Raw genomic sequence first — 114,460 nt, 5'->3', positions numbered from 1 at the left:
TTGGCCTATGTGCTGAGCAGTGCGTCGGCCGAGAAATCCACGGCGGCCGGGCTGGCGCTGGGCGTGTGGTTCTTCTTCGTGCTGGTGTTCGATCTGGCCCTGCTGGCGCTGTTGGTGCTCAGCGAAGGGCAGTTCAACCCGAAAGTGCTGCCCTGGTTGCTGCTGCTCAACCCCGCTGACATCTATCGCCTGATCAACCTTTCCGGTTTTGAACCCGGTGCCGGCAACACGGGTGTGCTGACGCTTGGCAGCGATTTGCCGATGCCGGGCTCGATGCTCTGGCTATGCCTGTCGCTGTGGGTGGCGGTGCCATTGGGTTCGGCCTGGTTGGTGTTTCGTCGCCGAGCGACATGAATTTTCACTTTGATGGTTTTGGAGTAGTTGACGATGAATGCGTTTTATCTGACGACGATGCGCGCGGTGGCGGGCCTGATGATGTGCCTCCTGCTGGCGGCCTGTGACAACCCAGTGCAAGCCACTTACAGCGACACCGCCTCGGCCTTTCATCCCAGTGATGAATGCCATGTCTGCGGGATGATTATCGACGGATTCCCCGGGCCCAAGGGCGAAGTGGTCGAGCGGGCGGGGATCAAGAAGTTCTGTTCCACGGCGGAAATGATCGGCTGGTGGTTGCAGCCGGAAAACCATCATGGCGATGCAAAACTGTATGTCCATGACATGGGCCGCAGCCCGTGGAACGCGCCGAATGACGCCCATCTGATCGATGCAAAAGACGCCTTCTACGTGGTCGGTACCCAACTCAAAGGCGCCATGGGCGTGGTGCTGGCGTCGTTCTCAAGTCGCGAGGCCGCTGAAAAGCTTGCCGCTGAACAGGGCGGTCGCTTGCTGCGCTTCAGCGAGATCACTCCGGCGCTGCTGCAACAACACTAACGTCGTTTTAAAAGCCTGATCGCCGTCAAGTCGTTTTTTCGTCTCCTGCTCAAAGATAGGGCTCGCTACGTCCCCAGTGCTGGCATCCGTGATGCCCAGGAGAAAATGATGAAAACCGAGTTTCAAGATCGTTTGGCGGTGGTCACAGGTGCCAGCTCCGGGATCGGCCTTGCGCTGTGCGCCGCGCTGTTACCGCGCGGGGTCAAGGTGCTGGCGATGTCACGGACCCTCGGTGAATTGCCGGCCTTGCAGCAGATCTACGGCGAGCGGTTGCAGTGGTTTGCCGGGGACGTCACAAGTCAGCAAGACCTGAGCGAACTGGCCGAGCGCGCTGCGGCGATGGGCCCCGTGGACTATTTGGTGCCTAACGCGGGTGTCGCCGAGATGGCCGACAGCCTGGATATGCAGGCCTTCCAGCGTCAGTGGGCGGTCAACGGCGCCGGGGCGTTGAACACCCTGGCGGCGTTACGCGGTGAATTGGCGAGCCCGGCTTCGGTGGTGTTTGTCGGGAGTTTTCTGACGGGTTCGAGCTTTCCGGGGTTGGCTGCGTGCATTGCCAGCAAGGCGGCGCTCGCGGCTCAGGCGCGGACGTTGGCGGTGGAGTTTGCGAGCTTTGATGTGCGCATTAATCTGGTCTCGCCGGGACCGACGGCTACCTCGATGTGGGATCACTTGGGGTTGAGCGATGGGGAGCTTGACGATGTTGCCGACACGCTTGGTAAACGTCTGTTGCCGGGGCATTTTCTTGATGCGGCGGCGGTGGCCAATGTGATTGTTTTTCAGCTGTCGCAGGGGGCTCGGGGTGTTTACGGCCAGGACTGGAAGGTTGATAACGGTTACACCTTGGGCTGAAGTCCGTTCGGGGTACATATCCGTTTCTGCGGTAACGGCTACTATTGATTCCGCTTTTACAGCGGGTCACTTGGAAAAGCGCCAAGTAACCAAACGCTTTCGCCCCTGACGTACGGTGCCTCGCCTAGGCTCGGCATGCCCTCGCTCCGGTCCTGCTCCGTGGGCCCGCCGCCATCGGCCATCCATGGCCGGGGGCGGCTACCGCGGCATCCTTGCCGCGGTGCCCACTGCGCAGAACCTGCGCTCGGCCTTCCGACGGGGCAGATCAAGATCAAGTTCAAAAGCCAGATCAAAAGCCAAAGCGAGGCGGCCTGATAGCCGACCTGATGTCTGTCAGGGGCATCGGCGGTGGACCTCTATGTCATGCCCGCCAAAAATCCAACTGTGGGAGCGAGCCTGCTCGCGAAGGCGGACTGACATTCAACATTGATGTCGACTGACAGGGCCTCATCGCGAGCAGGCTCGCTCCCACAGGGGAATGCGTACGCTTGAAGATACAGGCCGGACGGTAGGCCGCCTCGCAGTGTTTTTGCGGTAGTCGCCCCCTCGAGAGGCCCACGGAGCAGGACCGGAGCGAGTGTATGGCGAGCCTCCGAACGAAAGGGGTAAAAGCGGTTTGGTTACTTGGCGCTTTTCCAAAGTGACTCGCTGTAAAAGCGAAACCAATAGCCGCCGTTACCAAAGAAACGGATATACCCCCAAGGCCTAGTGCGAAGTCCCCTCGGCAAACTCAATCTTGTTCCCCACGTTGTACTTGCCCGAAGGCTTGTTCATCGGAATGCGTTTGATCTCCTGCAAGGTGTTGCTGTCGTAGACGATCAGCGCGCCATCGGTGGCCCAGATGCTCAGCAGCAAGTAGCGGCCGTCGCGAGTGAACTCAACATGAGCGGCGGTTTTGCCGGGTACCGGGCGCAGTGTGTGGGCGATTTCCAGGGTCTGTTTGTCGATCAGGTGGATCGCATCGTTGTCGGGCCCGAAGAACACATCGGTCCAGGCATACCGCGAGTTGACATGACTGCGCATGAAGAAGCCCGGCCCCAGGGTCGGGATTTCCTTGATCAGTTTCCAGGTCTTGAAGTCGATGACCGAGATCAGTCCCTTGCTGATATTCGGCGTGGCGAACACCCATTCACCGTTGCGTTTCCAATAGGTCCCCGACCCCAAATGCGGCATGCCCGGCAGCGGTATGTCGGTGACCACCTTGCCGCTGTCGAGGTCGATGACCTGGCCGCCCTGGGCCTTGCGCGACGTGGCCAGCAGCTGTTTGTAGTCCGGCGAAAAGGAAAAATCATCGAGAAAATCCCCGGCAGGAATCCGCCGGGGTTCGAAATCCGGTGTGCCCGCCCAGGACAGCTCCCAGACTTCCTTCACGTCCTTGAGTGCGACGATGAAGCTGTCGCGCGGCGGAGCGGAGTAAACCGCGCTGACCCGTGACGCGGTACCGTTCTGACCGATGGTCGGGATGGTTTTGACCAGCGACAGATCGCGGGCATCGAGCACCACCAGGTTGCCGGGCAAATAGTTGCCCACCAGCACCCAGCGTCCATCCTTGCTCACCGCCAGGTTGCGGGTGTTAAGGCCGGCGCGGACCTCGGCGATCAGCTTCAGGTTGTGCAAGTCATACAGACTGATCCAGCCGTCACGGGAAGCGAAGTAGACGAAGCGCCCGTCGGGCGAGAACTTCGGTCCGCCGTGCACGGCGAAGTGCGAAGCGAACCGCGCGAGCACCTCAAATCGGTCACCGTCGACGATGTCGATGTGATGGTCGCCAGCTTCTACCACCACAAACAGGTTCATCGGGTCGGCGCCGTGCTGGGGCGTGGAGGGCAGTTTGCTCAGGTCCGCGAGCAGCGAGTAACTGCCGAGAATGTCGTCATTGCTCCAGGTGGGCGGGGTGGCAGGCGGTTGCTGAAGGTAATCCACCAGCGCGTCGATCTGCGCGGGGCTGAACACGTTGGCATAGCCGGTCATCTGGCTCGCGGGGCGACCGTTTTGAATCACGCTGCGGATTTCATCAGGTTTGATCCGGCTGAGGCTCTCAGGCAACAACGCCGGCCCTGCGCCGCCGAGACGGTTGATACCGTGACAGCTCTGGCAATGCTGCTGATAGAGTTGCGCCGCGTGTTCAAGTGCCGGCACTGCTGCGCCGGCCTGGGCCGCACTGACCCCTAACAGGTGGGCGAGGACGATGCGCCTCATATCGCCACCTTGGCGCGACGTAGCAGGGCTTGGGTCGGGTAGAGTCGCGCCGGGTATTCCAGCTGTTCTGCGTCAAACATATCGACCACTGAGCCGATTACCGTCAGTGTCGGAATACCCGGTGGACAATCCAGCGCGAGGGTTGGCAATTGGTGCAGCTTGCCGCGGGCGACGTGCTGGTCGGGTCGCGTGCCGTTGCTGATCAGCGCCGCCGGTGTGTCGGCCGACAGCCCGGCTTCGATCAAGCGTTGAGCGATGATCCCCAGGTTCGATAAGCCCATGTAAAACACCAAGGTCTGGCTACTGTCGGCGAGGCTGCTCCAGGGCAACGACAATTCGCCATCGCGTTGCAAATGGCCGGTGATGAACCGGCAGGAATTGACCAGGTCGCGGTGGGTCAACGGTATGCCTGCATAGGCGCTGCAGCCGGAAGCGGCAGTGATTCCCGGCACCACCTGGCAATCAATGCCGCGTTGCAGCAGGTACTCCAGCTCCTCGGCACCGCGACCGAAAATGAACGGGTCGCCGCCCTTGAGCCGGACCACGCGCTGCCCTTGATCGGCGAGGTCGGCCAGCAGCTCGTTGATCTGTTCCTGGGGCAGGCTGTGGCAACCGCTGGCCTTGCCGACGTAATGACGGGCGCAGGCGAGGGGAATCAGGGTCAGCAGTTCGGGGCTGATCAGCCGGTCGTACACCACGGCGTCGGCCTGCATCAACAGGCTCCAGGCGCGCAGGGTCAGCAGGCGTGGATCGCCGGGGCCGGCGCCGACCAGGGCAACTTCGCCCGGCCGGAACGGCGACTCAAGTGTGGCCGGTATAGCAATTGATGGAGGCATGGGACGTCCTTGGTGCTTCATCAGGTTGGCCGGCCCCAGCCTTTGTCAGGTGGTTGGCCGGACGGGCTATTCAGTGGGTGATGCAAGGGATGTTCGTTGACGGCGTAACACCGATTTCGTCATCGCTGAGGTGGCAGCCGGGGTCCTGGCCCCACAGATCTCCCTCGGCCCAGGCACGCGTGCGGGTATTGCCGTTGCAGATGGTCAACCAGCGGCATTGCGCGCAACGACCACCGACGGCGCGGGGATGCTCACGCAGGCGCAACAGCAGGGCATCCGGCTGATCCAGCCACAACGTGCGGAACGGCGTGCGGCGGACATTGCCCACCGAGTGCTGCCACCAGTAGGTGTCCGGGTGCACTTCGCCGGTGTTGTCGATATTGGCAATGCCGCTGCCGGAGGCGTTGCCACCCCAGGCGCGGAGCATGTTTTCCAGGCGTGGGTAATGCTCGGGAATACGCAGGGCTGCCCATTGCAGCAGCAGAATGGCATCGGCATCGTTGTTACCGCTGACAAAATCGCTGTCGCGCCCCTGTTGGATGTCTTCCCAGGCTCGCTCAAAGATCAACGTCATGGCCTCGCGGCTCATCTGCTGGTGCGCGTCGAGTTTGCGACTGCGTTTACCGCGACCGCTGTAGTTGAGGTGCGACAGATAAAACTTCTGCACGTCGTACTCGCGCATCAGCGCCAGTAATTGGGGTAACTGAGGATGGTTTTCCTGGGTCAGGGTAGTGCGCAGCCCGACGCGAATGCCTTGTTCGCGACAGAGCCGGATCGCCTGCATGGAGCGGGCGAAGCTGCCCTTGAGTTGGCGGAAAGCGTCGTGGGTGGCTTCCAGTCCATCGATGCTGATGCCGACGTAATCGAAATTCGCTGCGCTGATCTGCGCAATGTTCTGCTCATCGATCAGCGTGCCGTTGGTGGACAAGGCCACAAAGAAACCTTTGGCCCGGGCGTAGGCGCTGAGCACAAGCAGATCCTCGCGCAACAGCGGTTCGCCACCGGAAAGAATCAACACCTTCACCCCGGCATCGTGCAAATCGTCGATCACGGTCAGCGCGGCGGCCGTATCCAGTTCGTCGCGAAAGACACTGTCGGCCGAGGTGGCGTAGCAATGTTTGCAGGTCAGGTTGCAGCGCCTGAGCAGGTTCCAGATCACCACCGGCGCCCGGTTACTGCCCGGTGGACTGGTTCTGGGTGCAGGCGCCTGGCCTGCCAGCGCACGCAGGTATTGGCTGATCCTCAACATGCAACTCTCCTTGAGTCGGGAACGTGTTCAGCGCGAAGCGGGCGGCAGGCGCAAGCCGGTTTTCTTCAGGATGCGGCTGCTCACCAGCATCTCGTCGGCAAAACAGGCCTCGCCCAACAAATAGCGAAGGTGCTCGCGGTAGCTGTTGATCTCATCGCGGCTGCGGCCATGCACCATGGCGAACAGGTTGTAGCGCCATCCGGTTCGGCGCGGGCGGCGATAGCAGTGGCTGACGAAAGGCTGCGCGCCGATCAGCGCGCCGAGGCGCGTTATGTCGGTGTCGCGCACATCCCAGACCGTCATGCCGTTGTGGCGATAGCCCAGTCGGTAGTGATTGGGTACGGCGGCAATGCGCCGAATCGCGCCCTCGGCCTGCAAGCGCTTAAGTAGGTCCAGGGTGGATTCGATGCTTAATTCCAGTTGTTCGGCGAGCCACGCCCACGGGTCATCCAGCAACGGCAGACCGGCCTGGGTCAACGCAATCAGACGCTGGGCGAGTGTGTCTTCAGACCGGGAAATACAGACCGACATGGTAAGTCTCCTCCTTAGGCAGGTTGAGCAGGGGCAGGCCGGTCAGGGTTTCGATGCGCTGCAGCGTCTCGGCGATGCCTTCTTCGGTCGCGCAGCCAAGCACGAACCACATGTTCCAGGCGTGTTCGCGTCGGTAGTTGTGCGCCACTTCCGGCAGGCCATTGAGCTGTTCGGCGACGTCATCGAAACGTTCTTCCGGCACCGCCAACGCGGCGAGGGTGAAGGCGCCGCCCAGCCGTTCAATGTCGAACATCGGGCCGAAGCGTGTGAGCACGCCATCAGCGAGCAGGGTGTGCAATCGGTCGAGCAGTTCAGTGCTGCTGCTCTGCAGTTCGGCCGCCAATACCCGCCAGGGGTGGCGCACCAGCGGTAAGCCCAATTGCAAACGGTTGATCAGTCGGCGGTCCAGGTCATCCATGGGTCGGTACTCCGGTGCGCGAGGGCGCAAAACGGCCGCCGCACTGTTTGAAGACCTGGGTGCTGAACAGTAATTGATGGGGCAGGTCGCTCAGTAGATGCTCCTCCAACAACGCCTGGATCTGCGCCTCAACCTGCTCACGTTGACGCCCGTGCACCATGCAAAACAGGTTGTACCGCCACTGCGGCAGGCGCCGGGGCCGTTGATAGCAGAGGTTGATGCCGGGCGCTCGCCCAAGGCGCTGGCCGACTTCGTCGATCAGCGCATCGGGAACATCCAGCACCAGCATGGCGTTGGCGGTAAAACCCAGTGCGCGATGGTGCAGCACCAGGCCGATACGGCGAAACAGCCCTTGCTCGCTCCATTGGCGCATCTGTTCGAGTACCTGGTTTTCGTCAGCGTTGAGCCGTTCGGCGAGAGCCTGATACGGGCGCGACACCAGCGGCAACCCGCCTTCGAGGTGCCGGCGCAGCGCCAATGCTTGTTTGGGGTTCAATCCTGGTGTCATGAGTTTTCTCCCAGGGCAAAGCCCAGGTCGACGCGGTAGGCGGTCAACATCGGCAGGTCCAGCGGCATGAGGCCGGTGTCGTCCTCCAGTTCCTTGAGCACGCGGTCGATGTGTTGGCGATCAGGGCCGGTCAGCACAAACCACAGGTTGTAGAAATGCTCCCGTGCGTAGTTGTGATTGACCTCCGGGTACTGACTGACGCGATCGGCCACCTGTTGCAGGCGGTCAGCGGGCACGGCGAGGGCGGCGAGGGTGCTGGCCCCGGCGCGGCTGTGTTCGAACACCGGGCCGATGCGTGAGAGGGTGCCGGCCTGATCCATTTCTTCCAGGCAGGCCATCACCTGGGATTCGCGGCAACCGAGAATCCTGGCCATCTCCTTGTACGGTGACGGACACAGCGGCATGCCGTGCTGAAAGCGGTCGATGAGTTGGCGGCTGAGTCGTTCAAGGTCCATTTCAATACCCCATTTTCTGCGCGCGACTGCTGAAGAAGATGCCGCTCGGTGCTCTGGCGGGCAGGGTGCTCAGCAGCTTCAGGCGGTACGGATCCCAGACCTGGACCTGATCACCGTCGCGTAATGACAGCCACAATTGGTCGCCGCGAGCGGTGAATTCCATGTGCAGCACCGCTGGCCCGGGGCGCAGATCGGCGACCACGGCGTGGGTTTCGGTGTCGATGACCTGAACCCGATCGTTGTCCGGGTAGGCGAAATTGACCCACAGCTGCCGACCGTCCGGGCGCGACGTGACGAACACCGGTTGGCCGGCCACCGGAATCACGGCGGTCTGCTGCCAGGTGCGTGAATCCATCACCAACACTTGATGCCGGCCGACGGCGGGCACGAAGGCCTGGTTATCGGCGACGGCCCAGCCTTCCAGGTGCGGCATCTTGTAGACCGGGAGTTTCGCCTGACCGCGTCCGTAATCGCCGAGTACTCGCTGCACGCCGCGTTCTGGATGCCAGAGGTCGAGTTGCGCCATGCCGTCTTCACCGAACAGGCCGGCCATGTAATAGCGTCCGTCCGGGGTGATCAAGGCATCGTAGGGTTGCTCACCAATGCCGGTGAAACGGCTGATTTGTGGTGTGCTGCCCTGACTGAAATCAGCGGTCCAGATCTCGCCGGTATCGAACAGGCTGAACACGAAACGTTGCCCCGGCGCGTCGACCAGGCCGACTACCCGTGAGCGCTTGCTGCCATCGGCCAGGGGCGTGGCCGGAATATCGGCCACCTGCTGAAGGGTTTCGGCATCAAACACCTTGACCCCGCCGGGCACGTAGTTGGACACGGCGATCAGCTTGCCGTCCTGACTGATGGCGCCACCAATGCTGTTGCCGCCCTGGATGACGCGATGGTCGATACGCCAGGTCAGCAAGTCGATTTTGCTCAACCCGCCGTCGCGCCCGAACACATAGGCGTAGCGCTGGTCACGGGAGAACACCACCGAGGCATGGGACAGGTCGCCAAAACCCTCGAGTCGGGCCAGCGCGGTGTGGGTGTCGCTTTCGATGATTTGTACGCTTGCGGTGGCGCGCTCCACGACCAGGCCCAAGTCGCCGGTGCCACGCAATGGTGGCTGAACGCAAGCGGACAACAACAGCCCGGTCGCCGCTGACAGCAGGATTGAACGGATCATGGTGCGGGATATCCCTGGAGAAGTAGATCGACCAGCCAACGGATGTCGCCGGGGCTAAGCAACGGGGCCCAACCGGGCATCGCGGTGCCGGGCCGGCCTTGGGTGACGGTGGCAATCAGGCTGTCCCTGGATTTGCCGGCCAGCGCTGCGCGCGTCAGTTCGGGGCCTAGCCCGCCAGTCAGGTGCAGCCCATGGCAGGCACCGCAGTCCTGGGTCAGCAGGTGTTCGAGTTGCGCCTGACGCTGGGCGTCCGGCGCCGCAACCGCGGTTGCGCAAATGAGGAGGAGGGCCGCCAGAATCACAGCGTGTCGATACACCATCAAGACGCCCTCCTGGCGGTTATTTGAGTGTCAGTACCCAAGTCGCGAGCGTTTTCGCTTCTTCTTCAGTCACCGGGTTGGCCGGCATGGGCATCGGCCCCCAGTTGCCTTGTGTACCGTTCTTGATGTGGCTCGCGAGGGTGTCCACGGCTCCGGGTACGCCAGCGTTCTTGGTCGCTACGTCCTTGAGCGCAGGGCCGACAATCTTGGTGTCGATGGAATGACAGGCTGCGCAGGGTTTGCTCTTGAACAGCTCCAGCGCGTCTTGGGCCATGGCCGGTTGCACACTCAGCGCAGCGGTCAGGGCGAACAGTGAAAACAGAGTATTTTTCATGGTGTTTCCTTGCATTGATGGAGCTCAATAGATGTCGTGTTGGGTGTTGTAGACGTTGAACTTCCCGGTGGGTGTGATCAGTCGTTTGTCCTTGATGACTGACTTGAGCTTCAGTGTTTTGTCGTCGATCACCACCAGCGCCGACTCGTCTGCCTGGCCACTCCACACGGAGAACCAGACTTCATCGCCGGCCTTGTTGTATTCCGGTTGCACGACGCGCATGGCGCCTTGCTTGATGCCCGCGTATTCAGCGATGGGCAGCACGGTGTAGCCGGCGTCGAGTTTGTCGAGGTTGAACACCGCCACTGACTGGCTGAGTTTTGTATCCGGGTTGAGGGTGGTATCGACGTACAGATGACGGGAGTTGGGATGGGTTTTGATGAACAGCGATCCACCGCCCTGACCCTTGAGCGAGGCGACCTGCTTCCAGGCGTATTGCGGGTGTTTGGTCGGGTCGGTGCCGATCAGCGAGATGCCGTCATCACCCAGATGGCTGGTGGCCCAGACCGGGCCATAGGTCGGGTGGTTGAAGTTGGCGCCGCGACCCGGGTGAGGGGTTTTGCCGACGTCCACCAGCGCGGTCAACTTGCGCTCCTTGGAGTCGATCACGGCGACCTTGTTGGAGTTGTTGGCGGCGGTCATGAAGTAGCGATGCGTGCTGTCCCAACCGCCGTCATGCAGGAACGGCGCGGCATCGATGTAGGTGACAGTGAGGTTTTTGATGTCCTGGTAATTGACCAGCATCACCTTGCCGGTTTCCTTGACGTTGACGATGAACTCCGGCCATTCGTGGGAGGCGATGATCGCTGCGACCCGGGGCTCCGGGTGATATTCCTGTTTGTCGACGGTCATGCCGCGGGTCGAAACGATCTGCTTCGGCTCCAGGGTTTCGCCATCCATGATGGTGAACTGCGGCGGCCAATAAGAACCGGCGATGGTGTATTTGTCTTCGTAGCCCTTGAACTTGGAGGTCTCGACCGAGCGCGCCTCGATGCCCACTTTGACTTCGGCGACCTTGGTCGGCTCCACCGGCCACAGGTCGATCATGTCGATCCGGGCGTCTCGACCGATCACCAGCAGGTAGCGGCCTGAGGCAGAGATTCGCGAGATGTGCACCGCGTAACCGGTCTCGATGAGTTTGACGATCTTCTTGCTGTCACCGTCGATCAGGGCGATCTTGCCGTCATCGCGCAACGTCACCGAAAACAGGTTCGGCAGGTTGAGTTTGCTCAGCTGCTTCTTCGGACGATCTTCGGGTTTGACCAACACTTTCCAGGTTTTCAGCGTCTCGGCCATGCCCCATTCCGGTGGCGTCGGCGGCGTGTGCTGAATGAACTTGGCCATGACCGTGATCTGATCCTTGGTCAGTGCATTGGACGTCCCCCAGTTCGGCATGCCCGCCGGTGACCCGTAGGTAATCAAGGCTTCCAGATACGGTTGCCCGCGGCTTTGGGTAATGTCCGGCGTCAGCGGTTTGCCCGTGGCCCCTTTGCGCAAAACGCCGTGGCAGCCTGCGCAGCGCTGGAAGTAGATTTCCTTGGATGAGTCGAACTCGGCCTGGCTCATGTCGGGAGCGCCAGCGGTTTTAACCATGGGCAGGTTGGCCACCGCTGCGGCGGGCTCTTCAGCGCTGGCGGCATGACCCACCGCCAGGGCCAGTGACGAACACAATGCAGCGCGGGTCAGGGCAAACGTTTTTCTATTGCTGATCAGCATTCCATTTCTCCTCAGGCAAGACCTTTGCGATGTGCTGAAACGGCAGCGCAGAACGCAGGTTCTTAGTGCCGTGCAAGGCTATGCCCGAGCAGGCCAATGTTCGCTTGACGACGATCAAGTTTGCCGGCCATCTCACTTGCCAGGTTGTCGCAGGGGCCCGTAGCGTGTTCCTTGAATCCGCTTTTGGAACAGGCAGCCCATGGACCGTAACCCGTCTTGCGAACCCTTCTATCAACCGCTCAACAATGAGGAGGCGCTGTTCGAGCAAGCCTGGCGACACGGCATGCCGGTGCTGATCAAAGGCCCGACGGGTTGCGGCAAGACCCGCTTTGTCCAGCACATGGCTCATCGGCTGAAACTGCCGCTGTACACCGTGGCTTGCCATGACGATCTGAGCGCGGCCGACCTGATCGGCCGCCACCTGATCGGTGCCCAGGGCACCTGGTGGCAGGACGGACCGCTGACCCGCGCGGTGCGTGAAGGCGGCATCTGTTACCTCGACGAAGTGGTCGAGGCGCGCCAGGACACAGTGGTCGTATTGCATCCGCTGGCCGATGATCGTCGTGAACTGTTCCTGGAACGCACCGGCGAAGTGCTGAAGGCGCCGCCGTCCTTCATGCTGGTGGTCTCCTACAACCCCGGTTACCAGAACCTGCTCAAAGGCATGAAACCCAGCACCCGCCAACGTTTCGTGGCGATGCGTTTCGGCTATCCACCGGTGGCCGACGAAGAACGTATCGTGGCCCGGGAAGCCCAGGTGGACACCGCGCTGGCGACGCAAGTGGTGCGGTTGGGCCAGGCGCTGCGCCGGCTCGATCAACATGATCTGGAAGAGGTCGCCTCAACGCGGCTGCTGATTTTTACCGCGCGCATGATCCGCTCCGGCATGAGCCCGCGTGAGGCCTGCATGGCCTGCCTGGCCGAGCCGCTGAGCGACGATCCGTTGACCGTTGCCGCGCTGATGGACGTGGTTGATGTCCACTTCGGCTGAGTCCGCGGGCGTCTTGCGCCGTCACTTGCCGGGCGATCTGGCGATGTGGTTTTTCATTCTGGCGGAGCTGTCGGTGTTCGCCATCCTGATTGTGGTGTTCGCCGTGACCCAGGCGCTCAAGCCGCAGATGTTCAGTGAAAGCCGCCTGTTGCTGAACACCTCAACCGGGTTGGCGATGACCCTTAGCCTGCTCACTGCGGGGCTGTTCGCCGCGCTGGCGCAAGAGCAAGTCAGGAACTCGCGGCCGCGTCACGGTGCGGTCTTCCTGCTGATGGCGTTACTCGCCGCCAGTGTCTACGTGGTGCTGAAACTCACGGAATACAGGCACTTGCTCGCCTCGGGGCTGGGCATGGAGCACAACACCTTTTTCACCCTCTACTGGATCCTCACCGGTTTTCATTTTCTCCACGTACTGCTCGGCATGGTCATTCTCGGGTGGCTCGCGGAGCGCTGTCGCCGTGGCTTGTACGACGCCAGCAAGCGCAGCGGGTTTGAATCCGGCGTGCTCTATTGGCACATGGTCGATCTGATCTGGGTCATGCTGTTTCCGCTGGTCTACGTGCTGAGTTGACGAGGTTCTCATGTCTGTTTCCAGGGTATTGCTCGTCTGTTGGGCGGCGCTTGCCACGTTAAGTGTGTGCACGGTGGTGTTGGCCCACGTTGGCGCGACATCGCTGCTGTCGATGGCCATCTTGCTGGTGGCGGTGGGCAAGGCGTGGCTGATCACCGACGGCTTCATGGAGATGCGCCACGCACCGCGACTGTGGCGCCGGTTGATGTTGAGCTGGGCGCTGGTGTTGGCGACGGTTGTAGGCCTGACGCTGGAGGTGGTCCGCTGAAGGAATACAGCCCGTAAAACAGCACAACTTTTAACGTGGGAGCGAGCCTGCTCGCGAAGGAGCCGTCACATTCAACATCCAAGTTGACTGACACTCTGCCTTCGCGAGCAGGCTCGCTCCCACATTCGATCTGCGTTGTCAGTAATACCCGACCAAAACCATCTGACTTTCTTGATCGCCATCAAGCAGGTTTCAACCCTTCGCTTCCTATCATGGACGGGCCAAGCAAAGAGGAAGCGACCATGTCAGAGACCTTCACCAAAGGCATGGCCAGGAATATCTATTTCGGGGGAAGCATCTTCTTCTTCCTGATATTCCTGGCCTTGACCTATCACACGGAACAGACCTTTCCGGCCCGCAGCAATGAGGCGCAGCTCACCGAATCCGTGGTGCGCGGAAAGTTGGTCTGGGAGCAAAACAATTGCATCGGCTGCCACACGCTGCTGGGCGAGGGCGCCTACTTTGCGCCTGAGCTGGGCAACGTGTTCCAGCGGCGCGGTGGGGAAGCGGGCTTCAAACCCTTTCTGCATGCCTGGATGAAAATGCAGCCACTGGGCGTACCCGGCCGGCGCGCGATGCCGCAGTTCAAGTTGAGTGACCAGGAGGTGGATGACATCGCCGAGTTCCTCAAATGGAGCTCGAACATCAACACCAATGGCTGGCCGCCAAACAAGGAGGGCTAAGCGATGAGCATTGCTAATCCGCATCTGAAATTTGCCTCGCAAGCCGTGGCCAAACCTTACTTCGTGTTCGCCCTGATACTGTTTCTCGGTCAGGTGCTGTTCGGATTGATCATGGGCCTGCAATACGTGATAGGGGACTTTCTGTTCCCGATCATTCCTTTCAACGTGGCGCGGATGGTGCACACCAACCTGCTGATTGTCTGGCTGCTGTTCGGGTTCATGGGCGCTGCCTATTACCTGATTCCGGAAGAGGCCGACCGCGAACTGCACAGTCCGAAGCTGGCGATCATCCTGTTCTGGGTCTTCGCCGCCGCGGGTGTGCTGACGATCCTGGGCTATCTGCTGGTGCCGTATGCCGGCCTGGCCAGGCTGACCCACAACGAATTGCTGCCGACCATGGGCCGGGAGTTCCTGGAGCAACCGACCATCACCAAGATGGGCATTGTGGTGGTGTGCCTGGGCTTCCTCTACAACATCGGCATGACCCTGCTCAAAGGTCGCAAGACCACCGTCAGCATGGTGATGATGACCGGGTTGATCGGGCTCGCGGTGTTCTTCCTGTTCTCCTTCTATAACCCCGGCAACCTGGCCCGCGACAAGTTCTACTGGTGGTGGGTGGTGCATCTTTGGGTGGAAGGCGTGTGGGAACTGATCATGGGTTCGATGCTCGCGTTTGTCCTGATCAAGATCACCGGGGTAGACCGGGAAGTCGTGGAGAAATGGCTGTATGTGATCATCGCCATGGCGCTGATTACCGGGATCATCGGCACCGGTCACCACTTCTTCTGGATTGGTGCGCCTGAGGTCTGGTTGTGGGTCGGTTCAATCTTCTCGGCACTCGAACCGCTGCCGTTCCTGGCCATGGTGATCTTCGCCTTCAGCATGGTGAAGAACCGCCGCCGGCAACACCCGAACCGCGCCGCCACCCTGTGGGCCAAGGGAACCGTCGTCACAGCGTTCTTCGGTGCTGGCGTCTGGGGCTTCTTGCATACCCTGGCTCCGGTCAACTTCTACACCCACGGTTCGCAACTGACGGCGGCGCACGGCCACCTGGCTTTCTACGGTGCTTACGCGATGATCGTGATGACCTTGATCAGCTACGCCATGCCACGACTGCGCGGGTTGGGTGAAGCAGGCGATGAGCGCTCGCAGACCTTCGAAATCTGGGGCTTTTGGTTGATGACCCTGTCGATGGTGATGATCACGCTGTTCCTCACCGCAGCCGGTGTCGTTCAGGTCTACCTGCAACGCTGGCAGGTCGATGGTGTTGCGTTGCCCTTCATGGCCACGGTCGAACAACTGCAGGTGCTGTTCTGGGCCCGTTTTGGTGCCGGTCTTGGTTTCCTTGCGGGACTGCTCTGTTACCTGTTCAGCTTCAAGCAACGTGGCCGCGCAGCCTTGCGCGCCCCGGCGGCCGTGGTGCCTTCATGAGCCGGTGTCAAGGTTAGAAAAGGTCGGCCCGGCTGATACAGCGGGCCGTTTTTTTGCTTTACAAAAAGGGCAATGATCATGGCCTTTACCGTCGAACTGGAAGAGTGGGTCGGCAGCGTCTGGCATCGCTTCATCACCCGGCGCGCCAGCCCGGACTTCCCCGAAGCACGCGTTGAACTGGCCAGCCAGCAACGTCCGCTGGCGCTGCTGTTTCGCGCCATGGGCGGTGCCAGTGGTATCGGTGTCGAAGCCGCCAGCGACCGCGATCTGCTGTTGCGGCGCAACGTGTTGCAGCAGATCGCCGGCACCTGCAAGCAAGTGCCCCTGGCGTGGTGCGATGCGAGCAACCTTCGTCTACCGTCGAGCCTCGCGGTGTTTCCCGAAGTCGCACTGAACGAAGAACTCTATCGTTGGCTCGCCTTGCTGGCGGCACAGGCCGGCCAGATGCGGCACTGGGGACGGGACAATCAACGCTGGACGCAACTGCTGTTAGGGCGTTATCCCGCGTTGCGTGCCCGGTACAAACGTCTGGTCGATGCTCACCTGCAATTGCGCCCGGATCCGGCCACATTGAGTCGTGGCGAAGCGGCCCTGGAACGGGCGTTATGCCAGGCGCTGCGCGAGCCCGGCAGTGTCGAACATTTTCCCCGCAGCGAACGGGCCGCGTGGCCGCTGCCGCTGTGGTTGTACCCGCCGCAAAACCTCGCGAGCCCTCAGGCTGCCGACCTGGGGGAGGAGTCCGAAGAATCGTTGACGACCCCACCCGGTGAGCAAAAGGGCGCAAGCAAACGCGCCAAGCGGATAGATGAAAGCACCCGTGACGGCGGGTTGTTGATCGTGCGTCTGGAGAACCTGTTCAGCTGGACCGAACACGTGGACCTGGATCGCTGGTCGGACGACAGCGAGGACCCGGACGCGGCCAAAGTCGCCGAGGACCTCGACGAGTTGAGCCTGTCGCGCACCCGTCTGCGCAAGGGCGGCGGCCTCAAGCTGCACCTGGATTTACCGCCGGCCGATGTCGACGATATTCCCCTGGGCGAGGGCATCAAGTTGCCGGAGTGGGACTATCGCAAACAGCAGATGCAAGACGCCTTCGTCAATCTGCAAATGATGGTGCCCCGGGACTGCGAGGCGCAGCCACTGCCGCCACGGCTGAAAGCTTCGGCGCACCGTCTGCGGCGCCAGTTCGAGCACCTGCGCAATGACCGCCAATGGTTACGCCAGCAACCCCAAGGGTCTGAACTGGATATGCAGGCCTGGCTGGATTTTCACGTTGAACGCGAGCATGGCCAGTGTGCGGAACGCGGTTTGTTCATGGAACAACGGCAGACACGCCGTGACCTGGCGTGCCTGTTGCTGGCCGATGTGTCGATGTCCACCGACGCGCACCTGAACGATGAGCATCGGGTGATTGATGTCATCCGCGACAGCTTGCTGCTGTTCGGTGAGACCCTGTCGGTGCTCGGTGACGATTTCGCCCTGTACGGGTTTTCCTCGTTGCGCCGTCATCAAGTGCGGATGCAGGAACTCAAGTCTTTCACCCAGCGTTATGACGACAACACCCGCGGTCGTATTCAAGGGCTCAAACCGGGTTATTACACGCGCATGGGCGCCGCCATCCGCCAGGCCACCCAACTGCTGGGCAAGAGCAAGCGCCGCAGCAAATTGTTGCTGCTGCTCACGGATGGCAAACCGAATGATCTGGACTTGTATGAGGGACGTTACGGTGTTGAAGACACCCGCGAAGCGGTGCTGGAGGCGCGGCGCAAGGGGTTGACGCCGTTTTGCATCACGATTGATCGCGAGGCCGGGGATTACCTGCCTTACATGTTCGGCGCCAATGGCTACACCTTGATCCGTCAGCCCGAGCAATTACCTCTGCGATTGCCGCAGCTGTACCGCCAGTTGACCCAACCTTGAGGGGGGGACGCAGCATCAACTGATGCCGCGTGGCAGCCAGAAAAACATCGTCACGCAGAAGATCGTCAGGCCAATGCAGAACCACGTGAATCGGCGCAGCCGACATTGCGCCGCGTGTGCGGCCAATACTGGCAAGGGCATGCCGCACTGGCGGCACTCGGTTTCTTGTGCGGGGTTGGCGCGTTGGCAATACAAGCAGACGGGCATGGCACTCACTCAAACTGCTCCAGGCGCAGACGATCGAGAATGGCGATCTGGCGGCCGTCCTGGGTGATGATGTTTTCATCGATCAGGCGACGGATAATCCGCGAAAAGGTTTCCGGCTGGATCGACAGGTGCCCGGCAATCAGTTGCTTGGCCATTGGCAATTCGAATTGGCTGCCAACGGTTTGCTGGCGCACCAGTTGCGTCAGCAGATAACGCACGACCCGGTGGGTGGCGTTTTTCAGTGACAGGGTTTCGATTTCGTTGACCCGTTGATGCAAGCGAACGCACAGCTTGCCGAGCAGCGCAAAGGTCAGTCGGCTGTTACTTTGCAGCAGGCGCATATAGGTGCTTTTGGATAACCGATAGAGCTGAGTGGGGCAGATCGCTTCGGCCGAGGCCACATAGTTCGGGGTGTCCATCAGCATCATCGCTTCGGCGAAGGTTTGCCGGTCACCAATGACCTCAAACACTTTCTCCTGCCCGTCCGGCGTCAGGCGATAGATTTTCACCGCGCCGGCAATCACGAAATAGAACGAGTCTGCCGGCTCGCCCTGACGGAACAACGGTTCGCCTTTGTCGATGCTCAGCAAATGGCTGGTACTCATCAACTCATCCAGCTGTTCTTCGTTCAACGGCTCGAACAAGTGATGACTGCGCAGAATCTGGTGATGGACGCGATGAAGCACCATAAGAATTCATCCTGAAGTTTGAAGAGGGGATGGCTATCAAGTCAAACGAGGCCCAGCGAGACACCGCTGGCCAACGCCAGCACCGAGGTCAGCACCACAAACCAGGCCAATGGCTGGATGACTTTTTTCATGACGACTCCTGGAGATCGAGAAGGATCAGGTTTTCCTTAATTTCTGAACCATTGAGCAAGACGCGGGCCATGCCTGGAGCCCTTTGTTTACTGGGGTTGTCAGATAGGAGGGTAAAAACGACCACGGGGTTTAGGGTTCAAATAACCCTTTAATGGTTATTTCTACCCTTGGGCTGGTCCCGCAGGGGGCAGGTCCTCTCACCACAGCGGGCGAATGAACATCAGGGCACGGCCCTTGCACACTTGATCTGCGACAAAGGCAATTAATCGTCAATACCCGATGATTGCCCCCGGACTTGCCTCGACGCGTGTGGGTTGGCGTCAGGTCAGCAGCAAGGTAAAGGAGTAGCTTTATGCAAGTGCTTGACCGCCGTAAAGCGATGGCTATCGCGCCGCTGTTGCGTTTGGCCTTTCGGCCGTTTTTCCTCGCCGGCTGCCTGCTGGCGGTGCTGGTCATTCCGCTCTGGCTGTTCGCCTTCAGTGGTGAGCTTTCCGGCTGGCAGCCGGCGGGTGGCTGGCTGAACTGGCATCGACACGAATTGCTGTTCGGATTCGGCTTGGCGATCATCGCCGGCTTTCTGCTGACGGCGGTGCAGACCTGGACCGGTCGCCCCGGCATCAGCGGGCAACCACTGGCCATGCTGGCGCTGCTGTGGTTATTGGCGCGCGTGGCCTGGCTGGTCAATGCACCGTTGCCGGTGCTTGCGGTGCTGGAACTGGCGTTCCCGCTGGCGGTGGCTGCGCTCATGGGATTCACCTTGTGGAAGGTGCGGCAGAAACGTAACTACCCCATTGCGGTGGTGTTGCTGCTGTTAGCAGCGGCCGATGGGTTGTCCCTGTATGGTCTGGTCGAAGGTCATGAAGGCTGGCAGCGTCAAGGCGTGTTGACGGGTATGTGGCTGGTGGCGGCAATGATGGGTTTGATCGGTGGGCGCGTCATTCCGTTCTTCATCCAGCGCGGCCTCGGCAAGGTCGAGGGCGTTACCCCTTGGCCGTGGCTGGATTGGCTGCTGCTGATTGGCTCACCGCTGGTGGCGTTGCTCTATGCCGCGGGACCTGCGCTTGCCCCAGATTTCTGGGTGGGCCTGTTGTTCGCGGTGTTGGCCGCTGGGCATCTGGTGCGCCTGGTGCGCTGGCATGATCGCGCCCTCTGGCATGTGCCGTTGTTGTGGTCGTTGTACCTGGCTTATGCCTGGTTGGCGGTGGCCTGTCTCGGGATGGCGCTGTGGCATTTCGGTGTGCCGATCAATCCGAGTCTGGCGGTGCATTGCCTGACCATCGGCGCCATGGGTGGCCTGGTGCTGGCGATGATTGCACGGGTCAGCCTGGGGCATACCGGCCGCGCGCTGGAGCCGCCGTCGGGCATGACCCTGGCGTTCATTCTGCTCAACCTGGCCTGTCTGAGCCGGGTCGTGTTGATCCTGTTTTTCCCCTTGCCGGCGTTGTGGCTGGCCGGTCTGTGTTGGGTGCTGGCGTTTGCGCTATACGCCTGGCGCTATGGGCCGATGCTGTTGCAGTCCCGGGTGGACGGCCATCCGGGCTAAGCACGCTAACTGATGGAGGCTGCCGGTGATGTATCCCTTTTTACTGGTCACCCACTTGCTGGCGGCGATTGCCTTCATCGGCACGCTGTTTTTCGAGGTGGTGATCTGGCACAACGCCCGCCAGCAGGTGGCGGTTAGCGCGCAAACGAGCGCCGATCAAGCGATTGCAGTGCGTTCGCGCAAGGTGCTGCATGGCGTGGTGTTGCTGTTGTATGGCGCCGGTATCAGCCTGGCGTGGCAACACCGGGGTGTATTGAGTCAGCCGCTGGCGAGCAGTTTTGGTACGTTGCTGAGCCTGAAGATCATCCTGGCCCTGAGCATCATCGGCCATTACTTTCTGCTGGCGTACTGGCTGAAAAGTGCATGCCTGACCACGACCCGCGCCACTTGGATTCGCCGCAGCATCCTCGGGCACATGGTGTTGATCGTGATCCTGGCCAAGGCCATGTTCTATTGGCACGGTTGATCGCGCTGGAGAACCCGCAACCCTGTAACGGCGCCATTCGCGAGCAGGCTCGCTCCCACATTGGGATACCGTTCCCCTGTGAGAGCGAGCCTGCTCGCGAAAGCTGTGTCACTGGTTTTGTATGACCCGCAATCGATCAATGGCGAGGTTTAAGTGCGTTGACGAACAACACGTTGTTTTCCAGATGGATGTGTTGCATCAAGTCATCACGGAACTCCAGCAGCCCGCGATACAGGGCACGCCAGGTATTACAGGCATCGGCCGGCGGGGTGATGTTGTTGGTCAGCGCAAGCAGCCTTTCCAATGCTTCGCCATGTTGATCATGTTCAAAGCGCAGCACCTGGATCGGCGGTGCGGCCTGAGGGCCGATGCCTTGTTGCAGCATCGGGAAGAGCACTTGTTCTTCCTTGAGCATGTGGCCTTCAAGTTCTTGTTGCATGTCGGTCAAGAGATCGGCCAGGCCGTTGGGGCAACTGCTGCGGGCACCATGGACCTGCTCGACGCGGCGGGCCAGACGAATCAGTTCCGGCAGTTGTTCGCGATGGCGGGCGTGGTAGCGCGCCAGAAGATGGGCGATCAACAGCTCCGAGGGTTCGTTGCGCCAGTCGTGCTGGGTTTCGCCGGTGTCTTGCAGCCGGTGCAGCGCATCGGCAATCAGGGCCGGATCGAGGCCTTTGCCAGCGGCCGCTTCAAGCAGGCTTTTATGCCCGCCACAACAGAAGTCCAGTTTAAAGGTGTGGAAGATCCGCGTGGCGCCGGGAATGTCGCACGCCAGTTGGCCGAGGCTTTGTTCCAATAGAGTCAGGCTCATCAGGGGTTCCTTGTTTGGATTTCAACGGTTCCCCAGGCTCATTGCATCCGACATGCCATATTTAACGTATTGAAAAATATGGCTTAATTTTTAGTTGTGGTGATAGACACCCGGACACTTTAGGGTGAATCCAACCATAGAGGGTAATAACTACCATGCTGCGTGAAAGCCTGGCGGCCGACCTGATCGTCGAGTTGCCGAATGCTGTGCGGTTGCAACGTTTGGTCCAGACCCTGCGCGAGTACTTCAACAGTGGCGCCGTGGGATTGCTGCGTCTGGATGACGACAGCCTCAGGCCGGTCGCGACGGTGGGGCTGGTGCATGAAGCGTTGGGCCGCCGGTTTGTCATCGCTCAGCATCCGCGGCTGGCGGCGATCATGGCGTCGCGCGAACCCACCTGGTTCGAGCCCGACAGTCGGCTGCCGGATCCCTATGATGGCTTGCTCGACAATCACGCCGGCGAACCGATGCCAGTGCATGACTGCATGGGCGTGAGCCTGTATGTGGAAGGTCGGATCTGGGGGGCGATCACCCTCGATGCGCTGCATGCCGGGACCTTCGACAGCCGTGCGCGGGAAGAGCTCAAGCGCTGCACCTTGCAGATCGAAGCCGCCGTGCGAGTCACCCGACTGGAACAGGAAAACCGCAGCCTGCGCTTGTCCCGCAGCGATATTCAAGACGTACGCAGACCGGCGGACGAAGGCGAAATCCTCGGGCAAAGTGAAGTGCTGCACCAGTTGCTCAATGAACTGGATGTACTGGCCGATTCCGAGCTGCCGGTGTTGCTGCTGGGCGAGACCGGCGTCGGCAAAGAGCTGTTCGCCCGGCGCTTGCATCGTCTGTCGCGTCGCAGTCATAAGCCGCTGGTGCAGGTCAACTGCGCTGCTTTGCCGGAGTCTCTGGCGGAAAGTGAATTGTTCGGCCATGTCAAAGGCGCGTTTTCCGGCGCCACCAGTGACCGTGCCGGGCGTTTCGATGCGGCCAACGGCGGCACGCTGTTTCTCGATGAAGTCGGTGAATTGCCGTTGGCTGTGCAGGCGAAACTGCTGCGCACCCTGCAGAACGGCGAGATCCAGCGCCTCGGCGCCGACAAGCCGTTGCACGTCGATGTGCGCATCATCGCCGCGACTAACCGGCACCTGCCGGACAGCATCCGCGATGGTTTGTTTCGGGCGGATCTGTATCACCGGCTCTCGGTCTATCCGGTGCCGATTCCGCCGTTGCGCGAGCGGGGTAACGATGTGTTGATGCTGGCCGGGCACTTCCTTGAGCTGAATCGGGCGCGGCTTGGCTTGCGCGGTTTGCGTCTGTCGCCGGCCGCCGAGCGCGCGCTGCTGACTTACAACTGGCCGGGCAACGTGCGCGAGCTGGAACATGTGATCAGCCGAGCCGCGTTGAAGACGCTCAGCCGCGGCACGAGTCGTACCCTGATCATGACGCTGGAACCCGAGATTCTGGACCTCGACAGTGCCATGGGCGGGCAGGGCGTGGTCGTCGAAAGTCCTCTGGACGAAACGGCTGACGCGCCGTTCCAGCCCCTGGGGGAAGCGGTCGACGATTACCAGCGCAAGAAAATTCTCCAGGCCTTGAGCCTGTCCGGGGATAACTGGGCCAGCGCCGCGCGGATCCTGGAAATCGATCCCAGCAACCTGCACAAACTGGCGCGGCGGTTACGCCTGAAGTAAGGCTGGGCATGCTCAGTGTTGATGGTGATCAAGGTGCTGTTGCGCGAAGTCTCGCACGCTGGGCAGAACCTTTTCGGAGATCACCGTCATGCCCCTTTCCCTTGCACAGATGCGCCGCAACTACACCCTTTTTGGCCTGCAAGACGAAGCGGCGCTGGACGACCCGCTGGCCATGTTCCGACAGTGGATGCAACTGGCCCGCGACACCGAGCGTGCGCCTGTCGAAGCCAACAGCATGGTGTTGGCGACCGTCGACAGTGAAGGTCGCCCGCACTGTCGGGTCCTGCTGCTCAAGGGCTTTAGTGATGAAGGCTTCACGTTTTTCGGCCATTACCAGAGCGATAAGGGGCAGCAATTGGCTGCTAATCCGTATGCTGCGATGACCTTTTTTTGGCCGGGGCTGGAGCGTCAGGTGCGGATCGAGGGTCGGGTGTCCAGGCTCGCCCCGACGCTGTCGGATGCGTACTTCGAATCCCGCTCACAGGACAGTCGCCTCGGCGCCTGGGCCTCACCGCAAAGCCGACCATTGGCCAATCGGGCCGAGCTTGAATCGCTGTTGACACAAACCACCCAACGGTTTGCCGGCCAGACCGTGCCGCGGCCCGAGCATTGGGGCGGCTACTGCTTGCAGCCGGATCGCCTGGAATTCTGGCAAGGCCGTGCCGACCGCTTGCATGACCGCCTCGATTACCGGTTGCGCGATGGCGTATGGCAACGCAACCGCCTGGCACCTTGAACCCGCAGAACGCGCAGCGATGGAGAACAATGTGGGAGCGAGCCTGCTCGCGATAGCACAGGGTCAGTCGACATCAATGTTGCCTGACAAGCCGCTATCGCGAGCAGGCTCGCTCCCACAGGTATCGTGTGGCCTACACGTTCTTCATATGTCCCTGTAGAGGTACCTCCTTGGAGGAATAGGCTCATCGGGCATTCCAGTTCAGGCTTTGCCCCATACCCTCATTTACGGGAAGGCTTGGATATGGCCCATCTGGCGCAACGCACGTTTGAACCCCTGAACATAGCCGTACTGACCATCAGCGATACGCGCACCTTTGACACCGACACCTCGGGGCAGACCCTCACGGATTTGCTGCAAACGGCCGGGCATGTATTGATCGATCGTAGTCTGGTCAAGGACGATATTTATCAGATCCGCGCCAAGGTTTCCCACTGGATCGCCGACCCCAAGGTGCAGGTGGTATTGATGACCGGAGGCACCGGTTTCACCGCGCGCGACAACACACCACAAGCGGTCTTGCCGTTGCTGGACAAACACGTGGAAGGCTTCGGTGAACTGTTCCGTCAGGTGTCCCTTGCGGAAATCGGCATGTCCAGCCTGCAATCCCGGGCATTGGCGGGGATTAGCAATGGCGTGCTGGTGTGCTGCGTTCCGGGTTCGCCGGGCGCGTGTCGAACGGCCTGGAACCAGATCCTGCTCGAACAGCTGGACAGCCGCACCGGCCCATGCAATTTCGCCCCCCATTTGAAACCGCAAGGGCAACGGGTCGTCGACGCCTGCGAGACCCGCTCATGACCGGCCGGGTGTGTGACCTTGGTCACTTGATGCCGGTGGACGAGGCCATCAATCGTTTGCTGGACCAGGCACCGCCGCCGCCCCTGGCGCAAAAGATCGACCTGGATCAAGCCTTGGGTCGGGTGCTGGCGGCGGACATTCATTCCCCCGTCAACCTGCCGGCCTGGGACAACAGCGCCATGGACGGTTATGCCCTCAGGGCCGCTGACCTGCCACCGGAGGGTGGCTGGTTGTTGATTGGCGGTCGAATCGCAGCGGGGGATTCGGCGTGCTCGCCGTTGCTCGCGCAGCAAGCAGTGCAGATTTTTACCGGCGCTCCATTACCTGCAGGCGCCGACACCGTGGTGCCGCAAGAGCGCTGTCGGATCGAGGGCGAGCGCGTGTGGTTCCCACCCGTCAGTACTGGCGATCACGTGCGCAAAGAAGGTGAGGAGGTTCGCCGCGGCGACCTGTTAATCCAGGCCGGCAAACGTCTGCGTGCGCAAGAAGTGGGGTTGCTGGCTGGCGCTGGCATCGGGCAGGTTGAGGTCTATCGTCCGTTGCAGGTGTGCTTGCTCAGCAGTGGCAATGAACTGCGTGAGCCGGGTGATCCATTGGCGCCCGGGCAGATTTACAACAGCAATCGCTACTGTCTCGCCGCGCTGTTGAGCGGTTGGGGGGTGGAGGTGCATGACTATGGCGTCATGGCCGATGAGTTGGCCGCCAGCCGGCATGCCTTGAGCCTGGCGTCTTCGGAATGCGACCTGTTGTTGAGTTCGGGGGGCGTCTCGGTGGGTGAGGAAGATCACCTCAAACAAGCGATCGAGGAACTCGGCAGCCTGGATTTCTGGCGGCTGGCCATTCAGCCGGGCAAGCCGCTGGCCTTCGGCGAAGTCGCCGGCAAACCCTGGATCGGCATGCCGGGCAATCCTTCGGCGGCGCTGATTACCGCGTTGGTGGTGGTGCGCCCGTTCCTGCTCAGGGCTCAGGGCGTCAGCGATGTGTTGCCGGCGCCACTGGCCGTGCCCGCCGGGTTCGATTGGTTGCAGCGCAACAAACGTCGGCAGTACCTGCGGGCTCGGTTGACACCCGGTGCTGATGGTCAGTTGAGCGTGGAGCTGCACCCTCAGCAAAGCTCGGCGATGTTGACCGCCGCGTGCTGGGCCGATGGCCTGGCGGTGATCGAGTGCGAGCAGCAAGTGCTCAAGCACGACAACGTGATGTTCCTGTCCTTCGCCGACCTGATGCATTGATCGCAATTGATTGCCGTCAAGGCCGTGCCTGCCGGTCTCGCTAGACTGGCAGCGCCTTTTTCGATCGCTGTGCCACAGGCATCGAGGGAGGGTCCAGACGCGTTTTTCCATGAGGATTACCCATGCAACTGGTCTGCCCGGCAGGCAACCTGCCTGCGCTGAAAGCGGCGGTGCGCCAAGGCGCCGATGCCGTTTATGTCGGTTTTCGCGATGACACCAATGCCCGGCATTTTGCAGGGCTGAACATGGACGACAAACAATTCGACGCGGCGGTCGCCCACATCCGTCAGCACCAACGCAAACTCTACGTCGCGGTCAACACCTACCCGCAACCCAAGGGCTGGGAACGCTGGCAGCGCGCGGTTGATCGCGCCGCCGATTTTGGTGTGGATGCGCTGATCGCCGCCGACCCCGGCGTACTCAACTACGCCAGCCAGCGGCATCCGCAACTGGCGCTGCACCTGTCGGTGCAGGGTTCGGCGACCCATGCCGCGGCCCTGGAGTTTTATGCGCAGCGCTACGGAATTCGTCGCGCGGTACTGCCTCGGGTGTTGTCGTTGGCGCAGGTGCGCCAGGTCGCTGCAAGCAGCCCGGTGCCCATCGAAGTCTTTGGCTTCGGCAGCTTGTGCATCATGGCTGAAGGGCGTTGCCATCTGTCTTCGTACATTACCGGTGAGTCGCCGAACCTCTGTGGCGTCTGTTCGCCGGCCAAAGCGGTGCGCTGGAGCGAAGACGCCGACGGCTTGAGCGCACGGCTCAGTGAAGTGCTGATCGACCGTTACACCCCTGAGGAACCCGCCGGTTATCCGACCTTGTGCAAAGGCCGTTTCCTGGTCGGCGGTAAACGCTTTCATGCGCTGGAAGAACCCACCAGCCTCGACACCCTGGACTTGCTGCCGGAATTGACGGCCATCGGCGTCGAGGCGGTCAAAATCGAGGGCCGGCAACGCAGCCCGGCGTATGTCGAACAAGTCACCCGTGTCTGGCGTGCGGCGCTGGATGCCCATCGTGGCTCGCCGGGCAGTTTTCGGGTCAAGGAGGAATGGCGCCGGGTGTTGGCCGGTTTGTCCGAAGGCAGCCAGACCACTTTGGGTGCTTACCATCGATCATGGCAATGAGGGAGGCGACATGAAGCTCAGCCTTGGACCGGTCCTGTTTTATTGGGACAAAGCGCAACTCAGCAACTTTTACGCCGAGATGTCGGCCTTGCCCCTGGATGTGATTTATCTGGGGGAAACCGTGTGCTCGAAACGCCGGTCATTTTCATTGGATCAATGGTTGGGGCTGGGGCGCGAGTTACAAGACTGCAGCCAGGCACAACTGGTTCTCTCCAGCCTGACGCTTATCGAAGCGGCCTCCGAACTCTCTAGCCTGCGGCGGCTCTGCGACAACGGCCAACTGTTGGTGGAAGCCAACGACATGGGCGCGGTGCAGTTTCTGGCCGAGCGCAAGTTGCCGTTCGTGGGCGGTCCTGCGCTGAATGTGTACAACGGGCATACGCTCACGCAACTGCTGGACGGCGGGATGACCCGTTGGGTGCCGCCCGTGGAGTGTTCGGCGACGCTGATTAGCGATGTGCTCGATCAGGTGCGGGAACTGGGTCGAGAGGTCCCGGAAGTCGAAGTCTTTGCTTACGGGCATTTGCCGTTGGCCTATTCCGCACGCTGCTTCACCGCGCGGGCGGAAAACCGGCCCAAGGACGACTGCCAGTTTTGCTGCATCAACTACCCCGACGGCCTGCCGCTGACCAGTCAGGAAGGGCAAGCACTGTTCACCATTAACGGCATTCAAACAATGTCGGCCGAGGTGACCAATCTCCTGGCAGATTACGCGGGGCTGGTGGCCTGCGGCGCTGATTTGTTGCGACTGAGCCCTCGTTATCAAGGCATGGCGCAGGTCATTGCCGCCTATCAACGGGTTCGTCTGGGCGAGACACCGCCGGTGTTCGTCGACGGTTGTAACGGTTACTGGCATGGCCAGGCCGGCATGTTGCGCATCGAGGAGGTCGGCTTGTGTTGAATCGGAAGAAGTGGCTGCTCAAAGGCGCCGACCGGTTGTTGCCGTTGGTGCGCCGGGTGCCTTTTGCAGTGCAGCGTCTGGCGTTGCAGCAGGCGTTGAATCGTTGCCTTGCCGAGCCGTTGCGCGACGGCGAGTTTGAAGTGTTGCGTGGGCGCTGGTTGTGCCTGCGGATTCCGGATTTGGGCTTGTCCTGGTATTTGACGCTGACCCGTCAAGGGTTGCGAATTGCCGAGCATGCCACGGCGCATGTGACCATCAGCGGTAACTGGCGCGAGTTTTTATTGCTGGCCAGCCGTCAGGAGGATCCGGATACGTTGTTCTTTCGCAGGCGTTTGGTGATTGAGGGTGATACGGAGTTGGGGCTGGCGCTGAAGAACCTGATCGACAGCCTCGATCCCGACGTGTTGCCTGTGTGGCTGTGGCGCAATCTGGAGCGGGCAGGGAAGGGGTTGGCGACGGTTTGACCCACACAGATTAACCGAGCGAGCCTGCTCGCGAAGGGGCCAGTCCATCCATATGGAGGCTGACTGACACGCCGCCTTCGCGACCAGGCTCGCTTCCCCTGTTGGATTGTCGGTGGCTGTCAGACCATCGTTTACTGGCGTTTTTCATGCTGGCGAGCATCACTCGCAATCAACTGCCTGATCTCTTCGAACAACTCATCCCCCTGCGCTGGCGTGCAATCCTCGCCATTGCGTTTACGCAACCCGTAATGGCTAAGAATCAAGTGCACGTCCGCGTGCAGGCCATGTTGCTTCAGGCAGTTTTCGACGCATTGCAGCGGGCAGCCGTCCAGCGCAAAAATCCGCCGTCCCGAACGGGCCTTGTTGACCAGCGCCGCCACATGCCCGCCAACACCGACGATGCAGGACATTTCCGCCAGTCCGCTGCGATCAAGGCGCACCGCCAGGGTATTGGCCAGTTGGGCAACGTTGGAGCAGCCTGAGCAGGCATAAATCAGCGGCAAGGTTGAACGGGGCATGAGCACTCTCCATGGAGGGACTTCTTCAGTCTGCAAGAGCGGTGGCATTGCGCATTGACGGCGGTCAATTACGACTATTGGAAGGCCGCGAGATCCTCTTCGGCGAGGATGCTGATATTGCGGCGTTCCATCGCGATCAGGCCGCTGTCCACCAGGCGGTGCAAGATCCGCGAAAAGGTTTCCGGCTGAATGCCCAGCTTCGAGGCCACCAGGCGTTTGGACACCTGCAACACAATCAAACCGCTGACCGGGTTGCGTTCCTGCAACAGGAAATTGATCACCCGGCGGCTCGCACTGGCCATGGTCAAGGTGTCGATGTCGCGCAGACGCAGGTGCAGGTGCACGCTCATGCTCGCCAGGATCGCCAGGCAGACTTTCGGCTGATCTTCCAGGGCATTGCGGTAGTGATTGCCCTCGATACTCACCAGTACGCTGTCTTTCAGCGCCGTGGCGCTGACCGGGTAGAGACGGGCCTGGCTGAACAGTAAGGCTTCGGCAAAGGTCTGGCCCGGCTGGATGATCTCCACCAGATTCTCCTGGCCCTCGCCGGTCAGCCGATACAACTTGATCTGGCCGCTGACCAACAGGAAGAAACGCTTGGCCGGATCCCCTTGGTGCATGAGTGTGCTGTGACAACACAGGCGCTTGAGCATCGCCAGGCCGCAGACTTCCTCGAAGATTTTCTCCGGTAGTTGGCTGAACAGATGGTGACGGCGCAACGTTAAAACGATGGAAGGGTGGGTCAGCATGGCGTACCTCCGCTGACGCTCATAGTAGAGAGCGTCGGCCGGATGACCTATGCCTCTGCCGGCCTACCTCCAAAGAGGCATACCCGTCATCCGGCATTGCGCAGATGTTCCATGGCCCATACGGCGGCCTCGACCCGCGAGCGCAAGCCGAGTTTGTGCAGCAGGTTTTTCACATGAACCTTGACCGTCCCTTCAGTGATGCCGAGCTTGTGCCCGATGACTTTGTTGCTGAAGCCGCTGGCGATGGTTTTCAGCACCTGACGTTCACGCTCGGTCAGTTCCACCACGGTCTGGCGCTGGGGTGAGCGCAGTGCCTGGGCCATGACCTGGGTCAGCCCCGGGCTGATCACCAATTCGCCGTTCAAGGCATTGCGGATGTACTGAATCAACAGTTCGGGCTCCATGTCCTTGAGGAGGTAGCCGTCGGCATCCAGACGCAGTGCGTCGCGAATATCGTCTTCGGCATCCGAGACCGTGAACAGCAGCACCTTGCCGGTGTAGTGCATCGCCCGTAACTGGCGCAGGGTTTCAATGCCATTCATCACCGGCATGTTGTTATCGAGCAATACCAGATCCGGTTGCAGCGGCTCGATCAGTCCGAGCGCTTCTTCACCGTTGCTGGCTTCACCGACGATCAGGAAATCATCTTCGAGCTCGAGCATCTGGCGGATGCCGTGACGCATCATCGGATGGTCATCGACCAGCAGGATGGTGTGTTGCAGGGACGGGTTCATGTGACGCTACCTTCTGTTTTTTGTCCCAGAAACTCCGGTTGGAATTCCAGTTGGACACGGGTGCCTTGCGGCTCCCTGGAGACTATTTCGAGTTGGCCGCGCAAGCTGCGGGCCCGCTCATCCATGATTTTCAGGCCGTGATGCTCGCGTTGGTCGACGTTGCCGCTGAAGCCACGCCCGTCGTCTTCGACGATGAGCCTCACGGTTTCACCGTCCTGACGCAGTTGCAGCCAGGCGTTTTGCGCATGGGCGTGACGCAGGCAATTGGAGAGCGCCTCGCGGGTGATCTGCAGAATGTGGATTTGTTCGCTGGCCGATAATTGAAAGGCCAGCGCGTCGACGTGCAGGTGCACCTGGCACTCCCCGCGACGGGAGAACTCTTCGGCGGTGTCCTTGAGCTCCTGCACCAGCCCCGCATCGTGAATCTGCAAGCGAAAGGTGGTCAGCAATTCGCGTAACTGGCGGTAGGCATTGTTCAACCCTTCACGCAGTTCGGCGGTGACGTTTTCCAGGGTCTCGATCGGTTCGCCACGACGCATCAGGGTTTGCAGACGGCTGACTTGCAGCTTCATGTAGGACAGGGCCTGGGCCAGTGAGTCGTGCAGCTCGCGGGCAATGATCGTGCGTTCGTCGAGCAGCAGCAGGCGATGATCCTGTTCCCGTTGGCGCTTGAGCGAGAGCGAGGTGCCGATCAGGTTGGCCAGGGCCTGGATCAGTTGGGTTTCCCAGGCTTGCGTCGGGTGTCCATCGACAAAATGCGCCTTGAGCTCACCCAGTTCGCTGCCCTGGTTGCTGATGCTGAAGGTTTGCGGGCTGGCTTTATGGTGCTTCTGGCACGTGGCGCAATCGCTGCTGGCGCAGACTTCGCGGATGTTGGCGCCATGCAGGGCGAGCAACTGTTGGGCCGGGGCCTGCAATTGACCTTGCAGGCACAGCGACAGGCGCAAGCCGGGCAGGCGTTGCTGGAAGCGCCGGATCAACTCATCCAAACCTTCGGCATTGGCCAGGCGTGTGGCCAGGCTTCGACTGCTTTGGTACAGCAATTCAAGGGCCGCATTGGCTTGTTGCAGGTTCAGGGTTTTTTGCTGCACCTGACTCTCAAGGGTGCGATGCGAGTCTTCGATCGTCTCGGCCATGGCGTTGAAACTCATGGCCAACTGGCCCAATTCGTCCTGGGACTGATGGTTGACCCGCACCTTGAAATCGCCACGACGAAAACGCTGGGTCGCGTCCACCAACTCTTTCAAGGGCGTGACCACGCCATATTGCAGTTCGTAAAGCCCAAGCAGCAGGACGATCATCGTGGTGAACAGCGCCAAGCCCTGGATAACTTGTTGCCAGCCTTGCTTCTGTTCGCTTTGGCGCTGCAACAGGTCGACGAAATGGTTCAGTTGCTCAACGAAGGACAAGGCCTGGACCTGAAAATAGGCGGCATCACCGCGCTCCAGTGCCGGACGCAAATCCTCGTTCCATTGTTGCTGGATTTGCCCGTAGCTGATCTGCAGCGCGGTGGTCGGGCCATCTTCCAGCACGGCTTTGAGTGACTGGCTGTTTAGACGGGTTTGCAGGCTGTCGGTGATAGCCAGGATTTCTTCGCCGGTTGCCCCTGCGGCCAGTTTCCAGCTCAGGTGGTAAGTCTCCATGCGCACAGAGCCAGCGGTGTTGATGGCAGCCGCATCACCTTGGCTGAACCAGGCGATCAGTCCGGCGCTCAACGAACTGGCGAGGGCGAGCACGGCGATCAGGATTACGGCCAGCCCGGCGCGAGCGGGCAGGGAGCTGCGCAACCAGCGCATCATCAGCGCAGGTCCCGGAAAATTTCAGGAAAACAGAGCATGTGGAACCCCAGATCAGGGCTTTGCCGCCGATCCCGGGCGCGCTACCTCTAAAGAGTTGTCGACTGATCCTTGTCAGCAAAAACCTTGGCGAAAAACCTTAAGACACTGATAAATAAACGGTTTCAGGGTTCTTCTGTACTACCTCCTTAGAGGTAGACCCCGCAAGCATAGGCCTATGCCCCCATGGGCTTCGTTGACGTAGGTCAAGTTTTTGCGGGGTTGGCCTCTCTAGTCTGCCGCCATGGCTAACTGACTGGAGAGCATTGTGACCGAACCCCGTGTACGACAAGGCCTGGTGCTGGGCATGAGCACATTGGCCTTCACTGTCTGCTTCATGGTCTGGATGATGTTTGCCGTGCTCGGGGTGCCGATCAAGGACCTTCTCCAGCTCAACGAAACCCAGTTCGGCCTGCTGGCCGCGACGCCGGTGCTGACCGGTTCGCTGGTGCGTCTGCCACTGGGGCTGCTGACCGACCGCTTTGGTGGGCGCAGCGTGTTCTTCCTGCTGATGCTGGCCTGCGTCGCGCCGCTGTACCTGATCAGTCACGCCACCGCCTATTGGCAGTTCCTGGTGCTGGGCTTGTTCGTCGGCCTGGCCGGCGGCTCGTTCTCGGTGGGGATTGCCTACGTCGCCAAATGGTTCGACAAGGAGAATCAGGGCTTCGCCATGGGCATCTTCGGCGCCGGTAACGCCGGAGCCGCGGTGACCAAGTTTCTGGCCCCGGCATTGATCGCTGCCGGCAGCTGGCAGTTGGTGCCGAAAGTTTTCAGCGCGATTCTATTTATCACCGCGCTGTTGTTCTGGTTCCTCAGCGCCGAGAACAAAAACCACCGCAGCGCTTCGGGCGCCACGTTGCGTGAGCAATTGAGTTCGCTGAAGGACCCGGCCGTGTGGCGCTACTGCCAGTACTACTCGATCGTCTTCGGTGGCTACGTCGCCCTCGCGCTGTGGATGACCAAATACTACGTACAGGAATACGGTTTCAGCCTGCAAAGCGCGGCGCTGCTGGCGGCCTGTTTTTCCCTGCCCGGTGGCGTGCTGCGTGCGGTCGGTGGCTGGATGTCGGATCGCTGGGGTGCGCAAAGCGTGACCTGGTGGGTGTTGTGGGTCAGCTGGATCTGCCTGTTCCTGCTCTCGTATCCCCAGACCCAACTGCAAGTGCAAACGATCAACGGCCCGGTGGATTTTCACATCGGCCTCAACCCTGCGCTGTTCACCGTACTGCTGTTCGTCATGGGCATCGCCTTCGCGTTCGGCAAGGCCTCGGTCTTCAAATACATCGCCAATGACTACCCGAAAAACATGGGTGCGGTGTCCGGCATCGTCGGCCTCGCCGGTGGCCTGGGCGGCTTCGTGTTGCCAATCCTGTTCGGCGCCCTGGTGGACCTCACCGGCGTGCGCTCTTCCTGCTTCATGTTGATGTACGGCGTGGTCTGGGTCTCCCTCACCTGGATGTACTTCAGCGAAATACGCAAAAGCCCGGTGCTGGGTAAAGCGCCGCTGCTGACACCGTCCCCGATTTCCAGCATTGCCCTAGGAGAAGAACATGTCCGTTCTGCAAAAGCCTGACAAAGGCCCGGTCATTCATGACTGGCGCCCCGAGGACCCCGCGTTCTGGGGAAGTAGCGGTAAACAGACCGCCACGCGCAACTTGTGGATTTCCATTCCTGCGCTGCTGCTCGCCTTTGCGGTGTGGATGGTCTGGAGCACGGTGATCGTGCGTTTGAACGCCATCGGTTTCTCCTTCACCACCGACCAGCTGTTCTGGCTGGCGGCGTTGCCGGGGCTGTCCGGGGCGACCTTGCGGATCTTCTATTCCTTTATGGTGCCGATCTTCGGTGGCCGTCGCTGGACCGCCCTGAGCACCGCGTCGCTGTTGCTGCCATCGATCTGGATGGGCTTCGCCGTGCAGGACCCGAGCACCTCCTACAGCGTGTTCGTGTTGATTGCGTTGCTCTGCGGTTTTGGTGGCGGCAACTTCGCGTCGAGCATGTCCAACATCAGTTTCTTCTATCCCAAGTCGCAGCAGGGCACGGCCCTTGGCCTCAACGCGGGGCTGGGTAACCTGGGCGTCTCGGTGATGCAGTTCTGTGTGCCGCTGGTGATTACCTTCGGTGTGTTCGGTTTCATGGGCGGCTCGCCGCAAGCACTGCCGGACGGCGGCCAGTTGTGGTTGCAGAACGCCGGCTTCATCTGGGTGCCGTTTATTGTCCTGGTGACCGTGCTGGCCTGGTTTGGCATGAATGATCTGTCCAGTGCCCGGGCCTCGTTCAGCGAACAGGCGGTGATCTTCAAACGCAAACACAACTGGCTGATGTGCTGGTTGTACCTGGCGACCTTCGGTTCGTTCATCGGTTTCTCCGCCGCGTTTCCGCTGCTGATCAAAACCTCGTTCCCTGACGTCATTGCCTTGAAGTTTGCCTTTCTCGGTCCACTGGTTGGCGCTCTGGTACGGCCATTGGGTGGCTGGCTGGCCGACAAGCTCGGTGGCGCGAAAGTGACCTTGTGGAACTTCGTGCTGATGATCGTGATGGTCTTCGGTGTTCTGCACTTTCTTCCCGAAAGCGGCCAGGGCGGTAACTTCTACGGCTTCCTCGGTATGTTCATGCTGCTGTTCATCACCACCGGCGTCGGCAATGGCTCCACCTTCCGCATGATCCCGGTGATCTTCCGCACCCAGCATGAGAAAGCCTCGGCTGGAAAATCAGCCGCCGTGCGCGAACAAGCGCTGAAAAATGCCGGCAAAGAGTCCGCCGCCGTCCTGGGCTTCAGTTCGGCCATGGGCGCCTTCGGTGCGTTCTTCATTCCCAAATCCTTCGGTTCTTCGATGGCCCTGACCGGCGGCCCGGAGATGGCCTTCTACATGTTCGTCGGCTTTTACCTGAGCTGCATCGTGGTGACGTGGTGGTGGTACGCGCGCAAAGGCGCCGCGACACCCTGCTGAGTCGAGCCGAATCCAACCATTGCGTGGGCGGGGCACAGACCCCGCGACAAAGCCTGAGAGGACTACACCGTGAGTCATTTACTGGATCAGTTGCGGTTTTTCAACCGCAAGCAAAACGAATTTTCCGACGGTCATGGCGAGACCCGCAAAGAGTCCCGTGACTGGGAGAACGTCTACCGTTCGCGCTGGCAGTACGACAAGATCGTGCGTTCCACCCACGGGGTGAACTGCACCGGTTCCTGCTCGTGGAAAATCTACGTCAAGAACGGCCTGATCACCTGGGAAACCCAGCAGACCGACTACCCGCGTACCCGTAACGATCTGCCGAACCATGAGCCCCGTGGCTGTCCGCGTGGTGCCAGTTACAGCTGGTACATCTACAGCGCCAACCGGCTCAAGTACCCGAAAATCCGCAAGCCATTGCTCAAGCTCTGGCGCGATGCGCGGCAGACCATGGCGCCAGTGGAAGCCTGGGCCAGCATCGTCGAGGACAAGGCCAAGGCCGACTCCTATAAAAGCAAGCGTGGCATGGGTGGCTTCATCCGCTCCAACTGGGAGGAAGTCAACGAGATCATTGCCGCGGCCAACGTCTATACGATCAAGCAATACGGCCCGGACCGGATCGTCGGCTTCTCGCCGATCCCGGCCATGTCGATGGTCAGCTATGCCGCAGGCTCGCGTTACCTGTCGCTGATCGGTGGCGCCTGCCTGAGTTTCTACGACTGGTACTGCGACTTGCCACCGGCCTCGCCGATGGTCTGGGGCGAGCAGACCGACGTGCCGGAATCGGCCGACTGGTACAACTCCAACTACATCATTGCCTGGGGTTCCAACGTCCCGCAAACCCGTACCCCCGACGCGCACTTCTTCACCGAAGTCCGTTACAAGGGCACCAAGACGGTCGCGATCACCCCGGATTACTCGGAAGTCGCCAAACTCACCGACCTGTGGCTGAACCCTAAACAAGGCACCGATGCGGCGCTGGCCCAGGCGTTCAACCATGTGATCTTCAAAGAATTCCACCTGGACAAACCGAGCGCCTATTTCACCGACTATGCCAAGCGCTTCACCGATTTGCCGGTGCTGGTGCTGCTCAAGCAAATGGTCGACAAGGCACCGGGCGCCGGTTACCAGCCAGACCGTTTCCTGCGCGCCAGCGACCTGACCGACAACCTCGACCAGGAAAACAACCCGGAATGGAAAACCATCGCGCTGGATGTCAGTGGCGAACTGGTGTCCCCTCAGGGCTCCATCGGCTATCGCTGGGGAGAGAAGGGCAAGTGGAACATCCTTCCCCGCGAAGGCGGCGAAGGCCGTGAGATCGATCTGAAGCTGAGCCTGATCGGCGATGACGTGGCCGAAGTGGCGTTCCCGTATTTTGCCGGCGAGTCCCACGAACACTTCCAGCACGTGGCCGGCGATGCCGTGCAATACCGCCGCGTGCCGGTACACAGCGTGGTGCTGGCGGACGGCAGTGTGGCCAAAGTCGCCACCGTGTTCGACCTGTCGGCGGCCAATCTGGCGATCGACCGTGGCTTGGGGGGTGAAAACGTCGCCAAGGATTACAACGACGCCTCGGTGCCCGGCACCCCGGCCTGGCAGGAGCAGATCACTGGCGTCAGCCGTGAGAAAGCCATCCAGATTGCCCGTGAGTTCGCCGACAACGCCGACAAGACCAAGGGCCGCTCGATGATCATCGTCGGCGCGGCGATGAACCACTGGTACCACATGGACATGAACTACCGCGGGCTGATCAACATGCTCATGCTCTGCGGGTGTGTCGGTCAGACCGGTGGCGGTTGGGCGCACTACGTTGGCCAGGAAAAACTGCGTCCGCAATGCGGCTGGCTGCCATTGGCGTTCGGCCTGGACTGGAACCGTCCGCCTCGCCAGATGAACGGCACCAGCTTCTTCTACGCCCACAGTTCGCAGTGGCGCCACGAGAAAATGAGCATGCACGACGTGCTCTCGCCATTGGCCGATAAATCAAAATTCCCCGAGCATGCCCTGGACTACAACATCCGCGCCGAACGCGCCGGCTGGTTGCCCAGCGCACCGCAACTCAACACTAACCCTTTGCACATTTGCCGTGACGCGGCGGCGGCCGGCATGGACCCGAAAGACTACGTGGTCAAGTCGCTGCAGGACGGTTCGCTGCGCTTCTCTTGCGAACAGCCGGACAGCCCGGTCAACTTCCCGCGCAACATGTTTATCTGGCGTTCCAACCTGCTGGGCTCCTCGGGCAAGGGCCACGAGTACATGCTCAAGTACCTGCTGGGCACCAAAAACGGGGTGATGAACGAAGACATCGGCCAGGTCGGCGATTGCAAACCTGAAGAAGCCGAATGGGTGGATGAGGGCGCCATCGGCAAGCTTGATCTGGTCACTACGCTGGACTTCCGCATGTCCTCGACCTGCGTCTATTCCGACATCGTCTTGCCGACCGCAACCTGGTACGAAAAAGACGACATGAACACCTCGGACATGCACCCGTTCATTCACCCGTTGTCGGCAGCGATCGACCCGGCGTGGGAATCGCGTTCCGACTGGGAAATCTACAAAGGCATCGCCAAGGCGTTTTCCAGCATGTCCGAAGGGCACCTGGGCGTTGAGAAGGATCTGGTGACCATCCCGCTGATGCACGACAGCGTCGGCGAACTGGCCCAACCGTTTGGCGGCACCGACTGGAAAAGCGACGGCGTGGCACCGGTGCCGGGCAAAAACGCACCGAATCTGCACGTGGTGGAGCGTGACTACCCGAACATCTACAAACAGTTCTCGTCTCTCGGGCCATTGCTGGAGAAACACGGCAACGGCGGCAAGGGCATCAACTGGAACACCGAAGACGAAGTGAAATTCCTCGGTGAACTCAATCACAAAGAAGGCGATGCCGGTATCAGTCACGGCCGTCCGAAAATCGACACGGCCATCGATGCCGCTGAAGTGATTCTGTCCTTGGCGCCGGAAACCAACGGCCAGGTTGCGGTCAAGGCCTGGGCTGCGCTGTCGGAATTCACCGGCATCGATCACAGCCACCTGGCGCTGTCCAAGGCCCACGAGGCGATTCGTTTTCGCGACATTCAGGCACAGCCACGCAAGATCATTTCCAGCCCGACCTGGTCGGGCCTCGAAGACGATCACGTCAGCTACAACGCCGGCTACACCAACGTTCACGAAGGGATCCCGTGGCGCACCATCACCGGTCGCCAGCAGTTCTATCAGGATCACCCGTGGATGCAGGCATTCGGTGAACAACTGATGAGTTATCGCCCGCCGGTCAACACCCGCACCATCGAAGGGGTGAAAGGCAAGCGCAGCAACGGCGAGATCGAAATCGTCCTGAACTGGATTACCCCGCATCAAAAATGGGGCATCCACAGCACCTACAGCGACAACCTGCTGATGCTCACCCTCAGCCGCGGCGGGCCGATTGTCTGGCTCTCGGAGAATGACGCGAAAAGCGCCGGCATCGAGGACAACGACTGGATCGAGTGCTTCAACGTCAACGGTGCACTGACCGCCCGGGCGGTGGTCAGCCAGCGCGTCAAGGACGGCATGGTGATGATGTATCACGCACAGGAGCGGATCGTGAACGTGCCAGGTTCGGAAACCACCAAGACCCGTGGCGGCCACCACAACTCGGTTACCCGCGTCGTGCTCAAGCCGACCCACATGATCGGCGGCTATGCGCAGCAAGCCTACGGTTTCAACTATTACGGCACGGTCGGTTGCAACCGCGATGAATTCGTCGTGGTGCGCAAAATGTCCAAAGTCGACTGGCTCGATGGTTCAAGTGGCGATGACCTGCCACGTCCGCTGCCGACCGATATTGAGGAGAACTGAGATGAAGATTCGCTCACAAATCGGCATGGTTCTGAACCTGGACAAATGCATCGGTTGCCACACCTGTTCGATCACCTGCAAAAACGTCTGGACCAGCCGCGAAGGCATGGAATACGCCTGGTTCAACAACGTCGAATCAAAACCCGGGATCGGCTACCCGAAAGAATGGGAAAACCAGGACAAGTGGAAGGGCGGCTGGATCCGCAACGCCAACGGCACGATCAACCCGCGCATCGGCGGTAAATTCCGCGTGCTGGCGAACATTTTCGCCAACCCGGACCTGCCGAGCCTCGACGACTACTACGAACCGTTCGACTTCGACTACCAGCACCTGCACACGGCGCCGCTGGGTGAGCATCAGCCCACCGCGCGTCCGCGTTCGCTGATCTCCGGCAAGCGCATGGAAAAAATCGAGTGGGGTCCGAACTGGGAAGAAATCCTCGGCACCGAATTCGCCAAACGTCGCAAGGACAAGAACTTCGACAAGATTCAGGCGGACATTTACGGCGAGTACGAAAACACGTTCATGATGTATTTGCCGCGCCTGTGCGAGCACTGCCTCAACCCGACGTGCGCGGCGTCGTGCCCGAGCGGGGCGATCTACAAGCGTGAAGAAGACGGCATCGTCCTGATCGACCAGGAAAAATGCCGTGGCTGGCGGATGTGCATCAGCGGCTGCCCGTACAAGAAGATCTATTTCAACTGGAAAAGCGGTAAGTCCGAGAAATGCATCTTCTGCTACCCGCGTATCGAAGCCGGGATGCCGACCGTTTGCGCGGAAACTTGCGTCGGGCGCATCCGCTACCTCGGCGTGCTGCTGTATGACGCCGACCGCATCAGCGAAGTGGCGAGCACCGCCAATGAGCAGGACCTGTACGAGAAACAACTGGAGATCTTCCTCGATCCGAACGATCCGGCAGTGATTCGTCAGGCCCTGGCCGATGGCGTACCGCAATCGGTGATCGATTCCGCCCAGCGTTCGCCGGTCTACAAAATGGCCGTGGACTGGAAACTCGCCCTGCCGCTGCACCCGGAATACCGCACCTTGCCGATGGTCTGGTACGTGCCGCCACTGTCGCCGATCCAGAACGCTGCCACTGCCGGCACCGTCGGCATGAACGGGGTGATCCCGGATGTCGACAGCCTGCGTATTCCCCTGAAGTACCTGGCGAACCTGCTGACGGCGGGTGATGAAAAACCGGTCAAGCGTGCGCTTAAACGCTTGCTGGCGATGCGCGCCTACAAACGTTCCGAGCAAGTCGACGGCGTGCAGGACCTGCAAGTGCTCAAGGATGTCGGCTTGAGCGTGGCCCAGGTCGAAGAGATGTATCGCTACCTGGCAATCGCCAACTATGAAGACCGCTTTGTGGTACCGAGCGCGCACCGTGAAGACGCCATGAGCGACGCCTTTGCCGAGCGCTCCGGTTGCGGTTTCAGCTTTGGTAGCGGCTGCAGCGGCAGCTCCGACACCAACATGTTCGGTGCGAAGAAAGCCAACCGCCGCGACATCCTGAAAACCGTCCAGTTGTGGGAGGAATGAGCATGCAAATTCTCAAAGTGATTTCGTTGCTGCTCGATTACCCGACCGAGACACTGATTGGCGGTCGCGACGAACTGGAGCAAGCGATCATCCAGTCACGGGAAATCAGCCCCAAGCAACGCGGCGCGTTGTTCGAATTGTTGGAGTTGATCTGCGCCAATGACCTGATGGATGGGCAGGAGCACTACGGTGCGCTGTTCGGTCGAGGTCGCTCGCTGTCGCTGCTCTTGTTCGAGCACGTGCATGGCGAATCCCGCGATCGTGGCCAGGCGATGGTCGACATGATGGCGCAATACGAAGAAGCCGGTTTTGCCATCGGTGTCAAAGAGCTGCCCGATTACATCCCGCTGTACCTGGAGTTCCTGTCCACCCGCGAAGACATCGAGGCCCGGGAGGGCCTGGCGGATGTGTCGCACTTGCTGGCCTTGCTCGCGGCGCGTCTGGAAGAGCGTGAAAGTGCCTATGCCAGCTGCTTCCGGGCGCTGCTGCAAATTGCCGGGGCCGAGCCGCATCAAGCGGTGGCCGACCTGCGGGCGCAGGTGGCGGCGGAGCCGCGCGACGACTCCCTGGAAGCCCTCGACAAGATCTGGGAAGAGGAGGCCGTGGACTTTCTCCAGGCCGAACAGCAGGACCGTTGCAGTGGACTGCCAAGCGCACCGGGCAAGGCCCGGGAAGAAAGCGCGGTGCCGTTGCACTGGGTGGATTTTCAGCATGAAGGGTTGGCCGTCGTGCCGGCCAAGGAGGTAGGCAATGTCTAAATGGAACCTGTTGTTGTTCGGGGTCTATCCCTACGTCGCCCTGGCGATTTGCCTGATTGGCAGCTGGGCGCGTTTCGATCTGTCGCAGTACACCTGGAAGGCCGGCTCGAGCCAGATGCTCAATCAGCGCGGCATGCGCGTGGCGAGCAACTTCTTCCACATCGGTGTGTTGTTCGTACTGGCCGGACACTTTGTCGGCCTGCTGACCCCGGCATCGGTGTATCACCACGTGATCAGCACTGAGAACAAGCAGTTGCTGGCGATGGTGTCCGGTGGCTTCTTTGGTCTGTTGTGCCTGATTGGCTTGCTGATGCTGGTCAATCGGCGGCTTACCGATCCACGGGTCCGCGCCACGTCCAGCCCCTCGGACATTCTGGTTCTGCTGGTGCTGCTGGCGCAGTTGCTGCTGGGGCTGCTGACGATCGTTGCGTCCACCGCGCACATGGACGGCTCGGTGATGGTGATGCTCGCCGATTGGGCACAGAACACCGTGTTGTTGCGTCCGGTGGAAGCCGCGGCGGCCATCGCGCCGGTCGGGCTGATCTACAAGCTGCATGTGTTTCTCGGTTTGACCCTGTTTGTGCTGTTCCCCTTCACCCGTCTCGTACACATGATCAGCGCACCGATCTGGTACCTGGGGCGTCGTTATCAAATCGTTCGTCAGAAGTACTGAGGAGACAATCATGTCAGGTGGATGCGGATGTGGTGGCGGTAATGGGGGCAGCGGTGGCTGCGGTTCTTCAAAAAAAGCGGAGGCCATTCTCGACACGGCGCCGGTCGCAGAGGCGCAGTTCGAGGCGCTGCCGGTTGAGCCCGCAGGGGCCGATGACGCCCCGGCGCAGTTGATCGCCAGCAGTGAACAGGAGTGGCCGATCATCAGCGTCAACGAGGTGTCGATCACGCCGGAATCGATGGCGCTGGAGCTGCAATATCACCCGGCCGAAAGCCGCGAGGAGGCGGTGTACCTGGCCGCCAGGGCGTTGGTGATCCGCGAGTTGTTGCAGCAGCGCATTGCCGAACTCGGCGTATCGATGGAGATCGGTGCTGGCGAGAACGAAGAAGAAGCGGCCACGCGTTTGTTGCTTGAACGCGAGGTGCATGTGCCGCAGTGCGACGAGGAAACCAGTCTTCGTTACTACGAAAACAATCGCGGGCGCTTTCACAGCGCACCATTGTTGGCGGTACGGCACATCCTGCTCGAATGTGCGCCGGACGATGTAGAGGCGCGCAGCCTTGCGCATGTTCAGGCGGAAGTCCTGCTGCAACGTCTGGATGAATTCCCCGGCACTTTCGCCGAACTGGCGTTGAAATATTCGGCCTGCCCGTCGAAGGCTCAGGGTGGTTCTTTGGGGCAGATCAGCAAGGGCCAGACCGTGCCTGAACTGGAACGTCAGTTGTTCACTCTGGCACCGGGCCTGGCCAGCAAACCGCTGGAAAGTCGCTACGGCTGGCATGTGGTCAGTGTCGATCAGCGAATCGAAGGCATGCCGTTGCCCTACGAAGTGGTGTCGACGGCGATCCGCACGCAGTTACAGCAAGGCGTGTGGCAAAAAGCCTTGGTGCAATACCTGCAAACCCTGATCGGTGCGGCGGATATTCGCGGTATCCATTTGCAGGGCGCCGACTCACCGCTGGTGCAGTGAGCATCGAGGCAAACCGGGAGATGTGATGAACGCTGTAATGCAGGATGGCTTTGGACGGCAGATTGATTATCTGCGGATGTCGGTGACGGACCGCTGTGATTTTCGCTGTGTGTATTGCATGGCGAAAAACATGACCTTCCTGCCGCGTCAGCAGGTGCTCACCCTTGAAGAGTTGCAGCGTTTGGCAACGCTGTTCGTTGGCCTGGGTGTACGCAAGATTCGCCTGACCGGCGGCGAGCCGCTGATTCGTCCGGGCATTGTCGGACTTTGTCGCAACATCGCCGCGTTGCCCGGTTTGCGCGAATTGGTGATGACCAGCAACGGCTCGCAGCTGGGCCGTCTGGCCCGGCCGTTGGTCGATGCCGGGGTGAAGCGGATGAACATCAGCCTCGATAGCCTGGACGGGCAGAAGTTTCGCGCGATCACCCGCATTGGCGATCTCGATCAAGTGCTCAACGGCATCGAGGCAGCACGGGACGCGGGGTTCGAGCGGATCAAACTCAACTGCGTGGTGATGAAGGGCCGCAACTTTGATGAGGTCCCGGCGTTGGTGCAGTACGCCATCGACCAGCGCATCGATATCAGTTTCATCGAGGAAATGCCCTTGGGCGATGTCGGGCGTTCCCGGGGTGAATCGTTTTGTTCCAGCGACGAGGTTCGGTCGCTGATCGCCAGCCAGCATCGGTTACTCGACAGCACCGAAAACAGCGGCGGACCGGCACGCTATGTGCGTCTGGAACGCCATCCAGAGACCCGGATCGGCTTCATTTCACCCAACAGCCACAACTTCTGCGGCAGCTGCAACCGGGTACGGATGACCGTTGAAGGGAAGCTGTTGCTGTGTTTGGGGCAGGACGATGCCCTGGATTTAAGAGGATTGCTGCGGCGTTATCCGCTGGATGATCAGCCCGTGATCAATGCCGTGCAGAAGGCCTTGCGCGGCAAACCGTTGCGCCACGATTTCAGCCCCGAAGGGGAGGTGCAGATTGTACGGTTCATGAACATGAGTGGCGGTTGAGCTGATCTGTAAAACACAGCAAATCACTGTGGGAGCGAGCCTGCTCGCGATAGCCGTAGAACAATCGACATCAATGTTGAGCGTGCTGCAGTCATCGCGAGCAGGCTCGCGCCCACATTAGATTTTCTTCTGCCGTTATCGGACGTTCTTTCAACGGGGAATCTTGATGTCGATCAATTGCAGATCAGCACTTTTTCCGTAGCCTTCACTGCATGTTGTGGTTTTAGATTTTTTTAAATCTATATGTAGTGTCTGGAGGCCAAATGCAAAGCACGCTGATCGCAGTAGGATGTAACCGCTTGCACAAACGCGATGGCAGTCAGGTCGCCTTCGATGCCGACAAAATCCGTCAGGCATTGATCGCCGCCGGCAAGGCGACGGGGGAGTACGCCGAGGTTGAGGTTGAAGGCTTGCTTAACGCGGTATTGGCCAGGCTCGAAGGTTTGCCAAGACTCCATGTCGAGCAAATCCAGGACCGTGTTGAACGGGTGTTGATGGACGCCGGATATTTCCTCGCCATGCGTGCCTACATCGTCTACCGCGAACAGCACGGGCGCTTGCGCCGCGACCGCCGGACCATGGTCGAGGTGGCGACTTCGATGAACGAATACCTGGACCGTGAAGACTGGCGGGTCCAGGCCAACGCCAATCAGGGGTATTCACTGGGCGGACTGGTGTTGAACGTGTCGGGCAAGGTCACTGCCAACTACTGGCTGGACGAGGTGTACAGCGAGGCCATAGGCCAGGCCCACCGCGAGGCGGATTTGCATGTTCACGACCTCGACATGCTCGCCGGTTACTGCGCCGGCTGGTCGCTGCGCACCCTGTTGCACGAAGGGCTCAATGGTGTGCCGGGGCGTGTTGAAGCCGGTCCGCCAAAGCACTTGAGCAGTGCCTTGGGGCAGATGGTGAATTTTCTCGGCACCCTGCAAAACGAATGGGCCGGCGCCCAGGCGTTCAGCTCGTTCGACACCTATCTGGCGCCCTACGTGCGCAAGGATCAACTGACTTTTCAGGAAGTACGCCAGGCGATCCAGGAGTTCATCTACAACCTCAACGTACCGTCACGCTGGGGCACGCAGACGCCATTTACCAACCTGACCTTCGACTGGGTGTGCCCCCAGGATTTGCGTGAGCAAATACCCGTCATCGGCGGTGAAGAAATGCCGTTTGCCTATGGTGACCTGCAAGCCGAAATGGAGCTGCTCAACCGCGCTTACATCGAAGTGATGCAGGCCGGCGACGCGAAAGGGCGGGTGTTCACCTTTCCGATCCCGACCTACAACATCACCCATGACTTTCCGTGGGACAGTGAAAACGCCGATCGTCTGTTCGAGATGACCGCGCGGTACGGCCTGCCGTATTTCCAGAACTTCCTCAATTCTGATCTGCAACCCAATCAGGTGCGTTCAATGTGCTGCCGTTTGCAGCTCGATGTGCGCGAGTTGCTCAAGCGTGGCGGCGGCTTGTTCGGCTCAGCGGAACAGACCGGATCGCTTGGCGTTGTCACCATCAACTGCGCACGGCTGGGCTATGTGTTCAAGGGTGATACCAGTGGATTATTGCAGCGCCTGGACACACTGATGGAACTGGCGATGGAAAGCCTGGAGGTCAAGCGCAAGGTGATTCAGCACCACATGGATGCCGGTTTGTACCCGTACACCAAGCGCTACCTCGGAACCCTGCGCAACCATTTCTCGACCATCGGCCTCAACGGCATGCATGAAATGCTGCGCAATTTCACCGGCGACGAGGAGGGCATGCACACCGAGCATGGCCGGCAGTTTGCCCTGAACATGCTCGATCATGTGCGCGCCACGTTGCTGCGTTTCCAAGAGGAAACCGGCCACATGTACAACCTGGAGGCGACGCCAGCCGAGGGCACGACTTACCGTTTTGCCAAGGAAGACCTCAAGCGTTACCCCGGCATTCTCCAGGCTGGCAGCGTGCAAGCGCCGTATTACACCAACTCTTCCCAACTGCCCGTGGGCTACACCGAAGACCCCTTCGAGGCCCTGGAGCTTCAAGACGAACTGCAATGCAAATACACCGGCGGCACCGTCTTGCATCTGTACATGGCCGAGCGGATTTCCTCGACCGAGGCGTGCAAGCAACTGGTGCGCAAAGCCCTTGGCCGCTTCCGCCTGCCGTACCTGACCGTGACCCCGACGTTCTCCATCTGCCCGGTGCACGGCTACCTCGATGGCGAGCATGAGTTCTGCCCCAAATGCGACGAGGTCTTGCTGCTGCACGAACAGAAGCTCGGCACCGTTCATTGATTTCGATCCACTCAACCGCAAGGAGCTTCACCATGACTGCATCGCAAGCACTGCCCCAGGCTCAACGTCAACGCTGCGAAGTCTGGACCCGGGTGATGGGCTATCACCGCCCTGTGTCGGCGTTCAATCCGGGTAAACAGTCGGAGCACCGTGAGCGGGTGCACTTCACTGAAAGCGCGGCGCTGGCCGGGCGCCAATGAGTCGAACGCTTCGGGTCGGGGGCATGGTGCCCCTGACCACTATCGACTATCCGGGACAGCTCGCCTGCGTGCTGTTTTGCCAGGGTTGCGCCTGGCGTTGTCGTTACTGCCATAACCCGCAGTTGATCCCGCCTCGTGGCACAGACGAAGTGGATTGGCGGCGGGTGCTGGCGTTTCTGCAACGGCGTCAGGACCTGCTCGATGCGGTGGTGTTCAGTGGCGGTGAGCCGACCCTGCAGGACGGTTTGCTCGGCGCCATGGAGGAGGTGCGGGCGATGGGGTTTCGCATTGGTTTGCACAGTGCCGGTATCAAGCCGGCTGCATTCGCCAAGGCATTGCCTGGCGCTGATTGGGTTGGCTTCGATGTGAAGGCGCTGCCGGAGGATTGCCAGGCGATCACCCGGGTCGAAGGCAGCGGTACCGCCAATTGGCGCAGCCTTGAGCATCTGCTGGCAAGTGGTGTCGATTATGAATGTCGTACCACTGTGCACTGGCATCTGTTCGAGCCGGCGCGGTTACTGGTCCTCGCGCAGCGTTTGAGCGAACTCGGCGTCAAGCGTTTCGCCGTGCAACTGGTTCGCACCGAGCGGATGTTCGATCCGCTGCTGCCGAGTGTTTCGGCACAAGCCTTGCTACCTGACTTATGGGAAGCCATGCGCGAGCTGTTTCCCGCTTTCGTGTTACGGGGGTAACCGTGGCTGCGAATCAACGTTTAACGGTGACATCCATCATTAGGTTTTCAAATGCGCTGCCAATCGGCAGGTATCAAACAGGGAGCATTTGATATGGCCAAATTAACGACAGCACAACGTATCGTCATCGGCTTTGCCATCGCGCCGTTGGCGCTGATGGGCATGGCGTTTTACGCGTTGCACGATCTGGCAACGCTCAAGGAACAGGCGGTAGTAATCGTCAAGCAGGACTGGCCGAAGATCGATCCGATCATGGTCATCGCCACCGGCGTACGTGATAACGCCAGGAACACTAGGGATCTACTGATCGATAAAGATAATCAGCAGGTGCAGCAGTCAATCGACGCTACCAAGAAACGGATTACCCAGGCACTCGATACGCTTGAACCATTGTTCTATTTGCCAGAGGGCAAAACCGCTTATGCCGCGTTGAAGAAGAATCGTGAAGCCTACGTGGCGGCGTTCACTCAAGTGCAGGTGTTGATCCGGCAAGGGGCTTTCGATGACGCCATGGCACAGCTGAAACAAAAGGTCGTGCCGGCCGAACGCGAGGTTTATGGCAGCCTGGATCAATTGATGGCGCTGCAAGGCAAAATATTCGCCGACAGAGAACAATCAGCGCAGGCGTTGTACAGCGATGCCCGGCGCAATATGCTCGGGTTGTTTTTGTTCTGTGTGGCGCTGGTCATCGCCGCGGCGGTGATCGTCACGCGCAGTGTGACCCGTCCATTGGGCGGCGAGCCGGATGATGCCGCACGGTTTTTAAGTCAGATCGCTCAAGGCGACCTGACGATTCAGGTACCTGTGAACTCAAGTGCCGGCGGCAGCGTGATGATGAACATGCATCAGATGCAGCAAAGTCTGAATGCCATGGTCAGGCACATCGCGATGTCGGTGGACCAGGTGGCCAGTTCCTCCGAAGAGCTGAGTGCGGTCAGCAGCCAGACTAGCAGCAACCTGCAATTGCAAGGGCTGGAGATCGAGCAGGCGGCCACCGCCGTGAACCAGATGACCGCTGCGGTCGATGAAGTGGCGCGCAATGCGGTCAGCACCTCCGAGGCCTCGCGGCAGTCCGAGCAAACCGCGCAACGCGGGCGTGAACAGGTTCAGGAAACCGTGGTTTCAATCGGCGCACTGGCCGATGGGGTCACCGACACCTCACAGCGCATCGAGCAACTGGCGGGCCGGGTGCAGGACATCAGCAAGGTGCTGGACGTGATTCGCAGCATCGCCGAGCAGACCAATTTGCTGGCCCTTAACGCGGCCATTGAAGCGGCTCGTGCTGGTGATGCCGGACGCGGTTTTGCCGTGGTCGCCGATGAAGTGCGCGCCCTGGCGCATCGCACTCAAGAGTCCACCCAGGAAATCGAGCAGATGATCGGCAACATTCGTCTCGATACCGGGCATGCGGTGACGGCCATGCAAAGCAGCAGCAACCTGGTGCGGGCCACCCTGGAAGTGGCGCAACGGTCGGGCGATGCATTGGATGAAATCACCCGGTCGATCTCGCAGATCAACGAGCGCAACATGATGATTGCCAGCGCTACGGAGGAGCAGGCATTGGTGGCGCGTGAGGTGGACCGCAATCTGATGGGGATTCGCAACTTGTCAGAGCAGGTCTTGCTGGGTGCCCAACATACTCACACCGCAGGTCACGATTTGGCGCAGATGGCCGGGGCGCTGCACCAGACGGTGGCGCGTTTTAAAGTCTAGGTAATTCGGGTTGGTGGTTGTGGATGAGGGCGCTCAGGACCAGCCCCAGAACTGCAACCACCAGTCGAACCCTACCAAGCCGATGGCGAGTAACAGGCAAGTGCTGCCAGCGCAGCAACGAACCTGGGAAAGGCCTTCGCGGTCCAGCCGTTTCCAACCCAGCAACAGGCTCCAGCCCATCGCAGCCATTAACAGACAAGCCCTGGCCGGTTGTACCCACTCCAGTTGCAGACCTTCATAGCGCAGCAATTTCACCGTTGTGGCCGACAGCCCTAGAAACAATCCCGCACCACCCAAGGGCGTGAGAGTCAGCGCCAAGGGCCAATACAGTGCAGGATCTTGTGCTAGCCGAGCCGTCAGACGCAGAAGGATCATCAACGCCGTGCCCAACACCATCGAACTCAAACTCAAGTAAGCGACGATGCTGAAACCGTCGAGCCAGCTGAAGCTGTCGTTGAGCTGCGGGTAATGGGTCAGCAGCCACCAGGGCGCGTTGTCCTCAAGGGCCCAGAGTTGGTCGTGCTCGACCAGCCATTGGGCGAGGGTTTGTTTGAGGGCGACGAACCATGGGCTGACCGTCCACTGAAAGGCGCCCATGGCCAGACCGATCACACCGAACAGCAATAGACGCGCGTCCCATGGTGAAAGCGTCTGCGCCGTCGCATGAAGAATCTCTTGGTTGCTGGAGCGCGCGATCAGCTGAACCGCGCCGCGTTGTCCGCTGCAACGTCCGCAGGCATGGCAGTCACTGGCGCCTTGCATACGACGGATATCGAGCAAGGGCGCGCAGTTGGGCGGCGGCAGCCGTGGCGCGGCGTTTTCCATCCAGCGTTGTTCGTCGACCTGAAAATGCACGGGCGCCAGTCGGGCGAGCAGGGCGAAGACGCCACTGACCGGGCACAGGTAACGGCACCAGACCCGCTTGCCTCGGGCGAACAGCAACCCGACGACGACCGCGGCGACGGTCGAACCGCCCAGAATCAACAGCGCCGCCTGGGCGTAGTCATAGACGCTGATCAACTGGCCGTAGAGGGTGGTCAGGCAGAACGCCAGGGTTGGCCAGCCGCCCCAGCGCAACCAGCGCGGTACACCCAAACCTTTGCCGTAATGGCTGGCCCATTCGCTGAGTGAGCCTTCCGGACAGAGAACGCCACACCAGATTCGTCCAAACAGTACGATCGACAGCAACACGAACGGCCACCAAATGCCCCAGAACAAAAACTGCGCGAACAGGGTCAGGTTATCGAGCAGCCGTGCCTGGCTGTCCAGCAGCGGCAACACCGCCGGGATCACCAACAGCAACGCGTAAAACAGTACAACGACCCACTGCACGGCACGGATGACGGGCGCGTGACGACGCATGCCGTCGCCCAGGCGCTGCAGCCATTGATTGCGGCGACTCAGCTCAGGCATGGGACTTTTTCCACAGCACGCTGGCGCAGCCAACCTCCGACGGTCAGCCAATAACCGGCCAGCACCAGTAACGTCATGCCGCTGGGCGTCGCACGATAACCGGCAAAACCGGCAAGAAAACCACCCAGTCCATGGCTGTCGCTGAGCAAGGCACTGCTGTCCCAAAGCGCATCACCAACGAGGCTGTACATCACCTCCGGTAAATCCATGGCGAGTAATTGGCCGCCAATTCGCTCGGTACCGCTGACCAGCAATGCCGCGCCGAGTATCAGCAAAACAGCTTCGCTGATGGAAAAGAATCGCTGCCACGAGATGAACCGGCGACTGCTGTGCAGCAGGGCAATGGTCAGCGCCGACAGCACCAATCCCATTGCGCCGCCGACGGCAAACAAACCGAGCTGCGGACCTCGCAACTGAGCACCGGAGCCATAGAGAAAGACTACCGTTTCACTGCCTTCGCGGCTGACGGCGAGCAGGGCCAGCAGTAACAGACCCGCGCCACCATGCCGAGCCAGGTGGCTATCAGCGTGTCGTTGCAAATCGTGCTTGAGCGTGCGCCCGTGGCGGTGCATCCAGCCGACCATTTGCACGATCAGCAGGCTGGCCACCAGCGCAAGTGCAGCCTGGAACCATTCACTGGCTGAACCGCTCATGGCCTCACCGGCAAACAGAATCAACACCGCCAGCAGGCCCGAAAGCATCAACCCCAGCACGACGCCTGCCCACAAGTACTTCGCCAGTCGATCACCCTGATGCTGCTGACTGACCCAGGCCTGGAGAATGCCGATCACCAGCAGCGCCTCGACGCTTTCGCGCCAGACAATGAACATTGATTGATACATGAAAACTCCGTGTTTGAACGGGTTATTTCGCGAGGATGCCGCCCTCGGGCAGTTGTGGATTGAACTCGTCGAAGAAGGGGTAGTGGCCGGGCCTGAGCGGGTGAATGACCACGAAGGTTGTCACGCCCGGCGACAGGACTTTTTCAACCCGCAATGGCGTGCTTTCAAATTCGGCTGGGCCTTGGCCGATATTTCTCAGGATGATCTTGAAGCGCTGACCGGCCGGAACCTCCAACAGGGCAGGAGTGAAGTGGCCATCGCGCAGGCTGAGTTCATAGCTGGGTAATTCGGCATAGGCCGTGAACGGCGCCACTGCTCCGGCAAGCATCAGCCAGGCAATCTGCAGGCACTTCATTCAATAGCCGCCTTTTTTACCAATGCCGGCGTAGATGAACTCGTAGTGCAATTCGCAGCGTTCAAACCAGGGGGCTACGCCGGTTTCCTTGTCGGTATGACGGCTAAGGGACCCATGACCGCCGGGTGGCAGGACGGTGAAGGTCAGCTGATATTTGCCTGGGCCGAGCAGCTTTACATTGTCGCCATAGTGCGGGCCGTCATTGGCGACCATGGCGTGGAAATCGCCTTTGAGTTCGTTCTCGCTGCCCTGTTTTTTCAGATTGAACGAGACATTGAGGTAAGGCACGAAACTGCCTTCCTGAAAGCCCTGTCGATTGTCCGCCGTGGCGCGAATGTCGGCTTCCAGATGCACATCGGAATCCGCGGTGGCCCGCATCATTCCGGCAGGTGCCATCTCGATCGGCTGCAAATACACCGCCCCGACTTCCAGCCCAGGACACAACTGTGGTTCACCGATCGGGTATTCCTTAGCGTGAGCCAGCGGTGTGAGCAAGAGCAGGGCAAGCGAAAGCGACAAGGGGGTACGCATAATTTCTTCCTGGGCATTGACGAGTAGGAGCCCGAGTCTAGGAAGCTTTGCTGCGAACAATAATGATTGGCATCAAGTTTCGAGCAATTAAACCGATGCCTCATCACGCTGGCGAAATCGCTGGGCGCGCTCGACGGTGTGGGTCATCTGTTCGGCTGCGTGAATGGTCAGCGGATGCTGGGTAAAGCCGGGTCTGGGGGAAATGTAGGTGGCCATCTCGCGCGCAACGGCGAGCTGGTGTTCCGAACCATCGGCCAGCAGGGCGATGACCAGGTTTTCCAAGGCAATCACTCGGACACGCAGATGAACCAGTTCGGCGTTGGTCAAGGCGGGCGGAGCGGTAAACGCTTTGTCATCAAGAGATGTTGCAGCATCTTGATCGTCCCAAGTTGATAGGCCGCTTGGGAAAGGATTTTTATTGAGCATGAGAGGCGTCTCCAAGTCTGTTAAAGCGTTAGCTTAGCCCCGGGATTGCGAAGGAGGTGAGCGCAGTCATCTGATGTCGATTCTTGATGTGTATCAAGGCTGGTTTTGCGTAAGGGCTATAGGTTGGAAGAACGCCTCCCAATGACCGGAGATCGGCATGGCCAAGAACTTCCCCATCAACCCCAAGCACCCCGAACGGATTTTTTGGGGGTGCGACCGTTATTGTCCGGCGAAGTCCCTGGCCTGCGGCAATGGTTCCGACCGTACGATGCACCCGGCCGAACTTTTCGGCGAGGATTGGAATGTGCCTGGTGACTGGGGCATCGAGAAGCTCATCACTACTGAAAAGCCGACAGATGATGTTGCGGACACCTGGACTGGCAGTCGGAGCGAGTAGCGGGTGACAGAAGCAAACAACCAGACAGCTTCATGCTGTTAGTTACCATTTTTTAGGATATTTAGTTCGGATAGCTGGCAGGCTGCTCAAAAAAACATCACATCGATCATCGATGCGATTTCGTCACATTAATATAAATAAACTAAATAGGCATTTAGTTTAGTTATAATTGTCCGTTATTAGTGGGGAAGGGTAGCGCATTAAATGAACTAGGGGTCGTTCTTCCTTGGTCGCTATCTTTCAATCATGTCCGGTATCTTTCAAAGCTTCAAGCAGACACGTGTAATCGGTAACAAGCCAAGTAAATCAGGGGCTCCAGCGTTGTGAAGCTTCTGGCTTTGGCTTCTAAGAGCTGAACGAAAACGAGTGAAAAGATTGTTGTAATGACATATTTATCGCCCTGGATGGTTGAAAGCGCTTATCGCTATTTGAAGGCTGCGAAGCACCTTAGACGTGGCCATGACATGCTGGACATTGCGCAGATCAATGCTGCAATTGGCATGGAAATCCTGCTCAAAAGCTTCGTGTCAAAACCCAATGGCAACCTTGGCCAGGTTAATGAAACTTACGAACTAGACCTGGTAGCAATAAAAGCTGCGCATGAGCATTTGAAAGCGACAGACAGAATTCCGGTTTATCGGAAAGACAGAGGGCCAAATAAGCACGATCTGCTTACGTTGTTTCACGCGATACCTGAACCGATCAGGCAGCATATTCGGCTTGATCGTCACGAGCATTGGATCGAGAAGGATCGTGAAGTTTTCACCAATGCGCGTTATCGATATGAAGCCGGTGCTCCTGGAGGTTACGACGATATTTTGATCGGTGTCTTGGACGAACTGATTGAGGACGTTGTGCACTGGTATCGTGAGCTGGGCAGCAAAGATATGTTCATCGTGTTTTATGGAATGCCGCCGCTGGAGCAGTTGCCGGATTCCGATCAGGAGCCGGACAACCTTTGAGCCTGCCTTCAAATCTGATCACCACAGCCCCCCAGCCCCATATAAGATATTACGCATAATGTATATTATGTTAAATAATGTGTCAGAGCGGAACTTCTACCGAAGGTTCTTTCGAGCTACCACTGCTGTACCCCGCACCGACAGAGCTCTCTGAGTGCAAGTGATAGCGAGTCGCCTGTCACTCAAGCGATTCGTGCGATGACCAACTGGGATTCATCTGACGTACTGAGCCGAGCCGGTGGCTCGAAGGATGGAGGAAGCGCTATATGAAATCGCGCCAATACGTCAGTTCGCATGCCTGACCATCAGCGCGCCTAACTCCGAAGACACCACGATCATGACCTTCCGGCACCTGCTGGAAATACATAAGTTGGCCCATGCGATCTTCACCATGATCAATGGTTATCTGCAGGAAAAAGGCTTCTCCCTACTTCAGGTGTGTTAACGTTCTGACCGGTTTCAAGCATTTTTTCTCCTGTTTGACCGGATCGAACGCTGCCTTCCAGCGTTTTCTCGAGAACCCGCGCTTCATTGGTGGCCTGCCCACCCCCGGCCTTCTGTTTCACCGACAGATGCTGCCTTCATCACATTGCACCATCGGTTAAGCCGATTTTGGTGCGCATCACTCAGAGCTTGATGGCCCGACCGTTACCGGCACGAGCGTCACTCTTTTCCGCGCTCAGTCGTCGCCTGGGACAAGATCCCGCGCGCGATGAACCGCCTGAAGAAAGGAGTCTTTATGACTTTTAGAGTTGCCATTCTTGGCGCCGGCCCTAGCGGCTTGGCACAGTTACGTGCTTTTGAGGCGGCCCGTTGCGACGACGCTGAATCCCCCGAGATCGTTTGCTACGAAAAGCAGAGTGACTGGGGCGGTCTGTGGAATTACACCTGGCGCACCGGTTTAGATCTGTATGGCGAGCCCGTCCATGGCAGCATGTACCGATATCTCTGGTCAAACGGCCCCAAGGAATGCCTGGAGTTCGCCAATTACAGTTTCGAAGAACACTTCGGCCGGCCGATTCCTTCCTACCCGCCACGCGCCGTGTTGCGAGACTACATCATCGGCCGCGTAGCCAAAAGCAACGTGCGACAGCACATCCGTTTCAATACAGCGGTGCATTGGGTTGCCTATGACGAGAGCACCGGCAAGTTCGCGGTCACCGTGCGCGACCTCAAGCAAGACCAACTGATCACCGAAGAATTCGATCACGTAATCGTCGCCACCGGGCACTTCTCGACCCCCAACGCGCCCTACTTCGAAGGCTTGGAGCAGTTCCCCGGTCGCGTATTGCACGCCCATGATTTCCGCGATGCGTGCGAGTTTCAAGGCAAAAATTTGTTGCTGGTTGGTAGCAGTTACTCGGCAGAAGACATCGGCACGCAGTGCCATAAGTACGGCGCCAAGTCGGTTACTTTCAGCTATCGCACCAAGCCTATGGGCTTTGATTGGCCGGAATCTTTTGCCGAAGTACCGTTGCTCACCCATGTGGTCGGCAAGACCGCACATTTTAAGGATGGCACCAGCAAAGAGGTCGACGCGATCATCCTGTGCACCGGGTATCAGCATCACTTCCCGTTCCTGCCCAACGAGTTAACGCTGACCACGCGCAACCGGCTCTACCCGGAAGGCTTGTACAAAGGCATCGTGTCTTTGGCCAATCCGAAGCTAATGTTCCTCGGCATGCAGGATCAGTACTACACCTTCAACATGTTCGATGCCCAGGCCTGGTATGCCCGGGACATTATGCTTGGCCGCATCAAGCTGCCAGCAGAACAAACCATGGCCAGTGACACCCGTGAATGGGTGGCTCGCGAAGAGCAAGTGGCCGATCCCTTTGAAGCCATCGACTATCAAGCCGCCTACATACTCGACCTGCTTGAGCCCACCGATTACCCGCCTTTCGATGTTCTCGCCGTGGCTGATATCTTCAAAGAGTGGGAGCATGACAAAGATGCGGACATCCTCGGCTATCGCAACAAAAGCTACCGCTCCACGCTGACCGGCACCATGGCGCCCGTGCATCACACGCCGTGGATGGATGCGATGGACGATTCACTGGAAGCCTTCCTGCACGGCAAGCAATCGAAGCCTGCAAAGGTATCTACATGAATCAGCCAAGCCTGAGCCAGGCACGGTCGCGCTTCACCACCAGCAGCATCCGCTGGGGTTTTACGTGGGCATTGTGGTGCGCCGTGCTCTGGGGGGCTTGGTATGTGCCAGGCTCCGCAGTTTGGTTCGAAGCGCCCTATGTAGACCTGAAGTACGACACCAATGCCGAGTTCCTGTTGGCGGCAGCAGTGTTGACAACCTTCAACGCCGTTGCTGTGTTGTTCTTCCTGTTCGTTTGGAACGGGGTACTGGGCAAGTGGGGAGAGTACGTTCGCACCATCAAACAGATGCGTTACATCTCTAAGTGGTTCTTCATCGGCGCCATCTTTGGCGGCCCGATGGCCATCTTTGGCTCGTATTTGGCGATCGGTTATATCGGCGGGGCTTTCGCGGCTATTTCCGCATTGATGTACCCCATCATTGGCGCAACGCTGGCCAGGCTCTGGTACCAGGAGAAAATCACCCGGCGCGCAGCCGTGGGTATTTTCATCATCTTGGCCGGCGGTGTGACGGTGTATGCACCCGGCATCATTGCTGAAGTCACCGGCACCGGTGACACCGGCTGGCTGGGCTATTTAGGCGGTGCAATGGCTGCTATTGGTTGGGGTGTAGAAGGCGCAATCGCCGGTCGCGGGCTCGATGTTGCCGACCCGGATGTAGGCATTACGGTGCGTTTTACCGCCGAAGTGCTGTATTGGGTCGCACTGATTTTGCCGGCCATCTATTTATTTACCGATCAACCGGTAGTTGAACTTGTTGTCGCCACATTCAATTGGGCCGCCATCGGCTGGCTGACGTTAGCAGGAGTGACTTTCGCCTTCTGCTACGTCTCTTGGTACAAGTCGTTCCCACTGATTGGCGTCGGCCGCGGGCAAGCAATTGCCGCGCTGTATGGTTTGTTTGCGGTGATCTTCCTCGCTGCCTTCACGCTGAAGTTTCCCGAATGGAACTTCTTGGCTGGTTTGGTGCTGTTTGTGGCGGGCGGGTTTGTGATGTTCACCGAAAGTGATGAGGTGCTCGAAGTAGTACGCGCCGTATCAACCGACAGCAAAAAACCTAGCATCGCCGTTGATGCAGTTAACTCGTGATGATTGGAGCAGGCCATGAATAAGCTGCATATGAAGGGCCGCATTCTCCAGTTGATCAACGATCAGCAGGACGTCGGCATCTGGGACTGGCAAATCACCGATGCGCTGATGAGTGAATACGGTCTTAGCGGTGACTACTGGCGCGGCAACACTCGCGTCACCCTGACAGACCTGTTCTCCAGCGGCATCATCGAAAGTGTTGAGGAGAAGCTTGATGACCAGGCCTATTTTGGTGCCGGCCGAGTGCTTTTCAAGTTCAGGATTAACGACTTTGGTCGCCAACGCATGCGCGACACTGCGCTGGCCTGATGGTTGTTGCCACTTACTATTATTATTAAGGAAGCACTATGTCTGATTTCTGGGGTTTTCCGGGGGCCGACATGCTCGCAGTCGCCCTTATTATCGTGCTCAGCAGCATTGCGCTGTATCAGGCGCGGACTTTTGTGACGAAGCTGTAGTTGTATGCACGTTAAATAATGTTAAGCGCGCCCGCCGAAGTCACCTTGCGTGATTAAACGGGCGCCCACTGTGTGGCAGCAACTCAGTAATCTCAATCGCCCGCAGCGTCTGCAGGCGATTGAGGACATATTTCAAGTACGCATACGGATCATGTCCATTGAGCCGTACCGACCGGATCAAACTCAAGATCGCAACTGCACGTTTACCGCTGCGTAAAGAGCCCGCGAACAACCAGTTCGAACAGCCGAGCACTCCCCTCTCCAGACGACCGATAAGATCGAGTACGGAATCATCCCTGGCATCTTCCCAATTTCACACGATCGCCGTGTTGGAAGAAATTGATGATCCGCCTCTTCTCTTCGACCTGAAATCCTGTGGCGGTATCTACAGCCCAAATTTTCGACACGATCGATTGGATGTTCCCCAACCGGCCACTGGCCTAGTCGATTACTGGGTGCCTGGTTTCCTCATAGGAGTGACAAATTGCTGACTCGACCCGACAAAGATGCGCTACGTGCAATGCTCGAATCGCAAGTTCAAGAAAAGCTAGAGCACGACCCTGATGCGGTAACGACTTATGCAGCACAGCCTGAACCCGAACGGAAGCCATACACCAGTAAGCCCACGGTTCAGGACAAGGCTTTTCACAAAGAGCTAGAGCAAATGCGTGCAGATGCCGAAGCCGATTTCACTGGCCTGGCATTCGCCATGGCTCTGAAATGGAACTGGATGCCGAGCAACTTCAGGCGTTGGTGTTGGGCCTGCCATGGCAGCGCGCGGGCTCCGACGGCGCGATCACACTGCTTTAGCGGCTGCCATTAGCCTATCGGTCTATCGCCGCGAATAGGATGACGGCCAGAATCGGGGGGGACGGGGTGGTGGCAGCGCTGGGGGGATGCTATGCATCTGTTTTTTACCAAAATGGTTAGGGCTGGTTCGATGGCACTGAGATTGTCTTGTATCGCGCGGTTGCATACTTGGGCCGCTTCACGCGAGCCAACCCCCTGCTACTATTTCTTAGAGACTTCCCTCGAAGAGATCGCCATGAAGCGCTTTCGCCAAGAGGCGCGTTGAGGACAAAGCACTGATCCGGTGCTGTCGTCGTGTCTTTGTCCACAAACCCGACTTGTATCAGTAGTTAGCACTGCTGGAAGGTCATCTGGCCACCATCGACGGCAGCAAATTCAAGGCAGTTAATAAACCCGAACGTTTTTTACGAGCCCCTAAACTGAAGCGAGTAATGGAAGAAATTCAATCAAGCATCAGCCGTTACTAGCCACGCTCGATAATGCCGATTGCGGCAGGCAAATTTCTTACTCGGCGGGTGAACAATGTCCCTTCCCATAGAGCAGTACGCTATTATCGGCGACGGCCACACCGCTGCATTGGTAGGTCGTGATGGTTCGATCGATTGGCTGTGCTTGCCCTATTTTGACTCGGGCGCCTGCTTTGCAGCCCTGTTAGGTGATCCAGAGCACGGGCGCTGGGCGATTGCCCCACGCGATGAAACCACTTCGGTAAGTCGCCGCTATCGCGAAGGTACGTTAATCCTGGAAACAGACTTCGAGACCGCGTCAGGTGCCGTGCGCGTGATTGATTGCATGCCACTATTGAACGAGCGCTGGGATGTATTGCGCATCGTCGTGGGCCTGCGGGGACGAGTAGCCATGGGTATGGAGCTCGTCATCCGTTTTGACTATGGCTCGATCGTCCCCTGGGTAACACAGCAAAATGGCGCGCTGTTCGCGACTGCCGGGCCAGACACTCTCGAACTACATACTCCTGTTCACATACGCGGCGAACAGATGACCTCACGGGCCGACTTTGAGATCGGCGTCGGTGAGCGCGTGCCGTTCGTGCTCAACTATCGACCGTCGCATGAGCCAGCGCAGCACGCCATCGACGCCGAAAGTGCGCTGGAACAAACCGAACTCCATTGGCAGAACTGGTCTGGGCTCTGTCGCTTCGAGTGCCGCTGGCAGGAAGCAGTACAGCGCTCCTTGCTCACGCTAAAAGCACTCATATATCAGCCTACTGGCGGAATCGTCGCGGCACCCACTACCTCGCTACCTGAGTTCCCGGGTGGTGTGCGTAACTGGGACTACCGTTACTGCTGGCTACGCGACGCGACCTTCACACTAAACGCTCTGCTACTCGCAGGTTATACCGACGAGGCTCTTGCCTGGAGCAACTGGCTGCTGCGCGCCGTAGCAGGCAGCCCGGCTGACCTGCAGATCCTGTACAGCGTGACAGGCGAACGCCGGCTGAAGGAAATCGAAATCGCATGGCTTCCTGGCTATCATCAGGCAGCGCCAGTGCGCATTGGTAATGCAGCGGCCGAGCAGTTCCAGCTTGACGTTTATGGTGAAGTGATGGACACCCTACATTTGGCGCGCGCAGCGGGGCAGGAGCTGCAACCGCATGCTTGGAACATCCAGTGTGCCTTGCTGAACTATCTTGACAGCCATTGGCAAGAGCCAGATGAGGGGATCTGGGAAGTCCGTGGCCCTCGACGGCATTTCACGCATTCGAAGGTGATGGCTTGGGTTGCCTTCGACCGAGGGGTAAAAGCTGTCGAACGTTATGGCTTAGAGGGCCCCGTTGAGATCTGGCGTCGCACCCGCGACCAAATTCATGCGCAAGTCTGCGAAGCTGGTTTCGATGTGAAACGTAAGTGTTTCATTCAGCACTACGGCAGTACGGCAGTCGATGCCAGCCTACTACTAATCCCGCTGGTAGGTTTTCTGCCGCCCGACGATCCTCGAGTACGATCCACGATCGCTGCGATCGAACGCGAACTTGTGGTCGACGGTCTGGTGCTGCGCTACCGTGTTGAGACCGCGACGGCCGTCGACGGCCTACCACCAGGCGAAGGTGCCTTTCTGCCTTGCAGCTTTTGGTTAGCCGACTGCCTAGCCGTGACCGGTCGTCAAGTCGAAGCCGAGGCACTATTCGAGCGTCTTCTCGCTTTGCGCAATGACGTCGGTCTGCTCGCCGAGGAGCTCGACCCTCGCAGCGGACACATGCTTGGAAATTTCCCCCAGGCCCTTAGCCATATGGCGCTGGTCAATACCGCGAGATTACTTTCTCTAGCGTCGGTACAGTTAGATGAATCGAGCCGCAAACGTGAGCGACTGGTCACCACGAAAGCCATGCCATCAGCACCCCGCAAATGAGGATTACAGACCAACTGGTTTTCGTGCATGCCGTTCGTAAATGTTCTGAATCGCCACTATCTGTTGCCGCTTATCGAACGCAAGCCTGGAGCGCGTGCCGTTTGCCGATCTGCCGAAGCCATTGCTGCGTCTCAAGCGCGGCCTGAGACGACAACACAATGGTGACCGAGTCATGACGCAGGTACTGGCAGCGGTGCCCATCGTCGGGCTCGATGCCGTGTTGGTGACGGTGGAACTGGTACTTGAATCAGGCAGCCTGCGCGCCGACCACATCCTGAATGTCCTGGCTCGACTTACATCGACAGCAGCCCCTCCGTCCGCCGAAACCAGCATTCAACTCAAGATAGCGCCTGTCGCCAATACGGCGCGCTACGACCGGCTCCGTACCTCCGATGAGGAGACTCGCAATGCGTGATCTTATGGCGGAACTCAACGAACTGCGTCTACATGGCATGGCCAGCGCCTGGGAAGGAACAGAATGTGGTGTTCATCGGCGGGCCAGGAACCGGCAAAACACACCTGGCCACCACCCTGGCCATGTCCAGAATCACAACGCATAACATACGCGCGCGCTTTTTCTCCACAGTGGATCTGGTCAATCTGCTGGAGCGTGAAAAGTACGACGGCAAGAGTGGCCGCATCGCTCAAGGGCTGCTTCGGACAGACCTGGTGATACTCGATGAACTGGGGTATTTGCCTTTCAGCCAGAGCGGCGGCGCGCTGTTATTTCACCTGCTGTCCAAGCTGTACAAGCACACCAGCGTGTTCGGTGACGCCAAGATGACCACGGCGTTGCTGGATCGGCTGACACACCACTGCCACATCGTCGAAACGGGCAGCGAGTCCTACCGCCTGCAACACAGCACACTGGCGCGCAGACAAAGATCAGATCACGTGAGCGAAAGCGCAAGGACGAAGATGATATCGAGGACGATGAACCGTTCTGATCTGCACCATAAACACCCTGCCGCATGCCGTTATGCGATGGGGCTTGATGACCGTTCAATCGGGACACTGCTGCTAAGCTTATCCACAACTGCTGGGACAAAAATCAGCAATCCGCCCTGGGTCAATTTTCAATCGGCAGGGTGGGTCAGTTTTCAATCAGCGCCAACACACACCATGTCTTGGCCTTGCGGGGCTGGGTAGATGACTTGGCCCGACGGATACCCAGGTACTCCCTTCCGACCCATTTGCTCAGCAACCCGACGCTATTGCTGTGTCATCAGCAGCTGCTCCACCATGAAGCCTTTGTCTTTCAGTCGCTCCAGCAGTGCTGCGTAGGCCTGCGGTTTTACTCGGTTCGTTCGCGACAGAATCCATAAGTATCTGCGAGTGGGCTCGCTGACGGCGACCAATTGGTATTGTTCGTCAATATCAATAATCCAGTAGTCCGCCCATACTGCTGGGAGAAACGACATCCACGCTGGTGCGAAACGCACCTTGAGCCTGGGAGAGTCCGGAGCACCCACTTGCCGACCAGTGGCGAGAGAAAGATGCAATTGGCCATCGCGTAATCGACAACGGTTGACCGCTTGCACCGTACCGTCGACCTGTAGATGGAAATCGGTTCGGGTGAAACCGGCGCACTTTTTCTGAATCCGGTTGGGAGTGCGGGCGATCTCGTACCAGGTACCCATGAGCCGAGGCAGATCGATGCTGGCGACAGGCTGCAACGGCTGACTGGAACTGTCTGCCTGACCGCCGGGAATAGCAAAACTCAATCCAGACCAAAGCAGGCTAGTAAAAAGGTAGAGAACTACTCTGCGCATAGCACTAACGCTCACGGTTGGCGGTCGACGATGCATTCCCCAATGCTATCGGAGAAATCGGGTGCACGGAGATTGGCCTCTCAGCTCAACGATAGGCTATAGCCAGCTCAATCAGAGAAAAACCGGCATCGGGTTCGGCCATGTGAAGCACAGACTTACCAGCGCAGCCAGCTTCGACCGAGTAATGCGCCTAGTAACGTCGGCACCAGCATGCCCAACAAGTACCACACTCCCCAAAATGGTATCTGCATCTCGGGGCAGCCAAGCAAGTAAGCAATCGTTGCCATTGAGCCTGCTAGTAGTCCACCGCAGGCTCCTGAGAGCGTCAGGTTGGTGGGTGCAAGACCGCGTAGCGCCCAAAAACACACCGATAAACCCAGGAATCGACAGCAAGGTAATGTTGAGCACGCATACCTTCCAGGTTTGGCCGAGAATGATCGCTACGCGGTCGTCAGGTGGGGCTACCAAGAGTACATCGATAGATCCTCGGCTTCTTCTCGGGTCTGATAGGAGGTCTTCAGCCGAACCTTTTCCTCATTGTCATAGAGATTGAAGCCTATAGGAGCAGTCTGGCAGTAGAAGCGCGATCCGTTTCGCATGGATCCCGTTTACGTTCGAATTGCAGGGACAACAACAAATCTCGATATCATCTTCACGCCCTTTAAAAGCCCCCTTCACCACTAGCGGCCATAAGCCGCCATCGCAAGCGACCGTTGTCAGTTTCCGATGAGGAACACGACCGGACATGAGTCGATCGGAAGCTTCGTAAAAAAGGCACGGGATCTACCTTTTGGGCGGCACTGCTCTCTCCCTCCGTATTCGCTGGCTAATATCTGAAAGATCAAAATGGTACATATGATTATTCATTTCATATTTAATTTTTTTCAAAGGGCAAATCTTAGGGGGTGAGAGCTCTGTGCTCGCCTATAATAATAATGTTAAATCATGCTGGTGAGCTCGGCTAACAAGGCATTGATAAATATAGATATTTTTTTTTGCCTTTGAGGTCGCGGGTTAAGAAATATTTCGTCGTGATGGTTTGGTGTCGTTAAGAGGTTTTGATATGAACGTCTTGTTGAAAGAACTTCAGGCATATCATCATGAGGTGGCTATAAAAATCACTCAGATCAAAGAGTTGCTGAGGAAGATGAGGCATGAATCCGAATCCGATGGTGCTGATGACTGCAAGCTGTTGTTCAAGATGCTGGAAGCCATGCATGGTGATGCAGAACGACACCACCATGAAAATGAAGAACTTATTAGGCTGGCATTGCTAGCGACTGAGGCGCCGATCCACCAACGGGTCAAGGATATCGAGCGAGATCATCAAGCATTTGGGCGCATTGCTGGACAGCTAAAGATGTTGGAGGACACAACTCAGGAAACGAGAGTAATTGCTGACACTATCGATGACTTTATCAAAAAATATTTCGATCATATGGACTCGGAGGAAAATATTTTCTTTCCGTTGGCAGATAAGTGGCTGTCAGACGAGCAGTGGCAGGAAATAAAGCGTCAGTGGCATTAATTGGGTCTTACCGTAGACCTTAAAAATTTAGCTACTACTCAACCGCTAAAAATGAGGTGTCACTCACTGGGGCTCTGAAAATGATCGACGCAGAACTGCTGAAACTGGTGGTTGAAGCATCCAACGACGGCATCGTGGTAGCAGAGCAGGAAGGCGACGAAAACATCCTGATCTATGCCAACCCCGCCTTTCAGCGCCTTACGGGGTACAGCGTTGACGACATCCTGTACCAGGACTGCCGCTTCCTGCAGGGTGATGACCGTAATCAAGCTGGTTTGACAGTAATCCGCGAGGCGATAAGGAACATGCTCCCCTGCCGCCAAGTCATTCGCAACTATCGCAAGGACGGCAGCGCCTTCTGGAACGAGCTGTCGATCACCCCAGTGTTCAACGACACAGATCAACTCACCTACTTCATCGGTATCCAGAAGGACGTCAGCGTCGAAGTTGAGGCCAAGGAGCGAGTGCGTGAACTGGAAGCTGAAGTCGCACAGCTGAAGACCCAGCTGGCTCTATTACAATCTAAAACCTAGATGAATCCGCACTTGATGGGTTAACGATCCAGTATCCACCCGTAAAAACGTCCCTGTTTCTGAACCAGGGACTGGTGAACTCTCAAGCAACGTACCACCCCCACCCTCGCAATCATCCGCCATAATTTGTGCACTGCCGTAATCGTAATCAGATGGTGCACAAGATCATGGCCCATTCCAGCTATCCGGCGAGATGCCAATGGCCCGGCCTTCGGCCGAGTTTGGTGTATGCCGATGCCCTACGTCATCGAAAGACAAACGTGGTGCTTAAGGATGGCTGGGCTGCACGGATGTTCTGGTATGGAAGCACCTGAAAGTAATCGCTCAACCTGAGTCACTATTTCAACGCTGGCGGAACTAGCATCCGGCTTAAGGCTAGCAAGTATCTGCGCGTTTGATTTCTTCGTTAAATAGTAGGCTCACTAAAAGACAGCAGTCCAAGCTAACGTCAGGGCGCCTTGTTTTCGATCAGACAATTTCCGCCATCCACCACCAGCACTTCACCGGTGATATAGCTGGCTTCCGGAGACGCCAAAAACGCCACTGCAGCGGCAACCTCTTCTGGACGACCGGCGCGACCGATCGGAGTGTAGGTACCCGCGCGGCTTTCTTCTTCAGTCAATGCTCCCGTATCAATCCAGCCTGGTGCAACACTGTTGACGGTGATGCCCCGTTTACCGACTTCCAGCGCCAGGGCCATATTCATCCCCAGCATTGCTGCTTTTGCCGCACTGTAAGCCGACTCACCTGGATTGCTTCCGCGTGTACCGGACGTCGAACTAATGTGGACGATACGTCCGTAACCGCGCGTCTTCATCCCAGGTAACACCGCACGAGTCAGCAAAAAAGCGGTAGTCAGGTTGCGCGCCAGAGATAGATTCCAGGTCGCCAAATCCATGTCCGCCACTTCGACGAAGGGTTCCGGGCTGCCGACCATAGCCATGCCGGCGTTATTGACCAAAATGTCGATATGGCCGAACTGCTCATGAGCCCAATCGGTCAGCGCTTTGACTTGCAATTCGTCAGTCAGGTCGGCTGCCATCGTCCGAGCGTCTATACCTTCAGCCTGCAACTCGGCGACACGTTGCTGAATTCGCGCACTGCTGGCAGTGATCAAGACTCGCGCGCCTTCGCGGCCCAAACGTCGGGCGATCGCTAGACCAATACCACGTTCACTGCCCGCACCGCTGACCAGAGCAACTTGACCTTGCCACATTGGAATCGCCATTTCTTATCCCTTTGTGATCACTCAATTTAATGCAACGATAGCAAAAAAGCCTATTAATGGCGGTACTCAACGGTTGGGACGTCCTGACAAAGATCCGGGCCGCAGGCGTAAGTATGCGAGTGTTGTTCCTCTCAGCTCGCGATGGCGTAGAAGACCGAGTTAAAGGGTTGGATCTGGGTGCTGATGACTACATGGTCAAGCCTTTTGCGTTCTTCGAGCTGCTTGCTAGAGTCCGAGTCTTGCTGCATAGAGCAGACCCTCCATCCAGTCAGCCCCATTTAGTAATCGGTGATCTTGAGCTTGACCTACTCAAGCATCAGGCGTTTCGAGGAGGGAAACGGATCGACCTAACGGCGAAAGAGTTTTCATTATTGGAATTTATGCTCCAGCACCGTGGTGAAGTTCTTCCGAAATCCCTTATCTGCGCCCTCCTTCGGCAAAATGGGCTCCGCTAGTTTGCTGCCGAGACGGGTTCTGATACCTCGACAAGCACACCTTCCTTCAATTTGAAGTGAAAGTGGGCGTTTACCGGTTTCGACCACAGGTCTTTGTCCTGCATTTCACGAGCGAACGTTGGAACACCAACAGTGACCGTGGCGGCGTAAACACCATCACCAGCTAAGGGGCTGTTTTCAGAGTAATGCAAACCACTGCCGCCCCACATCGGCGGTAGAATCGTTTCTACGCTCTTTCCATTGGCTTTGTTCGTCGCAGCGAAGGTAACCGTGGAGTACGGGAGTCGCGTCTTGGTTGCGTTGTCCGTCACCTTGATCTCAATATGATACCGCTCGTTCTTTGCGGGAACATGTTCACTCCACTGAGCAGGTGTTCCCATCTGCATCCACATAGCTTCGGCGCCCTCAAGCTCCAACTGGATTGTCAGCCCGTCGTTGATGACTCTACCTATTAGAACTGCGCTTTCCGTTGGATCTTTCGGTGAGGTGAGCGTCTTGATCTGCGGCTCTTCCGCTTGCGCAAGGCATGTGGCGACTGGCAGTGCTATTGCGGATCCTATAGCGAACAGCAACTTTTGGGTGTTTGTCATCTCAAGTGCTCCTGGCTGAGTGAAGCTATCGCGGATGCAATTTCCAACGCCAATTAGATCTCACTGTCGTTTCCACCAATCACCTTTGCAATAGCATCAATGGCTAAGCTCATCTGCAAGCCCTTTGAATAGCTACGTTGGTACTTCACTCTAGCCCACGGACTGCCTACTGCCGGTTAGCTGTCAGAAATGTAATATTTCAAACAGCGAACCAACGCTGCTCTCGCATAGGCTTTCGATTGCCGACCTCTGGTCCAGGCTGTGTGTGCGTGTGTGTAAAAGCGCGGGCACCTTCTTGAAGACGTCGTTGCTACGTAAAAACTGTCAGCGACGCAAGACCGGCGCAGCGAACTTCGTCTACAGGGCACATCGAAGGACTCCATTGATCTGCGAAACCACCTGCATCGTTGCGGCTTCGATCGTTCCTTCATTACGGCATAAAACCCAGCCGTGATCTGCAATCGCTCGTTCGAACGCCTGGGTACAAGCGACATGTTCTTCCAACCGATGGATCACAGTACTGCTCAGCCCACGCTGTCGTGCCGCTGCCCTCGCCCATGAAACATCAGGGGCGGTGACAACTCCGACATGCAGGTCTGGCACTCGCACGTTTCGATCAATGTTCAACTGCAGAATCTCTGCAAACGGGATTATCCGGCGAAACGCGGCATCAGATGGATACCAGCGATCAATCAAGATGATGCTGCCTGGTGGTTGTTTAGTCAGCACGTGCCGGGAGATCCAGGCACGGCTATCGGCGAAGCGCTCACAAACTTCCAACTCCAGATCCCGGCTGGGATTTCTGACGAGTTTGTTCACGAGGGCCATTGTTTCACCCCTGTAGGGATCGCTTTTTTTCTCGCAAAGCCGGATCACTTTTTTGTTGTCTGCCCTCAGTACTTTCGTGACGGCCTCCAACAGTGTGGTTTTGCCGGCTCCCTTGGGCCCATCTAGAGAAACAAACAGCGGACGATTCATTCTTCACATAACGATTGATACACGGTTTTCTTTGCCCTGTTCGTTCGCTGGAACCGCTTGGCGCGACTACGCGAATCGAGTGCAGGGCCCTTATGAGCAGATACTGATGGGCACTCTAACTTAGTTTCTGGCGAATGAATGTCCCCCGATGCATTCATGACACCTGCCGATACTGGCGCGGCGTAAACCCGGTCAATGCCTTGAACTGTCGGGTGAATGCACTATGGTCGGTATAGCCGCACTGCAATGCCACGTCGGTAATGGGAATCTCGGTGTGCAGCAGTCGGTGCGCATGTTCCAGTCGAACCTTTTGAATCATCTGCCGTGGCGTCAGGTGGAACACGCGCTTGCAATACCGTTCCAGTTGCGCCACCGAAATACCGGCGATCCGCGTCAGTTCACCCAAGGTGATACGGCGATTGAAATGCGCGCGAATGTATTCATCCACCGCCGCCAGGCGCTGATAGGCCGGGTGTGCATCACTGGCTGATTGCAGGTCAACCGAAATTCCCACCAGGCCCATGATTTCACCGCTGCGGTTATACAACGGGCGTTTATGCGTCAGGCACCAACCGGGTTCTCGACTCCCGTATAAATGCAATTCCAACTGGTCTTCCAGAACAAAGCCTTGCTCCAGTACACGACGATCCTGTTCGGTGTAGCCAGGCCCCAATTGTGCTGGAAAGACTTCAGCGCTGGTTTTGCCAAGCAGCGGTTGCAACTGTTTCAACCCGCAGCGCTGAACCAGCGTGCTATTGGCCATGACATAACGCGCCTTCATGTCCTTGATAAAGATCGCGGCATTGGGGATCACGTCCAGCATCGGCAACAGCAGTGCCACGCCCGCCAGTAATTCTTCGAGGGTATCGGGGCGATTCAGGTCGTTTCCTTGGCACAGGATCGCCAATGCGTTCTGCGTCATGACGCTTGTTCTCCCACTCTGCGGACAAGCAAAAATCCTCCCTTGCGCCCTCTCCGCTCAGCAACTGGCCTTCACTTCGGAGCCGTTGTCGAGGCGCGCGCAAGCAGATTGCCCCAAGGTTTACCCCGTGTCGAGGCCACAAGGATTGTGCTGATTTCGTCATTTGCATTCATGGAAAACATCAATCGCTATCGCCCCTGACGCGTTCACTCTATCCGCAGGTTCGGTGGCCTGGTGGTGGCAACCGGTGTACCGGCACACTTCTAAAGGATGGGTTCATGAAACGAGTACATGTCATCGACTCCCACACCGGCGGCGAACCGACTCGCCTGGTGATGAACGGATTTCCCCAATTGCCCGGCCAGACCATGATCGAGAAGCGTGATGCCCTGCGCGATCAGCATGACCACTGGCGCAAGGCCTGCCTGCTGGAGCCCCGGGGCAACGATGTCCTGGTCGGTGCCCTGTATTGCGAGCCGGTCTCGCCGGATGCCACCTGCGGCGTCATCTTCTTCAACAATGCCGGCTACCTCGGCATGTGCGGTCACGGCACCATCGGCCTGGTCAACTCGTTACATTACTTGGGGCACATCGCTCCGGGTGTGCACAAGATCGACACGCCGGTCGGCCCGGTCAGCGCGACGCTGCATGAAGACGGCACGGTGACCCTGCGCAATGTGCCCGCCTACCGCTATCGCCAACAGGTGCCGGTAGACGTCCCCGGGCACGGCTGCGTCTACGGCGATATCGCTTGGGGCGGCAACTGGTTTTTCCTGGTGTCCGACCACGGGCAAGTGTTGCAACTCGATAACGTCGAAGCGCTCACCGATTACACCTGGGCGATGCTCAAGGCCCTCGAAGCCCAAGGCATCCATGGCGAAGACGGCGCCGTCATCGACCATGTCGAGTTGTTTGCCGACGACGACCAGGCCGACAGCCGCAACTTCGTCATGTGCCCGGGCAAAGCCTACGACCGCTCGCCCTGCGGCACTGGCACCAGCGCCAAACTGGCATGCCTGGCTGCCGATGGAAAACTGGCCGCGGGTGCGCCCTGGGTACAAGCCAGCATCACCGCCAGTCAATTCGTCGGCAGTTACGAATGGGAAGGCGAACGTGTCCGCCCGTTCATTACCGGCCAGGCCTTCATGACCGCCGACAGCACGCTGCTGATCGACGAACAGGACCCCTTCGCGTGGGGCATTTGAGCGAACACGCTGCATTCCCCACCTCAATCAAGCTGAATAAACGCTTCTAGGAGTGCCAACAATGAGCGCAAACATCTTCACTGGCTGCATGCCTGCACTGATGACCCCCTGCACTGCCGAGCGCAAACCCGACTTCGACGCGCTGGTGGCCAAAGGTCGCGAACTGATCGATATCGGCATGAGTGCTGTCGTGTATTGCGGTTCCATGGGTGACTGGCCTCTGCTCACCGAAGCCGAGCGCCAGGAAGGTGTGGCGCGTCTGGTCGCTGCCGGCGTTCCGACCATCGTCGGCACTGGCGCCGTCAACAGTCGTGAAGCGATTTCCCACGCGGCGCATGCGGCCAAGGTCGGTGCCCAGGGCCTGATGGTCATCCCTCGCGTCCTCTCCCGGGGTGCCTCGCCGGCCGCGCAAAAAGCTCACTTCGCGGCGATTCTGGAGGCTGCTCCAAATCTGCCGTCGGTAATCTATAACAGTCCTTACTACGGCTTCGCCACCCGTGCCGAGCTGTTCTTCGAACTGCGCCGCGAACACCCGAACCTGATCGGCTTCAAGGAGTTCGGCGGTGCTGCCGACCTGCGTTACGCCGCCGAAAACATCACGTCAAAGGACGATGACGTCACCCTGATGGTCGGTGTCGATACCCAAGTGGTGCATGGTTTCGTCAACTGCAATGCCACCGGCGCTATCACCGGCATCGGCAACGCGCTGCCCCGCGAAGTGCTGCAATTGGTGGCCCTGAGCAAGCAGGCGGCCAAGGGTGACGCCACGGCTCGCCGCCTGGCCAAAGAGCTGGAATCCGCACTGCAGGTGCTGTCGTCCTTCGATGAGGGCTGCGACCTGGTGCTCTATTACAAGCACCTGATGGTGCTCAATGGCGACAAGGAATACACCCTGCACTTCAACGAAACCGATGCGCTCAGCGATGCCCAACGGCGCTATGCCGAGACTCAGTACACGTTGTTCCGCCAGTGGTACATAAACTGGTCGGCCGAACAGAACGTTGCCTGATCCCACCCTGACTGCGCCCGCTGTAAACCCGCCCGGTTTTGCAGCCGGGGCCACTTTTTCCAGGAAAGCGCCATGACTCTGCCTGCTGCACACAACCCGCACGACATCGCCGACATTGCCGTGGTCGGCGCCGGCATCATCGGCGTCGCTTGCGCTGTGCGGCTGGCACGTCAGGGTCTGCGGGTGGTGGTCCTCGACCAGCAAGACCCTGGCCGGGGCGCCTCGTTTGGCAATGCCGGGCACCTGGCGACCGAACAGGTGTTTCCTATCGCCGACCTGTCCATCCTCAAACGTCTGCCCGCCATGCTCACAGACCCAATGGGGCCGTTGCGCCTGGACTGGAAATACCTGCCACGCGCTCTGCCCTGGTTCACGCGCCTGTTGCTGAACCTGCGACATGCCCCCTTCCAACGAACCATCGCCGGCCTGCGCGCACTCAACGAAAGCAGCCTGGGCGCCTGGCACCGACTGCTGGAGGACATTGCCCGCCCCCATCTGCTGCGCGAAGACGGCTCGTTGCTGGTGTTCGAACGGGCGGACTCGCATAAAGCAATCGAAGCGCTACAGGCTCGGATGCGCCATCAACACGTGCCGGTCGACTACTGGCAGGCCAACGCGGTGCGCGAGGCGGCACCACAACTCAGCGAGCGAATTCAGGGCGGTCTGTTCTTCCCGCGCACCGGTCATTTTCTCGACCCTTACCGAGTGGTCTGCGAACTGGTCCATGCCGCCAAAGCCTGCGGCGTGCACTTCCTCAAGCAACAGGTCCTGGGCGCACACCTGCATGAACACGGCGTCTCGCTTATCACCGACCAGGGCCGTTTCACCGCCCGCCAGACCCTGATCGCCTGCGGTGCTCACTCCGCGAAGTTGACGGCAGCGCTGACCGGCAAAAAAGTACCGCTGGATACCGAGCGCGGCTATCACTTGATGTTGCCCCATGAACACGGACGGCTGCCGTTCGCCGTTACCTCGCTGGAGCGCAAGTTCATCATGACCCCGATGGCCGATGGACTGCGCTTGGCCGGCACCGTCGAGTTCGCCGGCCTCGACCGAGCGCCGGTGATGGAGCGTGCCTGGCAGTTGCACCGGTTAAGTGAAGGCCTGTTCAAGCGCGACTTGAACGCTGAGGCGGCCACGCCGTGGATGGGGTTTCGCCCGTCCTTGCCGGATTCCCTGCCGATCATCGACCGGGTGTGCGACGGCAAAGTGCTGCTCGCTTTCGGTCACCAGCACCTGGGCCTGACACAGGCCGCAGTCACAGCCGAACTCATCGCGCAACTGGCTTCGCCTGCGCCTCATACCCATGAATTACCGGACATTGCGCCCTACAGGTTGGATCGATTTTGAAGGTCACCCGCCGCCGGGCGGGTGTGGCAAGTTTCAAACACTGGCATACACTGCGTACACCCATGCAAACGAATGACTGTTCAACGGATCGCCAGGTCCTCGGCAATCCGGGCATCCCAAAATGATCTGGGTGAAGCCAACATGAAAACGGTCACGGCCCTGTTCAGATGCCTGTTCGCTGCCAGCCTGTGCGCGGCGGCGAGCACCTGCGCCCACGCTGCGTCCCCTCCCGGCATCGACTGCGCCAAGACCAGGGCCTCCGTCGAAAAGCTTATCTGTCGCGATCCACAACTGACGCAGATGGACATCGAACTGACGCGTCTTTATCGCCTGGCGCTCACCGATGAACGTTCAGTTCCGCCCCCGGACAAAGTCATCATCGACCAGCAGTTCTGGATCGATGCCCGCAACGGGTGTGCCTCGAGACCGGAGCAAAAGATGTGCATCATCCGCAGTTATGCCGAGCGTGCGCACCAGCTTCGCCAAGGCTCGGCCATCGTGCGAACCAAGGATCCAGACCGACTCACCGAAGGCCCCCTGGCGTTTCGTTGTGCAGGCTTTAACACGCTGATTACCGCCACTTTCTTCAGTACGCAGCCGGGTGTCGTGTACCTGAAATGGGCCAACACCGCGATCACCCTGAGCCAGGTGCCGAGCGATTCGGGCACTCGATACACCGGCAAGGATTACCAGGGCAATTACAGCTTTTGGCAAGACGGCAACGCGGTGCTTTTCCAGAAGCCAGGCTCACGGGAAATGAGCTGTACGGTCGAACCGGTCAGTTGATGGCTTTGGCGCAAAACCACCCACCGTCTCAGTGCCCGCGAATGTAATGCTCCAATTGCCGAATCAGATCGGCCTGCTCGACGATGGCTTCCTTGACCAGATCGCCAATCGACAGCAGGCCAATCAGTTCACCGTCGTCCACCACCGGCAAATGACGCAGATGGCTGTCGGTCATGACGGCCATGCAGCGCTCGATGCTTTGCTGACTCGGCGCAGTTACCACCGGCGAGCTCATGATGTCGCGCACTGGCGTCCCCACTGACGAGCGCCCCTGCAGCACGACTTTGCGGGCATAGTCACGCTCGCTGATCACCCCGACCACCTGGCCTTTGTCGATGACGGGAAGTGCCCCGACATTCTTTTCGGCCATCAGCTTCAGGGCCTCCAGCACCATTTCATCAGGTGCGATGCTATGCACCTGACGGTTCTGCACGACCTTGAGTTTGAGCAACTGTGCGGCTGTTTTCATACGTGGCTCCGATTCGATTGCGTGATGCAGTTAATGGCCTTCAAACCGCCGCGACCTCCACCCTCCCCCCGTTCAACCGCACCGGCCAGACACGCAAACGCTGTTGCGGGTACTCCAGGCAACTGCCGTCCTCGAGCCGGAAATGCTGTTTGTAGATTGGCGACGCCACCACCAGGTCGCCCTTGATGCTGCCGATCAATCCGCGACCGATGACATTCGCCCCGGATTGCGGGTCATGGTTGTCAATGGCGTAGAGGGTCTGCCCCTCGGCTCCGGGCAGGTAGAACAGCGCCACTTGTGCGCCGTCGAGCCAGACGACCACGCCGGAGTTACTGACCAGGTCCTGTTGGTCGCAGACGGTTTGCCAGGCGCCGGTGTTTTCCAGGGGCGCAATGCGTCGGGTAGTGGGCTGGCTCATCAGGCAATCTCCTCGGTGACAGGGATAAGGTTGAGTTCGGCGGCCATGATCGGACGCCGCTGACCGCGCTCCTGGACAAAGTGAATGTCCGGGTCCGGGCGTTTGTCGTTGACGAAGGTACGGAAACGCTTGAGTTTTTCCGGGTCTTTGAGGGCGTTGGCCCACTCGCATTCATAGCGGTCGACCACCAATTGCATCTGCGATTCGAGCTCTTCACCCAGGCCGAGGCTGTCGTTAATGATCACCTCCTTTAGGAAGTCGAGGCCGCCTTCCAGGCTTTCACGCCATACCGAGGTGCGCTGCAATTTGTCGGCGGTGCGGATGTAGAACATCAGGAAGCGGTCGATGTAGCGGATCAGGGTTTCATCGTCGAGGTCGGTGGCAAACAGTTCGGCGTGACGCGGTCGCATGCCGCCGTTGCCGGCGATGTACAGGTTCCAGCCTTTCTCGGTGGCGATCACGCCCACGTCTTTGCTCTGGGCTTCGGCGCACTCACGGGTGCAACCGGACACCGCGAACTTAAGCTTGTGCGGCGAACGCAGGCCCTTGTAGCGGTCCTCGATGAGCAGGGCCATTTTCACGCTGTCCTGTACGCCATACCGGCACCAGGTGCTGCCGACGCAGGACTTCACCGTGCGGGTCGATTTGCCGTAGGCGTGCCCTGTTTCGAAACCGGCTTCGATCAGCTCGGCCCAAATGTCCGGCAACTCGTGCAACTGCGCGCCGAACAAATCAATACGCTGGCCGCCGGTGATTTTGGTGTAGAGGTCGTATTTCTTCGCCACCACGCCGATGGCGATCAGTTTGTCGGCGGTGATCTCGCCACCTGGGATGCGCGGCACCACCGAATAGGTGCCGTTTTTCTGCATGTTGGCCATGAACGTGTCGTTGGTGTCCTGCAGCGGCACCAGTGAGGCGTCCATGATCGGCTGGTTCCAGCACGATGCGAGGATCGAGCCCACCGCCGGTTTGCACACGTCGCAACCGGTGTGGCCACGGCCATGTTTGGCCAGCAGTTCTTCGAAGGTGATCACCCCTTCTACCCGTACCAATGCGTAAAGCTCCTGACGGGTATAGGCAAAGTGTTCGCACAGGCTTTTGTCGACGCTGACGCCGCGGGCAATCAGCTCATGTTCGAAAACCTGCTTGAGCAACCCGGCACACCCGCCGCATCCGGTGCAGGCCTTGGTTTGCGACTTGAGCAGGCCGAGGTCGGTGCAGCCACCGTCGATGGCCGAGCAAATGGAGCCCTTGGTGACGTTGTGGCACGAGCACACTGTGGCCGATTCGGGCAACGCGCCCGGGCCCAGGGTCGGCGCGCCTTCGGACGAGGGCAGAATCAGGCTGGCGGGTTCCGCGGGCAATGCAATCGCGTTCTGCATGTATTGCAGCAGCGTGTCGTAATAGCTGTTGTCGCCGACCAGCACCGCACCGAGTACGTGCTTGCCTGTCGCATCCACCACCAATCGGCGGTAGCTGGCGGTGGTTTCGTCGATGAATTGATAACTGCGCGAGCCCGGCGTGCTGCCATGCGCATCGCCGATGGAGCCGACGTCAACGCCCAACAACTTGAGCTTGGTCGACATGTCCGCGCCCATGAACGGCTCGGCGACTTCGTTGCACAGCCGCGCAGCCACGCCGCGCGCCATCTGGTAGCCCGGGGCGACCAGGCCAAAAATGCTGCCATTCCACGCGGCACACTCGCCGATGGCATAAATGTTCGGATCGCTGCTCAGGCATTGGTCGTCAACCACCACGCCGCCGCGCGGGCCGACTTCCAGCGAGCACTGGCGGGCCAAGGTATCTTGGGCGCGGATCCCGGCGGAAAACACAATCAGGTCGGCCTCCAGAAATTCGTCATTGGCGAAATTCATCCGATAGCGATATTCCTCGCCTGGGCTGATCGATTGAGTGCCTCGCGACAGGTGCACGCCGACGCCGAGGCGTTCGATCTGGGCCTTGAGTGCACGACCGCCCTGCTCGTCCAGCTGCACCGGCATCAGGCGCGGCGCGAATTCCACCACGTGAGCTTCCAGGCCCAGGCTTTTCAGGGCATTGGCGGCTTCCAGTCCGAGCAAGCCACCGCCGACCACCACGCCACGTCGGGCATTGGACGCAGCGGCACGGATCGCATCAAGGTCTTCAAGGGTGCGGTACACCAGGCGCGAATCGCCCTCGGCGCCTTCGATCGGCGGCACAAACGGGTAGGACCCGGTGGCCAGTACCAATTTGTCGTAGGCGACGCAGCCTTGCGCGGTGATCACCTGGCAGCGGGCGCGGTCGATTTCCAGGACCGGCACACCCAAGTGCAAGGTGACGCCCGGGGTCTGGTACAACGAGGCTTCACCCAAGGCGAGCGACTCGGCATCACGTCCGGTGAAGTATTCGGAAAGGTGCACGCGGTCGTAGGCGCGCATCGGCTCCTCGCTGAAAACGTGCAGCCGATAGTGATCAAGGGCACCGCGCTCGATCAGCTGTTCGACACAATGATGTCCGACCATGCCGTTACCGATCACGATCAGCGTTTGCAGCTTGTTCAACGCGGCGACATTGGAATTCATAAGAAGTACCCGACTAAGCCCATCACGGTTCAAAAAGCAAAAAAAAACGCCTGAAACCTTGCGGTTCCAGGCGTCTTTGCCTGTTCTTTTGCGGTGTTGAAACCAGACGTCTATGCCTGACCCACCGATGTTGCCCACGAATCGATCGTCGTTGACCGAGGGGGCTGCCCACTCGACTGCGTTCACGGTGGGCCTGATCGATGTAATGCAGCGATTGTGCCAAGCGCTGAATGTCAGTGTTTTACGGCACCTTCCGGGACTTTAAGGAGATCAACGTGGCGGTTTCTGCCTTGGCTTAGTGCATGCCGCCGCACGAAAGCTTTATTAAAGTGCATTCGCACGCTTGGCTTATAGATACCAGCGATACTCCCGCGCACTGATCTCCTGCATGAACGCCAGATGATCCTGGCTCTTGTTCTCGCAATACACGTCTACGAACTCCGCTCCCAGCCCTTCGCGCAGCTGCGGTTGATGCTGCATGGCGCGCACCGCTTCGAGCATCTCCAGCGGGAAGTCGACCCCACTGTTGCGGTCTTCATTGAGCGGCGGGATCGGTTCGTTGCCTGCTTCCAGGCCCTGTTCGAGGCCCACCAGAATCGCCGCCAGCACCAGGTACGGGTTGGCATCGGCACCGGCCAGGCGATATTCGATGCGCAGGTTTTTCGCATCCGATTCCGGAATGCGCAGGCACGCATCACGATCCTCAAAGCCCCAGCTCGCCCGGGTGGCGATGTTGGTGGTGCCGCCCAAACGGCGAAAGGCGTTCTGGTTCGGCGCGAAGATCGGCATGCAATGCGGCAGTAATTCCAGGCAGCCGGCCACGGCATGACGCAACGATTGCTGCTGATTCGCGGCGAGGAGGTTATTGCCGGCGGCGTCATACAGGCTGACGTGCACATGCATGCCGCTGCCCGGGTGCTGCAAGTAAGGCTTGGCCATGAAGCTGGCGCGGTAACCGTGTTTCAGGGCCACGCCACGGGTGCTGCGACAGAACAGGGCCGCCCAGTCCGCCGCTCGCAAGCCATCATCAAGATGCCCGAAATTGATCTCGAACTGGCCCGGGCCAAGCTCGGCGGTGATCACTGTGGTATCGATGCCTTGGGCCCGCGAGGCTTCGACCATCTCATCCAGCACCGGCGCAAAACGTGACAGGCGCTCGATGTGCATGTTCGGCTGATCGTCGGCATCGTCGGTCAGATCATCCCGGGGGAATTGCGGCAGTCCGTCGCGCAGCTTTTTATCGAACAGATAGAACTCCAGTTCGAACGCCACCACCGGATGGATGCCTTTGCCGGCGAGCCTGTCCAACACCTGCGCCAGGACCTGGCGCGGCTCGAACACAATCGGCTTCTCGGTGCCGTCCGAGGTGATCAGCATTTGCCCCAGCGGTTGTGCTTCCCAGCTGACCGGCTTGAGTGTGCCGGGCACCAGGCGGCGCAGCGCATCCGGGTCACCGTCGTTGAAGCAGTAGTCGCCAATCTTGAACAAACCGCCTTGCACACCGAGCAGCACACAGTTTTGCGGCAGTTTCAGCGCGCTGCCGGACGCGACCTTTTCCAGCATCTCCACGGGATAGCGCTTGCCGTAGAAGTGCCCCGGAATGTCCAGGGAAATCAGGTCGACATAACGTACATCAGGGTAGCGTTGGCGAAAGGCGTGCACCTCGGCCAGCAGATCAGCGTCCATCATGGTTGGTCCTATTGTGGTGATCAGGTGTAGACCCAGAGCACTCGCGTGAGGTGCTCGGTGAGGTTGCCGTAGCGGCAACGGGTATGGCTGTCGAACTGAAAGCTGTCGCCGGCCTGCAAGGTAACGGCGTCGTCATCACCCAACCACAGCGTCAACTCGCCTTCGAGCACGTAGCCGCCCTGCTCCGAGCTGTCGCTCAAGTGCCGTTCGCCACTGCTGGCGCCGGCTTCGAGGTGACTTTCGAGCATGGAAAACGAAGCCCGCATCTTCGGCGACACCAGAATGTCGGTGATGCCGTTGGCGTAGTACAACGTGCGGCGTTCATCTGGCCGGGTGACCCACGGCAGTTCCTTGGGTTTGGGCAGGCTATAGAAATAGGTGGTCGGCACGCCCAGGGTTTCGCTGATCGCCGTCAGGTCGGCCACGGTGGGTCGTGACAGGCCGCGTTCGACCTGTGAGAGAAAGCCGACGGAGCGACCGATCTGATCAGCCAGATCCTTCAAGGTGTACTTCTTATGCTTGCGCAGATCGTGAATCAGGATCGCCAGCGCGGCGATTTCTTCTTGCTTGTTCATGCCTGGAATTCCGCCAAGTGATTCATCAAATGCTGTCGCGCAGTCGATACCACACCTTGCCGATGGCTTCCAGCGGCGCCGCCAGGTATTTACCGCCGGGGAAGCTGGGGTTACTCAAGCCCTGATACAACGCCAGTTCATCACTCTGGCCGAGAATCGCGTCGGACACGGCGCGGGCAGCGGCCAGCGTGGGCAGCACGCCATGCCCGGAATACCCCTGAAGCCAGTAGCGATCACCCTTGCGACCAATGTCTGGGGTGCGTTTGAGCGTCAGGTCAATGTGCCCGCCCCAGGCGAACTCCAGCTTCACGCCTTTGAGCTGCGGGAAAACCCGCTCCAGAAACGGCCGGGTTGCGCCGGCAATGTCCCTGGGCATCCCACCCAGATACGTGCATCCACCGCCGAACAGCAAGCGGTTGTCCGGCGTGCGACGGAAATAGTCGAGAACGAACTGGTTGTCGGTGACACAGACATTGCTCGGCAACAGCGCCGTGGCCTGCTCGGCCGTCAGGGGTGCGGTGGCGACTTGATAAGTGCCCACCGGCAACACGCAACTGGCCAGCTGCGGGTCGAGCTCGTCGAGATAGGCATTGCAGGCCAGCACCAGCACATCCGCGCGAATCGACCCGCGTTCGGTGTTTACCAGGAATTGACCGCCCTCCTCTCGATAACTCAGCGCCTTGCTTTGTTCATGGATACGGCCGCCCGCACGCTCGATGGCGGCGGCCAGGCCGAGGGCCAGTTTGAGTGGATTCAGGTGCGCGCCTTCAGGGTCATAAAGCCCGGCCTGATAGCGCTCGCTGGCCACCCATTCCGGCAACTGTTCACGGCGGATGAACTGCAAGCCATCGTGGCCCCATTTGTGGCTGGCTTCGTGCTGCCACTCCGTCAGCAGACCAACCCGACGGGGCATCACCGATGTCCACAAATGGCCAGCACGGTAATCACAGTCGAAACCATGGCGAGCCGGCAACTCACGCAGCTCTTGCGCAGCCCAGCGCATGCCGTCCCACAACCGCCGCGCACGCTCGTAGCCCAACGCTGCTTCCAGCGGCGGCATGTCACACGACCAGCCGAGAATGGCCTGCCCGCCATTGCGGCCCGACGCGGCCCATGCCACGCAGCTGGCTTCCAGCAGCGTCACCCGCTTACCAGCCAAAGCCAGGCGCAACGCAGTATGCAGGCCGCTGAAACCGGCACCGATGATGACGATTTCGGTGGTTTGCTCACCGGCAAGCGCCGGTCGGGTGGTCAGGCGATCAGCGCAACTGTGGGCGTAATAGCTGGCGACATGCTGCGTGGACTGCTGAAACATACAAGCCTCATGAAATTATATTTTTATAATTTCATGAAAAACTACAGCATAAATTTCATGCAGGCAACTCAGGTGTGCGGCGATTTATGCCACGGGTAGCCTTGCGCGCTGAGTTGAAAGGCGTAATCGAACAGACGCTTCATGTACTCGCCATCGAATTTCTGATTGCGCGGGCAGATAAAATCCGCGCCGATGTACGCCAGATTGAAATCTGCGCCGTCCTGCTGGGCGATCCGGTAAATGTGATTGAGGTCGCTGATCCCCTGGGTCTGGATCAAGGTGCTGATGGCTCGCCCGCCGATGCTCAAGGTCCGGCGCTTGGTACCGGACCACTGCGGTTCCAGTTTGCCATTGCGAATGACATAGAAATGCCGGGCCCGGCGGATGCGCGCGCCGGCCACGCTGTTCAACGCCATCACGGTGCCCGGCGGATAAAGGAACACCTGGGTCAGGACGCCTCCGTCCACGTGCATTTCCTGAAACTGTTGGCCGTCGACCTCCACATCGATCATGACCGGTGAAACGGCACCGGGAATGCTCATCGACGCGATCATGATGTTGCGAAACAGGTGCAGCGCGCCCGGTGCTCCGCTGGAAGCAATCGCGCCCATGTTCCAGGTGACGGGCCGCCCGGCATCGAGGTCGGTGGTGCCGATCATCAGCAGTCGTCCCTTGGCGTATTGCGCAGCGATGGCCGCTAACACGTCGGCGGTGATGTACTTGGCAATGAGGCGCGCCAGGGGCTTGCTGTCCGCAATGCCGTCGCTGGCCAGGCGGGTCAGCACACTTCGCGCATGGAACACATCTTTCGGACCGATTGCGCTGCAGATCCCCAGGATGACCGGGTCATACTCAGGCCCCAGGTATGCGAACGGTGCGACCAGGGCACCTGCGCTGATGCCGGTGACGACTTTGAAAGGCGGTCGGCTCCCATGCAAGCTCCAGCCGGCGATGATGCCCGCCGCGAAGGTGCCGGCGTCGCCGCCCCCCGAAATGGCCAGGTAGTAAGCGAGTGGCAGCGCATCGGTCGGCAACTCTGTGTCGGCGAGCGCCTCGACCTCGCGATCGTTGGCCAGGCTCGCATCCACAATGAACGCCGTCAGGTCCCGGTCCAGCCAGTAGCGCGCATTCGGGATGCCCGGAATGACTGCTTGTTCCGTCAGGTCTTGCGGCACTGCATCACGGCGTTGCAGGCACCCTTCACGCAACATGTTCATTGTTGAGGCGCTGGGCCTGGGCAGAAATGGTTTCACGACGCCTCCTCCGGTCCCTGCCATCGACAGAGCGCACTCGACTGACTCGGTGAAAACTGGCCTCCGCCATCATGCGCGCACCCTAAAACCCATGACTACTTTTCAGTCAGGCGGCGGTCTCCTGAAGACCAACAATTTGCCGGTGGCTCGCTGCACCACCTTGTCATTTTGATTGAGGGTCTCCATGAACATCGTCACTACGCCCCGGTCGGGTTTGGAGCTGGACGGGTCGATGGCCTGCACGGTGCATTGCAGGCGCAACAGGTCATCGGGGTAAGTCGGTGTCGGCCAGCTCAGCTCGATGCCCAACCCGATGATGCCGTCCGCCAACGGCACGCTGTCCACCAGCAGCTTCATGGTCAGGGCGGCGGTGTTCCAGCCGCTGGCGGCCAGGCCGCGGAACAGGCTCAACTCGGCAGCTTCAGGATCGAGATGAAACGGTTGCGGGTCGTACTCCTGGGCGAAGGCCAGCATCGACGCTCGATGGACCCGCACGCTGTCGCTTTCGAACTGCTGGCCCAGGCTCAGGTCATCGAGGTAGAGTTTTTCCCAGGCATGTACGGTCATGATTGTTCCCTGCGCAGCGCATCAGGAATAGCCGATTTCGCTGAGATCGATGGCTACCAGCAAGGCATCCATGTCAGCCAGGCCGTCCTTCCCGCGTCGGTAGGCACGACGCTTGCCGGGCATGCGCAGCCCGTCAGCCTCGATGTAGTCAGACACATATTGGGTGGCAGGCATACCACCACTGACATCCACGTTGTAGTCGTGTCGCCGCAGCAGGAAGTCTTCACCGAAGTAGAAATCCTGTACGGCGCAGTGCGTGGCGATGCTTTCGGGAAAGTGCACCCGCAAACGGCGCCAGCGCTCGGTTGCTTCTTGCCAGGGTTCGATTTCCTCGGTCACCACACCCGGCCACTTGAACAGAAAAGGCATGGTCAGGTAGGACCAGAGCGCATACCCGTTGAAGTACGCGCGATGCAGCGGATCCCACGGGGTGTTTTCGGTGTGGTCGCCAAAGGATTGCCGGGGCGCCTGGCGCTCAGCGATCACCTGCCCGTCGGTGGTTTCGATGGCGATTCGATCGGGTGAATAGGCTGTCCGTTTATCCGGGCCACCGAAGGGGGTTACCGAGGCTTTCTGTTCATGCAGCCAAACGGTCATCTGGCGAGGGGCGCTGTCTTGGGTCAGCCCTTTCGCGGCCCAGAGCGAGCCGCCGGTCACGAGGGTGGCGCGCACAGTGTTGAAGCTGTTCCAGCGGTCCAGACCGCCATGGGCGATCAGCACCTGATCCAGCAGTGGATGATCCTGCGCACTCACAGTGGCGGCCCTCCTGTTTCCGATGGTCGATCCTGCACCCACTGCCAGAATAATTGATAGCCGACGGCAAGGACCACCGGCCCGATGAACAGCCCGATGATGCCACTGGTGACCATGCCGCCCAACGCACCAATCAACACCACCGGCATTGGCACGTCGACACCGCGCCCCAGCAGCAAGGGTTTGAGGACGTTGTCCACCAGGCCGGCAATGAACACATAGATGGCGAAAATAATGGTCGCGGTGCTGGCGCCTTCGGTGGCAAAAACGAAGGCAATCACCGGTAGCGTAATCAGCGTCACCGGCAATTGCATGATGCCGAGCAGCAGCACCGCCAAGGCCAGCAGACCGGCACCGGGGATGCCCTTGAAGACAAAGCCGAGGCCCACCAGCAGCATCTGGATGAACGCGATGCCGACCACGCCCAACGCCACCGCACGGATGGTGGCGGTGCACAGTTCAGCGATTTTCGGGCCCCGTGCCGGACCGCTGACTCTGGAGGCAATCTGGACCGCGGCGCGACTGCCGCCTTCGCCATGGGCCATGAAAATCCCGGCAATGATCAAGGCGAAGATGAACGTCAGGAAACCCATGCCGACACCCGCGAGTTTACCCAACAGGCCCAGGCTGACGTGTTTGATTTGCGGTACGTATTTGGCGGTCAGCTCGGGAAGATTGGTGGAGGCTTGAAGCCACAGATCAGAGAGTGGCCGGCCCACCAACGGCCAACTGGCAACTGACTCGGCCGGCGGTGGAATGTGAAAACCGCCGCCCTTGACGACTTCCATCGCCCGTTCGACCGAATCGGCAATCGAGGTACCCAGCAGGTAGATCGGCACCATCAGGATGACGATGGCGATCAGAATGATCAGCGTCGCGACGTGCCCGGGTTTGTGGCTACCCCTGAGTCGCTCTTGCAGCGGATAGAGGGTGATCGCCAGGATCAGCGACCACAACATCAAGTCGCGGAACGGGCTGAATATCTGGAAACAGAAAAGTACCAGCACCGCGATCAACCCGGCACGAATCATTACATCGAGCAGGGTGCGGCTCAGCGTTTTCTCGGTAAAGGGTGTGGGCTCCACGGGTGGCTCCTTGCAGATCACTGCAACGGTAGCGGATCGGTTAGCCCAGCATAGACGCTCAATATACGGCGTGAGGCCTCAACGCAATTTCAGTGGATCGACCAGTCCGGCGGCAATGGCCATGCCCACCAGGTCCGGCAGGGTGCTGGCCTGCATGCGCTTCATCACGCGTGAGCGATACAGGTCGACGGTTTTTGCGCTGACGCCCAGTTGCTCGGCGATTTCCCGAGTGGTGTAACCCTGCACCAGCGGCAGCAAGACATCGCGCTCGCGGGGGGTCAGTGTCAGCAAACGGGCTTGCAAGGCGTCATGGCCCTGATTACCCGAACGGTTGGCCGCGCAGTTGCTCAGCGCCTGTTGCACGCTGTCCAGCAACAACTGCTCGTTGTAGGGTTTTTCGATGAAGTCATGGGCGCCCGCCTTGAACGCGCGCACCACAATGGGCACATCGGCGTGGCCGCTGACGAAGATGATCGGCAGGTTCAACTCCCGAGCGCGCATTTCTTCCTGCACGTTCAACCCGCCCATGCCGGGCATGCGCACATCCAGCAGCACGCAGGCGTCGAGCGTGGCATCACAGGCGCTGAGAAACTCCACGCCACTGGTAAAGGGCAAGGCCTTGAGCCCGACCGATTCCAACAGCCAGACCGTTGAATCGAGCATGCCCTGGTCATCGTCGACCACATACACCACGTGCTCAGTCACACCTGCCATTGCGATTCCTGTTGTTGTTTTGTTGGGCCGGCAAGCGGCAAGCGGCAAGCCATCAGCAGCCCGACCGGTTGGCGCCGGGCCTGCAATTCACCGCCGAAACCTTCGATGATGCTGCGGCTCATGGACAAGCCAAGGCCCAGGCCATCGGCCTTGCTGGTATAGAACGGGGTAAATATCTGCTCCAGTTCGGGCTCACTGACGCCCGGCCCCTGGTCTTGCACACGGATTTCCACGGTGGCACCACCGCCCTGCTCCGCCGTCATCACGATCAGCGAGGGCTGCCCCGGATGTTGTTCGCGGTTGGCGTCGATGGCATTGCGCAGCAGATTGAGCAGCACTTGCTCCAGCAACACCCGGTCGGCATAAACGGGCGGCAGATTATCCGGCAGTCGATCCTCGATTGTCACTTGGCAATTGCACGCTTCCCAGGCACACAAACGCACGGCCTCACGGGCGACGTCGGTAAAATTCAGGGCCTGCATGCGCCGCTGCCCCTTGCGCAGAAACGCCCGTAAGCGCTTGATCACTTCCGAGGCATGGGTGGCGTGATGGGTGATGCGTTGCAGTCCTTTCGCCACGCGTTCGGCGGCCTCGGGGTTGGTGTCGAGCGTCTGTAAATAGCGTTGACTGGCATTGGCGTAATTGACCACGGCGGCTAAGGGCTGGTTGATTTCGTGGGCAATGCCCGAGGCCAGCTCGCCCAGGGTCACCAACCGTGCGGTGTGGGCCAATTCGTCTTGATGGCGGCGCTGTTGCACCTCGCGCAATTCACGCTCGGTCATGTCCCGCGCCACCAAAGAGTAGTAGCGCTCGCCGCCGGCCGAACGGTGCGCCAGCAGCACCAGCGACACCGGCACCGACGTGCCGCCACCGGGCGGTTGCAACCGTGCATCGGTGCTCCACACGCCGTCGCGTTCGGCGCTGCTCCAGCCGTCACGTTGCAGGCGCGTCAGGTCAGCGCTGGCAAACAGCTGCGCCAGGGCCGGCATCGGTTGTTGCTCGTCGATATCGAGGATGCGCCGTGCGGCCGGGTTGAGGTAAGTGACTTGCCCGTCAGGGTCGATGAACAACACCGGATCGGTGTTGGCCTCGACCACTTCCGCCAGGCGCCGCTTGTTCTCTTCGGCCTGTACCCGGGCCGTGATGTCCCGGGACACACTGACCACCTCGACCACCGCGCCGGTGTAGGTTTCACGAATCGCCCGGCTGGCGGTTTCGAACCACAGGTAATGCCCGGCCCGGTGGCGAATGCGGTACGTCATGGTGTGATAACCGTCCTGCTCCAGCGCGTCCCGCGCACGCTGCACCAGGTTGGCGAGGTCCTGGCCGTGAAACAGGCCCTGGGCCATTTGCCCGCGCAACTCTTCGGGCCAGTAGCCAAGCAATGTCCAGGATGCCGGCGAGGCATCGAGAAAACGCCCGTCCGGGGTGTGCCGGGAAATCAGGTCGGTGGTGTTCTCGATGATCAGCCGGTACAGCCGCCGTGCCGTGGCGGCTTCGCGTTCGGCCAATACTTGTACCGTGGCGTCGCGGCAACGGGCGAGCACGCGGTTGTCCTGGGGATCGGGGATAAACGTCCAGATCAGAATCTGCGCCTCGAACTGGGCTTCGACCCCTTCAATGGCACGTTGCTGGTCGAGGCAGGCACGCACCAACACCCGATGATTGACCGGCAAAAAGCCCAGTACCTCGGTCAGCGGCTTTTCCGCGAGCAGGGCCAGCAGCGCGGCATTGAACTCCAGCGGTCGGCCCTGCGCATCGAGCAACAGACTCGGTTGTGGGTCGTGCCCCAACAGCGGCGACCCCCGCAGCATGCCGTTGACGCTGCTGAGCAAGGTGGTCAACAAATCCTGCACCCAGCCCAGCCAGTCCAGACTCACGCCGTCGCAGACTTCCACCAGCAACAGGCCTGACTGCCCCGCCTGCAAGGCCAGATCAAACACTTGGCCATGGCTGATGGCTGCGCGGCGTAATCGGCCGGACAGCCAGCAATCGAGTTGCCGCACCTGGGCCAGGTCCAGGCGCCCGGTCTCGCCCAGCCGATCAAACAGCAGCTGATCGCTGGCCAGCGACGGATCGCCAAGGCCCGGCGGGAAATGCTGGGCGGCGCCTTCGTGGCTGTAAATTCGCGCGGTGGGTTGCCAACTCAGGTAAACCGCCCGCCGCACCTCGGGACATTCCTGCAGCGCACGGCACAACGCATCCGCCCGAGCGGCCAGGGACACGCCCTCGCGCTGCAGGCGCAACCAGCTGTGCAATCGAACGGGAGTCAGGGTCATCACAGGTCCGCATTGTCGGGGGAGCCAAGAATATACCGGCGCTAGAGGTATCGCCGCATTCATTTGGAGGCAGAAGAATAAAATATAGTACATATACTATACTGCGTAGGTTGTACTTCCATATCCGTGGCAGATTGTTATATAAAGCACACCGGACATAAAGGATGACCTCAGCGGCTACGCTGAACAGGCCCATCCATAGAGCTAACAATCAGCCACCGAGTACCCGTCATGTCGATCTATGAACAAGGGCTAGGCCCTTCGGCTGTCAATCACATTGCTTTGTCGCCGCTCAGCTTCATCGAACGCACTGCCAGCGTTTACCCCCACTACCCCGCCGTGATCCACGGTTCGATCCGTCGTACCTGGGCGCAGACCTACACCCGTTGCCGGCGTCTGGCCTCGGCGCTGGCCGGTCGCGGCATCGGCAAGAACGACACGGTGGCGGTGATGCTGCCCAACATTCCCGAGATGCTTGAAGTGCATTTTGGCGTGCCGATGATCGGCGCCGTGCTCAACCCGCTCAACGTGCGCCTGGATGCCGAAGCCATTGCCTTCATGCTGCAGCATGGTGAAGCCAAGGTACTGATCACCGACCGTGAATTCCATGACGTGATTCACGCGGCCATCGGCATGCTTGATCACCCGCCGCTGGTCATCGACGTCAATGACCCGGAATACGGCGAAGGCAAGGCCGTCAGCGACCTGGATTATGAAGCGCTGCTGGCCGAAGGCGATCCGGATTACGCCTGGCAATGGCCGGACAACGAGTGGCAAGCCATCTCGCTGAACTACACCTCAGGCACCACCGGCAACCCGAAAGGTGTGGTCTACCACCATCGCGGCGCGTACCTGAACTCGCTGGGCAACCAGATGACCTGGGCCATGGGCAACCATCCGGTCTACCTCTGGACCCTGCCGATGTTTCACTGCAACGGTTGGTGCTACCCGTGGATCATCACCGCCATGGCCGGTGTGCATGTGTTCCTGCGCCGGGTCGATCCGCAGAAAATCCTCACGCTGATTCGCGAGCATCAAATCACGCACCTGTGTGCTGCGCCTATCGTGCTCAATGCATTGGTCAACATGCCGGAATCGGCGAAAGCGGCCATCGACCATCCGGTCAACGCCATGGTTGCCGGTGCTGCACCACCCGCCAAAGTGATCGGCGCCGTGGAAGAAATGGGCATCAAGGTCACGCACGTCTATGGCCTGACCGAAACCTACGGTCCGGTGACGCTCTGCGCCTGGCATGCCGAATGGGATGAGTTACCGCTGGACGAACGGGCACAGATCAAATCCCGTCAGGGCGTGCGCTACCCGACGCTTGAAGGTGTGATGGTCGGCGACTCAAAGACGCTGGAACCTACCCCACGGGACGGTCAGACCATCGGTGAGATCTTCATGCGCGGCAACACCGTGATGAAGGGCTACCTGAAAAACCCGACCGCCACCGCCGAAGCATTCGAAGGCGGCTGGTTCCACACCGGTGACCTGGCGGTGTGTCATCCCAATGGTTATGTCGAGATCAAGGACCGACTCAAGGACATCATCATTTCCGGCGGCGAGAACATTTCCACCATCGAACTGGAAGGCGTGCTGTATCGCCATCCGGGCGTGATGGAAGCGGCCGTGGTTGCCCGTCCCGATGAAAAATGGGGAGAAACGCCCTGTGCGTTCATCACCTTGAAGGCCGATCACCAGGACGTTCGCGAGACCGACATCATCAGTTTCTGCCGCGAGCATCTGGCGGGCTTCAAAGTCCCGCGCACGGTGATCTTCACTCTGTTGCCGAAAACGTCCACCGGCAAAATCCAGAAGTACGTCCTGCGCGACAGGGCTAAAGCGCTCTAACCCGAACCGACGTTTTACCCACCCGGCGGCAGGTGTTTCATCTGCCGCTTCGGGCTCGTGCAGGCCGAATTCGGCCCTGCCCTGCCCCCAGACACATAACAAAAACAATGTGGAGCCACCCATGATCGACATCCATTCAACCGATACCCAACGTTGTGAACGCATTCGGACCAATCCGAAATTCCTTCAATTGGTGAGCAGCCGTTCGCGCCTGGCCTGGTCGCTGAGTGCCGCCGTGCTGGGCACTTACTACGGATTCATGCTGGTGGTGGCGTTTGCCCCGCAATGGCTGCATGCGCCAGTCGCCGAGCATCGGATGTTGACCCTGGGCATGCCGGTGGGTGCGGCGATCATCATTTTTTCCTGGCTGCTGACCGGTTGGTACGTCTACCGCGCCAACACGCGTTTCGATGCACTGGGCGCCGCCATTCTCGAGGAGAGCAAGTGATGAACCTGCTGCGTAAGCTCATCCTCGCCGCTGCCGGCCTGTTGCCGGCCTCCATCGTCCTCGCCGCCCCGACAATGGGCGCAGTGGAAAAACAACCGCTGAACCTGCATGCGATCGGCATGTTCTTCGTCTTCGTGCTGGGCACCCTGGCGATTACCTGGTGGGCCGCACGGCAAACCAAATCCACGTCGGACTTCTACACCGCTGGCGGTGGCATTACCGGGTTCCAGAACGGCCTGGCAATTGCCGGTGACTACATGTCCGCCGCCACGCTGCTGGGGCTGTCCAGCCTGGTGTTTGCCAAGGGCTACGATGGCTTCATCTACACCATCGGCTTCTTTGTCGGCTGGCCGATCATCACCTTCCTGATGGCCGAGCGCCTGCGCAACCTGGGCCGCTACACCTTCGCCGACATCGTTTCCTATCGACTCGACCAGAACAAGGTGCGGATCTTCGCCGCGTTCGGTTCGCTGACAGTGGTGTGCTGCTACCTGATCGTGCAGATGGTCGGGGCCGGTCAGTTGATCAAGTTGCTGTTCGGTCTCGACTACCCGGTTGCGGTGGTGATCGTCGGTGCGTTGATGCTGGTCTACGTGATCTTCGGCGGCATGATTGCCACCACCTGGGTGCAAATCATCAAGGCTGTGCTGCTGCTCGCCGGCGGAACGACCCTGGCGGTGATGGCCATGTCGCAGTTTGGTTTCAGCTACGAAACCCTGGCCGACAAAGCCGTCCAGGCCCATGCCAGCGGCTGGAACATCATGGGGCCAGGCTCGATGCTCGCCGACCCGATCAACACCGCGTCGATGTCGTTGGGCCTGGTGTTCGGGATTGCCGGTCTGCCGCACATCCTGATGCGTTTCTTCACCGTGCCGAACGCCAAGGAAGCGCGCAAGTCGGTGTTCTACGCGACAGGCTTTATCGGTTTCTTCTTCCTGGTGGTCTGCACCCTGGGCTTTGCCGCGATGGTCATCATCGGCACCGACCCGCAGTACTACGTCAACGGTGAAGTCGGCGGCGCCCTGATCGGCGGCGGCAACATGGTTGCCATGCACCTGGCCAAAGCAGTGGGCGGCAACCTGTTCTTCGGTTTCCTCTCGGCCGTGGCCTTCGCCACCATTCTGGCGGTCGTCTCCGGACTCGCCCTGGCCGGTGCCTCGGCGATTTCCCATGACCTCTACGCCACGGTGTTCAAGAAAGGCAAGGCCAGCCAGAAACAGGAAATGCGCGTAACGCGCATGGCGACGGTAGGCCTGGGCATCATCGCGATTCTGCTGGGCATTCTGTTCGAGAAGATGAACGTCGCGTTTCTGGTAGGCCTGACCTTCGGCATTGCCGCGTCGACCAACTTCCCGGTGCTGATCATGGCCATGTACTGGAAAGGCCTGACCACCAAAGGCGCGATCCTCGGCGGTTTTGCCGGCCTGATCTGCGCACTGGTGCTGGTGATCCTGTCGCCAGCGGTCTGGGTCACCGTGCTCGGTCACGCTCACGCGATCTTCCCCTACGACCACCCGGCGCTGTTCTCCATGCCGCTGGCGTTCTTCGTGATCGTCGTGGTGTCGAAACTCGACCGCAGCGTGCGCGCCGACAAGGAGCGTGACGCCTACGCCGACCAGTTCGTTCGCGCCCAGACCGGCCTCGGTGCCGCCAGCGCTTCCGCTCATTGATTGAAAGGGCACGGTCTGCCGTAACGGCGCCGTGCCCACCGCACACCTTTTGAGGTTCACGTTATGCCCGAATTCAACGCCCCGCTGCGCGACATGCGCTTTGTGCTGCACGAAGTGTTCGATGCCCCGGCCCTGTGGGCGCGCTTGCCGGCCCTGGCCGACACGGTCGACGCCGCCACCGCTGACGCCATTCTTGAGGAAGCGGCGAAAGTCACTTCGCACCTGATTGCGCCGTTGAATCGCAGCGGCGACGAAGAAGGCGCCCAGTGGCTCGATGGCCAGGTCAGCACGCCGATCGGCTTCAAACAGGCTTATGCCACCTTCATCGAAGGCGGCTGGGTGGGCCTTTCCGGTAATGCCGATTTTGGCGGCATGGGCATGCCGAAGATGCTTGCCGTGCAGTTTGAAGAAATGCTCTACGGCGCCAACTCAAGCTTCGCCCTGTATTCGGCGTTGAGTTCCGGGGCCTGCCTGGCGCTGGATGCCCACGCCAGCGAGACCCTGAAAAATCTGTATTTGCCACCGATGTACGAAGGCCGCTGGGCCGGTTCCATGTGCTTGACCGAAGCGCACGCCGGCACTGATCTGGGGATCATCCGCACCCGCGCCGAACCCCGGACCGACGGCAGTTTCAGCATCACCGGCAGCAAGATCTTCATCACCGGTGGCGATCAGGACCTGACGGAAAACATCATCCATCTGGTGCTGGCCAAACTGCCGGACGCGCCAGCCGGACCAAAAGGGATCTCGCTGTTCGTCGTGCCCAAGGTGCTGGTCAATGCCGACGGTTCTCTCGGCGACGCCAATGCCGTGAGCTGCGGTTCGATCGAACACAAGATGGGCATCAAGGCTTCGGCCACCTGCGTGATGAACTTCGACGGCGCCAGCGGTTGGCTGGTCGGCGAAGCCAACAAAGGCCTGGCGGCGATGTTCACCATGATGAACTACGAGCGCTTGTCCATCGGCATTCAGGGCATCGGCTGTGCGCAAGCGTCCTATCAGAGCGCCGTGGCTTACGCCCGTGAACGTGTACAGAGCCGCGCACCGACCGGCGCGATGGCCCCGGACAAAGTGGCTGATCCGATCATCGTCCACCCCGATGTGCGCCGCATGTTGCTGAGCATGAAAGCCATGACCGAAGGTGGCCGCGCGTTTGCCAGTTACGTCGGTCAACAACTGGACCTGGCGAAGTTCTCCGATGACGCCCAGGAGCGCGACAGCGCACAAACCCTGGTCGCGCTGCTGACACCAGTGGCCAAGGCGTTCTTCACCGACACGGGTCTGGAAAGCTGCATCAACGGCCAGCAAGTGTTCGGCGGCCATGGTTACATTCGCGAATGGGGCCAGGAGCAGTTGGTCCGTGACGTGCGCATCGCGCAGATCTACGAAGGCACCAACGGCATTCAGGCGCTGGACCTGCTCGGCCGCAAAGTGTTGGCCGACAGCGGCTTCGCGCTGCGTCAATTCACCGGGGAGATACGTCGTTTCGCCCATCAGCCAGACGCGCCCTACTCCGTGCAACTGTTCGATGCCGTGCAGCGTCTGGAAAACCTGAGCGACTGGCTGCAAGACCAGGCCGCCACCAACCGCAACGAAATCGGCGCGGCTTCGGTCGAGTATTTGCACCTGTTCGGTTACGTCGCCTACGCCTGGCTTTGGGCGCGCATGGCCCAGGTCGCGAAGAAAAAACTCAGCGAGGACCCCAAGTTCTATGGCGCGAAGATCGCCACCGCCGATTTCTACATCCGTCGCCTGCTTCCGCGCACATTGAGCCTGGAGCATTCCATTCTCGCCGGCAGCGCCTCGTTGTACGGCCTGAGCGCCGAACAGTTCTAACGATTGAACCGACGCGGCGCCACGCTCCTCTCGATTCGGCGTCCGCGTTTTTTTATTGATAAGCCCTCGTCCACCCGGCGAGGGCCGCGGGACCTGTCTTTCCATAATAAAAACAAAGGGGCTTCACCATGGACCGCAACACCCGCATCCTCGCTACCCGACTATTGCTGGCCGGCGGCGTCATCAGCCTCTCGGCCCCCGCCGCGGCTGACTTTGTCAAAGACAGCAAGGCCAGCCTTGAGCTGCGCAACTTCTATTTCAATCGGGATTATCGCCAGGACAACGCCGCCCAATCCAAACAAGAGGAATGGGCCCAGGGTTTCCTGCTGCGGTATGAGTCGGGCTTCACCGACGGTTTGGTCGGTGTCGGTTTCGATGCCATCGGCCTGGTCGGCGTCAAGCTTGATTCGAGTCCTGATCGCGCCGGTTCCGGCCTGCTCAAACGCCATCGCGACACGAGCAAAGGCGCTCAGGACGAGTACGGCGAACTGGGATTGACCGCTAAACTGCGCGCCTCCAAAAGCACCCTGAAACTCGGCACGCTGCTGCCGAAATTGCCGACGGTGCTGGCCAACGATTCACGGCTGTTGCCACAAACCTTCAAGGGCGGTCAATTGAACTCGCTGGAGATTGAAGGCTTGACCGTGGATGCCGGGCGGCTAACCCAGGTCAATCAGCGTGACTCCTCGGACTACGAGGACATGGGCATCACCCGGACCGGCGCCAAAGGCATCACCACGCGGCACCTCGACAGCGACAGCTTTGATTTCGCCAGCCTGAACTACAAATGGACCAGTAACCTCGCCACCGGCTACAGCTACGGCCACCTCGACAACTTCTATAGCCAGCACCTGGTGAACCTGACCTACGTGATGCCGGTAACGACGGGGCAATCGTTCAAGACTGACCTGCGCTTTGCCCGCTCCACGGATGATGGCGGCAGCAATGTCGACAACAATGCGATTGGCGCCATGTTCACCTACAGCCTCGGCGGTCACGCGTTTGGCCTGGGTTATCAAGGCATGAGCGGCGACACCGGTTTTGCCTACATCAACGGCACCGATGCGTTTCTGGTGAACTTCGTGCAGATCGGTGACTTCGCCAGCAAGGACGAAAAATCCTGGCAGGCGCGTTACGACTACAACTTTGCAGCCATGGGTGTGCCGGGGCTGACCTTCATGACCCGCTATATCACTGGCGACAATATCGACCTGGGCGGCAACCGCCCCGAAGGCAAGGAATGGGAGCGTGATACCGACATTGGTTATGTCGTGCAGAGCGGTCCGCTGAAGAATGTCGGGGTGAAATGGCGTAATGCGACGGTGCGTTCGACCAACTTTGGCAGCGATCTGGATGAGAATCGCTTGATTGTCAGCTACACCCTGCCGATCTGGTAACGATTCAGGCTTCACAAGGGGGGACTCGCTTGGCGGCGCAGTTCCCCTTTTTGTTGTGGATTTTCGCTGAGATGGCGAGCCTCTTCGCGAGCAGGCTCGCCCCCACAAGGGGAACGCGGTCAACGGTAGGAGCGAGCCTGCTCGCGAAGGCGGCCTCAAAGGCGCCAAACATGAGAGTAGGTTAAGATGCCTGCAAACCAGGCCCGCCGCGAGACGCCCCGCATGACTGATACCACCCCCCGCCTGATCAAGAAATACCCCAATCGCCGACTCTACGACACCCACACCAGCAGTCATTTGACGCTGGCGGATGTGCGCCAACTGGTCGTCGATAAAGTTGCGTTTAAGGTGGTCGATGCCAAGAGCGGCGAAGACCTGACGCGCAGTATCCTGCTGCAAGTGATTCTGGAAGCCGAAAGCGGCGGCGAGCCGATCTTCACCAGCGAGATGCTGATGGGGATTATCCAGTTCTACGGTCCGTACCAGGGTGTGCTCGGCAGCTACCTGGATAAAAGCATCCAGACTGTCATCGACATCCAGTCCCAGACCGGCGCGCAGTCATCCGAAGCCTGGAGCGACTTCATGCATCAACAGGCCCCGGTCATGCAGGATCTGATGCGCCAGTATGTCGACCAGTCCAAGGCCTTGTACCTCAATACCCAGAACCTGTTCGGCATGTTTGGCGCCAAGCCCGGCACCGATAACGGGCCGAAAAAAAATGGCGATGGGGAATAAACCCATCGCCATCGTTTGTGCCGCTGGCCTGAAATGACTTACTTGTTACCGCTGGTGGCCTTGGCGCTCGCTTCTGGTGCTGCTTTGGTGGCAGCGGCAGTGGCGGCGTCAAAATTGCTCTGAGCTACATCGGAAGCCTGTTTCACGGCTTTCTGTGCGCTTTCAAACACGGTACTGGCATTGGCAAGGCCCGACTTGAATGCAGCCACGACAGGCTCGGAGCCGGCCGGTGCATTCTTGCTGATCGATTCAACAAACTCATTGACCTGCTGGGTGCCCGCCTCGACCTGACTCGACGTCAGTTTGGCGATGTCCGACTGCGTGCCCACGATCAGCGCTTGAACCTGACGATTGAACTCGGCCAGACGTTCGGCCTGCGCGCTCGGCTGCGTAAACGATGCCTGCAAATCGGCAAAACCTTGTGGATCACGCACGGCCAGCAGCTTGCGTACGCCTTCGAAGTGCTCTTCGGTGGAGTCGCGCAGTGCCTTGAACTGCAACTGGCTCAGCTGTTCAACGCTGGCGAAGACTTTGCCGCTGATCTGCTGCAAAAGATCGAGGTTGGCTTTCTGAGCGGTTTGCAGTTTTTCCGAATTGAAAAAAGACATGCTTTATCTCCTGGTTCTGGAAGGCCCGGATGGGCCTGAGGACGCGATAGCGATCCTGCCAGACATCGCGTTAGCCTTGATATTGCAGTGCACAAAACTATTTGGCAACGGCTATTTTGTGCGGCGCACAATAAAGTTCGCTTCCTTGACCGTTATTCCCTATACACTCGTGAAAATCGAACGACCGGCTTGATTGCTATTAGTCAGGGCAACGTTCCCACGCATGGCGTCAGGAGTTCACGATGGGTCAGGAAGAAAATATTGCGCTGCAAGATAAAGGGCTTTCGACTGCGTCCGGTGTGTTCGAGCACCTGAACCATCTGCAGCGCCTCAATACCCGCAACGTTATTGACGCCGTGCAACAGCGCCAGGCCAAAACCTACGCACCTTCAAGCCTTGAACAACTCCGGCAGCCGACCGCCGCTGACTGGCAGGAATACTTCACCGACCTTGGCCAACGCAGCGTGCTGTTCTGGGACACCTTGCGTCAGCGCGGCGACAACACCCTGGCCCACGAACGCGCCGGGTATCCGCTGCTGCTCAAGTTCAACCATGAAACCCTGATTGCCGGTGAAGACCTGCCGCGCCCGGTCAACTACTCGCTGCTGCAGATCATCGCGGGCCCCGGGCAACAGCTCGACAGCAAAAAGCAGCCGGTGATCATCATCGACCCACGCGGCGGCCACGGCTCGGGGATCGGTGGCTTCAAACAGGATTCGGTCATCGGCGAAAGCCTGCGCGCCGGCCACCCGACCTATTTCATTTCGTTCAGCCATTCGCCACGCCCCGGGCAAACCCTAGCGGACATCGTTGCAGCCCAGGCGCGGTTTATCGAAGAGGTCAGCGCGCGACACCCCGCCAGCACCAAACCCGTGGTGATCGGCAACTGCCAGGCCGGCTGGGCCTTGATGGGCCTGGCGGCGACCCGTCCGGAACTGCCGGGACTGATCATCGTCAATGGCGCGCCTTTGTCGTACTGGGCGGGCGTCAATGGGCGCAATCCGATGCGCTACACCGGCGGTTTGCTGGGCGGCGGCTGGATGGCACGCCTGGGCAGCGACCTGGGCAATGACCGTTTCGACGGCACTTGGCTGGTGAGCAATTTCGAAAGCCTCGACCCGGCCAACACCTGGTGGGGCAAGTACTACCACCTGTTCAGCGAAGTCGACAGCGAGGCCCCGCGCTTCCTCGATTTCGAACGCTGGTGGGGCAGCCCGACCCTGCTCAATGGCGAAGAGATCGAGATGATTGTCGATGACCTGTTCATCGGCAATCAACTGTCCGGCGGCCTTGGGCGCAAGAGCAGCGGGCTCGACCTCAAACGCATCGAAGTGCCGGTGGTGGTGTTCTGTTCCTATGGCGACAACATCACCTCGCCGCAGCAAGCACTGGACTGGATCACCGACGTCTACCCCAGCGATCTCGCCCTGCAAAATGCCGGTCGCACCATCGTTTACCTGCGGCACGCGAGCATTGGCCATCTGGGCATCTTTGTTTCCGGCGAAGTCGCGCGGCGTGAGCACCGGGAGTTGTTGGGCGCCGTCGACGCGATCAACGAACTGCCGGGCGGGCTCTATGAAATGCTCATCGAGGACCTGCCGGAACATTCGCCAACGCCCTACGCCGTGCGTTTCGAGCGACGACGTATCGCCGACATCCACGGTGACGCGCAGGCGCCCCGTGACGATGATCGCGAATTCGCGCTGGTCGAGCGTGCCTCTGATTTCAACAACACCCTTTACGACGGGTTTGTAAGACCGTGGTTGCGCCAGTTGATCAACGAGCCGACCGCCGAGCTGATGCGCAAGGCCCACCCGTTTCACCAGCAACAGGTGATGTGGAACAGTTTGAACCCGGCGCTCTGGTGGTTGGCAGGCAGTGCCTCCCAGGTGAGCAAGAACCGTCAGCCGGCAAACCCGTCCAATCCGTTGCTGGCCTGGCAGGCATTGTTTTCCAACCAGATACAGGATGCCTTGAACGGCTATCGGGACCTGCGTGATGCCGCTCAGGAAATGAGCTTTTACGGCGTGTATGGCGTGCTCAACAGCCTTACCGGCAACGTACCGGCTCGCAATCTCCAGGCGCATGCCGAGCAGCACGATAAAGTCCTGATCGACCGCCTTCAGGACGCCCTGCCCCTCGGCGGCTTGATGGAAGCCTTGATCCGGATCCTGTTCCTGCTGGGCCGCGACAGCGACGAACCGGGCAAGCAAAGCGTCGAGAAACTCATCCTGCAATTGCAGGTGCTGCTGCAGGACTACAGCGCCGAGCCGCTGGACTTGCGCGAAACCCTGCGCCTGCAAAAACTGCTGGTCGCCACCCATCCGCAGGAAAGCCTGCAAAGTCTGCCCCTGATGCTGGCCGAGGTCGAAGAACGCCAGCAAGTGCTGGCCGCCGTCGCCAACATGCTGCCGGAACTGCTGACCAGCGGCGCAGACAATCCGTTCTGGTGTGAGCTGCACACACTGCTCGACGTGCCACTGCCGGGGTCCAACCTGACTCAACCTCCGGGCGCAGCCGATGTTGTCGAGGAGGACACCCCGACGACAACCCCGGAGCCGATCAAGCCGAAAACCGCGGTCGTCGCACCAGAGCCCGCCAAACAAAGCGCCCCCGTGGTCGTCGCTGAGCCAATTGCCCCGGGAACGCTGACAAAAACGCGCAAACCCGCGAAGGGCAAAAAAGCCGCGAAGAAACCTCCTGCTCTCTGATGAGTAACTTGTGGGAGCGAGCCTATGTGTGTGGCGAGGGAGCTTGCTCCCGCTCGGCTGCGAAGCAGTCGCATGGCTTTTGGGGCCGCTTCGCGACCCAGCGGGAGCAAGCTCCCTCGCCACAAAAGCGCGCTCCCACGGGGGTCGTTGTCGACAAAATGTTAGAGCAGTTCACCGCGTCACACCGGCGCGGCTTCCTGGATCTCGAACGATTCATCGGACCGATACTGCCCCGGCGTCATGCCAAACCAGCGGCTACAGGCTTTGTTGAAGCTGCTGTGGTCATGAAAGCCAAGGAGATAGGCGACATGCTTCATGTTGAAGTGAGAATGGCGCAGGTAGAAATCAGCGAGTTGCCGGCGCACCGCGCTCAGCACGTCCTTGAACTGTGTCCCTTCCTTTTCCAGCGCTCGTTGCAGCGTTCGCTTGCTGATGTTCAAGGCCGCCGCAATCGATTCCATGTCGCATTGCCCCTGGCCCTGACTCAGGCGCTCGGTAATCAGCGCGCGAATTCGCCCGACAATGCAAAAACCAAACAGCAGGTCCAGTTGCGCCTCGGCAAAACTGTCATGCAGCACCGCCAGCGTTTCGTTGGCCATGCTCAACGGTCGCATCAATTCCTGCCCGTCAAACAAAATGCTGTCGTAAGGCGCGTTGAACTGCAGATTGCAGCCAAACAGCCGTCGATGCTCGGTGGTGTCTTCGGGTTCTGGATAGGTGAATTCGACGCTCAAGGGTTGCGGTGCGTTGCCGCCCGCCAGCTTGCGGCAGAACCCCAACAACGACGCCAGCCCGGCATCGGTGTATTGGCGCGGTTTGACCGAACCCTGCTGCTGATGATCGAGCCCGGACAACCGGTAATGTTGCTGTTCGGCGGTAAAGAAAAGGCTGAACCCGGTGCCAATCAGCGGACTGAAACGGACCAGGCGTTCGAGGGCGTTTTTCAGATTCAGGCTGGACATCATGGTGTAGCCGATGATCTGAAAGCTGCCGGGGTGGAAACTGCCATAGGCCCTCAAGCCAATGTCCTGATCGCCCGAGGCTTCGGCGGCCAGCTCCCAGAGTCGATAGATGGCCTTTCGCTCGCAAAACGCACCTGGTTGGTCCGCGAGGTCAATGTCTAGTCCAGCCTCCCGACACAGACTGGCAACATCCAGTCCTTGGGCCGAGAGCGTATTGACCAGCACGCTGGCATAGCCTGAACTCATTTTATACATGGCGTCCTCAATGACCTGTGGAACCGGACATCCTGTCCGGAGCCGTGACTGATCTGAAATAAATCAAATATTAACGAGTGGTTCCGTTGCCAATATTGATCCCAGTATAGGTAATCCTCATTTTTCGCCACTGTTCCCGGCCATTCGTCGCCCGGATGCAACTAAACCAGCCATGGCGCCTTTGGACACCAGCCCGTCACCTCCAAACACTTCCGCATCCCCCGCCAATACCGAACAATCGCCCATCTTGCAGCGCAAAACAAAAAAGAGGAACGGAGCTTATGAAGTCGCTTGGTCGTATTGCGTTGGTCACAGGTGGTATGGGTGGGATTGGTACGGCGATCAGCCAGCGCCTGTACAAGGAAGGGTTCAAAGTCATCGTCGGTTGCAGCTCGGATTCCGCCCGCAAAAACGACTGGATTGCCGGTCAACTGGCGGCGGGTTATCAGTTCGAATGCATCTACGGCGACATCACCGATTGGGAGTCGACGCGCAAGGCCTTCGAGATGGCGCGAGAACAATTCGGCCCGATCGATGTGCTGGTCAACAACGCCGGCATCACCCGGGATGCCTCCTTCCGCAAGCTGACGCCCGAGGACTGGAATGCCGTGATCGGCACCAACTTGAGCGGCATGTTCAACACCACCAAGCAGGTGATTGAAGGAATGCTGGCCAAGGGCTGGGGACGGGTCATCAATATCTCCTCGATCAACGGCCAACGAGGCCAGTTCGGCCAGACCAACTACAGCGCGGCCAAGGCCGGCATCCATGGCTTCACCATGGCCCTGGCGCGGGAAGTGTCCGGCAAGGGCGTGACCGTCAACACCGTCTCCCCGGGCTACATCCAGACCAGCATGACCGCGGCCATCCGCCCGGACATCCTCGACACCATGATCGCCGCCACCCCCGTCGGGCGCCTCGGCCAACCCGAAGAAATCGCCTCGATCGTCGCCTGGCTGGCCTCCGATGAATCGGGCTACAGCACCGGCGCTGATTTCTCGGTGAACGGCGGCATGAACATGCAGTAGACCGATCAGGGCAAGGACGCCCTGCTCCCGCTCGACAACATCTTAATGAGGTCACGCATGAACGAAGTCGTAATCGTTGCCGCTACACGTACCGCCATCGGCAGTTTTCAAGGGGCCTTGTCCGCGATTCCAGCCACTGAACTGGGCGCAGCGGTGATCCGCCGTCTGCTGGAAGAAACCGGCCTGGACGGCACGCAGATTGATGAAGTGATTCTGGGCCAGGTGCTCACCGCAGGCTCGGGGCAAAACCCGGCACGCCAGACGGCAATCAAGGCCGGCCTGCCCTTCACCACCCCTGCCCTGACGCTGAACAAGGTCTGCGGCTCGGGCCTCAAGGCTGTGCAACTGGCGGTTCAGGCGATCCGCTGCGGCGACGCCGAGCTGGTGATTGCCGGCGGTCAGGAAAACATGAGCCTGGCGCCTTATGTGCTGCCCAAGGTACGCACCGGTTTGCGTCTGGGTCATGCGCAGTTGCAAGACAGCGTGATTCAGGACGGTTTGTGGGACGCCTTCAACGACTACCACATGGGCATCACCGCTGAAAATCTGGCCACGCAGTACAGCGTCAGCCGCGAAGATCAGGACGCCTTCGCCGCCGCCTCGCAACAGAAAGCAGCCGCCGCCATCGAAGCGGGCTACTTCAAGGGGCAAATCACCCCGATCCTGATCCCTCAGCGCAAGGGCGATCCGCTGGTGTTCGACACGGATGAACAACCGCGCCCGGGCGGCACGCTGCAAGCGTTGAGCAACCTTAAACCGGCGTTCAAGAAAGACGGCAGCGTGACCGCCGGCAATTCGTCGACTCTCAACGATGGCGCCGCCGTGTTGCTGCTGGCCAGCGCCGCCAAGGCCCAGGCCCTCGGCTTGCCGGTGCTGGCGCGCATCAAGGCTTACGCCAGTGCGGGCGTCGACCCGTCGATCATGGGCATCGGCCCGGTCCCGGCCACCCGTCTGGTGCTGGAAAAAGCCGGCTGGAGCCTGGACGACCTCGACCTGATCGAAGCCAACGAAGCGTTCGCCGCGCAATCACTGGCGGTTGGCAAGGAACTGGGTTGGGACACCGCCAAGGTCAACGTCAACGGTGGCGCGATTGCGTTGGGGCATCCGATCGGCGCGTCGGGCGCGCGGATTCTGGTGTCGCTGGTGCACGAGCTCATTCGCCGTGACGGCAAAAAAGGCCTGGCCACGTTGTGCATCGGTGGCGGCCATGGTGTCAGCCTGGTCATCGAACGATAACAAGAATCACAGGACTGCTTGCTTGACTGCTGACGCGGTGCCGAATGGCGGCACCGCGGTTTTTTTCTGCCCGGTTTACCGATGTGGGCAAGGAGTTCCATGGACAATAACGCGCACACCTTCAACACCTTCTGGTCAGGCCAGGTCCCGTTCATTGCCTCCTTTGCAGTGCAACAATTACGCTTGTGGGTGAGCACCAATCCTTGGTTCACCGGCCAGGAATACGAGAAGTGGTTTGACCTGCCACGCAACACACTGGAAAGCCTGCAAGCCGAGTATCAAACCCAATGGGGTGATCTGGGCCAGCGGCTGCTGACCGGCCAGCCGTTTTCCTTTGAAGATCGACGTTTTTCCAGTGGCAACTGGAGCACGCCGCTGTTCGGCTCCCTCGCAGCGTTCTACCTGCTCAATGCCGGTTTTCTGCTGAAGCTGCTCGATAAACTGCCGATCAAAGACAAGAAACCCCGCCAGCGTCTGCTGTATCTGGTGGAGCAAGCGATTGCCGCCGGGGCGCCCAGCAACTTTCTGGCGAGCAACCCCGATGCCTTGCAACGCGTCGTCGACACTCAGGGCGGCAGCCTGTTCACCGGCCTGTTGCACCTGGCCAGCGACCTGCAAGAAGGCAAGATGCGTCAGTGCGACAGCGGCGCTTTCAAGGTCGGCGTGGATCTGGCCAACACCCCCGGCGAAGTGGTGTTCGAGAACGAACTGTTCCAGTTGATTCAGTACTACCCGCAAAGCGAAACCCAGTACCGGCGCCCGGTGTTCATCGTCCCGCCGTCGATCAACAAGTACTACATCCTCGACCTGCGCCCGGACAACTCGATGGTTCGCCATCTGCTGCAACAAGGCCACCCGGTGTTCCTGATGTCGTGGCGCAACTTCGATCAGGCGCACGCCGGCACCACCTGGGATGACCTGATCGACACCGGCATCATCAAAGGCCTGCAAGTGACCCGCGAGATCAGCGGCGAACAACGCCCCAATTGCGTGGGTTTCTGCATCGGCGGCACGCTGTTGAGTTCGGCGCTGGCGGTACTGGCGGCGCGCGGCGACAAGGACATTGGCAGCGTGAGCCTGTTGACCACCTTCCTCGATTACCTCGACACCGGCCCCATCGACATCTTCGTCGACGAACAACTGGTGGCCTACCGCGAGCGCACCATCGGTGGTCAGGAGGGCCCCATCGGCCTGTTCAAGGGCGAGGACATGGGCAACACCTTCTCGCTGCTGCGCCCGAATGATTTGTGGTGGAACTACAACGTCGACAAATACCTCAAGGGCCAGAAACCCATCCCCCTCGACTTGCTGTTCTGGAACAACGACAGCACCAACCTTCCGGGGCCGATGTACTGCTGGTATCTGCGTCACACCTACCTGCAGAACGACCTGAAATCCGGTGAACTGGACTGCTGCGGGGTCAAGCTCAACCTGCGCGCCATCGATGCACCGGCGTACATCCTCGCCACCCACGACGATCACATCGTGCCGTGGCGCAGCGCTTATGCCAGCACCCAATTGCTCTCCGGGACCAAGCGCTTTGTGCTGGGTGCCTCAGGGCACATCGCCGGGGTGATCAACCCACCGGCCAAGGAAAAACGCCATTACTGGACCAACAATCGAGTGTCGAAGGATCCCGACACCTGGTTCATGAATGCCCAGGAACAGGCCGGCAGCTGGTGGAATGACTGGTTTGTCTGGCTGGCAGACCAGGCCGGCGAGCGTCAGCCTTCGGTGTCGCACATCGGCAACGCGCACTACCCGGCGCTGGAATCGGCACCCGGGCGTTATGTGATGCAATGACCGACAGCCCCGCGCACTGACCGATATTGCGCGGGGCCGTTCTTCAGGCGTCCTCGCAAATAACCAAACACAGCACATCGCTTCAATATTCCCGCCTGAATCTGCGCAACCATGGCCTCCTCACTCACCCGTAAGGACCTCGCCATGGCCATCGCCAAAGCTGCTCCCGGCAAAACCCTGCTGACCCCGACCGACCACACCCTGATCATGATTGATCACCAATCGCAGATGTCCTTCGCGACCAAGTCGATCGACGCCGTCACCCTGCGCAACAACGCCGCCCTCGTGGCCAAGGCCGCGCGCGGCTTCAAAGTCTCGACCATCCTGACCACTGTCGCCGAGAAGAGCTTTTCCGGGCCGATCTTCGACGAAATCAAGTCGGTGTTTCCGGAACACAACGTCATCGACCGCACCAGCATGAACACCTGGGAAGACGAGCGCATCGCCGTCGAAGTCAACAAATTCGGCAAACAGAAAATCGTCCTCGCCGGCCTGTGGACCTCGGTGTGCATCGTCGGCCCGGCGCTGTCGGCCATCGACCAGGGTTTTGAGGTCTACGTGATTGCCGACGCCTGTGGCGACGTCAGCACCGAAGCCCATGAAATGGCCATGCAGCGCATGATCCAGATCGGCGCCCGTCCAATGACCTCGCTGCAATACCTGCTCGAACTGCAACGCGACTGGGCACGTACCGAAACCTATGAAGAAACCGTGAAAACCTCGATTGCCAACGGTGGTTCCTACGGTCTTGGCCTGATCTACGCCAAAACAATGTTCGGTGCCTCGGAAGGCCATTAAGCGGTCCTCCTCTGAAAAGCGAGCGACTGCGGACCCTCCGCAGTCGCTGCTGCGTGGTGATTGATGATGAAGTCTGGCAAGCAAGACCTGCGTACCCGGTTGCCCTTTTGGTTGTCGGTGCTGTTCGCCGGAACAGCCTGGGCGGATGAACCCGCACGAGGGTTTCTGGACGGCGCGGCGCTTGACGTGCTCAGCCGCAACTTCTACCTCAACAGCGACTACCGGTCCCCTTCGCCGACAGGTAAAAGCTATAAAGCCGAGTGGACTCAAGGCTTTATCAGCACTTTTGAATCTGGATTCACACCCGGCACGCTCGGCTTAGGCCTCGACGCCCACGCCTTTCTGGGATTGAAGCTGGATGGCGGCAAAGGACATTCCGGGACCGGATTGCTGCCCGTGAATGATGACGGCCGTAGCGAAGACAACTATTCCAGTGGCGGCGGCGCACTGAAAATCAGAGCCTCGCGAACCACCTTGGCGTTCGGTGAAATGATGGTGGAAACCCCGGTGTTCGACACCGCGGACAAACGCTTGCAACCGGAATACGCCACAGGCTTTCTATTGAACAGCCGCGAAATCGATGACGTGAATCTGCTGGCCGGGCATTTCACCGCGTTCAAAAACCAGGACAGTTCTTCGAGCAAAGGCAATTTCTACGGCTACGGCGCCAACACCGAAGCCGGAGGCATTACGTTTCTGGGCGCTGACTTATTCACCCAACGCCCCGTCGGCGGCGCGCTCTATGCCTCAGAACTCAGCGACACCTGGCATCAGTACTACGCCAACCTGCACCTGAAGCAGCCCGGGGTGTTCCTCGACGCCAATCTCTACCACACGCAAGACACCGGCAAAGCGCTGGCCGGCGCCATCGACAACACCGCGTTCAGCCTGTCGGGCAAGTACACCGTCGATGCCCACGCCTTCACCCTGGCGTATCAAAAAATCAATGGCGATACGCCGTTCGATTTTGTCGGCGGCGACTCGATCTACCTCGCCAACTCGATCAAGTACGCCGATTTCAACGGCGCCCACGAACGCTCATGGCAGGCACGCTACGACCTCGATTTGAGCACCTTCGGCATACCTGGCCTGAATTTCATGACCCGTTACGTCATGGGCAGCCGGATCGACGGCACCCGTGCGCCCAAGGGCGGCGCCTACAACCCTTTCGATGAGTCCATCGGCGAATACGTGCCACAACAAGGCGATGGCGGCCGGCATTGGGAGCGCGACATCGACCTGCGCTACATCGTGCAGTCCGGCGCGGCCAAGGGGTTATCGCTGCAACTGTCCCATGTCTCGCATCGGGCCAATGCGGCGCAGGCCGGCGATGATATTGACCGGGTGTACGTGGTCGTTCAGTACCCGCTGAATTTCGGGCATCTATGAAGGGAAATGGCGGAAGGCAGCCGGAGTCGAACCTGCCCGGGAACGGATGCCGTCCCCAACCGGGTTTGAAGCCCGGCCGCGCCACCGGGCGCGATTGCCTTCCTTGAAGTCAGTTTCCTGATGGCTGGGCCAGGGCATTGTCGAGCCGCAGATGGCGCTTGTCGCCAAAGCGTCGGGTCAGGCCCAGCCGGTCGAAGTATTCGAGGATCTGGATGCTGCGCTTGCGCCCCAGGCCCACGGCATCGCGAAACGCCGTGACCTGAATCACCGGGTTCTGCGCGGCCAGTTGCACAAGCATAGCCGCCAATCGGCGAATGACTGCTTCGGTGTAGAACAGGTCGCGGACGACCTGATGCACCAGCCCCAGCCTCGCCATTTTTCGCAACAGCAGGCGCACCGTCACTTCGTCATGGCCAAGGTCGCGCACCCATGGGGCATTGAATCCGGCCTGTTCGAACAACGGTTGCAGCTGCCGCCACAGCGCTTCGTCCTCTTCGCTCAAGCGCACCTGATGCTCGGGCAAATGCAGCCACGGCCCGCTGGCCAGCATGGCGCCGCTGGTGAGTAATTCGTCGACCAGGCTGATGAAAGTCGGCCGATCCAAAGATGTCCCGGCGAAGCGCCGCAAGCGATCCCGGTCGGGGCCCATCTGGTCCGGTTCGAGCTGGTGGAAACGAGCCAGATGCCCCAGCAAGGGCGCTTTCAGCGCTTCCCAACGGTCAGCGCTGAACAGCAAGGGTCCTTGGCGGGTATCGATCAAACGGATATTGGCGGGCAGGACCCAGGTGTCACGCGGCCGGTTGAACTGACGCTCCAGGCGTCGCGGGTCGAGCCCGGTTTCACTGTTCAGCAATAACGCAGGCAGCACGTCTTCCAGCGCATTGCGGGTGGCGAGTGCCTGCAGCTGCGCCAATCGCTCGGGGCTGCGACGGTGTCGGGTCGGGGCGAACGGGTCGAGCACCCGGCCACCGCCGAGGGTTCGTTGAGCGCTCTGGTCACGCAGAATCAACGGATCGCCCTTCACCGCCTGCACCGGCGCATTCAGCAGGATTTGCGCGAACATCCGTTCACCCGGCGCAACGCTGGCACCTTCCAACAGTGCCACTCGCCCCGTGACATCCTGCGTCCCCAGGTGAACATGCACCGTTTGAAAATGCTCGAACGCCTTGGCTTCGCTGGCCAGCAACCGCATGTCGATGTCCAGGCGCTGGGTCGGTGCGTAGAGCCACTCGGACACCAGCCAGTGGCCACGGTGAATCTGCTCCAGTGCCAAGCGCTCGGCACTCAGGTTCAGCGCCACTCGCTGACCCGCAACCCCAATCTCTGCGGCCTGGTTTTGCGCATGCAAGCCACGCACGCGCACGGACTTGCCCAACGAACCGAGCATCAGCGTATCGCCCACGGCAACCTGCCCGGACAGCGCCGTGCCGGTCACCACGATACCGGCCCCGGCCACGCTGAACGCACGATCAATCGCCAGACGAAAACCGCCACGGGTGCTGCGTTGCATCACATCACGCTGCGCATCCAGCAAGGCCAGACGCAGCGTCTCGACGCCCTCCCCGGTCACGCTCGACAGGGCAATCTGCGGCGCGCCGGCATACGGCCCGGGCGCCAGCAAACTTTCGATTTGTTCGCGCACGGCCTGCACGCGGGCCGGATCGACCCGGTCGCATTTGCTGATCGCCACCAGCGCCCGAGGGATGCCCAGCAGTTCGACGATTGCCAGATGTTCGCGGGTCTGGGGCATGACGCCGTCATCCGCTGCCACTACCAGCAATACCAGATCGATGCCCTGGGCTCCGGCCAGCATGTTGTGAGTGAAGCGCTCATGACCCGGTACGTCGATAAAACCGGTCAATGCAGCGCCCGGTTCCAATGCGGCGTAGAGATACCCGAGGTCGATGGTCATGCCGCGTTCGCGTTCTTCCCGGCGACGGTCGCCGGCCTGGCCAGTCAATGCCTGGAGCAACGCCGTCTTGCCGTGGTCGATGTGCCCGGCGGTGCCGACAATCACCCTGGCACCTGCAATTGATCGAGTTGCGCCCGCCACGCGGCTTCATCGTCCAGTTGGCGCAGGTCCAGCCACAGCGCGTCGTCGTCAATCCGGCCTAGCACCGGAATGGCCAGCTGACGGAACGCGGCCTCCAGCCCCAGTAAATGCCGGCCGCGCAGGCGTTTACTCACCAACGGGCGCAGGCACAACGCCGCGCTCGGCAGGCGAGCCACCGGTTGGCTGCCGCTGCCGATCATGCCGAGTGCCGCCACTGCGCTGACGCTCCAGCCATCGCCCAGGGCCTGCGCCAATGACGGTTGCAGGCGTTCGGCTTGCGCAAGAATGTCGGCCTGCGGTCGGGTCAGCAGGCGCAGGCTCGGCAGTCGTTCGGCCAGTTGATCGGGATTGCGGTACAGGCTCAACACCGCTTCGAGGGCTGCCAGGGTCAGTTTGTCGACCCGCAACGCACGTTTGAGCGGGTTCTTCTTGATCTTCGCGATCAAGTCTTTGCGGCCGACGATCAACCCGGCCTGTGGACCGCCGAGTAACTTGTCGCCGCTGAAGGTGACGATGTCCGCGCCATCGATTAGCGCCTGGCGCACCGTGGGTTCGGCGGGCAAGCCCCAGCGGGTCAGGTCCAGCAGACTGCCGCTGCCAAGGTCTTCGAGCAGTGGCAGCCCGTGCTTGTGCGCCAATTCAGCCAACTCGGCCGTCGGCACCCGCGCGGTGAAGCCTTCAATGGCGTAATTGCTCGCATGCACCCGCATCAGCAGACCACTGCGCGGGCCAATCGCCGCCTCGTAATCCCGAGCGTGGGTGCGATTGGTGGTACCGACTTCGTGCAGTTTGACGCCGGCCCGGGCCATGATGTCGGGAATGCGGAAGGCGCCGCCGATTTCGATCAGCTCGCCCCGGGAAATGATCCCTTCCTTGCGCGCGCCCAGGCTGTTGAGCGTCAGCAGCACGGCAGCGGCGTTATTGTTGACCACGGTCACGGCTTCGGCGCCGGTCAGTTCACGGATCAGGCCTTCGATCAGGTCGTCACGGTCGCCGCGCTTGCCGCTTTGCAGGTCGAATTCGAGATTGAGCGGATAGCGAGCGGCCCTTTGCACCGCTTCGATGGCTTCGTCTGGCAACAACGCGCGACCGAGGTTGGTGTGAAGCACCGTGCCGGTCAGGTTGAACACCCGGCGTACCTGGCTGCGATGCTGGAGATCCAGGCGCTCGCCCGCTCTGCCAGCCAAGACTTCGGGGGTGATTTCAACGGCGTCGAGTTGGCTTGACAGTACCGGTTCGCGCAGGTCATCCAGCAGCTGCCGCAGGCTGGCCAGCAGCGCGTCACGCCCATAGCGCTCGGTCAATGGCACACACGCCGGATGGCGCAGCAAACTGTCGATGGAAGGCAGCCGCAAGGCTGGGCTGGCGGATCTGGCAGGCATCAGGCGCTCCCGCAAACGTTAACTGTCGCGCCTGAGTGTAGCCGTTGTGCTTAATCGCCTCCCGGTGCGAGCAGAAGATTCGGTGCCAGGCGCACGTAACCCTCCTGTTCCAGACGCATGTCCAGCATCAGGCTGGTCAGGTCGGTCGAGAGCGCTTCGGCCTCGGCGTCGTTTTCCAGGTACAGCAGTTTCAGGTAGCTGTGGCAGCCGGGGCAGGTTTCGGCGCGCAGCGGCGCCTGATTGGCGGCATGGCGGTCGTCATCGAGGCTGACGTATTCCAGGCCTTTGCTTTGTTCGCAATACACGCATTTGACCCGCACCACGTGCCATTCGCAGGCACACAACGAGCACACCAGATAACGCAAACCGTTGTGTTTGCCGCGATGGCGAATGACCCCGGCCATGGCCGGCGAACCACAGGCCGGGCATTGGTTGAGGCTGTCGCCGGGTTTGAGCGCAAGCTTCGGCGTGTGCAGCAGCCAATGACTGAACGCGGCCTGCAACGCTGCGCCAAGAAAGGGCACCAGCGCCGCCGGCAGCAGCGAATACTGGCCGCTGACCAGTGCGATCGCCCAGGCTTTGCGTTGCCCGCTGTTGGCATTGCGCAAGGACGCGATGGCTTTCTCGACGGCGGAGTCTGGTGGTGGCGAGTACCGCTGCAACAAGGCGTCGAGATACGCCAGCCAGGTGTCTTCGCGCACCAGGCTGTCGGCAGCGAACGGTGGCAGACCGTGTTGCTGGCACATTCGCAGACGCTCGGGATCGAGTGGCGCCGAGTCAGGTGGATTGTCCAACAGGTCCTGCTGAACGCGGCACAGGTCCGCCACCAGCCGCAGGTAATCGGCCAGTGGGTGCCCGTCTGCCAGTTTTTCCAGGCGCAGCGCCCGCAACGCGAACAGGTTGTTCGGTGGCAGGTGCAGGAACGGCGGAGAACCCGCCGCCGCTTCGATCTCTCCAGGCTCAAGAATGGTTGCCAAAGGGCTTATCCTTTTTTGCTGATCGGCCGCTCAGGGTGCTCGTCCCGGGTCACTTCCCGATACCAGAGCTCATGGTGCTTCTTCGCCCAGGCGCGGCTGACCCCGCCATGCACCATGGCGCTGACCGAGCCTTTGATCCAGAGGCCGGCATAGATGTGGACAATGATGCTCAACACCAGCACAAAACCCGCCAACGCGTGAAGCAGCATCGCCCAGCGAATCGAGGTGATGCCGAAGTATTCGCTGAAATACGCACGCCAGATCACCAGCCCGCTGAACAGCAACACCAGCATGCACAGCAGCAAGATCCAGAACAGCAGCTTCTGTCCCGGGTTGTACTTGCCGATCGGCGGCACACCCTCCTCTTCATTGCGGATCACCCGCCCGACGCGCCGGAGCCACAACCGGTCATTGCTGATAAAGAAATTCGCCCGAAAGAACTGGATCACCAGACCAAGGAACAGCACAAACATCGCCACCCCCAGGAACGGGTGCAGGATGCGTGTCCACGGCCCGCCGCCGAACAGGTGGCTGAGCCAGAACAACGCCGGGTGAAAGAGCGCCAGGCCTGACAGCGCGGCCGTGAAAAACAGGATCGCCACCAGCCAGTGATTGGTTCGCTGGTTTGGGGTGTAGCGCAGGATCTGTCTGCGGATCATGGTCTGTCCTCCCCACGCGGATCAAAGGTATGCACCGACGGATCGACTTCATGCACGGCCGGGTCGTTGAGCGGCGGCAATTCATCTTCTTCAACCACTTGCGGCCCGACGCGCACGTAATGGAAGAACCCGGCCAGCACCGCCAGGCCCATGGCCAGCAAGCCCAAGGGTTTGCTCACGCCCTTCCACAATTCCACCAGCGGGCTGATCGTCGGGCTGCCCGGCAAACCGGCGTACAGCGTCGGCGTGTCGGCGTGATGCAGCACGTACATGACGTGCGTACCGCCCACGCCTTCGGGGTCGTACAGGCCGGCGTGATCGAAGCCGCGGCTTTTCAGGTCGACGATGCGTTCGGCGGCGTGTTCTTTCATGTCTTCCTTGCTGCCGAACACGATGGCGCCGGTCGGGCAGGTTTTCACGCAGGCCGGTTCCAGCCCCACTTCCACCCGGTCTGAACACAAGGTGCATTTATAGGCCTTGTGATCCTTTTGAGAGATCCGCGGAATGTTGAACGGGCAGCCGGTGATGCAATAGCCGCAACCGATGCAATGGTCCTGATCGAAATCGACGATGCCGTTGGCGTGCTTGATGATCGCCCCCGGGCTCGGGCACGCCGCCAGGCAACCCGGCTCGGCGCAGTGCATGCAGCCATCCTTGCGAATCAGCCACTCCAGGTTGCCGGCGTCGGTTTCATGCTCGGTGAAGCGCATCAGGGTCCAGGTTTCTGCGCTGAGGTCGTGCGGGTTGTCGTAGGTGCCGAGGTTGTGGCCGACGTCGTCGCGCAACTCGTTCCATTCCGAGCAGGCGACCTGGCAGGCCTTGCAACCGATGCACTTGGTGGTGTCGATCAGCTTGGCCACTTCCTCCTGGTTGCGCACCGAGGACGGCACGGTGGTGGTGGCCGAACGGGCGATGATGTCTTGGCTGGCCATTTAGACTTTCTCCACGTTGACCAGGAATGACTTGGATTCCGGGGTCTGTGTGTTGCCATCGCCGAGGAACGGCACCAGGGTGTTGGTCAGGTAACCGTGGCGCGTGAGGCCGGTAAAGCCCCAGTGCAGCGGGATGCCGATCTGGTGCACCACCTGATTGTTGACCTGCAGCGGACGAATCCGCTTGGTCACCACCGCCACCGCTTCGATGTGCCCGCGCTTGGAACTGACCCGGACCCGGTCGCCGGCGACAATGCCTTTCTCCTTGGCCAGCACTTCACCGATCTCGACGAATTGCTCGGGTTGGGAAATCGCGTTGAGCTTGCAATGCTTGCTCCAGAAGTGGAAATGCTCGGTCAGCCGGTAGCTGGTCGCCGCATACGGATAGTCTTTGGCCACGCCGAGGGAATCCCACACCGAATCGAAGATCCGCGCCGCCGGGTTGCTGGTGGCTTTCTTGTTTTGCGGGTGCAGCGGGTTGATGCCGATCGGCGTCTCGAACGGCTCGTAGTGCTCGGGAAATGGGCCTTCGTTCATCTTGTCGACGGCGAAGAACCGCGCGATGCCTTCGGGGTTCATGATGAACGGATTCATCCCGGCTTCCGGCGGCGAGTCGGCCTTGAAGTCCGGCACATCGGTGCCGCCCCAGGCTTTACCGTTCCACCACACCAGGCGCTTTTTCTCGTCCCATGGCTTGCCTTGCGGGTCGGCCGAAGCGCGGTTGTAGAGAATCCGTCGGTTGGCCGGCCAGGACCAGGCCCAGCCCTGATGTTGGTGCATGCCGTAGGGGTCGCTGTTGTCGCGCCGGGCCATCTGATTGCCCGCCTCGGTCCAGCTGCCGCAGAAAATCCAGCAGCCGCACGCCGTGCTGCCGTCGTCCTTGAGCTGGCCAAACCCGGCCAGTTGCGCATTCGCCTTGATCGTCGCGCCCGTGGCGTCGGTGTAGTCGGTGATGGCCGTGCCGTTGATTTCGCGCGCCAGTTCTTCCGGCGAGGGTTCGTCGGCGATCTTGTACGGCCACGACAGTTTGAGGATCGGGTCGGGATAAGCCCCGCCCTTGGCTTGATAGCGCTGGCGCAGCCGCAGGAACAGTTCGCTCATGATCTGCACGTCGGTGCGCGCCTCGCCCGGGCCATCGGCGCCTTTCCAGTGCCATTGCAGCCAGCGGCTGCTGTTGACCAGCGAGCCGTCCTCCTCGGCGAAACAGGTGGTGGGCAGGCGAATGACTTCGGTCTGGATGCCGGCGGTTTCTACATCGTTGTACGGCCCGACATTGCGCCAGAACTCCGAGGTTTCGGTGGACAGCGGGTCCATCACCACCAGCCATTTGAGCTTGGCCAGGGCCGCCATGACGCGATTCTTGTCAGGCAGCGCGGCGATGGGGTTGAACCCTTGGCACATATAGCCGTTGACCTTGCCCTGGCCCATCAGGTCGAACACTTTGAGGATGTCGTAGTTGGGAATGTCCAGTTTCGGCAAATAGTCGTAAGCCCAGTTGTTCTCCAGCGTGGCGTTGTCGCGGTACCAGGCCTTCATCAGGCTGACGTGGAATTTGCTGTAGTTCTGCCAGTAGGACAGCTGCCCCGGACGCAACGGCATTTGCGTGCGCTTGGTGATGTAGGCGGTGTAATCCTGCTCGGCGTCGTTCGGCAGGGTCAGGTAGCCCGGCAGTGCGTTGGACAGTAAGCCGAGGTCGGTCAGGCCCTGGATGTTGGAGTGCCCGCGCAAGGCATTGACGCCCCCGCCCGGCATGCCGACGTTGCCTAACAGCAGTTGCACCATCGCCGCGCTGCGGATGATTTGCGAGCCGATCGAGTGCTGGGTCCAGCCCAGCGCGTAGAGAATCGTCATGGTCTTGCCCGGTTGCGAGCAGGTGGCGATTTCTTCCCAGATCTTCTGCATGGCATCAACCGGCATACCGCAAATCTGGCTCGCCAGTTCGATGTTGTAGCGGCTGTAATGCTGCTTCATCAGCTGATACACGCAGTGCGGGTCTTGCAGGCTCGGATCGGTTTTGACGAAACCGTCCTGGCCCAATTCGTACCCCCAGCCGGATTTGTCGGTATACACACGTTTGGCCGCGTCGTAACCGCTGAAGATGCCGTCCTCGAAGCCGTACCCCGCTTTGACGATAAACGACACGTCGGTGTAGTTGCGCACGTATTCGTGCTGGATTTTGTCCTCGTTCAGCAGGTAATTGATCAACCCGCCCATGAAGGCGATGTCGGTGCCGGTGCGAATCGGCGCGTAATAGTCGGCCACCGAGGCGGTCCGGGTAAAACGCGGATCGACCACGATCAAGCGCGCCTTGTTGTGCGCCTTGGCTTCGGTCACCCATTTGAAACCGCACGGGTGCGCTTCTGCTGCGTTGCCGCCCATCACCAGGATCAGATTCGCGTTGGCGATATCGGTCCAGTGATTGGTCATGGCACCACGGCCGTACGTCGGGGCAAGACTTGCCACCGTCGGGCCGTGTCAGACACGCGCCTGGTTATCGAACCCCAGCATGCCGAGACTGCGAATGACCTTGTGGGTGATATAACCCGCTTCGTTGGACGCCGCCGAGGCTGCGAGAAAACCGGTAGTCAGCCAGCGGTTTACCGTTTGGCCCTTGTCGTTCTTCTCGATAAAGTTGGCGTCGCGGTCGGCCTTCATCAGGTCGGCAACGCGATCCAGTGCCTCATCCCAGGAGATGCGCGTCCACTCGGTGCTGCCGGGTTTGCGCACCTGCGGATATTGCAGGCGCCCGGGGCTGTGAATGAAGTCCAGCAGGCCGGCGCCTTTGGGGCACAGGGTGCCGCGGTTGACCGGGTGGTCTGCGTCGCCTTCGATGTGGATGATGCTTTGCGCAACGTTTTTGGCGTTATCGCCCTGGCTGTACATGATCAACCCGCAGCCGACCGAGCAATACGGGCAGGTGTTGCGGGTTTCATGGGTGTGGGCGAGTTTGAAATGGCGTACCTGCTCGGCGAAGGCAGGCGTGGGCAGCATGCCCAGCGCGCCGAGGCTCGAGCCCGCAAGGCCGATACCGGCGACCTTGAAGAACTGACGACGGTTGAGGTCCATCGTGCACTCCTGATCAGGTGGAGACCCGGTACTTTTGCCGGGTTTTTCTGGACGATCACGGTGCCGGCAGCGTGGCTACCGACACTTTGAACTCTAGACAATGGGAGAACTGACTGCCTGAAAACCGACCATCGGACAGTGCCCAAATGCCAGCCATCACGCATAACCCTGTGGGAGATTCTATGTTTGGGGGGAACACCCAAACATAGAATTTGGCTTGTATTCGGTTTGGTTTTTCATCAGGGCAAACATCACTCTGGCCA

104 protein-coding genes, 1 tRNA gene and 7 pseudogenes (1 of these 112 cut by a window edge) are annotated in these 114,460 nt (G+C 59.8%); 60 read left to right on the top strand and 52 right to left on the bottom strand.

Translation table 11 applies throughout. From position 1 onward, the window contains the following. The 3 genes from FBY01_RS09075 to FBY01_RS09065 all read left to right on the top strand — a co-directional run. Positions 1-354 carry the final stretch of an ABC transporter permease gene (locus FBY01_RS09075; protein WP_145307163.1) on the top strand. It extends 477 nt beyond the left edge of the window, so 354 of the gene's 831 nt are visible here — the last part of the coding sequence; the start codon falls outside the window, past its left edge; its stop codon occupies positions 352-354. 33 nt (positions 355-387) lie between these two features. Then, positions 388-891: a nitrous oxide reductase accessory protein NosL gene (locus tag FBY01_RS09070; protein ID WP_145307160.1), complete on the top strand. Its 504-nt coding sequence runs from the start codon at positions 388-390 to the stop codon at positions 889-891. A gap of 108 nt (positions 892-999) precedes the next feature. Continuing rightward, positions 1,000-1,743 (top strand): SDR family NAD(P)-dependent oxidoreductase, encoded by a 744-nt coding sequence (locus FBY01_RS09065; protein WP_145307157.1) that lies wholly within the window; start codon positions 1,000-1,002, stop codon positions 1,741-1,743. Positions 1,744-2,448: 705 nt separating this feature from the next. Here the strand turns inward: FBY01_RS09065 and FBY01_RS09060 are convergent. The 11 genes from FBY01_RS09060 to FBY01_RS09010 form a co-directional block, all read right to left on the bottom strand. After that, complete coding sequence (locus FBY01_RS09060; protein WP_145307154.1) at positions 2,449-3,942, bottom strand: nitrite reductase; 1,494 nt, start codon at positions 3,940-3,942, stop codon at positions 2,449-2,451. Continuing rightward, positions 3,939-4,778, bottom strand: coding sequence for a uroporphyrinogen-III C-methyltransferase (gene cobA / locus FBY01_RS09055; protein ID WP_017338902.1), 840 nt, complete (start codon positions 4,776-4,778; stop codon positions 3,939-3,941). Before cobA ends, FBY01_RS09060 begins: the two co-directional genes overlap by 4 nt. Positions 4,779-4,848: 70 nt before the next feature. Continuing rightward, a complete protein-coding gene (gene nirJ, locus FBY01_RS09050; RefSeq protein ID WP_145307152.1) occupies positions 4,849-6,027 on the bottom strand; it encodes a heme d1 biosynthesis radical SAM protein NirJ in 1,179 nt (392 codons plus the stop codon). 27 nt (positions 6,028-6,054) lie between these two features. Continuing rightward, on the bottom strand, positions 6,055-6,558 hold the full coding sequence (locus FBY01_RS09045; protein ID WP_145307149.1) for an Lrp/AsnC family transcriptional regulator: 504 nt from the start codon (positions 6,556-6,558) through the stop codon (positions 6,055-6,057). Further along, the gene (locus tag FBY01_RS09040) at positions 6,533-6,976 is read right to left on the bottom strand and encodes an Lrp/AsnC family transcriptional regulator (protein WP_010460162.1); all 444 of its coding nucleotides are present in this window, start codon (positions 6,974-6,976) and stop codon (positions 6,533-6,535) included. Before FBY01_RS09040 ends, FBY01_RS09045 begins: the two co-directional genes overlap by 26 nt. Next, positions 6,969-7,484, bottom strand: a complete 516-nt coding sequence (locus FBY01_RS09035) for an Lrp/AsnC family transcriptional regulator (RefSeq protein WP_083376779.1) — start codon at positions 7,482-7,484, stop codon at positions 6,969-6,971. Before FBY01_RS09035 ends, FBY01_RS09040 begins: the two co-directional genes overlap by 8 nt. Continuing rightward, positions 7,481-7,939, bottom strand: coding sequence for an Lrp/AsnC family transcriptional regulator (locus FBY01_RS09030; RefSeq protein WP_145307145.1), 459 nt, complete (start codon positions 7,937-7,939; stop codon positions 7,481-7,483). The genes FBY01_RS09035 and FBY01_RS09030 overlap by 4 nt, the downstream gene beginning before the upstream one ends. Position 7,940: 1 nt before the next feature. Then, positions 7,941-9,119 (bottom strand): cytochrome D1 domain-containing protein, encoded by a 1,179-nt coding sequence (locus FBY01_RS09025; protein ID WP_145307143.1) that lies wholly within the window; start codon positions 9,117-9,119, stop codon positions 7,941-7,943. After that, on the bottom strand, positions 9,116-9,439 hold the full coding sequence (locus FBY01_RS09020; protein WP_017338897.1) for a cytochrome c: 324 nt from the start codon (positions 9,437-9,439) through the stop codon (positions 9,116-9,118). Before FBY01_RS09020 ends, FBY01_RS09025 begins: the two co-directional genes overlap by 4 nt. A 19-nt stretch (positions 9,440-9,458) precedes the next feature. Beyond that, positions 9,459-9,773 carry a c-type cytochrome gene (locus tag FBY01_RS09015; protein WP_145307140.1) on the bottom strand — a complete coding sequence of 105 codons (315 nt, stop codon included), beginning with the start codon at positions 9,771-9,773 and terminating at the stop codon, positions 9,459-9,461. Between the two features lie 24 nt (positions 9,774-9,797). After that, complete coding sequence (locus FBY01_RS09010; RefSeq protein WP_010460174.1) at positions 9,798-11,489, bottom strand: nitrite reductase; 1,692 nt, start codon at positions 11,487-11,489, stop codon at positions 9,798-9,800. A 199-nt stretch (positions 11,490-11,688) separates the two neighbouring features. On the opposite strand from FBY01_RS09010, the gene FBY01_RS09005 reads away from it, so the two are divergent. The 6 genes from FBY01_RS09005 (at position 11,689) to FBY01_RS08980 (ending at position 17,353) form a co-directional block, all read left to right on the top strand. Next, a complete protein-coding gene (locus FBY01_RS09005; RefSeq protein ID WP_083376777.1) occupies positions 11,689-12,480 on the top strand; it encodes a CbbQ/NirQ/NorQ/GpvN family protein in 792 nt (263 codons plus the stop codon). Further along, on the top strand, positions 12,464-13,051 hold the full coding sequence (locus FBY01_RS09000) for a cytochrome c oxidase subunit 3 family protein (protein WP_145307138.1): 588 nt from the start codon (positions 12,464-12,466) through the stop codon (positions 13,049-13,051). The genes FBY01_RS09005 and FBY01_RS09000 overlap by 17 nt, the downstream gene beginning before the upstream one ends. Before the next feature lie 10 nt (positions 13,052-13,061). Then, complete coding sequence (locus tag FBY01_RS08995) at positions 13,062-13,319, top strand: cytochrome C oxidase subunit IV family protein (RefSeq protein ID WP_077748428.1); 258 nt, start codon at positions 13,062-13,064, stop codon at positions 13,317-13,319. Between the two features lie 242 nt (positions 13,320-13,561). Continuing rightward, positions 13,562-14,002: a cytochrome c gene (locus FBY01_RS08990; protein ID WP_010460184.1), complete on the top strand. Its 441-nt coding sequence runs from the start codon at positions 13,562-13,564 to the stop codon at positions 14,000-14,002. Between the two features lie 3 nt (positions 14,003-14,005). Next, positions 14,006-15,433: a cbb3-type cytochrome c oxidase subunit I gene (locus FBY01_RS08985; RefSeq protein WP_145307136.1), complete on the top strand. Its 1,428-nt coding sequence runs from the start codon at positions 14,006-14,008 to the stop codon at positions 15,431-15,433. Between the two features lie 78 nt (positions 15,434-15,511). Continuing rightward, a complete protein-coding gene (locus FBY01_RS08980) occupies positions 15,512-17,353 on the top strand; it encodes a nitric oxide reductase activation protein NorD (protein WP_145307133.1) in 1,842 nt (613 codons plus the stop codon). Between the two features lie 15 nt (positions 17,354-17,368). On the opposite strand, the gene FBY01_RS08975 is transcribed toward FBY01_RS08980, so the two are convergent. Beyond that, a complete protein-coding gene (locus tag FBY01_RS08975) occupies positions 17,369-17,569 on the bottom strand; it encodes a protein DnrP (RefSeq protein ID WP_077748430.1) in 201 nt (66 codons plus the stop codon). Next, on the bottom strand, positions 17,566-18,249 hold the full coding sequence (locus FBY01_RS08970; RefSeq protein WP_147213285.1) for a Crp/Fnr family transcriptional regulator: 684 nt from the start codon (positions 18,247-18,249) through the stop codon (positions 17,566-17,568). The genes FBY01_RS08975 and FBY01_RS08970 overlap by 4 nt, the downstream gene beginning before the upstream one ends. A 484-nt stretch (positions 18,250-18,733) precedes the next feature. On the opposite strand from FBY01_RS08970, the gene FBY01_RS08965 reads away from it, so the two are divergent. Then, positions 18,734-19,924, top strand: a complete 1,191-nt coding sequence (locus FBY01_RS08965; RefSeq protein ID WP_010460195.1) for an NnrS family protein — start codon at positions 18,734-18,736, stop codon at positions 19,922-19,924. A 28-nt stretch (positions 19,925-19,952) separates the two neighbouring features. Continuing rightward, on the top strand, positions 19,953-20,390 hold the full coding sequence (locus tag FBY01_RS08960; protein WP_145307128.1) for a CopD family copper resistance protein: 438 nt from the start codon (positions 19,953-19,955) through the stop codon (positions 20,388-20,390). A 136-nt stretch (positions 20,391-20,526) separates the two neighbouring features. Here FBY01_RS08960 and ytfE read toward each other — a convergent pair whose 3' ends face one another. Further along, positions 20,527-21,201, bottom strand: a complete 675-nt coding sequence (gene ytfE / locus FBY01_RS08955; protein WP_017338886.1) for an iron-sulfur cluster repair protein YtfE — start codon at positions 21,199-21,201, stop codon at positions 20,527-20,529. Between the two features lie 155 nt (positions 21,202-21,356). On the opposite strand from ytfE, the gene norR reads away from it, so the two are divergent. The 7 genes from norR to FBY01_RS08915 all read left to right on the top strand — a co-directional run bounded on the left by norR (position 21,357) and on the right by FBY01_RS08915 (position 28,135). Then, positions 21,357-22,886, top strand: a complete 1,530-nt coding sequence (norR, locus tag FBY01_RS08950; protein WP_010460201.1) for a nitric oxide reductase transcriptional regulator NorR — start codon at positions 21,357-21,359, stop codon at positions 22,884-22,886. An 88-nt stretch (positions 22,887-22,974) separates the two neighbouring features. Continuing rightward, positions 22,975-23,622, top strand: a complete 648-nt coding sequence (pdxH, locus tag FBY01_RS08945; RefSeq protein ID WP_145307125.1) for a pyridoxamine 5'-phosphate oxidase — start codon at positions 22,975-22,977, stop codon at positions 23,620-23,622. A gap of 243 nt (positions 23,623-23,865) precedes the next feature. Beyond that, positions 23,866-24,420, top strand: coding sequence for a molybdenum cofactor biosynthesis protein B (gene moaB / locus FBY01_RS08935; protein ID WP_145307119.1), 555 nt, complete (start codon positions 23,866-23,868; stop codon positions 24,418-24,420). Beyond that, positions 24,417-25,652, top strand: coding sequence for a gephyrin-like molybdotransferase Glp (gene glp, locus FBY01_RS08930; protein ID WP_145307116.1), 1,236 nt, complete (start codon positions 24,417-24,419; stop codon positions 25,650-25,652). The genes moaB and glp overlap by 4 nt, the downstream gene beginning before the upstream one ends. A gap of 122 nt (positions 25,653-25,774) precedes the next feature. Then, positions 25,775-26,770: a peptidase U32 family protein gene (locus FBY01_RS08925; protein ID WP_010460211.1), complete on the top strand. Its 996-nt coding sequence runs from the start codon at positions 25,775-25,777 to the stop codon at positions 26,768-26,770. Positions 26,771-26,780: 10 nt separating this feature from the next. After that, entirely contained in the window at positions 26,781-27,671 is an 891-nt protein-coding gene (locus FBY01_RS08920) for a U32 family peptidase (protein WP_083376770.1), read from the top strand. After that, positions 27,665-28,135: an SCP2 domain-containing protein gene (locus FBY01_RS08915; protein ID WP_010460215.1), complete on the top strand. Its 471-nt coding sequence runs from the start codon at positions 27,665-27,667 to the stop codon at positions 28,133-28,135. Before FBY01_RS08920 ends, FBY01_RS08915 begins: the two co-directional genes overlap by 7 nt. Positions 28,136-28,266: 131 nt before the next feature. Here the strand turns inward: FBY01_RS08915 and FBY01_RS08910 are convergent, their stop codons facing one another. The 4 genes from FBY01_RS08910 to FBY01_RS08895 all read right to left on the bottom strand — a co-directional run bounded on the left by FBY01_RS08910 (position 28,267) and on the right by FBY01_RS08895 (position 31,935). Further along, positions 28,267-28,653, bottom strand: a complete 387-nt coding sequence (locus FBY01_RS08910; protein WP_145307114.1) for a putative zinc-binding protein — start codon at positions 28,651-28,653, stop codon at positions 28,267-28,269. A 74-nt stretch (positions 28,654-28,727) separates the two neighbouring features. Continuing rightward, positions 28,728-29,402 carry a Crp/Fnr family transcriptional regulator gene (locus FBY01_RS08905; protein WP_145307110.1) on the bottom strand — a complete coding sequence of 225 codons (675 nt, stop codon included), beginning with the start codon at positions 29,400-29,402 and terminating at the stop codon, positions 28,728-28,730. A gap of 86 nt (positions 29,403-29,488) precedes the next feature. Then, positions 29,489-30,136, bottom strand: a complete 648-nt coding sequence (gene narL, locus FBY01_RS08900) for a two-component system response regulator NarL (RefSeq protein WP_010460222.1) — start codon at positions 30,134-30,136, stop codon at positions 29,489-29,491. Next, positions 30,133-31,935, bottom strand: coding sequence for a HAMP domain-containing protein (locus tag FBY01_RS08895; protein ID WP_077748433.1), 1,803 nt, complete (start codon positions 31,933-31,935; stop codon positions 30,133-30,135). The genes narL and FBY01_RS08895 overlap by 4 nt, the downstream gene beginning before the upstream one ends. A gap of 304 nt (positions 31,936-32,239) precedes the next feature. On the opposite strand from FBY01_RS08895, the gene FBY01_RS08890 reads away from it, so the two are divergent. The 13 genes and pseudogenes from FBY01_RS08890 (at position 32,240) to FBY01_RS08835 (ending at position 48,605) form a co-directional block, all read left to right on the top strand. Continuing rightward, positions 32,240-33,544, top strand: coding sequence for a nitrate/nitrite transporter (locus FBY01_RS08890; RefSeq protein ID WP_077748434.1), 1,305 nt, complete (start codon positions 32,240-32,242; stop codon positions 33,542-33,544). Then, positions 33,522-34,919: a NarK family nitrate/nitrite MFS transporter gene (locus tag FBY01_RS08885; protein ID WP_145307108.1), complete on the top strand. Its 1,398-nt coding sequence runs from the start codon at positions 33,522-33,524 to the stop codon at positions 34,917-34,919. Before FBY01_RS08890 ends, FBY01_RS08885 begins: the two co-directional genes overlap by 23 nt. A gap of 69 nt (positions 34,920-34,988) precedes the next feature. After that, positions 34,989-38,762: a nitrate reductase subunit alpha gene (locus FBY01_RS08880; protein ID WP_145307105.1), complete on the top strand. Its 3,774-nt coding sequence runs from the start codon at positions 34,989-34,991 to the stop codon at positions 38,760-38,762. 1 nt (position 38,763) lies between these two features. Beyond that, the gene (gene narH / locus FBY01_RS08875) at positions 38,764-40,302 is read left to right on the top strand and encodes a nitrate reductase subunit beta (protein WP_038982852.1); all 1,539 of its coding nucleotides are present in this window, start codon (positions 38,764-38,766) and stop codon (positions 40,300-40,302) included. 2 nt (positions 40,303-40,304) lie between these two features. Further along, a complete protein-coding gene (narJ, locus tag FBY01_RS08870; RefSeq protein WP_010460232.1) occupies positions 40,305-41,060 on the top strand; it encodes a nitrate reductase molybdenum cofactor assembly chaperone in 756 nt (251 codons plus the stop codon). Beyond that, positions 41,053-41,733 (top strand): respiratory nitrate reductase subunit gamma, encoded by a 681-nt coding sequence (narI, locus tag FBY01_RS08865; RefSeq protein ID WP_010460234.1) that lies wholly within the window; start codon positions 41,053-41,055, stop codon positions 41,731-41,733. The genes narJ and narI overlap by 8 nt, the downstream gene beginning before the upstream one ends. Before the next feature lie 10 nt (positions 41,734-41,743). Then, the gene (locus tag FBY01_RS08860) at positions 41,744-42,703 is read left to right on the top strand and encodes a peptidylprolyl isomerase (RefSeq protein WP_010460236.1); all 960 of its coding nucleotides are present in this window, start codon (positions 41,744-41,746) and stop codon (positions 42,701-42,703) included. A gap of 25 nt (positions 42,704-42,728) precedes the next feature. After that, on the top strand, positions 42,729-43,721 hold the full coding sequence (gene moaA, locus FBY01_RS08855; RefSeq protein ID WP_145307102.1) for a GTP 3',8-cyclase MoaA: 993 nt from the start codon (positions 42,729-42,731) through the stop codon (positions 43,719-43,721). Positions 43,722-43,984: 263 nt separating this feature from the next. Further along, positions 43,985-46,000, top strand: coding sequence for a ribonucleoside triphosphate reductase (locus tag FBY01_RS08850; RefSeq protein ID WP_145307098.1), 2,016 nt, complete (start codon positions 43,985-43,987; stop codon positions 45,998-46,000). A gap of 32 nt (positions 46,001-46,032) precedes the next feature. Next, positions 46,033-46,200, top strand: coding sequence for an anaerobic ribonucleoside-triphosphate reductase (nrdD, locus tag FBY01_RS08845; protein ID WP_010460242.1), 168 nt, complete (start codon positions 46,033-46,035; stop codon positions 46,198-46,200). Next, positions 46,197-46,892, top strand: coding sequence for an anaerobic ribonucleoside-triphosphate reductase activating protein (locus FBY01_RS08840; protein WP_077748442.1), 696 nt, complete (start codon positions 46,197-46,199; stop codon positions 46,890-46,892). The genes nrdD and FBY01_RS08840 overlap by 4 nt, the downstream gene beginning before the upstream one ends. Positions 46,893-46,943: 51 nt before the next feature. Beyond that, positions 46,944-47,513 (top strand): annotated as a pseudogene (locus tag FBY01_RS32205) (MCP four helix bundle domain-containing protein); the annotation flags it as partial. 30 nt (positions 47,514-47,543) lie between these two features. Next, entirely contained in the window at positions 47,544-48,605 is a 1,062-nt protein-coding gene (locus FBY01_RS08835) for a methyl-accepting chemotaxis protein (protein WP_371857838.1), read from the top strand. A gap of 33 nt (positions 48,606-48,638) precedes the next feature. Here the strand turns inward: FBY01_RS08835 and FBY01_RS08830 are convergent, their stop codons facing one another. The 5 genes from FBY01_RS08830 to FBY01_RS08810 form a co-directional block, all read right to left on the bottom strand. Next, positions 48,639-50,018 carry a 4Fe-4S binding protein gene (locus FBY01_RS08830; protein ID WP_145307095.1) on the bottom strand — a complete coding sequence of 460 codons (1,380 nt, stop codon included), beginning with the start codon at positions 50,016-50,018 and terminating at the stop codon, positions 48,639-48,641. Next, positions 50,006-50,860: an FTR1 family protein gene (locus FBY01_RS08825; protein WP_145307093.1), complete on the bottom strand. Its 855-nt coding sequence runs from the start codon at positions 50,858-50,860 to the stop codon at positions 50,006-50,008. The genes FBY01_RS08830 and FBY01_RS08825 overlap by 13 nt, the downstream gene beginning before the upstream one ends. Before the next feature lie 22 nt (positions 50,861-50,882). Next, complete coding sequence (locus tag FBY01_RS08820; protein WP_145307090.1) at positions 50,883-51,215, bottom strand: cupredoxin domain-containing protein; 333 nt, start codon at positions 51,213-51,215, stop codon at positions 50,883-50,885. Continuing rightward, positions 51,216-51,746 (bottom strand): iron transporter, encoded by a 531-nt coding sequence (locus tag FBY01_RS08815; RefSeq protein ID WP_145307087.1) that lies wholly within the window; start codon positions 51,744-51,746, stop codon positions 51,216-51,218. A gap of 87 nt (positions 51,747-51,833) precedes the next feature. Next, positions 51,834-52,172, bottom strand: coding sequence for a hypothetical protein (locus FBY01_RS08810; RefSeq protein ID WP_145307085.1), 339 nt, complete (start codon positions 52,170-52,172; stop codon positions 51,834-51,836). Positions 52,173-52,329: 157 nt separating this feature from the next. On the opposite strand from FBY01_RS08810, the gene FBY01_RS08805 reads away from it, so the two are divergent. The 6 genes and pseudogenes from FBY01_RS08805 (at position 52,330) to FBY01_RS08780 (ending at position 57,038) form a co-directional block, all read left to right on the top strand. Beyond that, a complete protein-coding gene (locus FBY01_RS08805; RefSeq protein ID WP_145307083.1) occupies positions 52,330-52,569 on the top strand; it encodes a DUF3079 domain-containing protein in 240 nt (79 codons plus the stop codon). A 383-nt stretch (positions 52,570-52,952) separates the two neighbouring features. Next, positions 52,953-53,531 carry a hypothetical protein gene (locus tag FBY01_RS08800; protein WP_224795479.1) on the top strand — a complete coding sequence of 193 codons (579 nt, stop codon included), beginning with the start codon at positions 52,953-52,955 and terminating at the stop codon, positions 53,529-53,531. Positions 53,532-53,781: 250 nt separating this feature from the next. Then, positions 53,782-53,967: pseudogene (locus FBY01_RS08795) on the top strand (IS5/IS1182 family transposase); the annotation flags it as partial. A 303-nt stretch (positions 53,968-54,270) separates the two neighbouring features. Continuing rightward, positions 54,271-55,641, top strand: a complete 1,371-nt coding sequence (locus FBY01_RS08790) for an NAD(P)/FAD-dependent oxidoreductase (RefSeq protein WP_145307081.1) — start codon at positions 54,271-54,273, stop codon at positions 55,639-55,641. Next, positions 55,638-56,729: a DMT family transporter gene (locus FBY01_RS08785; RefSeq protein ID WP_145307078.1), complete on the top strand. Its 1,092-nt coding sequence runs from the start codon at positions 55,638-55,640 to the stop codon at positions 56,727-56,729. Before FBY01_RS08790 ends, FBY01_RS08785 begins: the two co-directional genes overlap by 4 nt. A 15-nt stretch (positions 56,730-56,744) precedes the next feature. Then, positions 56,745-57,038 carry a hypothetical protein gene (locus FBY01_RS08780; protein ID WP_145307075.1) on the top strand — a complete coding sequence of 98 codons (294 nt, stop codon included), beginning with the start codon at positions 56,745-56,747 and terminating at the stop codon, positions 57,036-57,038. Positions 57,039-57,227: 189 nt separating this feature from the next. Here the strand turns inward: FBY01_RS08780 and FBY01_RS08775 are convergent. After that, a pseudogene (locus FBY01_RS08775) lies at positions 57,228-57,437 on the bottom strand (transposase domain-containing protein); the annotation flags it as partial. A 234-nt stretch (positions 57,438-57,671) separates the two neighbouring features. Here FBY01_RS08775 and FBY01_RS31800 point away from each other — a divergent pair. From FBY01_RS31800 to FBY01_RS08755, 4 genes and pseudogenes are all read left to right on the top strand, one after another. Further along, a complete protein-coding gene (locus FBY01_RS31800) occupies positions 57,672-58,010 on the top strand; it encodes a hypothetical protein (RefSeq protein WP_256664402.1) in 339 nt (112 codons plus the stop codon). 509 nt (positions 58,011-58,519) lie between these two features. After that, entirely contained in the window at positions 58,520-60,364 is a 1,845-nt protein-coding gene (locus FBY01_RS08765; RefSeq protein WP_145307072.1) for a glycoside hydrolase family 15 protein, read from the top strand. A gap of 51 nt (positions 60,365-60,415) precedes the next feature. Further along, positions 60,416-60,779 (top strand): annotated as a pseudogene (locus FBY01_RS08760) (IS21 family transposase); the annotation flags it as partial. A 59-nt stretch (positions 60,780-60,838) separates the two neighbouring features. Next, positions 60,839-61,311: pseudogene (locus FBY01_RS08755) on the top strand (ATP-binding protein); the annotation flags it as partial. Between the two features lie 264 nt (positions 61,312-61,575). Here FBY01_RS08755 and FBY01_RS08750 read toward each other — a convergent pair. Together FBY01_RS08750 and FBY01_RS08745 are read right to left on the bottom strand one after the other, a co-directional pair. Continuing rightward, a complete protein-coding gene (locus FBY01_RS08750; protein WP_145307070.1) occupies positions 61,576-62,136 on the bottom strand; it encodes a lipocalin family protein in 561 nt (186 codons plus the stop codon). Positions 62,137-62,291: 155 nt separating this feature from the next. Further along, positions 62,292-62,598: pseudogene (locus FBY01_RS08745) on the bottom strand (DUF1109 domain-containing protein); the annotation flags it as partial. A gap of 601 nt (positions 62,599-63,199) precedes the next feature. Here FBY01_RS08745 and FBY01_RS08735 point away from each other — a divergent pair. Both FBY01_RS08735 and FBY01_RS08730 read left to right on the top strand, forming a co-directional pair. Then, a complete protein-coding gene (locus FBY01_RS08735) occupies positions 63,200-63,664 on the top strand; it encodes a hemerythrin domain-containing protein (protein ID WP_145307066.1) in 465 nt (154 codons plus the stop codon). 80 nt (positions 63,665-63,744) lie between these two features. Then, positions 63,745-64,197 carry a PAS domain-containing protein gene (locus FBY01_RS08730; RefSeq protein WP_010460270.1) on the top strand — a complete coding sequence of 151 codons (453 nt, stop codon included), beginning with the start codon at positions 63,745-63,747 and terminating at the stop codon, positions 64,195-64,197. A 448-nt stretch (positions 64,198-64,645) separates the two neighbouring features. Here FBY01_RS08730 and FBY01_RS08725 read toward each other — a convergent pair whose 3' ends face one another. Continuing rightward, positions 64,646-65,425 (bottom strand): SDR family NAD(P)-dependent oxidoreductase, encoded by a 780-nt coding sequence (locus FBY01_RS08725; protein WP_145307064.1) that lies wholly within the window; start codon positions 65,423-65,425, stop codon positions 64,646-64,648. Between the two features lie 62 nt (positions 65,426-65,487). On the opposite strand from FBY01_RS08725, the pseudogene FBY01_RS08720 reads away from it, so the two are divergent. Continuing rightward, positions 65,488-65,853, top strand: a pseudogene (locus FBY01_RS08720) (response regulator); the annotation flags it as partial. Positions 65,854-65,876: 23 nt separating this feature from the next. Here the strand turns inward: FBY01_RS08720 and FBY01_RS08715 are convergent. The 3 genes from FBY01_RS08715 to FBY01_RS08705 form a co-directional block, all read right to left on the bottom strand. Further along, on the bottom strand, positions 65,877-66,470 hold the full coding sequence (locus FBY01_RS08715; RefSeq protein ID WP_145307060.1) for an iron transporter: 594 nt from the start codon (positions 66,468-66,470) through the stop codon (positions 65,877-65,879). Between the two features lie 357 nt (positions 66,471-66,827). Then, positions 66,828-67,448, bottom strand: coding sequence for a dTMP kinase (locus tag FBY01_RS08710; RefSeq protein ID WP_145307058.1), 621 nt, complete (start codon positions 67,446-67,448; stop codon positions 66,828-66,830). A 154-nt stretch (positions 67,449-67,602) separates the two neighbouring features. Next, positions 67,603-68,370 carry an AraC family transcriptional regulator gene (locus FBY01_RS08705; protein WP_010460279.1) on the bottom strand — a complete coding sequence of 256 codons (768 nt, stop codon included), beginning with the start codon at positions 68,368-68,370 and terminating at the stop codon, positions 67,603-67,605. A gap of 278 nt (positions 68,371-68,648) precedes the next feature. On the opposite strand from FBY01_RS08705, the gene FBY01_RS08700 reads away from it, so the two are divergent. The 4 genes from FBY01_RS08700 to FBY01_RS08685 all read left to right on the top strand — a co-directional run bounded on the left by FBY01_RS08700 (position 68,649) and on the right by FBY01_RS08685 (position 72,720). Further along, positions 68,649-69,575 carry a 4-hydroxyproline epimerase gene (locus FBY01_RS08700; protein WP_145307056.1) on the top strand — a complete coding sequence of 309 codons (927 nt, stop codon included), beginning with the start codon at positions 68,649-68,651 and terminating at the stop codon, positions 69,573-69,575. Between the two features lie 61 nt (positions 69,576-69,636). Then, entirely contained in the window at positions 69,637-70,584 is a 948-nt protein-coding gene (locus tag FBY01_RS08695) for a dihydrodipicolinate synthase family protein (RefSeq protein ID WP_145307054.1), read from the top strand. Between the two features lie 72 nt (positions 70,585-70,656). Next, entirely contained in the window at positions 70,657-71,934 is a 1,278-nt protein-coding gene (locus FBY01_RS08690; protein ID WP_145307052.1) for an FAD-binding oxidoreductase, read from the top strand. A gap of 141 nt (positions 71,935-72,075) precedes the next feature. Continuing rightward, complete coding sequence (locus tag FBY01_RS08685; protein ID WP_145307050.1) at positions 72,076-72,720, top strand: MliC family protein; 645 nt, start codon at positions 72,076-72,078, stop codon at positions 72,718-72,720. A 28-nt stretch (positions 72,721-72,748) separates the two neighbouring features. Here the strand turns inward: FBY01_RS08685 and FBY01_RS08680 are convergent, their stop codons facing one another. From FBY01_RS08680 to FBY01_RS08625, 12 genes are all read right to left on the bottom strand, one after another. Continuing rightward, a complete protein-coding gene (locus FBY01_RS08680) occupies positions 72,749-73,189 on the bottom strand; it encodes a CBS domain-containing protein (RefSeq protein ID WP_102593684.1) in 441 nt (146 codons plus the stop codon). Positions 73,190-73,229: 40 nt separating this feature from the next. Next, positions 73,230-73,607 (bottom strand): nitrite reductase small subunit NirD, encoded by a 378-nt coding sequence (gene nirD, locus FBY01_RS08675; RefSeq protein ID WP_145307048.1) that lies wholly within the window; start codon positions 73,605-73,607, stop codon positions 73,230-73,232. Next, positions 73,607-76,168: a nitrite reductase large subunit NirB gene (gene nirB, locus FBY01_RS08670; protein WP_102593683.1), complete on the bottom strand. Its 2,562-nt coding sequence runs from the start codon at positions 76,166-76,168 to the stop codon at positions 73,607-73,609. The genes nirD and nirB overlap by 1 nt, the downstream gene beginning before the upstream one ends. Positions 76,169-76,516: 348 nt before the next feature. Continuing rightward, complete coding sequence (locus tag FBY01_RS08665; RefSeq protein WP_372241863.1) at positions 76,517-77,857, bottom strand: glutamine synthetase family protein; 1,341 nt, start codon at positions 77,855-77,857, stop codon at positions 76,517-76,519. 20 nt (positions 77,858-77,877) lie between these two features. Further along, on the bottom strand, positions 77,878-78,432 hold the full coding sequence (locus FBY01_RS08660; protein WP_010460296.1) for a helix-turn-helix domain-containing protein: 555 nt from the start codon (positions 78,430-78,432) through the stop codon (positions 77,878-77,880). A gap of 25 nt (positions 78,433-78,457) precedes the next feature. Further along, positions 78,458-79,747: an FAD-binding oxidoreductase gene (locus FBY01_RS08655; protein WP_145307046.1), complete on the bottom strand. Its 1,290-nt coding sequence runs from the start codon at positions 79,745-79,747 to the stop codon at positions 78,458-78,460. Positions 79,748-79,815: 68 nt separating this feature from the next. Next, positions 79,816-81,000: a patatin-like phospholipase family protein gene (locus FBY01_RS08650; RefSeq protein WP_042932066.1), complete on the bottom strand. Its 1,185-nt coding sequence runs from the start codon at positions 80,998-81,000 to the stop codon at positions 79,816-79,818. 102 nt (positions 81,001-81,102) lie between these two features. Next, positions 81,103-81,567, bottom strand: coding sequence for a MaoC family dehydratase (locus FBY01_RS08645; protein WP_010460302.1), 465 nt, complete (start codon positions 81,565-81,567; stop codon positions 81,103-81,105). Between the two features lie 21 nt (positions 81,568-81,588). Continuing rightward, positions 81,589-82,320, bottom strand: coding sequence for a hypothetical protein (locus tag FBY01_RS08640; RefSeq protein WP_145307045.1), 732 nt, complete (start codon positions 82,318-82,320; stop codon positions 81,589-81,591). After that, positions 82,317-83,405, bottom strand: coding sequence for an AI-2E family transporter (locus FBY01_RS08635; protein ID WP_145307044.1), 1,089 nt, complete (start codon positions 83,403-83,405; stop codon positions 82,317-82,319). The genes FBY01_RS08640 and FBY01_RS08635 overlap by 4 nt, the downstream gene beginning before the upstream one ends. Positions 83,406-83,483: 78 nt before the next feature. After that, complete coding sequence (locus FBY01_RS08630; protein WP_083376749.1) at positions 83,484-84,119, bottom strand: response regulator transcription factor; 636 nt, start codon at positions 84,117-84,119, stop codon at positions 83,484-83,486. Continuing rightward, on the bottom strand, positions 84,107-86,398 hold the full coding sequence (locus FBY01_RS08625; protein WP_145307043.1) for a PAS domain S-box protein: 2,292 nt from the start codon (positions 86,396-86,398) through the stop codon (positions 84,107-84,109). Before FBY01_RS08625 ends, FBY01_RS08630 begins: the two co-directional genes overlap by 13 nt. 231 nt (positions 86,399-86,629) lie before the next feature. Here FBY01_RS08625 and FBY01_RS08620 point away from each other — a divergent pair, with 231 nt between their 5' ends. The 6 genes from FBY01_RS08620 to phaR all read left to right on the top strand — a co-directional run bounded on the left by FBY01_RS08620 (position 86,630) and on the right by phaR (position 94,338). Further along, positions 86,630-88,252 carry an acyl-CoA synthetase gene (locus FBY01_RS08620; RefSeq protein ID WP_077748472.1) on the top strand — a complete coding sequence of 541 codons (1,623 nt, stop codon included), beginning with the start codon at positions 86,630-86,632 and terminating at the stop codon, positions 88,250-88,252. A 121-nt stretch (positions 88,253-88,373) separates the two neighbouring features. Beyond that, the gene (locus tag FBY01_RS08615; RefSeq protein WP_010460314.1) at positions 88,374-88,700 is read left to right on the top strand and encodes a DUF485 domain-containing protein; all 327 of its coding nucleotides are present in this window, start codon (positions 88,374-88,376) and stop codon (positions 88,698-88,700) included. Next, complete coding sequence (locus FBY01_RS08610) at positions 88,700-90,370, top strand: cation acetate symporter (RefSeq protein ID WP_010460315.1); 1,671 nt, start codon at positions 88,700-88,702, stop codon at positions 90,368-90,370. Before FBY01_RS08615 ends, FBY01_RS08610 begins: the two co-directional genes overlap by 1 nt. Positions 90,371-90,433: 63 nt before the next feature. Beyond that, positions 90,434-92,206, top strand: coding sequence for an acyl-CoA dehydrogenase C-terminal domain-containing protein (locus FBY01_RS08605; protein ID WP_145307042.1), 1,773 nt, complete (start codon positions 90,434-90,436; stop codon positions 92,204-92,206). Positions 92,207-92,334: 128 nt separating this feature from the next. Further along, positions 92,335-93,603 (top strand): OprD family porin, encoded by a 1,269-nt coding sequence (locus FBY01_RS08600; protein ID WP_010460319.1) that lies wholly within the window; start codon positions 92,335-92,337, stop codon positions 93,601-93,603. Between the two features lie 186 nt (positions 93,604-93,789). Then, positions 93,790-94,338 carry a polyhydroxyalkanoate synthesis repressor PhaR gene (phaR, locus tag FBY01_RS08595; protein WP_144443475.1) on the top strand — a complete coding sequence of 183 codons (549 nt, stop codon included), beginning with the start codon at positions 93,790-93,792 and terminating at the stop codon, positions 94,336-94,338. Between the two features lie 38 nt (positions 94,339-94,376). Here phaR and phaP read toward each other — a convergent pair whose 3' ends face one another. Beyond that, positions 94,377-94,946, bottom strand: a complete 570-nt coding sequence (phaP, locus tag FBY01_RS08590; protein WP_077748474.1) for a TIGR01841 family phasin — start codon at positions 94,944-94,946, stop codon at positions 94,377-94,379. A gap of 242 nt (positions 94,947-95,188) precedes the next feature. On the opposite strand from phaP, the gene FBY01_RS08585 reads away from it, so the two are divergent. Then, positions 95,189-97,657: a DUF3141 domain-containing protein gene (locus tag FBY01_RS08585; protein ID WP_145307041.1), complete on the top strand. Its 2,469-nt coding sequence runs from the start codon at positions 95,189-95,191 to the stop codon at positions 97,655-97,657. Positions 97,658-97,836: 179 nt separating this feature from the next. Here the strand turns inward: FBY01_RS08585 and FBY01_RS08580 are convergent, their stop codons facing one another. Further along, positions 97,837-98,874, bottom strand: coding sequence for an AraC family transcriptional regulator (locus FBY01_RS08580; protein WP_010460330.1), 1,038 nt, complete (start codon positions 98,872-98,874; stop codon positions 97,837-97,839). A 281-nt stretch (positions 98,875-99,155) separates the two neighbouring features. On the opposite strand from FBY01_RS08580, the gene phbB reads away from it, so the two are divergent. From phbB to FBY01_RS08555, 5 genes are all read left to right on the top strand, one after another. Further along, positions 99,156-99,902 (top strand): acetoacetyl-CoA reductase, encoded by a 747-nt coding sequence (gene phbB / locus FBY01_RS08575; protein WP_010460332.1) that lies wholly within the window; start codon positions 99,156-99,158, stop codon positions 99,900-99,902. Between the two features lie 57 nt (positions 99,903-99,959). Beyond that, complete coding sequence (locus FBY01_RS08570; RefSeq protein ID WP_145307039.1) at positions 99,960-101,138, top strand: acetyl-CoA C-acetyltransferase; 1,179 nt, start codon at positions 99,960-99,962, stop codon at positions 101,136-101,138. Between the two features lie 99 nt (positions 101,139-101,237). Beyond that, positions 101,238-102,941 carry a class I poly(R)-hydroxyalkanoic acid synthase gene (phaC, locus tag FBY01_RS08565; RefSeq protein ID WP_145307037.1) on the top strand — a complete coding sequence of 568 codons (1,704 nt, stop codon included), beginning with the start codon at positions 101,238-101,240 and terminating at the stop codon, positions 102,939-102,941. A gap of 144 nt (positions 102,942-103,085) precedes the next feature. Then, positions 103,086-103,739: a hydrolase gene (locus FBY01_RS08560; RefSeq protein ID WP_010460339.1), complete on the top strand. Its 654-nt coding sequence runs from the start codon at positions 103,086-103,088 to the stop codon at positions 103,737-103,739. Between the two features lie 66 nt (positions 103,740-103,805). Next, entirely contained in the window at positions 103,806-105,128 is a 1,323-nt protein-coding gene (locus FBY01_RS08555) for an OprD family porin (RefSeq protein WP_145307035.1), read from the top strand. A gap of 7 nt (positions 105,129-105,135) precedes the next feature. Here the strand turns inward: FBY01_RS08555 and FBY01_RS08550 are convergent. From FBY01_RS08550 to FBY01_RS31675, 8 genes are all read right to left on the bottom strand, one after another. Then, positions 105,136-105,231, bottom strand: a tRNA-Sec gene (locus tag FBY01_RS08550). Positions 105,232-105,237: 6 nt separating this feature from the next. After that, the gene (gene selB, locus FBY01_RS08545; RefSeq protein ID WP_145307033.1) at positions 105,238-107,145 is read right to left on the bottom strand and encodes a selenocysteine-specific translation elongation factor; all 1,908 of its coding nucleotides are present in this window, start codon (positions 107,143-107,145) and stop codon (positions 105,238-105,240) included. Then, positions 107,142-108,563, bottom strand: coding sequence for an L-seryl-tRNA(Sec) selenium transferase (gene selA / locus FBY01_RS08540; protein WP_145307031.1), 1,422 nt, complete (start codon positions 108,561-108,563; stop codon positions 107,142-107,144). Before selA ends, selB begins: the two co-directional genes overlap by 4 nt. Positions 108,564-108,613: 50 nt before the next feature. Then, the gene (fdhE, locus tag FBY01_RS08535; protein WP_145307029.1) at positions 108,614-109,540 is read right to left on the bottom strand and encodes a formate dehydrogenase accessory protein FdhE; all 927 of its coding nucleotides are present in this window, start codon (positions 109,538-109,540) and stop codon (positions 108,614-108,616) included. Positions 109,541-109,545: 5 nt separating this feature from the next. Then, positions 109,546-110,199: a formate dehydrogenase subunit gamma gene (locus FBY01_RS08530; protein WP_010460348.1), complete on the bottom strand. Its 654-nt coding sequence runs from the start codon at positions 110,197-110,199 to the stop codon at positions 109,546-109,548. Continuing rightward, the gene (gene fdxH / locus FBY01_RS08525; RefSeq protein WP_145307028.1) at positions 110,196-111,131 is read right to left on the bottom strand and encodes a formate dehydrogenase subunit beta; all 936 of its coding nucleotides are present in this window, start codon (positions 111,129-111,131) and stop codon (positions 110,196-110,198) included. The genes FBY01_RS08530 and fdxH overlap by 4 nt, the downstream gene beginning before the upstream one ends. Continuing rightward, positions 111,132-114,197 carry a formate dehydrogenase-N subunit alpha gene (gene fdnG / locus FBY01_RS08520; protein ID WP_145307027.1) on the bottom strand — a complete coding sequence of 1,022 codons (3,066 nt, stop codon included), beginning with the start codon at positions 114,195-114,197 and terminating at the stop codon, positions 111,132-111,134. It lies immediately after the preceding gene. Positions 114,198-114,252: 55 nt separating this feature from the next. Beyond that, positions 114,253-114,460: hypothetical protein (locus FBY01_RS31675; RefSeq protein WP_218571005.1), on the bottom strand; the 208-nt coding region annotated here is incomplete at its 5' end.

The sequence above is a fragment of the Pseudomonas sp. SJZ077 genome, from assembly GCF_007993905.1.
In the GTDB taxonomy this organism is placed as follows: domain Bacteria; phylum Pseudomonadota; class Gammaproteobacteria; order Pseudomonadales; family Pseudomonadaceae; genus Aquipseudomonas; species Aquipseudomonas mandelii.
This window is presented reverse-complemented; position numbering and strand designations above follow the sequence as displayed.

Bases quoted from the DNA above. Each gene is read 5' to 3' on its own strand.
- FBY01_RS09070 (WP_145307160.1), top strand. From the start codon at position 388: ATGAATGCGTTTTATCTGACGACGATGCGCGCGGTGGCGGGCCTGATG.
- FBY01_RS09065 (WP_145307157.1), top strand. From the start codon at position 1,000: ATGAAAACCGAGTTTCAAGATCGTTTGGCGGTGGTCACAGGTGCCAGC.
- FBY01_RS09060 (WP_145307154.1), bottom strand. From the start codon at position 3,942: ATGAGGCGCATCGTCCTCGCCCACCTGTTAGGGGTCAGTGCGGCCCAG.
- cobA (WP_017338902.1), bottom strand. From the start codon at position 4,778: ATGCCTCCATCAATTGCTATACCGGCCACACTTGAGTCGCCGTTCCGG.
- nirJ (WP_145307152.1), bottom strand. From the start codon at position 6,027: ATGTTGAGGATCAGCCAATACCTGCGTGCGCTGGCAGGCCAGGCGCCT.
- FBY01_RS09045 (WP_145307149.1), bottom strand. From the start codon at position 6,558: ATGTCGGTCTGTATTTCCCGGTCTGAAGACACACTCGCCCAGCGTCTG.
- FBY01_RS09040 (WP_010460162.1), bottom strand. From the start codon at position 6,976: ATGGATGACCTGGACCGCCGACTGATCAACCGTTTGCAATTGGGCTTA.
- FBY01_RS09035 (WP_083376779.1), bottom strand. From the start codon at position 7,484: ATGACACCAGGATTGAACCCCAAACAAGCATTGGCGCTGCGCCGGCAC.
- FBY01_RS09030 (WP_145307145.1), bottom strand. From the start codon at position 7,939: ATGGACCTTGAACGACTCAGCCGCCAACTCATCGACCGCTTTCAGCAC.
- FBY01_RS09025 (WP_145307143.1), bottom strand. From the start codon at position 9,119: ATGATCCGTTCAATCCTGCTGTCAGCGGCGACCGGGCTGTTGTTGTCC.
- FBY01_RS09020 (WP_017338897.1), bottom strand. From the start codon at position 9,439: ATGGTGTATCGACACGCTGTGATTCTGGCGGCCCTCCTCCTCATTTGC.
- FBY01_RS09015 (WP_145307140.1), bottom strand. From the start codon at position 9,773: ATGAAAAATACTCTGTTTTCACTGTTCGCCCTGACCGCTGCGCTGAGT.
- FBY01_RS09010 (WP_010460174.1), bottom strand. From the start codon at position 11,489: ATGCTGATCAGCAATAGAAAAACGTTTGCCCTGACCCGCGCTGCATTG.
- FBY01_RS09005 (WP_083376777.1), top strand. From the start codon at position 11,689: ATGGACCGTAACCCGTCTTGCGAACCCTTCTATCAACCGCTCAACAAT.
- FBY01_RS09000 (WP_145307138.1), top strand. From the start codon at position 12,464: ATGTCCACTTCGGCTGAGTCCGCGGGCGTCTTGCGCCGTCACTTGCCG.
- FBY01_RS08995 (WP_077748428.1), top strand. From the start codon at position 13,062: ATGTCTGTTTCCAGGGTATTGCTCGTCTGTTGGGCGGCGCTTGCCACG.
- FBY01_RS08990 (WP_010460184.1), top strand. From the start codon at position 13,562: ATGTCAGAGACCTTCACCAAAGGCATGGCCAGGAATATCTATTTCGGG.
- FBY01_RS08985 (WP_145307136.1), top strand. From the start codon at position 14,006: ATGAGCATTGCTAATCCGCATCTGAAATTTGCCTCGCAAGCCGTGGCC.
- FBY01_RS08980 (WP_145307133.1), top strand. From the start codon at position 15,512: ATGGCCTTTACCGTCGAACTGGAAGAGTGGGTCGGCAGCGTCTGGCAT.
- FBY01_RS08970 (WP_147213285.1), bottom strand. From the start codon at position 18,249: ATGGTGCTTCATCGCGTCCATCACCAGATTCTGCGCAGTCATCACTTG.
- FBY01_RS08965 (WP_010460195.1), top strand. From the start codon at position 18,734: ATGCAAGTGCTTGACCGCCGTAAAGCGATGGCTATCGCGCCGCTGTTG.
- FBY01_RS08960 (WP_145307128.1), top strand. From the start codon at position 19,953: ATGTATCCCTTTTTACTGGTCACCCACTTGCTGGCGGCGATTGCCTTC.
- ytfE (WP_017338886.1), bottom strand. From the start codon at position 21,201: ATGAGCCTGACTCTATTGGAACAAAGCCTCGGCCAACTGGCGTGCGAC.
- norR (WP_010460201.1), top strand. From the start codon at position 21,357: ATGCTGCGTGAAAGCCTGGCGGCCGACCTGATCGTCGAGTTGCCGAAT.
- pdxH (WP_145307125.1), top strand. From the start codon at position 22,975: ATGCCCCTTTCCCTTGCACAGATGCGCCGCAACTACACCCTTTTTGGC.
- moaB (WP_145307119.1), top strand. From the start codon at position 23,866: ATGGCCCATCTGGCGCAACGCACGTTTGAACCCCTGAACATAGCCGTA.
- glp (WP_145307116.1), top strand. From the start codon at position 24,417: ATGACCGGCCGGGTGTGTGACCTTGGTCACTTGATGCCGGTGGACGAG.
- FBY01_RS08925 (WP_010460211.1), top strand. From the start codon at position 25,775: ATGCAACTGGTCTGCCCGGCAGGCAACCTGCCTGCGCTGAAAGCGGCG.
- FBY01_RS08920 (WP_083376770.1), top strand. From the start codon at position 26,781: ATGAAGCTCAGCCTTGGACCGGTCCTGTTTTATTGGGACAAAGCGCAA.
- FBY01_RS08910 (WP_145307114.1), bottom strand. From the start codon at position 28,653: ATGCCCCGTTCAACCTTGCCGCTGATTTATGCCTGCTCAGGCTGCTCC.
- FBY01_RS08905 (WP_145307110.1), bottom strand. From the start codon at position 29,402: ATGCTGACCCACCCTTCCATCGTTTTAACGTTGCGCCGTCACCATCTG.
- narL (WP_010460222.1), bottom strand. From the start codon at position 30,136: ATGAACCCGTCCCTGCAACACACCATCCTGCTGGTCGATGACCATCCG.
- FBY01_RS08895 (WP_077748433.1), bottom strand. From the start codon at position 31,935: ATGATGCGCTGGTTGCGCAGCTCCCTGCCCGCTCGCGCCGGGCTGGCC.
- FBY01_RS08885 (WP_145307108.1), top strand. From the start codon at position 33,522: ATGTCCGTTCTGCAAAAGCCTGACAAAGGCCCGGTCATTCATGACTGG.
- narH (WP_038982852.1), top strand. From the start codon at position 38,764: ATGAAGATTCGCTCACAAATCGGCATGGTTCTGAACCTGGACAAATGC.
- narJ (WP_010460232.1), top strand. From the start codon at position 40,305: ATGCAAATTCTCAAAGTGATTTCGTTGCTGCTCGATTACCCGACCGAG.
- narI (WP_010460234.1), top strand. From the start codon at position 41,053: ATGTCTAAATGGAACCTGTTGTTGTTCGGGGTCTATCCCTACGTCGCC.
- FBY01_RS08860 (WP_010460236.1), top strand. From the start codon at position 41,744: ATGTCAGGTGGATGCGGATGTGGTGGCGGTAATGGGGGCAGCGGTGGC.
- moaA (WP_145307102.1), top strand. From the start codon at position 42,729: ATGAACGCTGTAATGCAGGATGGCTTTGGACGGCAGATTGATTATCTG.
- FBY01_RS08850 (WP_145307098.1), top strand. From the start codon at position 43,985: ATGCAAAGCACGCTGATCGCAGTAGGATGTAACCGCTTGCACAAACGC.
- nrdD (WP_010460242.1), top strand. From the start codon at position 46,033: ATGACTGCATCGCAAGCACTGCCCCAGGCTCAACGTCAACGCTGCGAA.
- FBY01_RS08840 (WP_077748442.1), top strand. From the start codon at position 46,197: ATGAGTCGAACGCTTCGGGTCGGGGGCATGGTGCCCCTGACCACTATC.
- FBY01_RS08835 (WP_371857838.1), top strand. From the start codon at position 47,544: ATGCTCGGGTTGTTTTTGTTCTGTGTGGCGCTGGTCATCGCCGCGGCG.
- FBY01_RS08830 (WP_145307095.1), bottom strand. From the start codon at position 50,018: ATGCCTGAGCTGAGTCGCCGCAATCAATGGCTGCAGCGCCTGGGCGAC.
- FBY01_RS08825 (WP_145307093.1), bottom strand. From the start codon at position 50,860: ATGTATCAATCAATGTTCATTGTCTGGCGCGAAAGCGTCGAGGCGCTG.
- FBY01_RS08820 (WP_145307090.1), bottom strand. From the start codon at position 51,215: ATGAAGTGCCTGCAGATTGCCTGGCTGATGCTTGCCGGAGCAGTGGCG.
- FBY01_RS08815 (WP_145307087.1), bottom strand. From the start codon at position 51,746: ATGCGTACCCCCTTGTCGCTTTCGCTTGCCCTGCTCTTGCTCACACCG.
- FBY01_RS08810 (WP_145307085.1), bottom strand. From the start codon at position 52,172: ATGCTCAATAAAAATCCTTTCCCAAGCGGCCTATCAACTTGGGACGAT.
- FBY01_RS08805 (WP_145307083.1), top strand. From the start codon at position 52,330: ATGGCCAAGAACTTCCCCATCAACCCCAAGCACCCCGAACGGATTTTT.
- FBY01_RS08800 (WP_224795479.1), top strand. From the start codon at position 52,953: ATGACATATTTATCGCCCTGGATGGTTGAAAGCGCTTATCGCTATTTG.
- FBY01_RS08790 (WP_145307081.1), top strand. From the start codon at position 54,271: ATGACTTTTAGAGTTGCCATTCTTGGCGCCGGCCCTAGCGGCTTGGCA.
- FBY01_RS08785 (WP_145307078.1), top strand. From the start codon at position 55,638: ATGAATCAGCCAAGCCTGAGCCAGGCACGGTCGCGCTTCACCACCAGC.
- FBY01_RS08780 (WP_145307075.1), top strand. From the start codon at position 56,745: ATGAATAAGCTGCATATGAAGGGCCGCATTCTCCAGTTGATCAACGAT.
- FBY01_RS08765 (WP_145307072.1), top strand. From the start codon at position 58,520: ATGTCCCTTCCCATAGAGCAGTACGCTATTATCGGCGACGGCCACACC.
- FBY01_RS08750 (WP_145307070.1), bottom strand. From the start codon at position 62,136: ATGCGCAGAGTAGTTCTCTACCTTTTTACTAGCCTGCTTTGGTCTGGA.
- FBY01_RS08735 (WP_145307066.1), top strand. From the start codon at position 63,200: ATGAACGTCTTGTTGAAAGAACTTCAGGCATATCATCATGAGGTGGCT.
- FBY01_RS08730 (WP_010460270.1), top strand. From the start codon at position 63,745: ATGATCGACGCAGAACTGCTGAAACTGGTGGTTGAAGCATCCAACGAC.
- FBY01_RS08725 (WP_145307064.1), bottom strand. From the start codon at position 65,425: ATGGCGATTCCAATGTGGCAAGGTCAAGTTGCTCTGGTCAGCGGTGCG.
- FBY01_RS08715 (WP_145307060.1), bottom strand. From the start codon at position 66,470: ATGACAAACACCCAAAAGTTGCTGTTCGCTATAGGATCCGCAATAGCA.
- FBY01_RS08710 (WP_145307058.1), bottom strand. From the start codon at position 67,448: ATGAATCGTCCGCTGTTTGTTTCTCTAGATGGGCCCAAGGGAGCCGGC.
- FBY01_RS08705 (WP_010460279.1), bottom strand. From the start codon at position 68,370: ATGACGCAGAACGCATTGGCGATCCTGTGCCAAGGAAACGACCTGAAT.
- FBY01_RS08700 (WP_145307056.1), top strand. From the start codon at position 68,649: ATGAAACGAGTACATGTCATCGACTCCCACACCGGCGGCGAACCGACT.
- FBY01_RS08695 (WP_145307054.1), top strand. From the start codon at position 69,637: ATGAGCGCAAACATCTTCACTGGCTGCATGCCTGCACTGATGACCCCC.
- FBY01_RS08690 (WP_145307052.1), top strand. From the start codon at position 70,657: ATGACTCTGCCTGCTGCACACAACCCGCACGACATCGCCGACATTGCC.
- FBY01_RS08685 (WP_145307050.1), top strand. From the start codon at position 72,076: ATGAAAACGGTCACGGCCCTGTTCAGATGCCTGTTCGCTGCCAGCCTG.
- FBY01_RS08680 (WP_102593684.1), bottom strand. From the start codon at position 73,189: ATGAAAACAGCCGCACAGTTGCTCAAACTCAAGGTCGTGCAGAACCGT.
- nirD (WP_145307048.1), bottom strand. From the start codon at position 73,607: ATGAGCCAGCCCACTACCCGACGCATTGCGCCCCTGGAAAACACCGGC.
- nirB (WP_102593683.1), bottom strand. From the start codon at position 76,168: ATGAATTCCAATGTCGCCGCGTTGAACAAGCTGCAAACGCTGATCGTG.
- FBY01_RS08665 (WP_372241863.1), bottom strand. From the start codon at position 77,857: ATGATGGACGCTGATCTGCTGGCCGAGGTGCACGCCTTTCGCCAACGC.
- FBY01_RS08660 (WP_010460296.1), bottom strand. From the start codon at position 78,432: ATGAACAAGCAAGAAGAAATCGCCGCGCTGGCGATCCTGATTCACGAT.
- FBY01_RS08655 (WP_145307046.1), bottom strand. From the start codon at position 79,747: ATGTTTCAGCAGTCCACGCAGCATGTCGCCAGCTATTACGCCCACAGT.
- FBY01_RS08645 (WP_010460302.1), bottom strand. From the start codon at position 81,567: ATGACCGTACATGCCTGGGAAAAACTCTACCTCGATGACCTGAGCCTG.
- FBY01_RS08630 (WP_083376749.1), bottom strand. From the start codon at position 84,119: ATGGCAGGTGTGACTGAGCACGTGGTGTATGTGGTCGACGATGACCAG.
- FBY01_RS08625 (WP_145307043.1), bottom strand. From the start codon at position 86,398: ATGACCCTGACTCCCGTTCGATTGCACAGCTGGTTGCGCCTGCAGCGC.
- FBY01_RS08620 (WP_077748472.1), top strand. From the start codon at position 86,630: ATGTCGATCTATGAACAAGGGCTAGGCCCTTCGGCTGTCAATCACATT.
- FBY01_RS08615 (WP_010460314.1), top strand. From the start codon at position 88,374: ATGATCGACATCCATTCAACCGATACCCAACGTTGTGAACGCATTCGG.
- FBY01_RS08610 (WP_010460315.1), top strand. From the start codon at position 88,700: ATGAACCTGCTGCGTAAGCTCATCCTCGCCGCTGCCGGCCTGTTGCCG.
- FBY01_RS08605 (WP_145307042.1), top strand. From the start codon at position 90,434: ATGCCCGAATTCAACGCCCCGCTGCGCGACATGCGCTTTGTGCTGCAC.
- FBY01_RS08600 (WP_010460319.1), top strand. From the start codon at position 92,335: ATGGACCGCAACACCCGCATCCTCGCTACCCGACTATTGCTGGCCGGC.
- phaR (WP_144443475.1), top strand. From the start codon at position 93,790: ATGCCTGCAAACCAGGCCCGCCGCGAGACGCCCCGCATGACTGATACC.
- phaP (WP_077748474.1), bottom strand. From the start codon at position 94,946: ATGTCTTTTTTCAATTCGGAAAAACTGCAAACCGCTCAGAAAGCCAAC.
- FBY01_RS08585 (WP_145307041.1), top strand. From the start codon at position 95,189: ATGGGTCAGGAAGAAAATATTGCGCTGCAAGATAAAGGGCTTTCGACT.
- FBY01_RS08580 (WP_010460330.1), bottom strand. From the start codon at position 98,874: ATGTATAAAATGAGTTCAGGCTATGCCAGCGTGCTGGTCAATACGCTC.
- phbB (WP_010460332.1), top strand. From the start codon at position 99,156: ATGAAGTCGCTTGGTCGTATTGCGTTGGTCACAGGTGGTATGGGTGGG.
- FBY01_RS08570 (WP_145307039.1), top strand. From the start codon at position 99,960: ATGAACGAAGTCGTAATCGTTGCCGCTACACGTACCGCCATCGGCAGT.
- phaC (WP_145307037.1), top strand. From the start codon at position 101,238: ATGGACAATAACGCGCACACCTTCAACACCTTCTGGTCAGGCCAGGTC.
- FBY01_RS08560 (WP_010460339.1), top strand. From the start codon at position 103,086: ATGGCCATCGCCAAAGCTGCTCCCGGCAAAACCCTGCTGACCCCGACC.
- FBY01_RS08555 (WP_145307035.1), top strand. From the start codon at position 103,806: ATGAAGTCTGGCAAGCAAGACCTGCGTACCCGGTTGCCCTTTTGGTTG.
- selA (WP_145307031.1), bottom strand. From the start codon at position 108,563: ATGCCTGCCAGATCCGCCAGCCCAGCCTTGCGGCTGCCTTCCATCGAC.
- FBY01_RS08530 (WP_010460348.1), bottom strand. From the start codon at position 110,199: ATGATCCGCAGACAGATCCTGCGCTACACCCCAAACCAGCGAACCAAT.
- fdxH (WP_145307028.1), bottom strand. From the start codon at position 111,131: ATGGCCAGCCAAGACATCATCGCCCGTTCGGCCACCACCACCGTGCCG.